Raw genomic sequence first — 115,343 nt, forward strand, 5'->3', positions numbered from 1 at the left:
AATATTCCAGACTTAACAACACCAGGTAAGAAAACTCCAGTGAAAGTAACTATTGAATTACCAAATGGAAAAGTAATCATAGTAGAAGTACCAGTAAATGTAACACCTGTCAAAGGTTTAGAAATTCCAGTTACAAAAACACCGTTACAACCAGAGGATTATACAAAAGGAATAACAATACCAGAAGGTGGAAAAGTAACGAAAGTAGAAAACATTCCAGATTTAACAACACCAGGTAAGAAAACTCCGGTGAAAGTAACAGTAGAATTACCAAATGGAAAAGTAATCACAGTGGAAGTGCCTATAACTGTAACTCCTGCAACTGGAATTGAAACTCCTGTTACAGATACACCACTAACTAAAGAGGATATAGAAAAACATGTTAAAGTCCCAGAAGGTGGAAAAATTATTGGAGTAGGAGAAATTCCAAAAGTTAATACCCCAGGAGATAAAGGTACTGTTAAAGTGAAAATTGAACTTCCTAACGGAAAACAAATAGAAGTAGAAGTACCGGTAAACGTTACGCCAATAAAAGATATTGTTAAGAAACTAGGGGAACCTATTACTAATGAAGAAGTTGAAAAACATGTGAAAATTCCAAAAGGTGGAAAAGTTATAAGTATCGGTGATAAACCTTCAACAGACGTTCCAGGTGAACGCCCAAGTATACCTGTAGTTATTGAATTACCAGGAGGTAAACGTGTTACAGTAAAAGTGCCAGTAATTGTAACACCAAAAACTACTCCTATAGTTGTGAAAGTAGGAACTCCGATAACTCAAGATGATGTTAAGAAACATGTAGATCTTCCTGAAGGATGGAAAATTACAAAAGTAGGAGAAATTCCAACAACTACAACACCAGGTAATAAACCTTCAGTAACTGTAGAGATAGAATTGCCAGATGGACGAAAAGTTAAGGTAGATGTACCAGTAATTGTAACACCAAACGTAACACCAATTGTTGTAGAAGTAGGAACTCCAATAACTCAAGATGATGTTAAAAAACATGTAGATCTTCCAGAAGGATGGAAAATCACAAAAGTAGGAGAAATTCCAACAACTACAACACCAGGTGAAAAAACAGCGGTACCAGTAGAGATAGAATTACCAAATGGACAAAAAGTTATAGTTAATGTTCCCGTAAAAGTAATCGAAAAACAACGTGTTCCAGAAAATAACACAAATCCGAATAATACGGATAACAACAACAACAATAATAATAATAATAATAATAACGGTAATAATAATTATCATAATGATAATTATGGTACTGATGATAGAGAAAATGAAAATAACAATATAAGAAATGGTGAATCAAATGATAAACCTCAAGATATTGTTACTTCAAATAACAATTCTAAAAAAGCTAAAGTTGAAAAACTTCCTAACACTGGGATAGAAAGTAATTCTATAGCTGGCTATGGATTAGCAATTTTAGGTATAGCTTTATCAGCAATGAAAAGACGTAAAGAAAAATAATTTCTTCTAAAAGTTAAAAGAGAAGCAGAAAAATCTGCTTCTCTTTTTAAATTAGTTGTATATAAAATAAAAAAAAAAACGGATCTAACCCAAAAATCCTAAATTTTTTAAAAGTTTATATAAAAACTCATAGACGCAGTGGTTTATTGATATCTAAATTCGCTTTATAGAAGCTTTTTAGATATCTAATAAACTGTGCGAGGGTGACTCGACAAAATCGATTTCTCCGAAATCACGATTTTTGAGTCACTCCCATCTTTTGAAAATAATATTTATTTGGGTTTCTTCGATATTAACGCTGAAAAGTCTAAATCATCATATTTGCTTTTATTAAGGCCAGTTAATGAATCGAAATCTGTATCTGGAAATAAGGGATCGAAGTCATCGACTTCAATGCTCAATGTGGTAGTCTTTGTATCAGTATCAGAAGATTCAGAAATAAAATTATCTATTTTAATATTGTTATTTGCGTATTCTTCAATGTGAAAGTCCTTAGTTTGAATAGAGTTATTAATAAATGGAGAAGTTATATCATCACTATCATCGTAATTATATTCTATTGAAACTTCTCCGAAATTTGAATCTGCAATATTCTGTTGATTATAAAATAATACTCCATATTCTTCTAAGAGTTCTTCTTTTGAATAATTCTTTAGTGGATCTTCTATAGGTGATATTGTACTTTCATAAATTTTCTTAACTAGATTTTCATCTGTTTGAATTTTATTGTCCTTAATATTCCAAGAAGAAATAAGTCTGTGAATAATATCTAATTGTTCACTTGAAAGAAAATGAAGTTTTGTTTTAATTTCATTTAGCTTATCCATAACTTTACACAGCTTCTCTAGTTTCTTTTAAGTAATCGATGTAATCATTCCCCCAAATTTCTAATTCATTTAGTACAGTTTGAAATTTTTTACCAATATCCGTTAGGCTGTATTCAACTTTTGGTGGTATTTGGGCATAAACTTTACGATTTATTAATCCATCTTGTTCTAATTGTTTTAATTGTTTTGTCAATGTTGCTTGAGTAATTGTCCCTAGTGATCTTTGTAACTCATTAAATCTAACACTTTTATCTTCTAGAAGATGAAGAATAAGAATTGTCCATTTTCCAGATAATATTTTTTGAGTTGTAAAAAAGGGGCATTTTCCAAAAGGTTCTTGTTGTTCCATAAAAAATCTCCTTAAAATTTCGTTGATATTATACAATTCTATCTAATAAGATACTTACTATTGTAAAAAAACGTACTTGTTATTTTTTGGGTAAATATTATAATAATATATATAACAATTATAAAGCAAATAATAAAGTTTAGCAATAGCTAAAAAACGGAGGACATAATAATGACAGAAGCAAAAAGTTTATATCAAAATAGAAGAAGTGTATATGCGTTAGGTAAAAACTTACCAATTTCAGAACAAGAAGCATTAGAAATTATTGATAATGCAGTTAAGTATTCACCAAGTGCATTTAATTCACAAACTGCACACGCTGTAGTATTATTAGGAGAAAATCACCAAAAACTTTGGGATATTACTTTTGGAGAATTAGAAAAATTCTTACCAAATGAAGAAGCTAAAGCAGCTACTAAAGGAAAAATCGATAGTTTTGCTGCAGCTTACGGAACAATTTTATTCTTCGAAGATCACGATGTAGTGAAAGGTCTTCAAGAACAATTTCCATCATATGCTGATAATTTCCCAATATGGTCAGAACAATCAACAGGGATTGCATCATTTGCAGTTTGGAATGCATTAGCAGAAGCTGGAGTCGGAGCTAACATTCAACACTATAACCCAGTAATTGATGAAAAAGTAGCTGCAGAATGGGATATTCCAGCTAACTTAGTACTACGTGCTCAAATGCCATTTGGTGAAAAATTACAAGAAGCTGCACCAATTGAAAGAACTTCAAGAGTAAGAGTAGTAAAATAATATTTGATTTAACAACAAATTATATGAGTCACAATAACGCTAAGATAGAGATGTCTTGGCGTTATTTTGTGCCAATAATTACGCTGTTAGTTGTTGGAATATACTGGTAAATATGGTATTATAGTAGATGGTAAATAAATTAAAAATTTAGAAGGATTAACAATGTTAAAAATAGTTATAAGAGATTTAGAAGATACTAAACGTTTAGCGAAAATTGTTAGTGAAGGTATAGAAGATAGATTAGTACTTTTGTTAAATGGTGATCTAGCCGCAGGTAAAACAACATTTACGAAATATTTAGCAGAATATTTAGGAGTAAAAAGTGTAGTTAATTCACCAACTTTTAATATAATGAAAGAATATAAATATCCTAATGGAAAATTATATCATATTGATGCTTATCGTTTAGAAGATAGCGATGAAGATTTAGGATTTGAAGATATTTTCTTTGAAGATAATGTTAGTATTATCGAATGGGGAGAATTTATTGAAGAATTCTTACCGAATGAAAGATTAATTTTCAATATTCGCTTAGTAGAAGATTACAGAGAAGTTGAAATTATTTCTAGTGGTGAATATAAAAAAATTGAAGAAAGGATTCGTGAAAATTGGTAAGTTTAATAGTGGAAGCTTCTAATGGAGTATGTTCAATTGCATGCTTTGATAATGAAACAGTATTAGCTGAAAAAAACTTTGTATGTAGTAATAATTTATCAGCAGTGATTTTAGAAGAAATCGATAATTGTTTAAAAGAAGCAGATAAGAAAAAAACGGATTTAACTGAAATTATATCAAGTGAAGGGCCAGGTTCGTATACAGCAATTCGTGTAGTCGCTGCTGTTTGTAAAACTTTATCTTATACACTTAATATTAGATTGAAGAAAGTATCTTCTTTAAAGTTACAAGCTTTGTTAGAATTTGATAGCAACAAATTACTAGTTCCATTTATTGATGCACGTCGAGGAAATGTTTTTGGTGCAATTTATAAAAATGAAGAAGGAAAATTAGTAGAGGTACTGGAAGAAGGATACTACTCTCTTGAAGAAATTAATAACTTTTTATCATCTCAAAGTGATGAATTTGTTTATATTAGTAAAGATATAGAAAAGTTAAATGATTCTCTTTTAGAAGGTTCAAAAAATAATGACATGGTTCGTGCGGCTAATGTTTTTAAAATTTATGATTCATTAGAAGATGTGGATTGTTATAATATGAAACCACAATACTTAAGAAAAACTGAAGCAGAAAGGGAACTTGAAAATGATAAAAATAAATAAAGTTGATGTAAATGATTTAGACGTATTATCAAGAATAGATGTAGATAATTTTGAAGATGCATGGACAAAAGAAATGTTTAAGTCTGAGCTGGAACATGAGAACGCAGAGTATTACGGATTATTTAATGATGGTAAAATTATTGGATTCTGTGGTGGTTGGCTTGTTGCTGATGAATATCAAGTTAATAAGATAGTTATTGACAAACCGCATCAAAATAAAAAATTAGGACAAATTTTCTTCACTTATGTAATGCAACTTTTAAAACTAAAAGGTGTAAAAAAAGCAATTGTTGAAGTTCGTGTAAGTAACATGCCTGCGATAACTGTTTATGAAAAATCTGGATTCACAACAGTCGATATGAGAAAAAATTATTACAAAAACAATGGAGAAAATGCTTTTGTAATGGTAAGGGATTTTAGTAATGAAAGAATATAAAAATTTAGAAAAAGTAACTATTTTAGCTATAGAAACAAGTTGTGATGAAACTAGTGTAGCTGTAGTTGAAAATGGAAAAGAAGTACTATCGAATATCGTGAGTAGTCAAATTGAAACACATAAACAATTTGGTGGGGTAGTTCCTGAAATAGCGAGTAGACAACATATAGAAGTAGTGATGCAGATTGTTGAAGAAGCTTTGGAAGAAGCCCAAATTACTTTGAACGATATAGATGCAATTTGTGTAACACAAGGGCCTGGATTAATAGGTTCATTACTAGTTGGTGTTAATGTTGCGAAAACATTAAGTTATGCTTTAGATAAACCATTAATAGGTGCACATCATATTGCAGGACATATTTATGCTAGTAATATAGATCATGATATAGTTTATCCATCATTAGCTCTTGTTGTTAGCGGGGGACATACAGAACTAGTTTATTTAAAAGATGAACTTGATTTTGAAATAATCGGTTCTACTCATGACGATGCTGTAGGTGAAGCGTACGATAAGGTAGCAAGACAGTTAAATCTTGAGTACCCAGGAGGTCCTAAAGTAGACAAACTAGCCAAGTTGGGTGAAGATAAGTATAAATTCCCTCGTGCAATGATTGATAGTGACGATTATAATTTTAGTTTTTCAGGTATGAAGTCAGCGGTGATTAACTTTGTACATAATGCAAAACAACGCGGTGAGGAGATCGTACCTGAAGATTTAGCTTGCAGTTTCCAAACGGCGGTAGTAGAAGTTTTAATCGTAAAAACTAAGAAAGCTATTGCGAATCTAGGTGTTAAACAGTTGATTTTAGCAGGTGGGGTTGCAGGTAATAGCGAACTTCGTAAGCAAGTCTTAGATCTAGAACAACAATTAGGAGTAAAAGTACTTATTCCAAAAATGAGTTATTGTAGTGATAATGCGGCGATGATGGGAGCGGTAGGATACTATTATTATAAAAATAATATATTTTCTAATCCGTTAACGCTAAATGCGAAGTCAACGTTAGACTTAGAAGAAGTTAGAGGATAAACATTAGAAGGGAACTGACTCGACAAAATTGATTTCTTTAAATCATGATTTTTGAGTCACTCCTTTTTTATAAATGTTTTGGTGTAATTATGAAAAGACAACTTGAAGAATTATTAGATACTAATTTACAACAAATAAATCATATTTCTGAAAATACACATTTTATAGGATTTTCTAAAAGATTAGGACAACGAGTATTCGTTAAAATTTTTAAAGATCCATTAAAATATAAACTAGAGTATAAAGTTTTAAGAAATAAAGGTAATTTTTTATTAGATTTTCCTAAGTATTCTGCACTAGTATTGAAATATGAAGATTTTGCTCCACTAAATAAGGAAAGTATAAATAATGAAGATATAATAAAAATAGCAGTGTTAATATCTGATTTTCATAGAGGAAATTGGCTCTCAATTGAAAATGATAAAGAAATTTCATTGGAAAAAGTTCTAGAAAAAAATGTATATAGAGTGGCTGATAGAAAAGAATATACTGAAATAAGTGAGCTTCATTCTAAGTTTCTAAAAAATATTAGTAAATTAGATGAAGAGTATGAAAAAACACTAGTTTTAATTCATGGGGATTTTGGTCTTAGAAATATTATGAGAAAAGACGATAATTTAGTATTAATAGATTTCGAAAGAGTTAAATATGCTAGTTATTATTTAGATTTCATTAAATATTTTTATCAAGATTTAGATAATGATAAATTTAAAAAAGAGCTATTTTTAAATTATTATTATGAACATTCAAATGAGGAAGTTCTTTCTGAGGAACTAGAGTACTGCATGATTTTTATCTCGGCATTAGGTATTTTAAATTATACCAAACGTGTTAAAGATAAAGAATTTGAGGAGTTAGGATTAAAAATGTTAGAAGATGTTGAAAATTATTTTTTTAAATAACTATTAAGGAATAGGAGAGTTGAAGAGTGAATAAAATTAGTGAAGAAAAACTAGAAGAAAGTCGTAGACAAGCATTACTTTTAGTCGATAAGTTGAAAGAAAACGTTAATGATTTAAAAAGTATGCGAGAACTGTCAAAAATAGTTTCTAAGGATTCAGAAATGAATGATGATTTTTGGATAGAAATTTGCAATATAGATTTTACAAAAATTGAATTTTTCCCAGTAAGATCGCTGTTGGCTGGGATATTAAAAAATAAACAAGATAATTCAAGTATTTCAAATATTTATAATTATTTGGTAGTAGAAAATACAGAATATCTTAATAGATACGGACAGAGTGCTTCTAAAAATACACCAGCAATGATAGTGTTATATTTTGCAGGTTTCTTGGGAGTCGGATTGTTTGTAATCGTTAATTTTATAATGCTAATGTTAGCACGAGGAAATTTTGAAGATGTTCTTTTTAATTTAATAGCAGGAACATTTTTAGATGCCCTTATTCTTGAAGTAATTGATAGACAGTACATCTGGGAATGGGAAGTACCATATTTTGAAAATAGTAAATTCCTAGCGTATGTTTGGACATATATTCCGATTATAATAATGTACTTATATATGAATATTTCTACATTTATTACACAAGGGTCTAACTACAATATTAGTAATGAAATTAAACTTACTATAGGTACTTATATTTTTATTTTAATTATTGTTAATGGCTTATTTAAATTAAAAAATTCTGCGGATTTTATGTATACAGTATATACAATAATCTTTAAAATAATAGCTTTCATAAGTTTTATTTGTATCATACCTGCCTACTTTTTCGGAAAACTACCAATTGATTGGATGTATATTCTGATAACTGTTCCGATTGTAAGTAGTGTTAGAGTATTAAAGAAAGTTAGTGCTACAAGATCTGCAAAACTTCTATTTTATCCAATGACATTTTGTTATTTAGTATACACTCAACCACGAGTGATTAATACTCCTATTTTAGAGGAACAAAATATATTGTTGTATGTTTCAGGAGTATTGGCAATATTAATAATAGTCATAAGTAAACTAAGAGAAAAAATCAAATAATATTAATATTAGTCCCTTTCTATATTGATAAGAAAGGGATTAATAATTTTTATAACTTATGAATTTCTATGTTACAAAGTGGTATTGATTTTATTTGACCATTATTTATGTTAAAATATAATATGATTAATATTAGGAGGCGATGATATGGCGAATATTTATTTAGATTACGCAGCAACATCAAGAAAACATTTTGATATCATAGAAAAGAATATGAATATACTAAAAGAAATCTATGCTAATCCAAGTAGTGGCCATACTCTAGGAAAGAAAAATGATAGGCTAGTTCGTGAAGGACGCGAAAAAATAGCTAATACTCTAAATGCAAGCAGTAATGAAATAATTTTTAATTCAGGTGGTACTGAAAGTAATAATACAGTTTTTAATCACGTATTAAATAGATTTGAAACTGGAGAAATAATAATTACATCTATAGAACATCCATCTGTTAAAGCTAGTGCTAAGAGACTTGAAAGATTTGGATTTAAGGTTCATGAATTATCAGTAGATGAAAGTGGGGCTATATCACTAGAGGAATTAAAAGAAAAGATTAATTCTAAGACGGTATTAATTTCAATTATGTTAGCAAATAATGAAACAGGGGTATTAAATCCTATAAAAGAGGTTTCAGAACTTATTTCGGATAAAAATATACTATTGCATAGTGATATTGTTCAAGCATTAGGTAAAGTTGAAATTGATGTGAAAGAATTAGGATTAGATTTTGCTTCAGCATCAGCTCATAAAATTGGTTCGCTTAATAATTTTGGATTTTTATACGCAAAAGATGGAGATGTTGAACCACTACTTTTAGGTGGGGGTCAGGAAAATGGTCTTCGTTCTGGGACGACTGATTTATTAGGGATACTGGTTCTTAATGACTGTTTGTCAGAGACATTGAATTCAATTCCAGCTCTTAGAGAATTGAAAAATTACTTTATTTCTGAACTTGAGAAAAGTGAAGTTGAATTTGAAGTAAACGGATCTATAGAGAATTCATTGCCGAATATATTGAATATTTATTTTAAAAATATTGAAGCACAACGACTTATTACGTATCTAGATGCGCGTGATATTTATATTTCTGGTGGATCTGCTTGTAGTTCAGGAAATATTAAAGGAAGTCGTATAATTACAGAAATGTACAATATTGAACGTGCTGCGAATTCTGTTAGAATTAGTGTAGGTTTTGACACTAGCAGAGAGTTAATTGATGAAGTTATAGAGAAGATTGTAACTTTAGAGAAAAGAATAAAAGAAAGGAACTAATAATGAATAGCAACAAAAAAGTAGTAGTTGGAATGAGTGGTGGAGTTGATTCATCTGTAACAGCATATCTTCTAAAACAACAAGGATATGATGTTATCGGTGTTTTCATGAAAAACTGGGAAGAAAAAGATGACAGAGGAGTTTGTCTTGCGGAAAAAGATTACGAAGATGTAATTAAAGTATGTGAACAATTAGATATTCCTTATTACTCTATTAATTTTGAAAAAGAATATTGGGACAAAGTATTTACTTACTTCTTAGATGAATACAAAAAAGGTCGTACACCTAACCCAGATATTATGTGTAATAAAGAAATTAAATTTAAAGTTTTCTTAGAATACGCAGAAGATTTAGGTGCTGATTATGTAGCAACAGGACACTATGCGCGAGTTAAAGATGTTGATGGAGAACGTTTAATGTTACGTGGTGTTGATAATAATAAAGATCAAACGTATTTCTTATCTCAATTGAAACAACACCAAATTAAAAATATTTTATTCCCTGTAGGAGAACTAGAGAAAAAAGATGTTCGTAAGATTGCAGAAGAAGCGGGTCTTGCTACAGCGAAGAAAAAAGACTCAACAGGTATTTGTTTCATCGGTGAGAAAAACTTTAGAGAATTTTTATCTCAATACCTACCAGCTCAAGGTGGTAAAATGGTGGACTTAGATGGTAATGTCCGTGGAGAACACATCGGTTTAATGCACTATACAATCGGTCAACGTCATGGTTTAGGTATTGGTGGAACTAAAGATACAGAAGGTGAAGCATGGTTTGCATGTGGTAAAGATCTTGAAAATAATGTACTGTATGTTTGCCAAGGATTCCACAATGAAAAACTATATTCAGATAGCTTATTAGCAAGTTCACTATCATTTACAACGAAAAATCCACAACCTAATAAATTCACATGTACTGCAAAATTCAGATATCGTCAACCAGATACTGAAGTAGAAGTAGAAGTATTAGAGGATAACAAAGTAAAAGTTGTCTATAAAGAGCCAGTACGTGCTGTGACTCCTGGACAGGCAGTTGTCTTTTATGATGGAGATGTTTGCTTAGGTGGAGCGATTATCGATGAAGTATATAAAGATGGTAAAAAACTTCAACTGTAATATTTAATAAAATCCTAAAAGTTAGAGGAAATCTCTAATTTTTAGGATTTTTAGTTTTTATTTCTAAGTTATAAGACTATAGTATATATTGAGCGAGTAACGTATCAAATCTACGAATATCGATATCTTTTCTTAGATTAATTTTAATTTTTCCAACTTTAGTCCAAAGCTCTACTTCGGCATTTAAATCGAAGATTTTACCTGAATTTTCAGTTGACCACATTAATATTGAAGAGTATGGAAGGGAATAGATTTCTATTTTTTTTCCTGTAAGTCCTTGGGCGTCTTTTACAATAAGTCTTTTATCTGTAAATACAGCAACGTCCCTTATTGTCGCAAATGCTGCAACAGGCTGTTCACCGTTTATCAATAAGTTTGCAATATCTTGCGGGATAGCAACTTCTCTGAAGAATGTCCAATTTAATAAATTCATTTAGTTAGCCATAGTGACTCTCCTATCTATTTTATGATAATGTTTATTTCTATCTTAGTATAGCATAAATTATAAATAATAAGAAGATTCAGTTTTCAGTATTATTATAATAAATTTAATGATATAATATTAGTACTAGGGGGGAGAAATATGAATATTAATAAAGAAGATGTTGTTTTATTTTTAAAACAAAATGTTAAGGCAATTGTTTTGGCATTACTCTGTAGTTTACTTGTTATAATCGGAGGACTTTTGTATTTTGGTCATGATAAAACAGAAGATTATAATGATGTAACCTTTTCTAATTCTCAAAACTCAGAAGTGAGTAAGGATGACAAAAAAGAAGAACAAGATTCCAAAATTTTTGTTGATGTAAAAGGGGCGGTTAAACACCCTGGGGTATTTGAAACAACGAAAGATAAAAGGGTAAAAGATTTAATTGAAGAAGCTGGTGGTATATTAGAAGACGCAGATACTTCCACTTTGAATTTAAGTCAAAAAGTTAAAGATCAGATGGTTATTTACGTTCTTAAAAATGGAGAGAAACCAAAACAAATTTCTGATGGTAGTTCAAGTACATCAAATGGAGATGTAATTAATATTAATACTGCCAATAAAGAACAACTTATGAAAATCTCAGGAGTTGGAAAAACTAAGGCTGAAGCAATTATTTCATTTAGAGAAAAAAATGGGGATTTTAAAAAGAAAGAAGATATAACAAAAGTACGAGGAATAGGAAAAGCTACTTTTGAGAAAATTAAAGATAAAATAGAGGTATAGTTATGCAAAGAATTAGTTGGGATGAGTACTTTATGGCTCAAAGTCACCTGCTTTCACTTAGATCGACTTGCAGTAGGTTATCTGTTGGGGCGACAATAGTCAAAGATAAACGAATAGTTTCAGGTGGTTATAATGGTTCAATTAAAGGTGATGAACATTGCATAGATGTTGGTTGTAAAGTAGTGGAAGGGCATTGTGTCAGAACAATCCATGCCGAAATAAATGCTATTTTACAATGTTCTAAATTCGGTGTTGGAACTGAAGGTGCAACAATCTATGTTACACACTTTCCATGTTTGAATTGTACAAAATCTATAATTCAAGCAGGGATAAAAGAAATTTGCTATGCAAATGATTATAGAAATAATGAATATGCTCGAGAGTTATTAGAAAAATCAGGTGTTGTCGTAAGAAAAATAGATTACGATGTAAATAATGTAGTAGAAAGGTTACTAGATAAATAGTAATGATATACTTACAGCTTTCTTTACTAGCATTAGGGGCGATATTATTAAATCATAATTTAATGATATCTATGCTATGTATTGTTATTTTTCTACTAATAACTTGGAAAAATAAAAATCTTAATGCTAGGAAAACTATTATTTGTTTAATAGTCTTCTTAGCTTTTTTTATTCGTGGAGCATATGAACAAAAAACTAATATTTCTCATTTGAAAAATGTTGAAAATAATAATTTAGAACTAGTGATTTCTGATAAATTAAATGTAAATGGAAATTATATGTCGGGAATTGGACGTATTGGAAATGAGGAGGTACTAATAAACTATAAAATTAAGAGTGAAGAAGAGAAGAATTTTTTTAAAGAAAAATTTTGGGGAGGAAAATTATCTGTAGTTGCTAATATAGAAGATGTTCCAAGTAAAACTAATTTTTATTCGTTTGATTATAAAAAGTATAACGAGAATAGAGGAATCTTTAAAAAAGTTTCTATTAATGAAATATCTGAGGTTAAGCATTTAGATTCTCTTCTTTTTAAATTCAAAACCTTTAGGAATAGAATGGCCTTGAAAATAGATGAAAATCTTACTTTTGATAAAAGTGGATATTTTCAAGCTTTAATTTTTGGAGATAAAAGTTATTTGTTGAGAGATGAAATTAGTTCTTTTAAAAACTTAGGTACTAGTCATTTATTAGCAATTTCTGGCTTACATATTGGGGTACTAATATCATTAATATATTTTATTTTATTAAAACTTAAAGTAAGTGTTGATTATATAGAAAAAATAATCTTAATTATAATTCCGTTATATATGTTATTAAGTGGGGCTAGTGCATCTGTTCTCAGAGCAGGTTTTATGATTATATTCTATATAATTTTCAGAAGAAAAAGTATTGATAAATTGGATAGTTTACTGCTTACATTTTTAATCTTATTATTTTATAATCCGTTGTATACTTTTAATATTGGTTTTCAATTATCATTTTTTATAACATTTAGTTTATTGATGTCAGAAAGTTATATTAAAACCTCTAGAAATAAACTACATATGTCTTTGAGAATTAGTATTATTTCTACATTGGCAAGTATACCGATATTACTTTATAATTTTCATACTATTGTTTATATTTCCGTACTAAGTAATATAGTTTTAGTGCCAATATTTAGTATAATACTATTTCCATTAGTATTGATAAGTTATATAATATTTTTATTAAGTGTACCTATATTTAATATTATGTGTAGACCGTTATTGAATTTTACCTTTAGTATTTTTGATAAACTTCAAGAAATATTCTTATATATAAAACCACTAAGAATTGGAAAACAAAGTATTTTTATAATTATTGTTATTTTTATAGTAGTTGTATATATTATGACTGAATTGAATAGATTAAAATATTCAAAAGCTGCAATCGGAGTTTTGACAGTTGCTATAATACTAATTATTTCGAGTTATATACCTAAAGAATATATAGAGGAGCTAAAAATAGGAAAAGAAAATATTTATTATATTAGAGAAAATAGTAATAATATGATAATAAATACATCTAGTAATATAAAAAATTTTTATACAGATTACAGAAAAAAAGATAGAGAATATGATATAATGAGTGAATATGATTCACTCTTGAACTATGAAGGTAAGGATAGATTCAATTATTTACTACTTACTTCATCTAAGAAAAATAAAAGTGAATATGCGACAAATTTATTAGCAAATAACTTAGTGAATAAGATTATAGTAGTAGATAGTGTGACTAAAAAATTATTAGAATTAAAAGATATAGCTCAATATAAAAAAGTAGAGTATATCGTTTTGAATAATGGAACTGAGATGAAATTTGGTAATACTTCTGTTTATTATTATAATAAAAAAGTAAAGGTGAAAAATCAGGACAGAGAATTTGAGATTGAGGTAGATGATTGATGAAAAATATCTATGTGATATATGGAGAAAATTTTGAAGCTATTAATGATTATGAGAAAAGTATAGCGAAAAAATATCTTAAAGAACTAGATGAATTTAATTATGTAAAAATTAATATGCATGAAAATACTATAGAAACTTTAGTCTATGAATGTAGAAGTAGTGGATTATTTGGGAATGAGAAAGTTGTCGTTGCTGAGAATTGTAATTTTTTATTAGCGAAACCTAAAAAAATTAAAGTAGAACATAACGTGGATATATTGATGAATTATTTAGAGAATATTAATGAAGACGTTGTGTTGATTTTAAAAATATTGGATAAGATTGATAGTAGAAAGAAATTAATAAAGAAGATTAAAGAAGCAGGAGAAGTTAAAGAATTTTCTAACTTTAATGAGAAGGAAATATCAGAGTATATTGTAAAAACAGTAGCAAAGCACGATGTGAAAATTTCTAAAGTTGATGCAGAATTTCTAGTGAATTACACTCGTTTGGATTTTGCTAATATAAAAAAAGAACTTGAAAAACTCCTTTTATATTGTGATGATAAGAAGATAATAACGCGAGGAGATATAGAATTATTAGCAACTAGAAGTTTAGAGTATGATGTTTTCAGCTTAACCAATGAATTGTTTGGGAAAAATTATGCTAAATTGAGAGTCGTGTTTAATTCATTAGTTTTAAAAAAAGAAGAGCCAATATTCTTGCTATCTTTAATTAGCGGTCAATTAAGAATATGTTATAAGGTGAAAGTACTTCTAAATGAACATTATTCACAAAAAGATATAGCTAAGGAATTAGGCGTTCATCCGTATAGAGTGCAGTTGGCAGCTCAAGGGATCAGAAATTATAGTGTTGATAAAATTATGAAAACATTGATTTTATCAGCTGACTATGATAAGTTATTAAAATCTTCGTATATGGATAAGTATATTATACTAGATCTTTTTATTAATAAATTAATTGATGAGCTGAATTAAAAAAATATTAGGTAAGTTTTATATAATAATGTTAGAATAGAATACAATTATTATTGTTAGGAGATTATTAATGGATAATAAAAATAATACCATTCATGTTGGAGCTTTGTTATTTATTTTAAATGGTATAATCTACTTATTAGGTGAATTTATCGCAGCAATGGGTACTGGTTTTCCTTTGGGAGAAGTATATTCAAAGCATTTTATTAGTTCACTAGGAGTTTACCCGTACCTAGTAGTTGATGGAGTTCCAAATGGATTTTCAAAATTAGCTATTCTTATGAATATTGACTTTGTTGTAACAGGTATAGTGTTTCTTATTGCTTACTATTTACTGATATTTGAAAAAGTAAGAGTTAGAAAACTAGGTACTCTATTGATACTAACTCCGTTAGTTTTTGCTATTGGAAGTGTATTGGTAGGATTATATCAAGGTGGTGTTCCGAGTGAAGATGGGCTTCATGGTTTAGGTGCGAGATTATCGTTTTCAGGTGGAAATTTTACAGCTTTATTAAGTGGAGTAGCATTATTTAGAGAGAATAAAAAATACGCTGTTGTATCTATAGTGTTAGGGATTATCGGCTTAATTAGTGCAGGTTTTATGAATAATGCAATTAACAACAATCTCTCTGATGTTGTTGCTATTTACGAAAGAATGACTGTTTATCCAATAACCTTATGGCAACTAATGACGGGTATTGTGTTTTTTAAAAAGAAGTAAGAATTAAGTAAAAGGGCTGACCCAAAAGTCCTAAATTTTAACAAGGTGTATATGAAAACTTATAGACGCAGTGGTTTATTGATATCTAAATTCGCTTTATAAAAGCTTTTTAGATATCTAATAAACTGTGCGGGGGTGACTCGACAAAATCGATTTCTATGAAATCACGATTTTTGAGTCACTCCCTTTTTTGTTTCAGATAATTAAAGTTAGTTAGTTGAAAAATATTCACAAAAAAACAAAAAATTCAGATAAATTAGTTTATTATAATTTGATATAGTGATATAATAATATTGTTAAAATAGAAAAATAAAATGAGGTATTGTTTAATGAAGAAAATAGAAACTAAATTAGCACAATTAGGAAATAGGACGGATAAGGTAACTGGAGCAATAGTGACGCCGATATATTTATCAACAGCTTATGCTCACCCTGGATTAGGAGAAAGTACAGGATATGATTATACGAGAACTAAAAATCCAACTCGTACTATTTTAGAGGAAGGTTTATGTGAACTTGAAGAAGGGTGTCGTGCGATAGCGACTAGTTCAGGGATGAGTGCTATTCAACTAGTTTTTGAACTATTTGATTTAAATAGTGAATTCTTAGTGTCTAGAGATTTATATGGGGGAAGTTTTAGATACTTTGATGAGTTAGAACGTAAAGGTGCTCAGAAATTTATTTATTTCACAGATGAAAAAGATCTTGAAGATAAAATTACAGATAATACAAAAGCGGTATTTATAGAAACTCCAACTAATCCATTAATGCAAGAAGTTGATATAGAGAGAGTTGCTCAAATTTCTAAGTCAAAAAATGCGTTATTAATTGTTGATAATACTTTATTAACACCATTAAGACAAAAACCGTTAACATTAGGAGCAGATATTGTTGTTCATTCTGCAACTAAATATTTAACAGGTCACAACGATATACTTGCTGGTGCTGTGATCACAAATGATGAACAAATAGGAGAGAGATTGGCGTGGATTTCTAATACGACTGGTGCTGTATTATCGGCATTTGATAGCTGGTTATTTGTTAGAAGTTTAAAAACATTGCCACTTCGTTTTAATCAACAAGAAAAAAATGCAAAAAAATTAGCTGAAGAATTAGCGAAACATCCAGAGGTGAAAGAAGTATTATATCCGAAAAAAGGAGCTATGCTTAGTTTCAAATTAAATGATGCTACTAAAATTGATAAATTTTTACGTTCATTAAGAGTTGCTACTTTTGCTGAGAGTTTAGGTGGTGTAGAAACATTAGTAACTTATCCTACTACTCAAACTCATTTTGATATTCCAGAGGAACTACGTTTATCTTATGGACTTACTCCAGATTTACTAAGAATTTCTGTAGGTGTAGAAGATGCTGAAGATTTAGTTGAAGATTTTCTAAGAGCATTAGAAGTGTAGGGGGAGAAAAATGACTAGAGTAGAAGAATTTGTAAAGAAATACTATGTTGAAAGAAGAAATACAAATAGTTTAAAATGGGATGCTTTGGAAGAACGATTTGGTGATTCTGAATTACTAGCTTTATGGGTAGCTGATATGGAATTTAAAACTCCCGAAAGTATTAGAGAAGCGTTGAGTGAACGTGTTGCACATGGAGTGTTTGGTTATACTAAATTGCCAGAAAGTTATTATAATGAATATAAAAACTGGCATAAAGAAAAATACAATTTTGAAGTAGATAAACAATGGATAAGATTTGCTCCGGGGATAGTTCAAGCTATATTATGGGTGATTCAAGCGTATACTAGAAAAGAAGATGCGGTTATTATAATGCCACCTGTATACTATCCTTTTGCTAATTCTATTAGAAATAGTGGTAGAAAATTAGTAGAGTCTCCATTACTAGAAGAAGACGGTAAATTCAAGATAGATTTTGAAACTTTTGAAAAAGAAATTAGAAAAAATGATGTTAAATTATATATTCATTGCTCACCTCATAATCCAGTCGGAAGAGTTTGGACATTAGAAGAGCAGAGAAGAGTATTTGAAATTTGCGAAAAATATGATGTGCTTGTATTATCAGATGAAATTCACCAAGACTTTACATATGAGGACCATAAACAAATTTCTGCATTAGCATTAGATGAAGGTAGATATAATAATCGTTTAATAGTAGCTAATTCTGGCTCAAAAACTTTCAATCTTGCTTCATTAGTGCATGCAACACTTTTAATCCCAGATAATAATATTCGTGAACAATTTGATAAATTTAGTAAAGAAAATCTAGGAGCTGAGCCAAGTTTATTAGGACAAATAGCTCTTGAAGCCGGCTATAGAGATGGAAAAGATTGGGTAGAAGGATTAAAAGCAACAATCCTATACAATTATAATTTAATTCATGATACATTAGCTCAAAAAGTACCAGAAATTAAAGTTTATCCATTAGAAGGAACATATCTAGTATTTTTAAACCTTGAGAAAGTTTTAAATGGGAAAACTACGAAACAATTTATTCAAGATGAATGTGACCTAGCGATTGACTTTGGTCACTGGTTTGGAAAAGGATATAATAGTTATATAAGAATTAATCTAGCAACTGGTCCAGAAAATATAAAAGAAGCTGTTGAAAGAATAGTAAAAAATTGTAATAGATAGAATTGATTTTAAAGAAGGATGTAGACAACATATCTATGTTCTTCTTTTTTTCTGTGAAAATAAAAAGTAAATAAAAAAACTACTCAGAATTCTGAGTAGTTTTTAAACTATTTAGCTAGGTTTGATTTATATCTAGCAGCTGCGTTTTTGTGGATTAAATTAGTTTTAGCAGCTTTATCGATTTTTTTGTAAGCAAGGTTTACTAACTCTGCAGCGTTAGCAGCACCTTCAGATTTAGCTACTTTAGCTTTTTTAATAGCTGTACGCATTTCAGATTTTTTTGCTGTGTTAGCAGCGTTTGTTTTAGCATCTTTTCTTACGCTTAATACTGATGATTTAATGTTTGGCATTCGATTCACCTCCTGGTCCTTATTTTTATTACTAAGAAATATTAATTAATATTCTTAATTACAATGAATTAAGTGTTGTTAGATACAACTACCTCATTTTAACATATTAAAATTGTAAATGCAAGGTATTTTTATACTTTTTTTTGCTATTAGTTATTTTTTAAGAATTTTTTATATTTTGGTTGACTAATGACTATAATGTATGTTAGTATATATGACGTTGATATTTAATTTTACATAGGTAAGGTTATTTGTCTTCTGACTTTATTATAATAAAAGATGTTTGAGAGATCCATCTATAAAAAAAACCTGAAGTACTGGTTTCTCAAATCAGTACTTTTTTATTTTCTCTTGAACAAGATAAGGAGATATAATGAGAAATAATACAGTTAAAGTTTTAACTATTCAAGCGTTAATCGCAGCGATTTATGTTGTATTAACATTAGCTATCGCGCCATTTTCATACGGTGCTATCCAATTTCGTATAAGTGAATCACTTTCACAATTAGTAGTGTTTAGCAAAAAATATTGGTTCCCAATTACTTTAGGAGTGGCAATCGCTAATATCTTTAGTCCACTTGGTATAGTAGATGTGTTCTTTGGAACTTTAGGAACAGGATTAGCTTTAGCAATCAGTATTTTTGTTTTTAAATTTGTAAAAAATAGAATTGCTAGACACATCATTAATATTATTTTATACCTAGTTATTTGTATGCCAATTATTGCATATGAAATTACTATTTTTAGTGGTGATAATTCAGCTAGAGTACCATTCGAGTTTGGTGCATTTACAGCTATCTACGGATCACTTCTTTTATCACAAGTAATCGTTATGGTTATCGGTATTGTTATTACTGAAGCTTTAAATAAAGCGATTGATCTTAAAAAAGTATTTGAATAATATTTATATAGAATCGTTAGGAAAATTCCTAGCGATTTTTTTATTATAAATTATTGACTCTCACGTAACGTCATAGTATATAATAAGAATATCACTAGTGAAATATTATAAATTATAGAGGGATGATTATGAGGATAAATGAAGTTGTGAAACTTACTGGAGTAAGTGCAAGAACATTACAATATTATGATGAAATTGGTTTACTAATTCCTCAAAAGTTAGATAACGGTTATAGAGATTATACCGAGGAAAATTTAGAGAAATTACAAAAAATATTATTCTATAGATTTCTTAAGTTTAAGTTAAATGATATAAAAGAATTACTTGAAGGTGATTTTGATAATTTAAAAATACTTGAACAACAACGTGAATTAATTTTAAGAGAAAAAGAAAAGTTTGAAGTGATTTTACATAATATAGAAAAAACAATTAGCAATTATAAAGGAGAAAAAACAATGACAATAGAAGAAAAATTTAATGGATTTAAAAAAGAGGATCTAAATAAGTATGAAAATCAAGCAGTAGAAAAATATGGTAAAGATACAATTGAAGAATCTAAAAAGCGTCAAAGTGGAAGAGAAGAAATAGTAACCGAGGAATTTAATGAAGTATTTCGTTCGATGGCGAAATTCAAAGATGAAAATGTAGATGTAGCAGAAAAAGAAGTACAATCTAAGGTAGAAGATTTATATAATAATATGAACGAATATGCTTTTGATTGTAGTATAGAAGTCTTCTCATATATAGGGAAAGGATATGTTCATAACCCAGAATTCAAAAAAAATATAGATAAATTTGGTGAAGGTGTAGCAGAGTATACATCTAAAGCAATAGAGAAATATTGTAGTGACAGATTAAATAAATAAGAAAGATAAAAATGTTCTAAAATAGTTTTTTAAAAGAAAATTTTAAAAAAACTATTGACAAATGAAATTATATATATTAAAATAACTAAGTCAGTTGAAAATGTACCGTAGACAGTAGGGGGAGAAATCCTTAATTAACCTACCGAGGACAAAATTCGAAAAGAAACTTATGTGCCTTTTTGTATGTTCTCGCATGCAAGAAGGTTTTTTTAATGGTACTGAAATTGATAAATCTACTTAGGAGGAAGTTCAATGTCAAAAGCTATTGAGAGAAAACAAGAGTTAGTAAATCAAATCGCAGAAGAAATTAAATCAAGTTCTTCAGTTGTTATCGCTGACTACCGTGGATTAAACGTTGCGGAAGTAACAGAATTACGTAACAACATGCGTAACGAAGGTTTAACTTTAAAAGTTTATAAAAACTCATTAGTTCGTCGTGCGATGGAGCAAGCAGGAATTGAAGGATTAGACGAAGTTCTAACTGGACCAAATGCTTTTGCTTTCTCAACAGACGATGCTGTAGCTCCTGCTAGAGTTTTAAACGATTTCGCTAAAGAACACGAAAACTTAGAACTAAAAGCTGGTGTTATAGAAGGAAAAGTTGCAGATCAATCTGAAATTAAAGCTATCGCTACATTACCAAGTCGCGAAGGATTACTTTCAATGTTACTATCTGTATTAACAGCGCCAATGCGCAATACTGCTTTAGCTGTTAAAGCTGTTGCAGACAAAAAAGCTGAACAAGAAGCTTAATAAACAACAATATTAAAAATATATAATTTAAAAATCGGAGGAAATTTATAATGACTAAAGAACAAATTTTAGACGCTATCAAAGAAATGTCAGTTTTAGAATTAAACGACTTAGTAAAAGCAATTGAAGAAGAATTCGGAGTAACTGCTGCTGCACCTGTAGCTGTAGTTGGTGGAGCTGCTGCTGGAGCTGCTGAAGAAAAAACTGAATTTGACGTAGTTTTAGCTAGCGCTGGAGACTCAAAAATTAAAGTAATCAAAGTTGTTCGTGAAATCACTGGAGACGGACTAAAAGAAGCTAAAGAAAAAGTTGATGGTGCGCCAGCAACACTTAAAGAAGGAGTTTCTAAAGAAGAAGCTGAAGAAATCAAAGCTAAATTAGAAGAAGTTGGAGCAACTGTAGAAGTTAAATAATTTCTAATCTAAGTAGATAAAAAGATAGATGTAAATAAACAATAATATTCTATTTGAGAATATTTGATACGATGATAATAACAAAAATAGTATATCTCAAGTGTCTAACTGTGGGATATACTATTTTCTTTCATTTTAAGAGGTGTCTTTATTATGGAACATTATTATACAAATAATCCGACGACAGAAAGTCGTGGAAAAATTATCAACTCAACAATAGCAAATGAGAATTTGAAGTTCTATACAGATAACGGGGTATTTTCAAAAGAAAATGTTGACTTTGGAACTAAAACGATGTTAGAAAGTTTTAATACTGAAAAGGAAGATGCTAAAGTTGCTGATATTGGATGTGGCTATGGAGTTATATCTATATTTTTAGCAAAAAAATATCCGACGTTTAAGTTTACTATGGTAGATGTAAATAATAGGGTTTTAGAACTATCAAAAAAAAATATTGAACTTAATAACATAAATAATGAAGTAGAAGTACTAGAAAGTAGTTCCTTTGATAATATCGAAGGAAACTTTGATATAGTATTAACAAACCCACCGATAAGAGCTGGGAAAAAAATCGTACATAAAATAATGACAGATAGTTATGAACATCTAAATGCTCAGGGGGAGCTTTGGGTGGTTATACAAAAAAAACAAGGAATGGCTAGTTGTAAAAAATTATTAGAAGAGACTTTTTCTAGAGTAGAAATAGTTACTAAAAATAAAGGCTACTATATACTGAAAGCCGTAAAATAATTGACAACTTGCTATGACTATGATAAAATGATATATTGCAAGTAATTCTATTTTCTTTTGGATAGAATTGCCTAAATTATATAAGTAAGTAAGAGAAAATGTATATATTTTCTTTTTAGTTTTTAAGAGAAAAGCTGAGAGGTGACACAGTTGCAAAAAGTTAAATTTGGTAAGCACAGACAAAGACGTAGCTATGCTAGAATATCAGAGGTAATTGATTTACCGGACTTAATTGAAATTCAAACCTTATCTTATGATAAATTTTTAGAAACTGGTCTAAAAGATGTTTTTAAAGATGTATCACCAATTGAAGGTAACAATGATAAATTGAGTTTAGAATTTATCGACTATAAATTAGGAACACCTAAGTATGATGTAGATGAATCTAAAGAACGTGATGCTACATATTCAGCACCTTTAAGAGTGCGCGTACGTTTAATCAATAAAGAACGTGACGAAATTAAAGAACAAGAAGTATTTATGGGTGAATTACCGTTGATGACTGAAACTGGGACGTTTATTATCAATGGTGCAGAGCGTGTAATTGTATCTCAATTAGTACGTTCGCCTTCTGTATATTTTACAGAAGATGACAAACTTAAAGTTAAAAATATTCCAAATGCCTATAAAACAACTGTTATTCCTAACAGAGGAGCTTGGTTGGAATTTGAAAAAGATATTAAAGGATTAGTTTATGCTCGTATTGATAGAACTAGAAAAATTCCTTTAACAACGCTTATCAGAGCGTTAGGTTTTGAATCTGATGAATCAATTATTAAATTATTCGGTGAAGATGCAGAACTATTAAACACATTAGAAAAAGATGAAAACTTAGACACAGGAACTGCGTTAAAAGTAATTTATGATAAATTACGTCCTGGTGAGCCGGCTAACGTAGAGACTGCTAAAGCTACTTTACATGGTAGATTCTTCGATCCAAGAAGATATGATTTAGCTAAAGTAGGACGTTACAAATTAAACAACAAACTTCACGTTGGAGAACGTCTAGAAAATCAAATTCTAGTTGAGCCAATCGTTGACACAGAAACAGGAGAAATCTTAGTAGAAAAAGGTACTAAGTTAACACGTGAAATCATTGATGGAATTTATGAAGAATTAGGTACTACAGCTAACGTAGTTGAATTCGATATGAATGAAAGTCTTGATGGAAGTGATAGCTTAAAATTACAATTATTCAAAGTTGTAAACCAAGTAAAAGTAGGTAATGACTTCGATATTGATGAATTAACTGATGATCAAGTATTACATGTAATTGGTAATGGAGCACCTAATAAAGATGTTCTTACATTAACAATTGCTGATATCGTAGCAAGTATTAACTACTACCTATTATTAATTAGAAACCGTAGAAATAACGATGGATTTGAATTTGAATTAATCGGTCGTGTAGATGATATTGACCACCTTGGTAACCGTCGTCTACGTTGTATTGGTGAATTATTACAAAACCAAATTCGTGTAGGTATTTCTCGTATGGAGCGTGTTGTGCGTGAACGTATGAGTATTCAAGATACTAATGAAATCACTCCACAACAACTTATTAACGTAAGACCAGTTACAGCAATTATTAAAGAGTTCTTCGGAAGTTCTCAACTTTCACAATTCATGGACCAAGTAAACCCACTAAGTGAGCTTACTCACAAACGTCGTTTATCTGCACTTGGACCTGGTGGTTTAACAAGGGAACGTGCAGGAATGGAAGTTCGTGACGTTCACTATTCACACTATGGTCGTATGTGTCCGATTGAAACACCAGAGGGACCAAACATAGGTCTTATCAACTCACTTTCATCATTTGCACGAATAAATGAGTTTGGATTCATTATGACTCCATATAGAAAAGTTGAATTTGATGCAGAAGGGCGTCCATACGTAACTGAAAATGTACAATACTTAACTGCTGATCAAGAAGATAAATACGTAGTAGCACAATCAACTGCGAATGTTGATGAAAAAGGTTACTTCGTTGATGAAGAAGTAGTATGTCGTTTTAGAGGGGATAACACAGTTAAACCTCGTGAAATGATGAACTTCATGGACGTATCGCCTAAACAGGTAGTATCTGCAGCCACTGCATGTATTCCGTTCTTAGAGAATGACGACTCTAACCGTGCACTTATGGGAGCGAACATGCAACGTCAAGCAGTACCTCTAATGATTACGGAAGCACCATTTGTTGGTACAGGTATGGAGCACCTTGCAGCACGTGACTCAGGAGCGGCTGTTATTGCTAAATATCCTGGTATCGTAGAATACGTAGATGGAGCGAAAATTAAAGTACGTCGCATTGAAACACTTGAAGGTAAAGAGATTAAAGGTGACTTAGATACATACGTAATTCACAAATTCGTACGTTCTAACCACTCTACAGCTTATAACCAAAAACCAATTGTTAAAGTTGGAGATAGAGTAGAACCTAAAGATATCCTTGCGGATGGTCCATCAATGGATAAAGGAGAATTAGCTTTAGGTAAAAACCTTGTAGTAGCATTCGTTAACTGGGATGGTTATAACTATGAGGATGCTGTTATAATGAGTGAGCGTCTTGTAAAAGATGACGTTTATACTTCTATCCACGTAGAAGAATACGAAACTGATGCTCGTGATACTAAATTAGGACCTGAAGAAATTACTCGTGAAATTCCTAACGTAGGTGAAAATGCACTTAGAAACTTAGATGCACGAGGAATTATCAGAATCGGTGCTGAAGTTAAAGATGGAGATATCTTAGTAGGTAAAGTTACACCGAAAGGATTAACTGAACAAACTCCAGAAGAAAAATTATTATATGCTATCTTTGGAGCTAAATCTAAAGAAGTACGTGATACTTCATTACGTGTACCTCACGGGGCAGATGGAGTAGTTGCTGATGTTAAAATCTTTAAACGTGAAGATGGTGCAGAATTACCTAACGGTGTAAATGAACTTGTACGTGTATTCATTGTACAAAAACGTAAAATCCGTGTAGGGGATAAAATGGCCGGTCGTCACGGTAACAAAGGGGTTATCTCAAATATCTTACCAGAAGAAGATATGCCTTACCTACCAGATGGTACACCAGTTGACGTAATGTTAAACCCACTTGGGGTTCCATCTCGTATGAACATTGGACAAGTATTAGAGCTACACTTAGGTATGGCTGCTAAACAATTAGGAATCCACGTTGCTACACCAGTATTCGATGGAGCTACTGATGAAGATGTTTGGTCAACGGTTGCTGAGGCTGGAATGGCTAAAGACGCTAAGACTGTTCTTTATGATGGACGTACAGGTGAACCATTCGACAGCCGTGTATCTGTAGGGGTAATGTACATGATTAAACTTGCCCACATGGTTGATGATAAACTTCATGCACGTTCAATTGGACCATACTCATTAGTAACTCAACAACCACTTGGAGGTAAAGCTCAATTTGGTGGACAAAGATTTGGTGAGATGGAGGTATGGGCACTTGAAGCTTATGGTGCTGCATATACTCTTCAAGAAATCTTAACATACAAATCAGATGATACTAACGGTCGTGTTAAAACTTATGAAGCAATCGTTAAAGGTGAAAACATTCCACGTCCAGGTGTTCCTGAATCATTCCGAGTGCTTATGAAAGAACTTCAAGCCTTAGGTATGGACTTTAGAGTAATGGATAATGAAGATAACGAAGTAGATATGGGTGATATCGATTTAGGAGATACAATTGACTTCCACGAATCACATAACCATGATCACAACGAAGAAAAATCAGAAGAAGCTAAAGAAACAAAAGAAGCTTCTGAAGAAAGTGCTGAAGAAGGATATCAAAGTTTAGCAAACTTACTTCTATCTGATACTGATGAATACGAAGATGTAGAAGAAGATGCTGAAGAAGAAACTTCAGGATATCAAGCTTTGGCAAGTCTTTTAATGTCAGATACTGATGAGTATGAAGATGTAGAAGACGATACAGATGAAGAATAATAAAAATTTGACAATCAATCACAAAGAACTATTCAAGGCATTTATACAAAAAAATAAAGGAGGTATGCTCCTTGATAGACGTAAATAATTTTGCATATATGAAAATTAGTTTAGCTTCTCCTGAAAAAATCAGAAGTTGGTCTTATGGAGAGGTTAAAAAACCTGAAACTATTAACTATAGAACTTTAAAACCAGAAAATGATGGACTATTCTGTGAAAGAATCTTTGGTCCAACTAAAGACTGGGAATGTGCTTGTGGAAAGTACAAACGAGTAAGATATAAAAATATAAAATGTGATAAATGTGGAGTTGACGTAACTTTAGCCAAAGTTCGTCGTGAAAGAATGGGGCACTTAGAATTAGCTGCCCCAGTCAGCCACATTTGGTATTTCAAAGGTATTCCAAGTAGAATGGGTCTTCTACTTGACCTTAGTCCAAGACAATTAGAAGAAGTAATTTACTTTGCTTCTTACATTGTTATCGATCCAGGTGAAACTGACTTCATGAAAAAACAAATCGTTTCTGAACGTGAAGTACGTGAAGCACGTAGTACATTTGGAGCAAACTCTTTCGTAGCTAAAATGGGAGCTGAAGCTATTCGTGACCTTTTAGCTGAGTTAGATATTGAAAAAGAACTTAAAGACCTTAAAAATGAACTTAAAGAATTAAGTGAAAGTAATTATAAATCGGGTCAAAAAGTTGTAAAAATTATTAAACGTGTTGAAGTATTCGAAGCGTTTAAACACTCTGGAAATAAACCAGAATGGATGATTATGACTGTGTTACCAGTTATTCCACCAGAATTAAGACCAATGGTTCAATTAGATGGTGGACGTTTTGCAACAAGTGACTTAAACGATTTATACAGACGTGTAATTAACCGTAACAACCGTCTGAAAAAACTTATCGAACTTAAAGCACCAGGGCTAATCGTACAAAATGAAAAACGTATGTTACAAGAAGCAGTTGATGCATTAATCGATAACGGACGTCGTGGTCGTCCAGTAACAGGTCCTGGTAATAGAACATTAAAATCATTATCTAATATGTTAAAAGGTAAACACGGTCGTTTCCGTCAAAACTTATTAGGTAAACGTGTTGACTATTCTGGACGTTCAGTAATCGTAGTTGGTCCAAACTTAAAAATGTACCAATGTGGATTACCTAAAGAAATGGCTCTTGAATTATTCAAACCATTTGTTATGCGTGAATTAGTTAAACGTGAATTAGCTAATAACATTAAAAATGCTAAAAATCAAATCGAAAGAATGGAAGATCATGTTTGGGATATCTTAGAAGATATTATTCGTGAGCACCCAGTATTACTTAACCGTGCCCCGACTCTTCACAGACTTGGTATCCAAGCATTCGAACCAATCTTAGTTGAAGGACGTGCTATTCGTCTTCACCCTCTTGTAACAACAGCGTTTAACGCCGACTTTGATGGTGACCAAATGGCCGTACACGTTCCTTTATCAAAAGAAGCTCAAGCAGAAGCACGTATGCTAATGTTAGCTGCTCAAAACATCCTTAACCCTAAAGATGGTAAACCAGTAGTTACACCATCTCAGGATATGGTATTAGGTAACTACTACCTAACACTAGAAAGACCTGGAGCAGTAGGGGAAGGTATGATTTTCAAAGATGCTGATGAAGCAAGAATTGCATACCAAAATGGATATATTCACCTTCACACTCGTGTAGGTATCGCAGCTAAATCTTTTGAAAACCCAACGTTTACAGAAGAACAAAACAAAAAATTACTTGTTACTACAATTGGTAAAGTAATTTTCAACGATATATTACCAGAAGGATTCCCATTCTTAAATGAACCTACTAAGGAAAACTTAGAAACAGCGACTCCTGATAAATATTTCGTAGCACCATCTGACTTAACAGAAGGTGGATTAAAAGCTTATATAGCTGAAAAAGAACCAGCAACACCATTTAAAAAAGGATTCTTATCAAAAATCATTTCTGAAATCTTCAATAGATTCCACATTACTGAAACTTCAATGATGTTAGACAGAATGAAAGACTTAGGATTCAAATATTCTTCAAGAGCTGGTATTACAGTAGGGGTAAGTGACGTATTCGTCCTTCCTAACAAATATGAAATCTTAGCAGACTCACAAGCTAATGTTGATAAAATCACAACATTATATAGACGTGGTCTATTAACAGAAGAAGAAAGATATCAAAATGTTATTGCTCAATGGGCTAAAGCAAAAGATATTATCCAAGATCAACTTATGGACTCTCTTCCAGCTACTAACCCAATTTACATGATGAGTGACTCTGGAGCCCGTGGTAACGCGTCAAACTTTACACAGTTAGCCGGTATGCGTGGTCTGATGGCTTCTCCATCAGGACGTATCATGGAGATGCCTGTACGTTCATCATTTAAAGAAGGATTAACAGTATTAGAGTTCTTCATCTCTTCTCACGGTGCGCGTAAAGGTCTTGCCGATACAGCCCTTAAAACAGCCGATTCAGGTTACCTAACTCGTCGTCTTGTAGACGTTGCACAAGATGTTATCGTTCGTGAAAACGACTGTGGTACATCTCGTGGATTAAGAGTTGCAGCACTTAAAAATGGAACAGATGAAATCGAAAGCTTACAAGAACGTCTTGAAGGTAGATACAGTAAAGAAACTGTTGTTCACCCAGAGACTGGAAAAGTTATCGTTGAAGATGGTCAATTAATTACATTAGATACAGCTAAAGAAATTGAAGCAGCTGGAATCGAAAGTGTTGTTATTAGATCAGCATTTACATGTAACTCACGTCACGGTGTTTGTGAGAAATGTTACGGTAAAAACTTAGCGACAGGTGAAAAAGTAGAAGTTGGGGAAGCAGTTGGTACAATTGCCGCTCAATCTATCGGAGAACCTGGTACACAGCTTACAATGCGTACGTTCCACACAGGTGGGGTTGCCGGTGCCGATATCACACAAGGTTTACCTCGTATTCAAGAGTTATTTGAAGCACGTAATCCTAAAGGTAAGGCATTAATCTCAGAAGTTGATGGAACAGTTACAAAAGTAGAAATCGATAATAACCACGTACGTAGAATTTACGTATTAAGTGAAATCGGTGAAGAAAGAGAATATCAAGACTATGGTGCAAGCCGTATGTTAGTTAAAGAAGATGACAAAGTTAAACGTGGTCAAGCTTTAACAGAAGGTTCTATTGAACCAAAAGAATTGCTATCAATTGCAGGTCTAGAAGCAGTACAAAGTTACCTATTAACTGAAGTACAAAAAGTTTATCGTATGCAAGGGGTAGAAATCAGTGATAAACACGTTGAGGTTATGGTACGTCAAATGTTAAGAAAAGTACGTGTAATCAACGCTGGAGATACTGATTTACTTCCAGGTTCATTAGTAGATATTCACAAATTTACAGATGAAAACAAAAAAATTCTTGAAGCAAGAGGTAACATGGCTACAGCTAAACCTGTAATCCTAGGTATCACTAAAGCTTCATTAGAAACAGAAAGTTTCTTATCTGCAGCCTCATTCCAAGAAACAACTCGTGTTCTTACAGACGCAGCTGTTAAAGGAAAAGTTGATAAACTTATGGGACTTAAAGAGAACGTTATTATTGGTAAGCTAATTCCAGCCGGAACAGGAATGCCAAGATATAATGATGTTGATATTAAAGCAGAAAAAGTATTAGAAACTGAAGTTAATAATGAATTAGGTAGACCAATTGAAGAAGAATTACACGAAGAATTAGGTTCTATTTAATAAGAAATAGATAAAAGTTAATAGGAATATAAAAAAAATATTATATTCCTATTGACAAATCTAGAAAAAATATGTAAAATAAATAATGTTGAATACAAAAGTAGAAGCACCCGTTTCTCACCTGCCAATTTTGATTGTACAGGTTAATGTAGATGAAATGTAGAATTTTATGCTGGGTGTTTTACACTCAGTTTTTTTTAATGCTTTTAGTATTTAATGAATTTATAAATAGGAGGTGCTGATCATTAGTAAAGATACTGCACAAGTAAATGAAGGTATTAAAGCGAAAGAGTTTCTTTTAATTAGCCAAAATGGAGAACAATTAGGAGTTAAAACTAAGGTAGAAGCGATGCAAATTGCAGAGCGTATGAACCTAGATGTTGTTCTAGTAGCTCCAAATGCTAAAACACCAGTTGCTAAAATTATGAACTACGGTAAGTTCAAATTTGAACAACAGAAGAAAGAAAAAGAAGCACGTAAGAAACAAAAAATCGTAACAACAAAAGAGATAAGATTATCTCCAACAATTGAAAAGCACGATTTTGAAACTAAGTTGAAAAATGCACGAAAATTCTTAGCAAAAGAAGACAAAGTTAAAGTTTCTATTCGTTTTAAAGGGAGAGCAATCACCCACAAAGAAATTGGACAGAAAGTTTTAGAAAACTTTTCTAACGAGGCTAGCGATATAGCTACTGTCGAACAAAAACCTAAAATGGAAGGTCGCAGTATGTTCTTAGTTCTAGCACCAAAAAAAGAGAAATAAAGGTTTAATATAGGAGGAATTTGATAATGCCAAAAATGAAATCTCACCGTGGTTTAGCAAAACGTGTGAAAAAAACAGCTAGCGGTAAATTAAAACGTAGCCGTGCTTATACTTCTCACTGGTTTTCAAGAAAAACTACTAAACAAAAACGTCACTTACGTAAAGCTTCATTAGTATCTCGTGGTGATTACAAACGTATTAGAACTTTATTAGTTAAATAATATTAAAGAAGATTAATTATAGCGTAAATACTTATTTAAGTTATACATAAGGAGGAATTAGATATGCCACGTGTTAAAGGTGGAACTGTGACTCGTCGTCGCCGTAAAAAAGTTTTAAAACTAGCTAAAGGATATTTTGGTTCAAAACATACATTATTCAAAGTTGCTAAGCAACAAGTAATGAAATCAGGAATGTATGCTTTCAGAGACCGTCGTCAAACAAAACGTAACTTCAGAAGATTATGGATCGTTCGTATTAATGCAGCTGCAAGATTAAACGGATTATCTTACAGCCGTCTAATGAATGGACTTAAAGTTGCTGGAATCGATATTAACAGAAAAATGTTATCAGAAATCGCTATCCACGACGCAGCTGGATTCACAAGCATTTGTGAACAAGCTAAAGCAGCTTTAGCTAAATAATAAAAGTTGATAAAAAGGTTACTTGCATAATTTTGTAAGTAACCTTTTTTTTAATATATTCAAGATATAAAATTTTACTCAAGATAGGAATTCAATTCTTATCTTGAGTTTTTATCAAACTTATTAGTTAATAGACTATTTTTCTTGGATTCTTTAATCTATGAAGCTTCTCTTTAGCTATTTCATTATATATTTCTTCATTTCTTTTTTCATATAACAGTGTAGCCCATGTATACCAAAGTAAATCACAAAAATTCAAGAAGACTTTTAATTTATCATAATTACATTCTTCATCAGTAAAATATGCTTTTAAGAAGGTTATTGTTTCCTCATAGTTTAAGTCATTTTCTGAGATGAAGCTCGCAATATCAAAGTAGTAATCATTATATCCAGCATATTCAAAATCTATTAAATATAATGCATCTTTAGTGAAGAGGAAATTACCTTCAACTAAATCATTATGGCATAGTCTATCAGCCTTGTATAGTTTTTTAAATTCATCTATTATATACATATAATCATCTAATCCATAGGGCAATTCATCGATTTGATTATAGTAACTATTAAATTGATCAATAGGATTAAAAGTATTTTCTGCTTGAAATTTTTTTGAATGAAACTCTTTTAAAAGTTTTCCTATTCTTACAATATTTGACAAACTTCTTTGTGAAATGAATGTTTTAGGATTTGGCTGAAACACAGTAATTAAATTATCATTATTAATATAAACTGGTTTTAGAAAGTACGGTTCATTTGATAGTAGTTTAAGAGCTTCTTTTTCATTATCTTTATTAACTATTTTTGTTGAATCTTTAGAAGTTCTGTAGAAGTATTTATTTTTATCAGTAGTAACTATAAAATTATTATTAGTAACTCCATAGCTTGTTTCTTCGATAGAATACACTTTTTCATTTAGTATTTTTTCTAATTTCTCAATGCTGTACATAAAATACCCTCCTTTATTTCAGAAATTTAATATACTTTTCACCTTTATTATACAATATAGGTAATAAATATAAAAGAAAAACGATTTCAATATATTCATTTTAAAAAATAAATTTCTGTATTAAAATACTATTTTTTTTATAATGACATTAAAAAAATTGTATTTTAAATTTATTAATTATCATGGTGTTTTTTATGTGAACTACAATCGTTTGTAATCTTTTAAAATAGTTGATATATATAGTTATTTTTGAATTACATAATAATAAAATAATAGGAGTAATGTTGAAAAAAACATAGAAATTTGGTATAATTAAAATATATAAAATATATTTATATACATATAGTTTCATTTTTAAATACTTAGGAGGTGTAAAATGAAAGAAGTTTTTATTAATAGTGAATATATCACGTTAGCACAATTTTTAAAGTTAGAAGGTTTCATAGGTTCTGGAGGAGAGGCTAAGTACTTTTTACAAGATGTAGAAGTTGAGTTGAACGGAGAATTAGAAAATAGACGAGGGAAAAAATTATATTCAAACGATATTATTAAATTAGAAGGAAATGAATTCATAATTATTAATGAGAATTAAGAGTTTAAAATTACTGTACTTTCGAAATTATTTATCAATGAATATAGATGTACATCCCTCGCTTAATGTTTTAGTAGGAAACAATGCGAATGGAAAAACTAATATTATAGAATCTATTTTTTGCTTAGCGCTTGGACGCAGTTATCGAACAAAAAGCGATAGTGAATGCATAATGTTTGGTGAAACTGCCACTGCAATGTCATGTGTAGTTAATAAAAATAATAAGAATCTCGATATTATGTTAGGTATAAGTAATAAAGGTAAAAGTGCTAAAATTGCAGGAGTAAAAAAAAATAAACTAACTGATTTTGTAGGAGAGCTTAACGTTGTATTATTTTCACCAGAAGATTTACAATTAGTAAAAGGATCCCCTTCACTTAGAAGAGAGTTTATAAATAGAGAATTTTATCAGTTCTCACGTATTTATCATAAGTATTATCTAATGTATCAACATTTATTAAAACAGAGAAATTCTTATTTAAAAGATATGAGAAAAAATCCAAAGGATGAGATATCTCTTGCATATTTAGAGACCCTTACTTTTCAATTAGCTAAAGTCGCTATATATATAACAAAAGAAAGAGTATCGTTTGTTCAAGATATTTCAAAATTGACCTATAAAAATATGATGAATATATCTAATGGCCAAGAATCATTAACGATTAAATATAAAAGTTCAGTTCTAGAATCCCTTAATATAGCTGATGTAACGGAGGAAGGATTTACTGAAGAGAATTTAACTAAAGTTATGATGAAAAAATCCTTTGATGATATAATGCGTGGAAGTACTAAAATAGGACCGCATCAAGATGACCTTGGATTTTATATAAATGATCTTGATGCAAAAATGTATGCATCACAAGGACAACAACGAAGCATTGTATTATCACTTAAATTAGCTGAGATAAATTATCTTAAATCAAAAACGGGTACATATCCAGTCTTACTTTTAGATGATGTTCTTAGTGAACTTGATAAGAATAGACAACTAAAATTATTAGATGCAATTAATGAAAATGTACAAACATTCATTACAACACCTTCGATATCAGATATTAAAGAAGATTTATTAAAAAAAGCTAAAGTTTTCAAAATAGAAAATGGAAATATTAGTGAATTAATCTAGAAAATTTATTTTATAAATTTACTAAAATGAAAGGAAAAATCATGGTAGAAAAAAAACAAATACAAGAATATAATGCCGATCAGATTCAGGTTCTTGAAGGACTTGAAGCCGTTAGGGTAAGACCAGGTATGTATATCGGTTCTACATCTAGTAAAGGTCTACACCACCTTGTTTGGGAAATTGTAGATAACTCTATAGATGAAGCCTTAGCCGGATATTGTGACACAATAACAGTTGCAATTGAAAAAGGAAATTGGATAAGAGTAGAAGATAATGGACGTGGTATTCCAGTAGATATTCAAGAACAAACTGGAAAACCAGCACTTGAAGTAATTCTTACAGTACTTCATGCCGGAGGTAAATTCGGTGGAGGCGGATATAAAGTATCGGGTGGTCTTCACGGGGTAGGTGCCAGCGTAGTAAATGCTTTATCTACGAATCTAGAAGCTTCAGTTTATCGTGATGGGAAAATCTATACAATGAAGTTTGAACGAGGAGATGTAGTTCAAGGAATTACAGTGGTAGGAAATACTGATAGAACTGGAACGACTATTCGTTTTAAGGCAGATCCAGAAATTTTCCAAGAAACAACAGTATATGAATACGATATTTTAAGAACACGTATTAGAGAACTTGCTTTCTTAAATAAAGGTATAACAATTATACTTAAAGATGAAAGAGAAGGACAAGAAAAAGAAGAGACTTTCTATTATGAAGGTGGATTATTAGAATACGTAGAAATGTTAAATGAAAATAAAGATGCTTTACACGAAGCTATTTATGTGCATGGTGAGATGGATGGGAAAGAAGTTGAAATCTCAATGCAATATAACACAGGATACTCTAATAATGTATTAAGTTATGCTAATAACATTAATACACATGAGGGTGGAACTCACGAAAGTGGATTTAAAACAGCTCTTACGAGAATTATTAATTCTTACGGAAAGAAAAATAAACTTATAAAAGACAAAGAGTCACTAACTGGTGATGATGTTCGTGAAGGACTTGTTGCGATTATCTCAATTAAACACCCAAATCCACAATTTGAAGGGCAAACAAAAACTAAATTAGGAAACTCAGAGATGAGTACAATTACTAATAAGTTATTCTCTGAAGAACTAGATAGATTCTTATTAGAAAATCCAAAAATAGCAAAAATAATAGTTGAAAAAGGACTTCAAGCATCACGTGCAAGAATTGCAGCTAAGAAAGCTCGTGAATCTACACGTCGTAAAAATGCATTAGAATTTACAAACCTTCCAGGGAAACTAGCTGACTGTTCAAGTAAGGATGCAGCTGAATGTGAACTGTTCCTAGTCGAAGGGGATTCTGCGGGAGGAAGTGCAAAACTTGGACGTAATAGTAAATTCCAAGCTATTTTACCATTAAAAGGTAAAATTCTGAACGTAGAAAAAGTAAGAATTGATAAAGTATTATCTAATGACGAAGTACGTTCATTAATTACAGCTATTGGTATGGGAATAGGGGAAACATTAAATATTGATAAACTTCGTTATCATAAAATTGTTATCATGACCGATGCCGACGTCGATGGAAGTCACATTAGAACATTATTATTAACATTCTTCTTCAGATATATGAGAGAACTTATCGACGCAGGATATGTATATATCGCTAGACCACCTCTATACGGTCTAAAAGTAGGTAAAAAAGAATTCTACTGCCATACAGAAGAAGAACTTAAACAAAATATTGAAGAACATGCTGGAGATAAAAAGTACACTGTTCAACGATACAAAGGTCTTGGAGAGATGAATGCGGAGGAATTATGGGATACTACAATGGATCCAGAACATCGTTTAATGTATCAAGTAAGTATTGATGATGCTCAAAGAGCGGATGCAGCATTTGATACATTGATGGGTGAAAAAGTAGAACCAAGACGTAAATTCATCGAAGATAATGCTCTAAATGTTATAAACTTAGACATTTAGAAAGAAAGGATAGAACATGGAAGATAATAAAAATAATATTACCTTAAGAAACATAACGACTGAAATTGAAAATTCATTTTTAGATTATTCAATGAGTGTTATTGTATCACGTGCCTTACCAGATGTACGTGACGGGTTAAAACCAGTTCATAGAAGAATACTTTATGCTTTTAATGACTTAGGGTTAACATATGATAAACCTTACAAAAAAAGTGCCTTCGTTGTAGGGGAAGTAATGGCGAAGTATCACCCACATGGTGACTCTGCAACATACGGTACAATTGTACGTTTAGCGCAAGATTTCAACAGTAGATATCCTTTAGTAGATGGACAAGGAAATTTTGGTTCTATTGATGGAGATGGAGCTGCTGCGATGCGTTATACGGAAGCAAGAATGAGCAAAATTGCTTCTGAGTTACTTCGTGATATTAACAAAGATACAGTTGATATGCAAGATAACTATGATGGTACTAAACAAGAACCAAAAGTATTACCAGCAAGAATACCTAACTTACTAGTCAACGGAAGTAGTGGTATTGCAGTTGGTATGGCGACTAATATTCCGCCACACAACTTAGGGGAAGTTATCGATGGAGTAATCGCATTAGCAGATAACTCTGAAATAACTATTGCTGAACTTATGTCTAAGATAAAAGGACCAGATTTCCCGACAGGATCATTTTTACTAGGTCGTAGTGGAATAGTTAAAGCTTACACAACAGGACGTGGTTCTGTAATAATGCGTGGTAAAACTGAAATTGAACAAATGAAAAATGGTAAAGAAAGAATTATTATTACAGAAATTCCTTACCAAGTAAACAAAGCTAAATTAGTAGAAAAAATTGCTGAATTAGCTCGTGATAAAAAAATTGAAGGAGTTACTGACCTTCGTGATGAAAGTAACTTAAAAGGTATTAGAATTGTAATTGAATTACGTCGTGATGTTAACAGTAACGTAATTTTAAACAATTTATACAAATTAACACCATTACAAAGCTCATTTGGAGTTAACATGATTGCTCTTGTAAATGGAGTACCTAAGTTATTAAATCTTAAAGAAGTACTTTATTACTACCTTGAGCACCAAAAAGAAGTAGTAGTTAGAAGAACTAAATTCGATCTTAAAAAAGCGCAAGCTCGTGCCCACATATTAGAAGGATTACGAATTGCCTTAGATAATATTGATAGAATTATTAGCTTAATTCGTGGATCTCAAACTGCTGAGGAAGCAAAAGCTGGATTAATAGATCAATTCGGTTTAACTGAGATTCAAGCACAAGCTATCCTAGACATGCGTCTTCAAAGACTTACAGGTTTAGAACGAGATAAGATTGAGGAAGAATACAGTAAACTTATGGAACTTATCGCTGACTTAGAAGATATTCTAGCTAAACCGGAACGTGTAATTCAAATAGTTAAAGACGAGTTATTAGAAGTTAAAGAAAAATTCGGAGACAAACGTCGTAGTGTAATAATTGAAGGACAAGTAGATCAAATCGAAAATGAAGATTTAATCGAAAAAGAACAAATTATTATTACTTTATCTCATAACCAATACATTAAACGTCTTGCTGCAAGTACTTATAAGTCTCAAGGCCGTGGTGGACGTGGAGTAAATGGTATGACTACAAACGATGAGGACAATGTAGCTTATATGCTAAGTTGTTCAACTCATGATCATATCTTATTCTTTACAGATAAAGGTAAGGTTTATACTCTTAAAGGTTATGAAATTAACCAAATGAGTAGACAATCTAAAGGAATACCTATCATTAACTTATTAGAAATTGAAAAAGAAGAGAAAGTAAATTCTATTATTGCAATTTCTGATCTTCAAGAAGAGGGAACAAGCTTAATCTTCTCAACTAAATATGGTATCATTAAGAAATCTAAATTAGGAGATTACGCAAGTATTCTTAAGAAAGGTAAGATTGCTCTTAAACTTGATGAAGATGACTCACTAATTGATGTTCAAAGAATTACTGATGATCAAGATATTATGATTGTTACAGCAAATGGACAAGCGATTAGAATTAATGCTGAAAAAGTTCGTACAATGGGACGTGTAAGTCGTGGTGTTAAAGGTATTACACTGTCTCCAGATGACTATGTAGTAGGAATGGAAGTTGTTGATGAATCTAAGAAAATTTTAACAGTAACAGAAAATGGTATTGGTAAAATTTCTAAATCTACGGAATTCAATGTGATTAACCGTGGAGGAAAAGGTGTTAAAGTTGCTAAAGTTACTAAGAAAACAGGTAAGATTGTAGCGGTTAAATCAATCGCAGGAAATGAAGATTTAATGATTATGACTGACCAAGGAATTATTATTAGAATAGATGTTTCAACAATTAGCACACTTGGAAGAACAGCGACAGGTGTTAAAGTAATTAATCTTGTTGATGACCAAAAAGTAGCAACTGTTACATTAGCAGCGAAAGAAGAAATTTACGAAGAAGAATAATAAAATATAAATCGAGGAAATTATTGAGACTAAGATTGATAAAATTTTACTTTCAAATTCCTCGATTTTTTATGTATAGAAATTAACAACTACTGATTTAATCTTTTAGTTGTTAGAATGATAAATCATGTGAATATTAGAATATTATTAGAATTTTTAGAGATAATATAAAACATTATTTGATAAAACAAAATAAGAACAATAAAATTAAAAAAACAAAAAAAGTTAGTAAAATACATGAGAAAATGAAAAAAATGGTCAAAATTCATTGTGTTATTTCTAAAAAAGTTTTATAATGGAGTATGTAGTTAAAACTGATAAAATAAACTTTATTAGTAAAAATCTTATCAAGGAGTAACTAGATGCAAAAAACAAGACTAGAAAGCAATGTAAATGAAAATATTATCCAAGAGGAGATTAAGATTCTTACTGAAATGTTATTGAAAGCAACTCAAAAATTAATTTCAGAAGAAACTTTTCAAAAGATAGTAGAATTGAAATCATTAGCAGATCAGAAAAATTATGAAAAATTAAATCTTATTATTAAAGATTTAACACAAGAGGAAATGGAAATTGTTGCAAATTTCTTTTCAGTGTTACCTCTTTTAATAAATATTGCCGAAGATGTTGACTTAGCTTACGAGGTAAACTATAAAAATAATTCAGGTGAGTCTTATATAGGTAAGTTATCTGATTCAATTAAAAATATTAAAGATGAAAATACTTTAGACAACATTAATGTTGTACCTGTGTTAACAGCGCACCCTACACAGGTTCAACGTAAGACGATTCTTGATTTAACTGAGAAATTACACTCATTATTGAGAAAACATAGAGATGTAAAAAATGGCCTAATCAACGAAAGAAAATGGAAAAATTCAATTCAAAAACATATTGAAATATTAATTCAAAGTGATATTATTCGTGAGAAAAAACTAAAAGTAGCAAATGAGATTACTAATGTGCTAGAATACTATAATCTATCTTTCATAAAAGCTATTGGGAAATTAATGACTGAGTATAAGTTGTTATTAGAAGAATATAATATAGATTTAAAAAATGAAACTCCAATAACTATGGGAATGTGGATTGGAGGAGACCGTGATGGAAATCCTTTTGTAACTGCTGAAACACTTAATTTATCAGCTATGAAGCAGTGTGAACTTATTTCAAATTACTATTTAGATAAACTAGAAAGTCTATACAGAACTTTCTCAATGTCGACTCAATATATTCAAGAAAGCAAAGAATTAGAAGAATTAGCTAACCGTTCTAATGATTCATCAGTATATAGAGAAAAAGAACCATATAGAAGAGCAATATTTTATATTAAAGAAAAACTTGAAAATACTAAAGAATTCTTACTTAATGACAAGGAAATAGGAGAAAAATACTTAACATCATTAGAATTTATTAGAGATTTAGAAGTAATAAAAACATCTTTATTAGAAAATAAAGGTGAAATATTAATCACTGGAGAATTTGAGGAATTACTTAATGTTGTGAAAATCTTTGGATTCTACTTAGCAAGTATAGATATGCGTCAAGATTCAAGTGTATATGAAGCTTCTGTAGCAGAATTACTAAGAAGTGCAAATATTGAAAAAGATTATAGTTCTCTAAGTGAAGATGAAAAATGTAAATTGTTATTAAAACAATTAGAAGAAGATCCACGTCCTCTAAGTATTAATGATGTAGATAAACAATCAGAAGAATTAAAAAAAGAGCTTGCTATCTTTAGAACAGCTAGAAAATTAAAAGATAAACTTGGAGACAATGTTATTAAACAAAACATTATATCTCATACAACTAGTGTATCAGATTTATTAGAGCTAGCAATAATGCTAAAAGAAGTTGGATTAGTAGGTAGCGATTTTGCTAGGTTACAACTCGTACCATTATTTGAAACTATTGAAGACTTAGAAAATTCATATGAAGTTATGGATAAATACTTAAGCTTAGATATAGTGAAAAAATGGGTGAGTGACAATGGTCGATACCAAGAGATAATGTTAGGATACTCAGATAGTAATAAAGATGGTGGATATTTATCATCTGGATGGTCATTATACAAAGCTCAACAAGAACTTTCATCACTTGGTGAGAAACACAATATCAAAGTTACATTCTTCCACGGTCGAGGTGGTACTGTAGGTCGAGGTGGAGGACCAAGTTATGATGCGATTATTTCACAACCTTTAGGAAGTGTTCAAGATAGAATCCGCCTTACTGAGCAAGGTGAAATTATTGCAGCTAAATATGGAAATAGTGATGCAGCTTATTATAATCTAGAAGCACTATTCTCTGCTGTAATTCAAAGAATGAATGCTGATAAAGTGAATACTGACATAAGAGATATTCCAGAAATTCAAATCATTATGGATGAAATTGTTGATGATAGTTATAATAAATACCGAGAGTTAGTGTTTGAAAATCCAAACTTCTACAATTATTTCTTCGAAGCAACACCGATTAAAGAGATCTCAAGTTTAAATATTGGATCGCGTCCAGCATCACGTAAAAAAATTACGGATATCGGTGGTTTAAGAGCCATTCCTTGGGTATTCTCATGGTCGCAAAGTAGAATCATGCTTCCAGGTTGGTATGGAGTAGGAACAGCGTTCTCAAATTTCATTAATAAAGATAAAGAGAATATTGGAAAATTACGTAAAATGTACAAAAACTGGCCATTCTTCACATCATTACTATCAAATGTTGACATGGTTATGTCAAAATCAGACATGGATATTGCAAAAGAATATGCAAATCTTTGTAATGATGAAAAAACTAAAAATGTATATGAAGAAATTTTAAGAGAATGGAACTTAACTAAACAAGTAGTACTAGAAATCTCAGAACATAAAGAGTTTCTAGAAGATAATACATACTTAACTCGAAGTTTAGAAAATAGGTTACAATACTTTAATACTTTGAATTTACTTCAGGTAGAATTAATCAAACGTTCTAGAGAAGGTAAGTTACCAGAATCTCAAATTAATACAATTCATATAACAATTAATGGAGTTGCTACTGGACTTAGAAACTCTGGATAATATAAAAATGACACTAAGATTGAATCAGTCTTAGTGTCTATTTTTACGTACTCCCAAGTATATATAATCCTAAATAAAGATGTAAAACGAAGAGGGGGTGACTCAACAAAATCTTGATTTCTTAAGAAACAAGATTTTGTCGAATCACCCCCTATATTTTATTAGATATCTAAAAAGTTTTTATGAAGCAAATTTAGATATTAATAAACAACTACGTCTAAGAGTTTTTATGTAAATTATTTTTAAAATCTAATACTTTTGGGTCATATTTTATTTAATTTTTATTGCAACATAGCTGTTAGGAGCTACTACTGTCCCAAATGGTGTTGGATATATTTCATTGTTTCCAAATATTTTTTCACCAGAATAATCTTCGATAAAGTGAGCCTTAGAATCTAAGTTTATTATACAAAGAATGTTATTACGTTTGTATGCAACACATTTTTCATTAGTATAAATAAATTCAAAATTTGTAATAAAATCATTTTTATTTTCATTTCTAAATTTTGATAATTCAATATAATGATTTAGTAAATCTTCGTCTTTATTATTATGAGAAAATCCTAGTCGGTTATATGGATCTCTAAATCCATACATTCCAATTTCATCACCATAGTAAATACAAGGAACACCAGGTAATGTAAATTGTATAAAACTAGCAAATTTCAATAGATTTTTTGCTTCGTAATATTGTTCTTTTGACATTTTATATGTTGGTCGTTCATGAACAGGTATATCTTCTGGATTATCAAATGCTAACATTGTAAGAACACGCTCAGTATCATGACTTCCAAGTAAGTTCATCACCGCATCAAGGGCAGGACGAGGATAGTTTTCTACCAATTTTAGTATTTCAAGGGTAAAATCATCTGCATTTTTATATTTTACGAAATTAATAATAGCATTTTTCCAAGGATAGTTCATTACACTATCTAGTTGATCACCTAAGAAATATCGTCGTCGTGTATTGTAAGAAATTTTATTAGTTGCATCTTCCCAAACTTCTCCAATAATTAGGGAATCTTTATCATAGTATTTTGCACTTTCACGAATTCTATCTAAGAATTCATCAGGAAATTCATCTGCAACATCAAGGCGCCATCCAGCAATTCCTAATTTCTGCCAAAAGTTAACAACACCAGTATCTTTATTATTGATGAAATCACTATATTCTTTGTTTTCTTTTACAACTGTAGGTAAATTGTCAAATCCCCACCAAGAGTGATATTCGTTAGGAAAATTAATAAAATTAAACCAAGAATAGTATGGTGAATTTTGAGAGTTATAAGCACCAATACTGTCATAATTATTATATCGATTGAAATAAATACTGTCAGAACCTGTGTGGCTAAAAACACCATCTAGAATAATTTTAATATTATCTTTTTTGAAATCTTTACAGAAATTTTCGAATTGCTCATTAGTTCCAAAATACGGATCAACATTAAAATAATCAGCAGTAGAGTATCGGTGATTCTCAGGACTTTCAACAATAGGATTTAAATAAATACTCTCTATATTTAATTTTTTAAAGTAATCTTTTTCTTCCTCTATTCCTAGTAGATTTCCCATTAGGAAATCTTTTGCACCATAATTTTTATGAGTAATTGATGAGTGTGGAATACTGTCCCAATTTTCATGTCTAATTCTTACATTTTCATTTTTTGCCATTGTAGCGGTATATTTATCACTTCGTTTAAATCTATCAGGGAAAATCTGATACATAATTGAACCTTTGTACCAATCTGGTGTTGTAAAGTTTGAATCATAAACAGTAAGTTGCCAATCAGGTAGTTCATCATTACTATTAACAAGTTTAGCATTTAATCTATCATTTTTTAAATATACGTAAAAACTATCAAAGTGAACTTCGAAATGATAAAAGTATAGGCCGATATTAAAAGGTTCAAATTCTACGAAATATTTGGAATAATTATTTTCAGACTTTTCTTTAAATTTCAGACTTTTAGATATAATATCACCTGTAAACTCATTTTTTATAATAATTTTGAAATCATTGAAATAGAAATCATCTTTAATTAATACCTCAAAGTGGAAAGATTCTATATTATTTATTGCTCCTTTAGGAAATTTATTTTTTATAGGATTAAATTTAATCATTTTTTCTTCTCCGAAACATAAAATTTTCATTATCAATTTGTTTTACAAAAATAATCTACTTAATTTTAATACAAATATTTTTAAAAGTAAATGTTAATATTTAAAAAAATAGAATTTTATTAGTATTAAAGCATTAAATTCTAGATAATAATTTGTAAGAAAATAGCAAAGAAAACATTTACATAAAAGCTTTCATATGTTATACTATAGGTATAAAAAATAAAGAAAAAATTAGTGTTAATTTAAACTATTTTTTATGAAATTTTTATAAAATTAAATTTTTTTAAAATCAAAAGAAAACGTTTACTTTTGTAGAGGAGGGGGTATTTAGTGAATAATAATATGGCCGAATATTTATTCCATGAAGGAACTAATTACCATAGCCATAAATTTTTAGGATCGTTTTTAGATGGGGATTCTTGTACTTTTAGAGTATGGGCTCCAAACGCCAAAAGAGTTTTTGTTACAGGTGAGTTTTGTTCTTGGTATCCATATACATATGAAATGAAAAAAATAAATGATAGAGGAATTTATGAAATTCAAGTTCCTGGTGTTTGTGAGTTTGATGCTTATAAATATGTAATTGTGACACATAGTGGGGTTGAGTTATGGAAAGCTGATCCATATGCTAAGCATGCTGAAACTAGACCGTTAACAGCATCAAAAGTTTATACTTTACCAGAATATAAATGGAAAGATAAAAAGTGGATGGATAATAGGACGGTACCTTATCATCAGCCTATGAATATTTATGAAGTACATCTTGGATCTTGGAAACATAACGAAGAGGGAAAAGAACTAAGTTATAGGGAATTAGCGCATAGACTGGTAGAATATGTAAAAGAAATGAATTACACTCATGTTGAGTTATTACCAGTCACAGAGTATCCATATGATAAATCATGGGGATATCAAGCTACAGGGTATTTTTCACCAACTTCAAGATATGGAACACCGGAAGATTTTATGTATTTTGTTGATATTTGTCACCAAAATAATATTGGGGTAATACTAGATTGGGTTCCTGGACATTTTACAAAGGATGCTCATGGATTATATGAATTTGATGGAACACCATGTTATGAATATTCTGATACGAGAAAAATGGAGCACGAAGGTTGGGGTACTAGGGTGTTTGATTATGGACGTAATGAAGTTAAGTCATTTTTAACATCAAGTGCAGTATCATGGATTGAAGATTACCACATAGACGGAATAAGAGTCGATGCGGTTAGTTCTATGTTATTTTTAAATTATTGCCGAGATGAAGACAAATGTGCTAGAAATATTTACGGTGGATTTGAAAATCTAGAAGCAATAGATTTTATAAAAAATCTTAACTTATACGTAAAAGAAAATTATCCAGGTGTAAGTATGATAGCAGAAGAATCAACGAGCTATCCAAAAGTAACTGCTGCTGTTGAACATGGTGGTTTAGGATTTGACTTCAAATGGAATATGGGATGGATGAATGATAGTCTTGATTATTTAGAAACAGATCCTTTCTTTAGAAAAGGAGTACACAACAAATTTACATTTTCAATGCATTATGCATTCTCTGAAAATTTCATTCTTCCAATCTCACATGATGAAGTAGTACATGGAAAAAAATCTCTTTTAGATAAGAGTCCTGTTCCATACGAGGATAAATTCGCAAACTTAAAAGCATTTTTAGGGTATATGTATGCACATCCAGGGAAAAAATTAGCATTTATGGGAATTGATATTGCTCAATTTATCGAATGGGATGAAGAAAGAGAACTTGATTGGTTATTAATGTTATATCCTAAGCATGTATTTACACATAGATATGTAAAAGAACTTAATAAGTATTATAAAACTAAGCCAGCACTATGGGAAAACGACAGTGATTGGGATGGCTTTAGATGGCATGTTGTAGATGATAATAATAACAATGTTTTTGCTTTTTCTCGTAAAGATAGATCAGGTAAAGAAGTCTTAGTGATTAGTAATTTCTCAAATCAAGTATTGAAAAATTATGAAATTGGGGTAGATACTTGGGGAAGTTACAAGATTGTGTTGAATTCTGATGCTAAAAAATACGATGGTATCGCAGTATCAAATAGAAATCTTAAAACAATTAATAAAGAAAAAAATGAATTTAAATATACGTTGAGTTTAAATATTCCGCCTTATGCGACAATGTATATAGAAAAGAAATAAACAAGTTTTGAAGAAGGGGGTCAACTTAATGGCACGAAAAAAAGAAGTTGTAGCAATGCTACTAGCAGGAGGACAAGGTACAAGATTACAAGTATTGACAAAAGATATGGCTAAACCGGCTGTACCTTTTGGAGGAAAATATAGAATTATAGATTTTCCACTTTCTAATTGTGCGAACTCTGGAATTTCAACTGTAGGAGTACTAACACAATTTATGCCTTTGGAACTTAACTCATACATGGGGAATGGTCAACCATGGGATTTAGATAGAATGGATGGAGGGTTATCTATTCTACCACCTTATACTGCAGGAAAAACTGGAGAATGGTATAAAGGAACTGCTAATGCAATATATCAAAATATTAAATATATAGAGCAATATAACCCAGAATATGTTCTTATTTTATCAGGAGATCACATTTATAAAATGAACTATAAAGAAATGTTAGATTTCCACAAAGAAAAAGGAGCAGATTTAACAATCGCACACATTAATGTTCCAATTGAAGAGGCTAGTCGTTTTGGAATATTGAACACAAACTTTGATCTTAAAGTAACTGAATTTTTAGAGAAACCAGAAAATCCAATCTCAACTAAGGCATCGATGGGAATCTATATTTTCAGTTGGCAACAATTAAGAGAATATTTAATTCGTGACGAAGAAAACCCAGATAGTGAAAAAGACTTCGGTAAAAATATTATCCCAATGATGTTGAACGAAGGAAAAAATATCTATGCTTATCCATTTTATGGTTACTGGAAAGATGTAGGTACAATTGAGAGCTTATGGGAAGCAAATATGGATCTAATAAAAAATAAAGAAAACTTTAATATTGATGATAAATTATGGAGAATTTATTATCGACATGAAGGTGCTATGCCTCAATATTTAGGACATAGTGCTAATGTTAGAAATTCTATGATTTCAGATGGGACTACTGTATATGGAACTATTTCAGAATCTATAATTTCTTCAGGAGTTAGAATCGAAGAAGGTGCTGAAGTAGTGGGAAGTATCATCATGAAAGGTGCAGTTATTGAAAAAGGAGCTAAAGTCTATAATTCAATTATTTCAGAAGGTTCAGTAGTTAAAGAAAATGTAGAAGTAGGTAATAGAGAAATTGTTCTAGGAAAAGAACAAATAACAGTAATCGGTAGGGATGAAGTTGTAAATGAGAATAGGAAAGTAGAGGGAAAATAATATGGTAAGAGCGTTTTGTATTTTATTTGCGGATAACTATCGTAACGATGATCTGCAAGGATTAGTAAGAAATAGAACACTAGCATCTTTAGCGGTTGCGTCAAGATATAGAATGATTGATTTCATGTTATCTTCTTTAGTTAAAGCTGAGATATCTAATATAGCAGTAGTGACAAATCACCATTATAAGTCATTAATGGATCACTTAAGTTGGGGGAAAGACTGGGATCTAAACAGAAAAAATAGTGGGTTGAAATTTATAACACCGATGTCAAACCATCAATCAAATAGAGTTGCACAAAATAAAATCGAAGCATTGGGAGATGCGGCAAAATATGCAGATACTTTATTAGAAGAATATTGTATATTGGCAGATGGAAATATTGTTGGAAATATCGATTTTAAAGAAATGCTTAAATATCATAAATCTACAAATGCTGATATTACATTAGCTTATACGTATAGAAAACCCCAACAACGTGAATCACAAATTATTTTTGATGAAAAAGATAGAGTATATGATAGTTTATATCATTATGATGGATATGATCAAGTGTGCCCTACGCAAGTTAAAATTTACATAATGTCTAAAGAGATGTTTAAAGAACTTGTTAAAAAAGGGATGACATATGGATGGCAGGATTTATTGTTAGATTATATTACTAAGAATTTCCATAGATTAAATGTTTATGGATATGAAATCAAGAATTATACAAGAACAATTAATAGTGTTCAAGAGTTTTATGACTTTAATAGAGATTTATTAGATCCTAATAAGATGAATGAATTATTCTTATCAGGTACTGATATCTTAACTAGAGTACAAGATAGTGTACCAACTACTTATGGAGAAGGTGCAATCGTGAAAAATTCTATTCTAGGTGATGGTTGTGAAATTAATGGTATAGTTGAAAACAGTATTTTATTTAGGGACGTTGTAATAGAAGAAGGTGCAGTTATTAAAAATTCTATTATAATGCCTAATAGTGTTATTAAAAAATCAGCTTACTTAGATTATGTAATTTTAGATAAGTCGGCTACTGTTTCCGAAAGAGTGGAATTAAAAGGAGCTGAAAATTGTCAAGTTATTGTAGAAAAAAATAAAGTAGTATAATAAAAATATGGGTTAGAATAAAATGTGGGAGATATTTGTAAAACCTTCGATTTTCGGAAGGAAAAGGAGTATAATAAACAGATAGACTACATCTAAAACTAACCCTTTTAGTATGAAATAAATAACGAATAAGGAGAACAATAATGAAAATATTATTCGTGGCAGCTGAAGCGGCACCATTTGTAAAGGTTGGAGGACTAGGAGATGTTATAGGATCATTACCTAAAGCACTTCAAGATGAAAATGTAGAAGCAAGGGTAGTACTGCCTTTGTATTCTTCAATAGATAGACAAAAGTATGATTTAAAATATAAACAACATATATTTATTAATTTAGGATGGAGAACAGTTTATTGTGGAATTTTTGAAACGCAAGTAAATGGAGTAACTTATTATTTTATCGATAACGAACAATATTTTAATAGAGATAGTGTATATGGTCAAGATGATGATGGTGAAAGATTTGCATTCTTTTCAAAAGCTGCATTAGAAATATTACCTCATATTGATTATAAACCAGATATAGTTAATGCTAATGACTGGCATGCAGCTTTATCTGTAATTTACTTAGATGATATTAAGTCAAGAGGAGAAGGTTTTTATCAAAATATTAAAAGTGTAATATCTATCCATAATATTGAATTCCAAGGAAAATTTAATCCTTATGAAATGGGGAATTTATTTGGATTAGATAATAAATATTTTGATGCTCTTATATACAAAGGTGATTTAAACCTATTGAAAGGTGCTATTCAATTGGCTGATAGAATAAATACGGTAAGTGAAACTTATGCACATGAAATATTAGATCCATATTTCTCATATGGTTTAGATGATATACTAAGAATAGAGCAAGGAAAACTTCACGGCATAATTAATGGTTTGGATATTGATAAGTTTAATTCAAAAACTGATAAAAACATTTATAAGAACTTTGATGTTAAAACATTAAAAAATAAAGTAGAGAACAAATTAAAATTCCAAGAAGATTTAGCGTTAGAAGTAAATGAAAATATCCCTATGATTGGAATGGTTACTAGATTAACTCACCAAAAAGGAATTGACTTAGTTCTTCATGTAGCTGATGAAATCTTAAAAACAGGTGCTCAACTTGTGATTTTAGGAACAGGTGATCGTCATTATGAAGATGCACTTCGTTCGTTAGAATATCGTCGTCATGATAAAGTAAGAAGTTTAATTATGTTCTCATCAGAAGTATCATCAAAAGTATATAGCTCTTGTGATATGTTCTTGATGCCATCTAAAACTGAACCATGTGGTTTATCTCAACTTATTTCAATGAGATACGCTACTATACCGATTGTTCACAGAGTTGGTGGGTTAAGAGATACAGTTGAACCATTCGATGGAAAAACAGGAACAGGATTTACATTTGAAAGTTTCGATGCATACGATATGTTAGATGCGGTTTATAGAGCAACGTATTGTTATTATCAAGAACGTCATATTTGGAATAAAATTATGAAGAATGCAATTCAACAAGATGTAAGTTGGAAAAAATCAGCACTACAATATATAAATATGTACAGTGAAATCGTCTAACGAGATGGATTATAGGAGAGATTAATGAAACAACAAGAGTTAGAACACAGAATAGAAAAATATTTAAAAAGACAATTTGGGATCACAATAAAAACAGCGAGTAAACGTCAAGTTTATGAAGCGTTAATGAGCACTGTTAGAGAAAAATTATCTGAGAAAAAATTTGCGTATGAACAAGAATTAAAGAAAACAAAGCAAAAACGTGCTTACTACATGTCAATGGAGTTTCTTGTAGGTAGAACTTTAAGAAACAATTTATTTAATCTTGGAGTCGAAAAAGAAATCAAAGAATATCTTTCTGACAATAACTTCGATTTAGATGAAATTTATGATATCGAACCAGATCCAGGATTAGGGAATGGTGGTCTTGGACGTCTTGCTTCATGTTATTTAGATGCTTTAACAAGTAGTGATTATCCAGTAACAGGTTTTTCTATTCTTTATGAATATGGAATCTTCAAGCAGGTTATTAACAATGGTTGGCAACAGGAGTTCCCAGATTATTGGTTAGATTTAGGGAAATATGGTCTTGTTTATAGAAATGACGAGGAAATTGAGGTTAGGTTCTATGGACATGTTGAAGAAAAAATGACAGAAAATGGATTCACTGTAGAACACAAAGATTATACTTCAATTCAAGCTGAACCATATGATTTATTAATTTCAGGATATAAAACAAAAACTGTAAATACATTACGTTTATGGGAAGCAAAAGCAAAAACAGGATTTAATATGAAACTGTTTGAACGCGGAGAATATTCAAAATCTTCAGAAGCAGAAGCAATAGCTTCATCAATTTCTAAATTATTATATCCAGCAGATAGCACAAATGAAGGTAAAGAATTACGTATTAAACAACAATACTTCTTTATTAGTGCTTCATTGCAACAATTAGTAAAAAATCATTATAATGAATTTGGAACATTAGAAAACTTAAGTGAACACGTTGCATTACATATTAATGATACTCACCCAGCGATGGGAGTTCCAGAATTAATGAGATTATTGCTTGATGAATATGGTTATTCTTGGGATAAGGCTTGGGAAATTTCAATTAAAACTTTTGCCTACACTAACCACACAATTATGGCGGAAGCGTTAGAAAAATGGTCTGTAGATTTATTTAAACCATTATTACCACGTATTTACTCAATTATTGAAGAAATTAATAAACGATTCTGTCAATGGGTAATTGATCAAGGTAAAGATTATACATTAGCAGAAACAGCAATTATTTATGATAATCAAATAAGAATGGCTAATTTATCAATAGTAGGAAGTCATAATGTTAACGGAGTATCGAAATTACATAGTGACATTCTTGTTGAATCAACATTTAGAGCATTTAACGAATTATATCCAACTAAATTCGGAAATGTAACTAACGGTATAGCTCATCGTAGATGGTTAGGACAGGCAAACCCTGAACTAGCATCATATCTGAAAGAATTAATCGGTGATGACTTCGTTAAAGATTTATCTAAAATCAGTAAATTAAATGATTATAAAAATGACAAAAAAGTTGTTGATAAACTTCTAGAAATTAAAAAAATTAAAAAAGAACAACTTGCTACTTACATTCAAAATACAACAGGTATAACTGTAAATCCAGAGTCTATCTTTGATGTACAAGTTAAGAGACTTCATGAATATAAACGTCAATTACTGAATGCATTACACATCGTATATTTATATAGAGAGATTAAATATAATGGATTACGTCCAGTACCTAGAACATTTATTTTTGCTGCAAAAGCATCGTCAGGATACCAAATGGCTAAAAATATTATTAAATTTATCCACTCAATCTCTCAAATGATTGAATGTGATGAATTAGTGCGTGAATACATAAAAGTTGTATTTTTACCAGATTACAAAGTAACACTAGCAGAAAAAATAATTCCAGCGGCTGACATTAGTGAACAAATTTCACAAGCTGGAAAAGAGGCAAGTGGAACAGGAAATATGAAACTAATGCTAAATGGAGCTTTAACATTAGGAACACTTGATGGAGCTAATGTAGAGATTCATGAAGCGGTAGGAGATGACAATATCTTTATCTTCGGTTTAGAAACTCCAGAAGTAGATGCGTTATATGCTCATGGATATAAACCTTGGGAATACTACAATAATTCAGTAAAAATTAAAGAAACATTAGATTTCATTAGAACTATGACTGTAGGTGGTATGAACTTCAACTTTATCGTAGACTACTTATTAACTCAAGATAACTATATGTGTCTAGCTGACTTTGAAAGTTATATTACAGCTCAAGAAAAAGTTGCTGAAACTTATCAAGATAAAGAAAAATGGGGACAAATGAGTTTAGTAAATACTGCTAATGCTGGTATCTTCTCTGCAGATAGATCTGTAGCTGAATATGCTAAAGATATTTGGAACATAAAAAAAGTAAAATAAAATATTAATATAAAGGGCGACCTAATAGGAAAATTTTCCTTAGGTTGCTCTTATTTTTATTAGACTATAAAATAATCACTCAAAAATAAGTGGAATATTATTTAAATTTAGATATAAAGTATATATAAACGTACCATTCTCATAGATAAAATACGATTAATATGATAAAATTAAAAGGAAAGACTGTGTAAATTTTAAAATTAATATTTATTTTGAAATGCACACTTAGTAAATAAAAAAGAGGTAACTATGGCAAAAGAAAGAGCAGATGTCCTTTGCGTAAGTCAAGGATTATTTGAATCAAGAGAAAAAGCAAAACGAGCTATTATGGCTGGTATAGTTTATAATGATAATATTAGAATTGATAAAGCAGGGGAGAAGGTTGAATCAACTGCGGAACTTAGAATTAAAGGTAAACAGATGCCTTATGTTAGTCGCGGAGGACTTAAACTAGAAAAAGCGATTAATGAGTTGAACTTTGATGTGAAAGACAAAGTAATGATTGATATTGGTTCATCAACTGGAGGATTTACAGACTGCGCATTACAAAACGGAGCGAAGTTTGTATATGCATTGGACGTTGGTACTAATCAACTTGTGTGGAAACTACGCAATGATGAACGTGTAAAAGTAATGGAACAAACTAACTTCAGACATTCCGTTAAAGAAGATTTTGATGTCTATGAAATTGATATTGCTTCAATTGATGTTTCATTTATATCACTATCATTAATACTCCCAAATCTTGCTGAAATAATAAAAGATGGTGGAGAAGTTTGCGCACTTGTAAAACCTCAATTTGAAGCTGGAAAAGATAAGGTAGGAAAAGGTGGAATTGTTCGAGATAAAAAAGTTCAATTAGAAGTCGTAGAAAAAGTATTGCTATTAGCAAATAGTGTTGGATTTAGTATGACAAATCTATCTTATTCTCCAATAACAGGTGGAGAAGGGAATATTGAATTCTTAATGCTTCTAAAATATAATGCAGATAAAGAAGTGGAAAATAGTAAAATCAATATAGAGCATATTGTAAATAATGCTCATAATCACTTTAAATAGAGGAGGAGCCGATGTTAATTCAGTTAAATATTAAGCAATTTGGAATAATTGAAAAAGCTACTATAGAACTTAAAAATGGTTTAACTGTCTTAAGTGGAGAAACTGGTGCAGGGAAATCAATGATTCTAGCGGCAATTTCACAACTGTCTGGTCAAAGAACATCGACGTCTTATATTCGTTATGGTGAAGAGAAGGCGAGTGTTGAAGGTGTATTTGATTTTCCTAAGAGTAAAGAAGTTAAGAGAATTTTTAATGAACTTGATTTAGATCTTGAAGATGAGGTTATTGTAGTTCGTCGTGATATTTACAGCAGTGGAAAGAGTGTGTGTAGAATTAACGGAACAATAGTTAATCTATCTACGTTAAAAAAAGTAGCTGCTCATTTATTAGATATTCATGAACAACACGATAATCAAGTATTATTAGTAGAAAAAAATCACCTGAATTTGGTAGATTCATTTAATAGAGAAAAAATTCAACCTGCATATTTAAAATATAAAGAAAAATTTAAAGAATACCAAGTAATCAAAGAAAAAATCGATAATTTAAAACAACAAGAAAGTGATGTTCTTCAAAAAGTGGATTTCTTAAAATTCCAGTATAAAGAATTAAGTCAGATGAAACTTAAAATAGACGAAGATTTAGATCTTGAAAAGGATATCGATTACTTAGAGAACTTCGAAAAGGTAAATACCCTTGCTCATAGTATTACAGACGGTATTGATGGTGAGTATGGAGTAATATCAAAACTTGCAGAAATTAGATCTAATCTAGGAGAGCTAAGTAGGTATAATTCTAACTTTGAAGAAAAATATGAAGAGATTACAAATTTATACTATATTCTTGATGATTTAAAATATGAAGTTTCTAGTTATACAGATGTAATTGAATATGATGAGGAAAAATTAGATCGTTTGATTTTTAGATTAGATAAAATAAAAACATTAGAGAAAAAATACTCTAAGCCACTTAATGATCTTATTACCTTTACAGAAACGATTAAAGAAGAATTAGATGAGTTGGAAAACTATGAAGAGAACTTTGAAAACTACTTAGAGGAAAGTAAAAAAATCGAAGAAGAACTGACGACTCTAGCCGAAGAGTTAAGTTCAATAAGAAAAGAGACAGCGCTAAAACTAGAAAAACTTATTCAAGATGAGTTGAAATTCTTATACATGGAAAAGAGTACTATTAAAGTTGATTTCAAAGAAAAAGAATTTTCAACAACAGGAAAAGACGATGTTAAGATTTTAATTAGTGCGAATTTAGGAGAACCTTTAAAATCCTTATCTAAAGTTGCTTCAGGTGGGGAACTTTCAAGGGTAATGTTAGCTCTGAAAATAATTTTCTCAAGAAGCATAGAAGCTACTTCGATAATATTTGATGAAATTGATACTGGAGTAAGTGGAAGAGTGTCGCAAAGGATGGCTGAAAAAATGTATCAACTTGGTGTAGGTTCGCAAGTACTTTGTATTTCGCACTTACCTCAAACCACAGCCTTAGCAGATACAAATTTACTAATCAGTAAAGAAATAATAGATAAGAGAACATTAACTGTAATTAGAGAACTATCAGAAGAAGAGAAGATTGCTGAAGTAGCAAGAATGGTGTCAGGAGACACTATGACAAAACTTTCTGAAGAACACTCTATCGAAATGTTAAGACTAGCAGAAAAAACTAAAGCAGATATAAAAGCGAAACTAAACAAATAGTTACAAAAAATACCAAAAAGGTATAGGAGGAACATGACAAAAGAAGGAAAAATTTTAAAAGCGCTTAGTGGATTTTATTATGTAAATTGTTCTGGAGAAATCGTTACGTGTCGTGCACGAGGAAATTTCAGAAATGAGAATATCACACCATTAGTAGGTGATGATGTAAAAATTCAAATGAGTGATAATAATACAGGATATGTAGTAGAAATTTTAGAAAGAAAAAATGAATTACTAAGACCTAAGGTTGCGAATATAGATTATAGTATTATTGTAGTATCTGTTAAAGATCCTGAGTTTTCAAGTAAGCTACTAAATAAAACAATTTGTTTAAATGAAAATAGTGATGTAGATATTATTATCATTTTTACTAAGTTAGATTTATTAAAAGATGATGAACTAGAAAAGATGAAAGAAATAATGAATTATTATTATGAAATAGGATATCAAGTATTTACGAATTCTGAAGAAGATATCGATAAATTAAAAGAAGTTATTTCTAATAAGTATGTAGCGATATCTGGTCAATCAGGTGCAGGAAAATCTACATTTATTAATAAACTAGCAGAACACCTTGATATCGAAACAGGAGAAATTTCGAAACATTTAGGACGTGGACGACACACGACTAGACATACGGAATTTTATCAAATTGATGATTTTTATATCGCAGATACACCAGGTTTTTCTTCACTTGATATTACATTTATTGAAAAAGAAGATTTACAATACTTATTTAGAGAGTTTCATGACTATGATTGTAAATTTAAACCATGTAATCACATGGAGGAAATTCAATGTGGTGTCAAAGAAGCGGTAGAAAGTAAACAAATATTAGAAAGTCGCTATGAAGATTATAAAGTTTTATTTACAGAAAAACAAAATCAAAAAAGAAAATATATAAAGGAGAGATAAGATGAAGAAAATTTTACCTTCAATTTTATCAGCAGATTTTGCTAATTTAGAAAGAGATATTAAAGAATTAGAAAATATAGGAATTGATATGTTTCATATAGATGTAATGGATGGGAATTTCGTTCCTAACATTTCTTTTGGATTTCCAATAATTGAAGCAATCCGACCTAAAACAGACAAAGTTTTTGATTGTCATCTAATGATTGCTAATCCAGAAAATTATGTAGAACAATTTTGTAAAGTTGGTTGCGATATGGTTTCTTTTCATATAGAAGCTACAAATCATGCAGACAGATTAATACAAGTAATCAAGAATAATGGAAAAAAAGCTGGTATAGTATTAAATCCTCAAACACCATTTGAAAGTATTAAATACTTATTACCAAAAGTAGATTATGTTCTAATTATGACTGTTAATCCAGGGTTTGGTGGTCAGAAGTTCATTCCAGAAATGCTTGAGAAAATTGAAGAATTAGCTAAGATAAGAGAAGAAAAAAATTATAACTTCTTAATAGAAGTAGATGGTGGAATAAATGTAGAAACATCGAAAGCTTGTAGAGATAAAGGTGCAGACTTATTAGTTTGTGGATCATTTTTATTTGGAGCAAGCGATAAAGAAAAAACATTAGGTGAGTTGTTAAAATAATGAATACAAAAAAAATAAGCATAATGTTAGGTGGGGTATTTCCAGAAGAATTACCTTTATCTGACTTATGGTGTGGAGTAGATAGAGGAGCATTGTACTTACTTGATAAGGGTATAAATCCATTATTAAGTTGCGGAGATTTTGATTCAATAAACTCTGAACAAAGAAAAGAAGTTGAACAAAAATCTAAGTACTTTAGAGTAAAACATAGTGAAGATTTAACTGATGCTGACTTTGCTTTAGAAAATATACTAGAACTATTTGATTCAGTAGAAGAAATAGATATATATGGAGCAACAGGAAGAAGACTTGATCACTTCTTTGGAAATATTTTACTTCTAAATAATGAAAAATATAACAATGTTAAAGTAAAAATTATTGATGATAATAATATAATAACTATAGCACATAGTGGACAAAATATTTTTGAAAAAATTGAAGGGTATAAGTATTTCTCAATAGTTCCAATTTATGAGAATACGAAGATGTCTATAAAAAATTCTAAATATGAAGTAGAAAATTTAGTCTTGACTTTAAATCGTCCTAATGCAACGAGTAACGAATTTGCTAATGAAAAAGCTATTGAGTTGGAAGTAAGTTCAAATGTATTAGTAATATATTCTAAAGATTAGAAGGAGAAATTATGATTGAGATAATACAGTTTATGATAATAGCAGTTTTAGCAGGATTTCTAGGCTCTTTAGTAGGACTTGGTGGTGGAATTATTATTACACCAGCATTAACAATCTTATTTGGAATAGATATCAAATATGCAATAGGTGCAAGTATCATTGCGGTAATTGCAACGAGTAGTGGTTCAGCAATAGCATTTGTTAAAGATCATGTAAGTAATATGAGAGTTGGTATGCTTTTAGAAGTTTTTACTACAGTAGGAGGAGTTGTAGGAGCCCTTATGGCAGGAATATTTTCTTCAAAGTTGCTATATATCTTTTTCTCGTTAATTCTGTTGAATTCTTTTTATGGTATGCTGAAGAAAACAGGATTAATAACTAAGGTGAAAAAAGAAGAAGAAAAGGTAGAAAATGATAAATATGCTGATCGATATAAATTAAATTCAACATATTATGATAAAGCGACAGGTAAAACCGTAGCATATAATGTTACTAATGTTCCTCAAGGATCACTAGTAATGTTTGGAGCAGGTTTTGCTAGTGGATTACTTGGAATTGGTAGTGGAGCGTTCAAAGTTGTTGCATTAGATAGTTATATGAAACTTCCTATAAAAGTAAGTACAGCTACGAGTAACTTTATGATGGGTGTTACAGCAACAGCAAGTGCTTTAATTTACTTCTTTAATGGAACAATAAATCCAGTAATCGCAGCTCCTATAGCTATAGGAACTTTAATAGGTTCTAGAACTGGAGCAAAGGTAATGCAAAGATTAGATGCAAAATATATAAGATATATATTCCTACCAATTTTATTATTTACTATAGTTAATATGTTCTTAAAAGGGGTGGGGGTGCTTTAATATGGAAAAGAAAAAAGATATAAATATCGTTATTTCTAATATTTTAAAGACTGGAGTATTCATTAGTTCATTCTTTATTATAACAGGTATAGTGCTTAGCTTTATATATGGAGTGGATGGTGTACTGACTATTGAAAGATATACTTTTTCAGAAATGCTAAAAGGTTTAACTACATTAAATTATCATTCGTATTTAATGTTTGGTATCTTTTTGTTAATATTAACTCCAGTACTGAGAATCTTTGGATTGCTTTATGTTTATATTGAAGAAAAAGATTTCAGATTCGTAAGAATTTGTATATTAGTTTTAATAATATTAATCGTAAGTCTAATGTTGGGAGTAACTCACAATTAAAATAAGAAAAAAATTTAAAAATATAAAGTATAACAAAGCGATAATATTGATTTTATTGTAAATTGTGAACAAAATGTGAACGAAAAATGGTAAAAAGTAGGAAAAGTGCTACTTTTTATCATTTTTGTTTTGCTATAATAAAGACTATGTTATACAATAATAATATAAATATTTGCACTAAATATAATTTAATATTTTTAAAGGAGGTATATCTATGTTGGATCCACTATTACTTGCTAGGATACAATTCGCAGCGACAACAGTGTTCCACTTCTTCTTTGTACCGATTACTATTGGTATGGTGTTCTTAATCGCGATTTTTGAAAGTATTTATGTTAAAACTGGCGATGAACATTACAAAAGAATTACGAAGTTCTTTGGTCACTTATTCCTAATTAACTTCGCTGTTGGGGTTGTTACAGGTATCCTACAAGAGTTCCAATTTGGTATGAACTGGTCTGAATATTCTTCATTCGTAGGGGATGTTTTTGGACCTTCACTTGCGATAGAAGCATTACTTGCATTCTATCTTGAGTCTACATTTATCGGTATTTGGATTTTCTCTTGGGAGAAAATTAACAAAAAATTACACGCAATGTGTATTTGGTTAGTAAGTATCGGAACACTTATGTCAGCGTTCTGGATTTTATCAGCTAACTCATTCATGCAACACCCAGTTGGTGTTAAATACGTTGAGAACAACGTAATTGGTAAAAAAGCAGAGATGATTGACTTCTTAGCAATCATTAAAAACCCATATTTATGGAACCAATTCCCTCACGTAGTAACAATGGCGTTAACTGTAGGAGCATTTACAATTGCAGGTATTGCATCTTGGAAAATGGTTCGTAAACAAGAAGTTGCAGTGTTTAGAAAAGCATTTAAAGTATCTATCGTAGCTGCTTTAATCGGTTCATTAGGATTGTTTTGGACTGGACATTCTCAAATGCAATACTTAGTAAGAGAATATCCTATGAAAGTTGCAGCTGCTGAGGCTCTGTATGAAGATACAGGAAATTCAGCACCATTCTCAGTTTTAGCAACAATTGATCAAAAACAACAGAAAGCAGAACATTACCTTGAAGTTCCAGGTATGTTAAGTTTCTTAGCATATGATAAATTTGAAGGAAGCCTTAAAGGTATGAAAACTCTTCAAAAAGAAATGGATGAGAAATACTATCCAGTAGTCGGAAAACACATCGATTACACACCAGACGTACCAACAATTTATTACTCATTTAGAGTTATGTCTGGTTCAGTTGGTATCTTAATCTTAATGTCGTTACTTGGTACTATATATGCATTCAAGAGAACTGAAATTAAAAAACGTTGGTTCTTACAACTTATGCCATGGACTTTACTAGTAGCTGAAGTTGCTACTGCTTGTGGTTGGATTATGGCAGAGATGGGTCGTCAACCTTTCTTAATCTTCGGAGTGATGGCTACTGAATCTGGAGTTTCTCCAAACTCAGCATCATCAGTATTGTTCTCACTATTAGTATTCTGTGTACTATACACAATTTTAGGTATTGCACAATTTGTAGCGTTCAGATATACAATGAACAAAAAAGAAACAACTGTGAAGGAGGTAGCATAGTATGGATTGGTCAGTAGCTTTACCAAATATATGGTTCTTACTTATTACAATACTATTTACAGGGTTCTTCGTGTTAGAAGGATATGACTTCGGAGTTGGGGTACTAGCTCAAGTACTAGGTAAAACTGATGAAGATAAACGTGTTTACTTCAATACAATTGGTCCTTTCTGGGATGCAAACGAAGTTTGGTTATTAACAGGTGGTGGAGCAATGTTCGCAGCGTTTCCTATCTGGTATGGTAAATTATTCAGTGGATACTACATTGCATTTGTATTAATGCTTATAGCGTTAATCCTACGAGGCGTATCATTTGAATTTAGAGGTAAATTAGGAGATAATAGAGCTTGGATTAAATCATTCGATATAGCAATGTTTGTAGGTAGCTTACTTCCTCCAGTATTATGGGGAGTTGCAGTAGCTAACTTTATGACAGGAGCAAACCTAGACGATAAGAAAAACTTAGTTGACGGTTTCTTAGGATTATTATCACCATTTACTATTCTTGGTGGAATTATGATGTTACTTCTTATGTTAGTTCACGGAGCACAATTCTTAGCTCTTAAAACTACAGGAGAATTAAGAAATGCAGCTCGTGCTACATCAGCATTATTATTCCCATTCGCTGCAGTAGTAACATTAGTATTCGCAATTTGGGCATTATTTAAAACAGATATTTTCACAACAAACTACTATGTTGGTTTAGTATTAGCATTAGTAGCGGTAGCATTATTCGTGTTATCATTTGTTTTAAACTTTAAAGGTCGTGACTTAGGTGCATTCTTAAGTACATCTGGAACTTTAGCGTTCCTAACTCTAAGTGTCTTCGCTGGTATGTTCCCACGTGCTATTATAAACAGCAATGATGTTAGTCAGTCACTATTTATTTATGATGCTGCTAGTGGAGTATACACACTAAGACTTATGACAATAGTTGCATTATTCCTATTGCCATTCGTTTTAGGATACCAAGTTTGGTCATATTCTATTTTTAGAAAACGACTAACTAAAGAAGATGAATTGGAGTATTAGTCAATGAAAAAAAAGGAAGCAAAATTAAAACTTCCTGTTAAAAAAAGTCTTACATTGACACTATTAATATTATCAATATTCGAAGCAGCTTGTATAATTATACAGGCTGCTTTTTTATCAAAAGCTATAGTAGGGTTATTTGATAAAAATTATGATAATGTTGTTAGAGATAGTGTTCTTTTTTTAATAGGTTTTATATTTAGGATAGTATTTTTACATTTACAACAATATTTCACAGAAAACCATGCGATCAAGTTCGAAAAAGAACTTAGAAAAAAACTTCTAAGAAGTTATTTTGATTTAGGCCCTGATTTTACTTCAAGAGAAGGATCAGGAAAATTAGTAACTTTAGCAATTGATGGTATTGGAAAAGTAAAACAGTATTTTGAATTGAATGTATCCAAACAAATTCGTGGAGCAATCATACCAACCTTAGTAGTTATTTTTATATTTTATACAGATTATGTATCTGCATTAATGATTATATCTGTAATCCCAGTTATCGTTATTTTTATGATACTGCTAGGAATTAATGCTAGAGATATGGCAAATAGACAGTATAAAAAATATAGAGCTCTGTCTAATAACTTTATTGATACAATTCGAGGAGTGGAAACACTTAAATTCTTAGGAGTAAGTAAAAATTACTTACCGATAATGGAGAAGAAAAATAGAGAATATCGACAAAGTACAATGAAAACACTAAGTGTGGCATTTTTAAATAGCTTCGCATTAGATTTCTTAACAACTATAGCAATTGCACTTTTAGCGGTTAGATTAGGGATATTATTATTAGATGGTAGTACAGTACTATTGCCATCATTAACGGTGTTATTAATAGCACCTGAATTTTTCCTGCCGATGAAACAAGCTGCAACAGATTATCACGCAACACTCGATGGTCAAATGGCTTATGAAGATATTAATAGAATGATAATTGATAATGAGAAAAATAAATCTGAGAAATCTTCTATTGAGAGTGTGGATAGTATTGAACTAAAAAATATAGGTTTAATAAAAGACGAGAAGAAAATTCTTGATAATATAACTTTATCTATAAACAAAGGTGAAAAAATTTGTCTTGTAGGACAAAGTGGGAGTGGTAAAACTTCATTAATTTCAATATTATCTGGATTTAATGAACAAAGTGAAGGTGAAATATTAATTAATGATGAAGTTACAAACCTAAAAAATGTACACTGGTCAAATAATATTTCGTATATTTCACAGTTTCCATATATATTCCCTGATACAATTCGTAATAACATTTTATTCTATACTGATGAAAATGTTAGTGAAGAGTACTTAAAAGAAATTAGTAAATTAGTAGGATTAGATAAATTTATTTCAACTCTTCCACAAGGATTCGATACTAACATTGGTGAAGGTGGACAAGAGCTAAGTGGTGGACAAGCACAACGTATAGCAATTGCTAGAGCTTTAATAAGTAATAGAGAAATAATTATTCTAGATGAGCCTACTAGTCACCTGGATATTGAAACAGAGTTCGAAATTAAAGAAAAACTGCTAGAGTTATTTAAAGGTAGAACAGTTATTATAGCTACACATAGACTACACTGGTTAAATAATGTAGATTATGTGTTAAATCTAGAACAAGGAAGGGTTAGTGATTTCGAGAAAGTCGTAGAATTTAAAAATTCACCTCGATTTGATCAGTTAAAAGCTAATCTAGTAGGAGGTAGCTATAGTGAAAAATAATTCAATAGTAAGAAAAGAACTTAAAAAGAATAAAGCTGTCATGAGTGGAATAATCTTCTTAGGATTAATGTCAGTTATTAGTGGAGCAGCGTTAATGTATGTATCAGGCTTCTTAATTAGTAAAGCTTCATTACGTATAGGAAATATCCTAATGTTACAAGTTCCAACTGTATTAACTAGAACTTTCTCGCTAGCGCAATCAACATTTGCTTATATTCAAAGATTAGTAAGTCATAACTTAGTATTAGGAATAATTGAAAAAATGCGTAGTAGAGTGTACAGAATTTTAGAACCTAAAGCATTAAAACTTAAGAAAGAATATAAATCTGGAGATTTACTTGGTATTATTTCAGAAGATATTGAAAATATGCAAAATATTTACTTAAAAACAATCTTCCCAAGTATAATCTCATTAGTATTGTATGTAATATTTATTACAGTTATGTTTGGATATGATATGAATTATGCAATCTTAGCATCTTTATTCGGATTATTTATAATATTTGTAGTTCCATTTGTGTCATTAACAATCACACGAAAAAACTTCCAAATTATGAAAGAAGCTAAATATAATTTATATCGTGATTTTACTAGTGCAATTTTTGGATTAAGTGACTGGATTTCTTCTAATAAAGTAAATGAATTTATGGATGATTATCAAGTAAAAGAAGAAAAACTGCTAAAACGTGAAAGAAAAATTAAAACATTCGTTCACTTAAGAGAAAACTTTGTAAACCTACTTGCTGGTGCTACAGCATTCTTAATGATTTATAGCTGTTGGAATATGTCGATAAATAATGTTATCGAAAATGTATATATTGCATCATTTTGTATGATGGTATTATCTGTTCTTAGTGTTGCTGTAATGACGAGTGAAGCTGTTGCTCATATACCAGGTTACGAAGTATCGATCAATCGTGTTAAAGAATTTTACGATCAAGAAGACGATGAACAAATCGAAGTAACTGATGCGAAAAATTCTGATGGTAATATTATTGATGTCAAAAATTTATCTTTTGAATATGAGGAAGGTAAAACAATATTAAACAACTTATCACTATCAATTAAGAAAGGTGAGAAAGTAGCGATATTGGGAAGAAGTGGAGTAGGTAAATCTACATTAGTAAAACTATTAACTGGGACATATACTGACTATAAAGGAGAAATAGTTGTACTAGATAAAAAGCCAACAGAAACTATGTTAGGTACAGAAATCTCACTATTAAACCAAAAACCATATTTATTTGATATGACTATTAGAGAAAATTTAAAACTTGCTCTTTTAGATGCAGGTATAGAAGATTCTGAAATTGAAAATAAAATTAATGATAGTTTAGAAAAAGCACAATTATCTAAATTGCTTCAAAGTTTACCAGACGGAATAGATACTAATGTATTCGAAACCGGAAGTAGATTTTCAGGTGGAGAACGTCAACGTATCGCTTTTGCTAGAAGTATAATTCAAAATAATGAATTACTACTATTAGATGAGCCAACTGTAGGGTTAGATCCAAAAACTGAACATGAATTATTAACTACAATTTTTGAATCTAGTAAAGATAAAACAATTGTTTGGATTACCCATCATTTAAACTCTATCGAATATATGGATAGAATAATCTTCATTAAAGATGGAGAAATAGAAATGGATGGAGCTCATAGTGAGCTATACGCAACAAATGATAAGTATAGAAAACTATATGATATGGATAATATAGCGTAACATAAAACAAAGTAATGTTTAAAAAAACTTGTAACAAAAAAATAGAGTTATAGAGAATTAATTTTTCTCTAACTCTATTTTTTTTATAGACAAATTAAGTAATTCTTTAATAAAAGCTCAATAGTTTCTAAAGAACGAAGTATTTTACATTGTATTATACTATTGACTTTAAAGTGGATATTTGATAAAATATGAATGAATAAAAATAAAAATTCATTCATTGAACAAGAGGTGATTATAATGGATAAAAAAAAGATTTTAAAAGAAGCGGCATATCAGGTATTTTCTAAAAAAGGGTACAAAGCAACGTCAATTTCAGAAATAACAAAACATGCAAAAATGGCAGTAGGTTCTTTCTATAACTTTTATGATAGTAAAGAAACAATTTTTTTAGATACCTATATAGAAGAAAATAATCGTATTCGACAACTGATGATAAACAATATCGATTGGGAAGGTGATGTAGTTAAGCTAACAGAACAACTTTTTGGTCAATCAAGAAGTTTAATATCAACTAATAAGATTTTATCAGAGTGGTACAATCCTGCTATTTCTAGTGAATTACACAACTATTATTCATCAGAAGAAGGTAAGGCATCTAATCAATTCTATAAATTTTTAGTTGAAAATTTTACTAATCGATTGCAAACAGAAGGGTATTCTCAAGAAAAGATTCAAGAGATTTTGAAAATTTATACTCTTTTTAACTATATAGATATGAACGTTACGGAAAAAGATATTCCTAATGTTAGTGAAACAACAGAAAGATTAGCAATTTATTTTGTAAAAGGATTATTTAATGGGGAGCAACAAAAGTTCTAAATTCACATGAGAACACATAGATAGTGGCTTATTGATATTTATTTTCGCTTTATAAATGCTTTTAGATATCTAATAAACTAATGCGGCAAGTGACTCGACAAAATCGTGTTTCTTAAGAAATTTCGATATATGAGTCACTATCTTTTAAAACAAAAATGAATGAATTTTAGAAAATATTCATTATAAAAAATTGTATTTTAAATAGAGTTACAAATTTGGGTAATATTACTGTATCTTATGCTACATCATATTAACTATAATTTTAAGAAAGAGGAAGAAAATGAAAAGAGGTAGAAAAATGTTAACTATTATTTTTATTATAGCGGCGATTCTGGTAGTAATAATGTCTGGAATATTCGTATTTCTTGGACGTAGTCAAACTATATCTGTGAAATCAATAGATAATGTAAGTGATAATCTTTATGTGTTTCGATTTGAAAAGCCAAATAATATGAGTTGGAATGCAGGTTCATATATAAAAGTTACAGTTCCTAATATTGAAGATAAAAAGGAAAATAACCGTTGGCTTACTATTGCATCTAATCCAGATGAAAATGAGATTGTTCTTTTGACTCGAAATAGTGGAAGTAAGTTTAAACAAGAACTAACTAATTTAAAAATTGGTGAAAAAGTTGACGTTAGTTGGTTAGATAAAAACTTAGAGGTTGTAAATGGTCAAGAACCTATTGTGTGTTTTGCATCTGATGTTGGTATTGCAGCGATTAGACCAATTATTAAAGAATGGAGTTCTAAACGTTCGATTATACTAAATCATTTAGATAATAGGGTAAAGGTCTTTAATAAAGAGTTGACAGAGTTATCTAATAAAGGACAAGATTTTACTTATGAAACTAGTGGAAGTATAGAACAAAGTCAAGATAAACTTAAAAAGGTAGTAGATAAGTATGGAAATAGAGCAATATATCTTTTATCAGGCAAACCTGATGATGTTGAGACTATGAAAAATTTTCTAGAATCCGCTGGAATAAGTAAGGAAAAAATAAAAATGGATAGTTTTAAAGGATTAAAATAACGTTTTTGATATGAAGCTCTTTTATTGAACAAATCAGTAAAAGAGCTTCATATCTTTTTCATTATAAATTTAATATGTTTTGATATCTATTTATAAGATTAAAAGACTATTCCAAAATTTTTGTATTTTCATTGAAACTTTCTTTTTTAATATTCATTTATATTTATGTTATAATAAGAGAGTTAATGTAAAATTAAATGAGTCTAAAAAATAGGACACAAAATTGATTTTACAATGAATAATAAAATTTGATTGTATAGAAACATTGAGGTAATATATGCAAAAGAAAAACAAAATAGTAATACAAGGAGCAAGAGAAAATAATCTAAAAAATATAGATTTAGAAATTCCACGTGATCAGTTTGTTGTTATTACTGGATTAAGTGGTAGTGGTAAAAGTTCGCTTGCATTTGATACTATATATGCAGAAGGACAACGTAGATATGTAGAAAGTCTTAGCGCCTATGCGAGACAATTCCTTGGTAATTTAGAAAAACCAGATGTTGATCTTATAGAAGGTTTATCACCAGCTATATCAATAAATCAAAAAACAACATCGAAAAATCCAAGGTCGACAGTTGCGACAGTAACGGAGATCTACGATTACTTACGTTTGCTTTATGCAAGAATAGGAGAAATTTATTGTCCAAATCATCATGAGAAGATAGAAAGTAGTTCAATAAGTCAAATCGTAGATGCGATTATGCAGATGCCAGAACGTAGCAGAATACAAATCGTGGCACCTATCATAAAAGATAAAAAAGGTACACACAAAAAATTAATAGATAAATTAATTAAAGACGGATACATTCGATTCAAAATAGATGGAGAGCTATATGAAGTGGGTGATCTTCCAGAATTAGATAAAAATAAAAAACACTCTATTAGCGTAATTATTGATAGAATAGTAATCAAAGAAGGAATTGAAACTCGTTTAGCAGATTCGTTAGAAACATCATTAAATCTATCTAACAATGATTTAGTAGAAGTAGATGATGTGAAAGAAGAAACTACTCAGTTATTTTCAACAAAATATAGCTGTAAACATTGTGATTTCACATTAGGTGATTTAGAACCACGTATCTTTTCATTTAACAATCCTCAAGGAGCATGTCCTGAGTGTGATGGATTAGGAATGCATGAAACCGTTGATATTAATAAAATAATTGATAAAGATTTATCAATAAATGAAGGTGCAATTTTAGTTTATAATAATGCAACATCTACATACTATCCAAGTCTAATAAAATGCGCATGTGAGCACTTCGGAATAGATATGGATACTCCGTTTAAAGATTTGAAAAATGAACAACAACAAATTATATTATACGGAAACGATCAAGAAGAAATTACTCATAAGTATATTAATGATGAAGGTATTATGCGTACACGCATAGTATATTTTGAAGGTGTAGCGAATAACATCCTTAGACGTTACAAATCAGGAATGACTAGAGCGACGAGAGAAGCTATGGCTAAGTATATTAAAGAGGATTCATGTCGTAGCTGTAAAGGTCAACGTTTAAAACCGGAGATATTATCGGTTTACGTTGCTGGAAAAAACATCGCAGAAATTTGTGAGATGTCTATTAAAGATAGCTATGAATTTTTCCAAAATATAAAATTAAGTGAAAAAGATTATGCTATCGCAAAATTAGTACTTAAAGAAATTAAAGCAAGATTACAATTTTTAAATGATGTAGGACTAGATTATCTAACATTAGATAGATCTTCAGGAACATTGTCAGGAGGAGAAGCTCAACGTATTCGCTTAGCGACCCAAATTGGTTCGAAACTGATGGGAGTTACATACATACTAGATGAGCCGTCAATTGGTTTACATCAAAGAGATAATGAAAAACTAATTAATACTATGTTATCTATGAGAGATTTAGGGAATACAGTATTAGTAGTTGAACATGATGAAGATACAATGATGGCTTGTGACTATATTGTTGACATTGGTCCTAAGGCTGGTGAACATGGTGGTCAAGTAGTAGCGGTTGGAACACCAGAAGAAATTATGGCTAATGAAAATTCTATAACTGGAGCATATTTATCAGGACGTAAAAAAATACCAGTGCCGACTGAAAGAAGAAAAGGTAATGGAGAAAATATAGTCATTAAAAAAGCTAGAAAGAATAATTTGAAAGACGTTAATGTGAAGTTCCCACTTGGTAAATTCATTGGAGTTACAGGAGTATCAGGAAGTGGAAAATCAACTCTAGTTAATGAGATATTATTTAATTCTGTAAAAAATGTTCTTAATAAAGAAGAAATTGATACAACGGTAGTAAAATCGGTAGAAGGAATTGATGGTAATATTGATAAAATTATTGATATAGATCAAAGTCCTATCGGAAGAACTCCACGAAGTAATCCGGCAACTTATACTGGCGTATTCGATGATATACGAGATTTATACGCTAGTACAAATGAAGCAAAATTACGAGGATACAAAAAAGGTCGTTTTAGCTTTAATGTAAAAGGTGGTCGTTGTGAAGCTTGTAGTGGAGATGGAATATTAAAAATAGAAATGCACTTCTTACCAGATGTTTACGTACCGTGTGAAGTATGTAAAGGAAAACGATACAATAGAGAGACTTTAGAAGTTAAATATAAAGGTAAGAGTATAAGTGATGTACTGGATATGACGATAAAAGAAGCATACGAGTTTTTCGAAAATATTCCAAAGATAAAAAATAAATTGGAAACCCTTGTTCATGTCGGTTTAGATTATATACGATTAGGACAAAGTGCGACAACATTATCAGGGGGAGAAGCTCAAAGGGTAAAACTAGCGAGTGAACTTTACAAGAAATCAACTGGAAAAACATTATATATTCTAGATGAACCGACAACAGGTTTACATATTGATGATATTAGTCGATTAATTAAAATAATTGATAAGTTAGTTGATGGTGGGAATACTGTTGTAGTTATTGAACATAATCTAGATGTTATTAAATGTTGTGATCACCTAATAGATCTTGGTCCAGAAGGTGGAGTAGGAGGAGGAACAATTCTAGCAGAATGTACTCCAGAAAAACTAATAAAAAATAATGAAAGTTATACAGGAAAGTTTCTGAAAAAACTTTTAAAATAAAATAAATACATTAAATAAAATAAGTCTAAAATAAATTAATATTAGAAAAATATTTTAAATATTTTTATCTTATGGAAACCTTTTACTAATAAGGTTTTGAATTAAAATACACAAAACAAACACATGATTATACAAATTTTGAGGTTGTTTTACAAGTTTAACTGTGGTAAAATATAAATATAAAACTAAAGCGCTTGTATGACTTACCTCACATTCGGGCCTAACACTTTTTGAACGGGAACGAAAATCGCTTATCAGTATAAAATGCTTCCTCTGAGAAGACTTTAGAAAGTAAGGCTATCGTACCCACCTGATTATATCAGGACCAATTTAGGTAAGAATCTACGGCGTTTTGGTTTTTTTTAGACTGGTTATTATAATTTCCAGTCTTTTTATTATTTGATTTTAGAAGAATATGGAGAATAAAATGTTACATCAATTTTCAAGAAATGAATTAGTAATAGGAACTGAAGGTTTAGAAATATTAAAAAACAAAAGAGTAGGTATACTAGGAGTTGGAGGAGTAGGATCATTTGCTGCTGAATCATTAGCTCGTTCTGGAGTTGGTTCTTTAGTACTGATGGATAAAGATAATATTGATATTACTAATGTAAATAGACAAATCCATGCTACTACAGAAACAGTAGGATACAGTAAAGTCGAAGAGATGAAAAAAAGAATTTTAGCTATTAATCCAGAATGTGAAGTTATAGCTATTCAAGACTTCTACACAGAAGATACTTATCCAATATTTTATGAGAAACCACTGGATTTCGTGATAGATGCTTGTGATACAGTAACTTTTAAAATACATTTAATAAAATATTGTTTAGCTAACAATATACCAGTAATTAGTGTAATGGGTTCTGCGAATAAAATAGATCCAACTAAATTTCAAATTGCAGATATTAGTAAAACTACTGTTTGTCCTTTAGCAAAAGTAATAAGAACGAAACTGAAAAAAGAGAGAGTTCGTGGAAAAGTACCTGTAGTATTTTCTACAGAAAGTCCAACAATTGCTAACAAAGAATACTTAGAAAAAATTGGAAAACAAGATTCTGAAATACGTAAAGCTAAGATACCACCTGCTTCTAACGCATTTTGCCCATCAGTAGCTGGTCTTATAGCAGCCAATTATGTTTATACAACTTTATTAAAAAATATAAAAATATTAACTGTTGAAAAACCTATTTAAAGAATGAAAACAACGCTAATTATAGCGTTGTTTTATTTTTTATCAAGGTTGACATATCAGAGTTTATACTAATATTTCTGTAAAAATTACACATAATTTACAAACTGTATTTTATATTAGTATAAAAAAAAGGTTCGAAAATTTATAATTTAATTTGATTTTTTATAAAAAAAAAGGTATAATAGTTATAGATGAGAAAGGAGGATTACTTTGAAGAATAAAGGAACATTACTGGCACAAAACTTGAAAAAACTTCGAAAAATGAACAATTACTCTATGTCAACTGTAGCAGATAAACTAGAGTTATCATCTCATGGTGTTTATGCTAACTGGGAATACGGTAGAAACGAACCTAATGTAGCGACACTAGTATCTATTGCGAAACTATATAACGTTTCTATAGATGAACTTGTGGGGTATAAAACAGAAAAAGGGGAACCAGATGAGTTGGCAGATACTCACTTTGAAGTAATTGATATGATTAAGTCACTTGATAGTGAGGATTGTAAATTAGTAGAAGAAGTTTTGAGAAGATTTAGGGGATATTCTTTTTCTAGAAATATAAATCTATAACAGACTCAAATACTTAGGCTATAGAGTTATAATGTAGTAAGTTAAATTAATAGTTTTTAAATATAGGCTAAGTAGTAATACCTAGCCTATATTTTCCTTTTCTTTAGGAAATGGGGTGGTAACTATTGATGTAAAGCTTTTAATGAATCGTATAATTAACGAATCAATAGAAAAAAGAGCCAGTGATATCCATATATATCCACATATATCAGGGGATTCCTTTATACAACTCAGAGTGAATGGACACCTGAGTAAATATGAAAAATTTACCAATAGGGAGATTGAACAGATTATATCTTTGTTGAAATTTAATGCCAACATAGATATTTCAAGAAATAAAGAACCTCAAAGTGGTCGTTTCGTTTATTACTATAACGAAAAAGATTATTTTTTACGCGTTTCTACCTTGCCGTTAAGTGAACTTAATGAAGGATGTGTAGTGAGGATTTTTATTAATGAATTAGAAGATGTTGATTACAGTATCTTTGAGGAAGATAATAACTTTATAAATGATCTTTCTAAAAGAGCCTATGGTTTGATACTATTTTCAGGACCAACAGGAAGCGGAAAATCAACATCAATGTATAAACTAGCAAGTGAACTTGCTAATAGGGATAAACAGGTAATTACTGTAGAAGATCCTGTAGAGAAAAATATACCAACTTTAATACAAATGCAAGTGAATGAAAAAGCGGGAATAAATTATGATAATGCTTTAAAATCTATCTTACGATGTGATCCAGATGCAATGGTAATCGGTGAGATCAGAGATTTTAAAACAGCGAGTCAAGTTATTACCTCATCTTTTTCGGGTCATTTAGTATTAAGTACAATTCATGCAGAAAATTCTATAGGTGTAATTAATCGATTGAAAGATTTAAACCTGTCACTAGAAGATATTAAGCAGACCATAATTTGTATTATTTCTCAAAGATTGGTCAACTTAACAAATGGAAAAAGAGGATTAGTAACCGAAATATTGAAAAAAGAAAATATTCATGATTATATAGATAATAATAAGATTATTGCAAACTCTTTAGAGCAAAAATTTCAATTAGCGTGTGAGAAGGGATTGATCACTACTGATGAAAAAGAAAAATGGGGATATTAAAAAAGCTCTAGACAAAGAGAATAAAATATATTTTATAAAACGTCTATATGAATTAATTGATCATGGATATATGCTAGAGGATTCTTTAGAATTTTTACTTATTCAATATGAAGTTGCTGATGACGAAATTAAAAAGATAAAAGAAAAACTCTCTAACGGAAGTAAATTATCCGATATATTGGGATATCTTGGTTATTCACAACTAATTGTTAGTAAAATAAAATTTGCTGAAGATTATGGTCGAATAGAAGATATGTTACTCGAAGTTGAAACATATCTAAAAATAAAAAAAATACAACAAGAAAAGGTAATAAAAACTCTACGATATCCACTATTTTTAACACTCACATTAATATGCCTAATTATGGTGTTTAATGCGCTAGTAATTCCACAATTTGAGAACATCTATACTTCATCTAATATTAAGATGGATCTCCAAACTATTATATTAATCAAATCACTATATTACATTCCAAAAATTATTTCAATTATTTTTTTACTTATACTAATATGTATAGGATATACCTTTTATACAATTAAATATAAACCAAACCTATTTTTAAAATCTCTTTTATACATTCCTAAAGTAAGGAACTATTCTAAATTATATTTTTCTTACAGATTTTCTATGGAATTAAGTTTATTTCTTATGAGTGGATTTTCTTTAAAAACAGCTTTAGAAGTCATGGTTGAAGAAGACTATGATTATTATTTAACGCTCTTTTCTAAAGATATTTTAAATGAGTTAGATCAAGGTATAGGTTTCGAGGATGCAATCGGAAAAATTAAATACTTTGATAAATCTATGAGAAAATTTGTAAGCCATGGAAAAAATAATGGTTTGATTGATAAAGAATTAAAACTATTTAGTGAATTGATGCTAGATACTTTTCTAACATCGTTAGATAAAAACTTGAAAAAGTTACAACCTATTTTATTTGGTATTTTAGCCGTAGTTATTGTCGGATTGTACATGGTTATTCTTTTACCGATATTTAATATGGCTAGCTCTCTTAGATAAGGAGGAATATATGGAAAATATTATTAAAAGGTTAAAAAACAAAGAAGCGTTCACACTTATAGAGATGTTGATCGTGCTATTTATAATCGCAATACTTCTAATTCTTATAATACCCAATATTACTAAGAATATAGACACTGCAAAAGATAAAAGCTCTGAAGCTTATGAAAAAACAGTCCAATCCCAAGTAACAGCTTATGAAATTAATGAAAAAGATAAAGATGTTACTTTCGAAAAACTAGTGGAAAAACATTATTTAGATGGCCCAGCAGACAAAGCTAGTACAGCACCAAATGGTAAAAAAATAGTAATAGCCAATGGTAAAGCAACATTACAAAAATAACGGGGCATTTTCTTTGGTAGAAATGTTAGCTGTATTAATGATTGTAAGTATAATAGTAATAATATTATCTAGAATATCAATAAACACCTATGAAAAATATCAAGAAAGATTAGCGGTTAATGAGCTTGTTTCTGAAATATACAATGTACAAACAAGAAGCTTGAATGAAAGAAGAACATTTATCATCTTTTTTGTGAACGATGATAAGTACGATACATTTTATGATGATCATGAGCATTGGAAAAAAATTAAAAGAGTAGGAAAACCAAAATTAGGAGGAGCCTCGGTTACATTTGAATATAGGAAGGGAAATCTAGTATCTAAGGCAAATACTGTAGATGTACAGTTTGATAATAGTAGATATAGAATTATTGTTCATTTAGATACCGGATACATAACACTGGATGAAGTATAACAAAGAAGCGTTTACCTTTGTTGAAATGATAGGGGCGTTGTTTATATGCTCATTATTATTCGTGTTTTTGGTTCCGAATATGGTTCGCCAATACTCAAATCTAAATAAGATAGAAAAAGAATTAGAAATGAAGGAAATATTATATGAGGAGATTTGTAGTCATTACAAAGATCACACGTTCACAGTGACAAGAGGTGACTATTACATAAGTGTAAACGAAAAATCAGCTAGAATAGAGGATGAACATACTGGTGAAAAAATTAGCTATAGTTAAGAATAAAAAAGCTTTTACCTTGCTAGAATTAACTATATCACTGTTTCTATTGATAATTTTAACTTTACTACTTATGTTAATAATACAAACAACTATGATGACTTCAAAAAGATTTCTAGATTATTCTAATTACGAATATGCTCTTGCTCATAAGAAAATATTAGAAACGTATAACAATAGTGCTAAAGTTTATCAAGAAAGTAATTACATCTTAATGAAAAGTAAAGATGATGTAGAGGATGTAAGGATAAACTTTAGAGGTGGTAGGATATATATAGATAAGTTCAAAGATTCTAATAACTTTGCAGGATATATTCTTGTTTTAAAAAATATGAAGAGTTATTCTTTATCACAAGAAAATGACATAATACATGTTTCAATTGTTGATAAAAGTGATCACGTACGAGAGATGTTTTTAAAAGTCAAAGATGAAAAAACTGACAAAGAGAAAGAAAAAGAAAAGAAAGAGAAAGAAGAAAAAGCTAAAGAGGAAAAAGAAAATAAAAATAAAGATGAAGAACATGATCATAATGAACATAATAAAGAAGGTGAGTAAACTATGAACTTTAGAATAAATCATAAAAAAGCAAATGCCATAGTCGCCTCGCTATTAGTAACCTTGTTAGTAATAACAGTCCTTTTTAGCATAGTAGGAATATACATAAATAAAATGTATAGTTTAAAAAATTTGAACGATTATTATGATAAGAAAATAGTACAGCAACTTCAAGAAAATAGTAAATCTAAATAATATGTAGGCATCCTAATCTCAAATTATGAGGTTAGGATGTTTTGTTGTTATATGTTAATTAATTTCTAGTAGATCAAGATATGTTTTAATGTAAATTAATTAGTATCATAGAAAATTATAATATTTGTTGCTTTGTTTAACTAAATGGTTTAAAATATTATTATATTGTCAAAAATTTAAAATTAAATTTTAAGGAGATCTTAATGGGTAAAAAATTATTGTTAGGACTAGTAGGTGCTGGAGCATTAGCAGCTACTGTATTTCACAAAAAAGAAAATCTTAGTTCAGAAGAACGTGCAAAAGTAGAAGAAGCTAAAAAGTATTTAGAAGAAAAAGGATATGTTGTAACAGGAAAATCTAAGTTTCCTGTTGGAGGTTTAAACATACTTTCAGTATCTTCATTACCAATGTATTATAAAGCTGCAAAGACTGTAGCTAAATTTATTTTATAAGATTATGTTTATACCAGAAAAAAACTATTCTTTCTACGAAGAAAATCCTAAAGGGAAATTAACGTTAAAGAAATTTGTAAAAGAAATGTATTATCGTCTTATGTATGATGAAATATCATTACTATCTGCAAATTTAAGTTATTATTTTATTCTATCATTATTTCCAATGTTGATTGTTGCGTTAGCTTTAACACCATATTTTAAAATTGACCAACAATTTCTATTAGAGAAAATTCATAGCTTTGCACCTGGTGATTTGGGTGACTATCTTTTTGATATGATTTCTGAAGTATTAAATAATAAGAACAATACGATTATCACAGTGGGGATTGTATTCACCTTATGGTCAGCTTCTAGTGGTATTTATGGAATCATTATTGCCTTTAATAATGCCTTTAGAGTTCGAGATGGAAGAATATGGATAGTAACAAAATTCATAAGTGTTGTTATAACAGCATTATTTTTAGTAGGAATGTTCGTAGTTCTTGCGCTAGTCGTATTTGGAAAACAACTTACATACTTACTGTTCCATAAATTTAATCTAGACGAAGGTTTTTATAATCTATGGTCAGTTTTAAACTACAGTTTCCCGATATTATTTATATTTATAGTATTTGTATTTTTATATATAATGGGACCAAACTTAAAACTAAAAGCTATTAGCATTTTACCAGGAGCAATATTTTCTACAATTTCTTGGACTTTAGTAAGTAGATTATTTGGATACTATATAGATCATTTTTCTAGCTATATTAAAACATATGGAACAATCGGAGCTTTTATGGCATTCATTATTTGGTTATATATTACAGGATATATACTAATTATCGGAGCAGAAATAAATGCGATATTCCATAATTATAGAGTTGAACATAGAGTATTTGAAGAGACACATACTATAGAATAGAAAATAAATAGACAAAATTCATTTAATAGACAAGTACAATTTTTTAATATGTACTTGTCTTTATTTATGTAAGTTTTATAAATATAGTTTAATTGTGAAATATTAGTTGCAATTAGCGAAGAATGTAAGTGCATAATTATATTAAAAGTTAACGTTTTATAGTATAATTGTAGTTAAATAAATTTTGAAATTTGATTATAGATTGAGAGGAACTAAACCATGAAAAAAGAAATATATTTAGCGGGTGGATGTTTCTGGGGAGTAGAAGGCTACTTTGCCCAACTTGATGGAGTATTATCTACAAAAGTTGGATATAGTAATGGTCAGACTGCAGAAACTACTTATCAAAATATAAAAGCTACAGATCACGCAGAAGTAATTCACTTAACATATGATAACTCAGTATTACCATTAAATGATGTACTTCGTCATTATTTTAGAATTATTGATCCAGTAAGTGTTAATAAACAAGGTGGAGATAGAGGTCGTCAATACAGAACAGGTATATACTACGTAGACGAAGAAACAAGAGACGAAGCTATTAAGTTTATAGAAGAACTACAAAAAAATTATACTAAGAAAATCGCTGTAGAAGTAGAAGCGGTAAATAATTATATCGATGCTGAAGAGTATCACCAAAAATATTTAGAAAAAAACCCTACAGGATACTGTCACGTAGACTTAAGTTTAGCGAAAAAAAGCTTATAATTTATTAAAATAAGTTTGAAATAATCACTAAAAAAAGGTAAAATATAATTAGGTATAAATAAGAAAATAAGGAGTTATAAAATGACAAATATTTTAATTTTTGGACATAAAAATCCAGATACTGATACAATTTGTTCAAGTATCGTATACAACAACTTAAAAAGAATTCAAGGAATGGATACAGAAGCTGTAAGACTTGGAGAAATCAATGACGAAACTAGATATGCACTTGAGCATTTCAACGTTTTTGAACCACGTTTAGTTGAAGAAGTAGCAGAAGGACAACAAGTTATTTTAGTTGACCACAACGAATTCCAACAATCAGTTAATGGAATTGAAAAAGCGGTAATTCGTGAAGTAATCGACCACCACCGTATCGCTAACTTCGAAACTGCAGCTCCACTTTACTACCGTGCAGAGCCACTAGGATGTACAGCTACAATCCTAAAAAAAATCTATGAAGAACAAAGTGTTCACATTGATAAACAAATGGCAGGATTAATGTTATCAGCTATTATTTCTGATTCATTATTATTCAAATCACCAACATGTACATTACGTGATAAAGTAGCAGCAGAAGAATTAGCAACTATCGCAGAAGTTAACTTAGAAGAATACGGATTAGCTATGTTAAAAGCAGGGGCTTCAACAACTGATAAAACTGCTGAAACTTTAATTTCACTAGATGCTAAAGAGTTCGTTTTAGGTGAAGATAAACTTGTAGTAGCTCAAATTAATACTGTAGATGCTAATGAAGTAGCTGAAAGAAAAGCAGAATTAGAAACAGCTATTAAATCAGAATTAGATTCTAAAGGATTATCAGCATACGTGTTTGTAATCACAAATATCTTAACTTCAGATTCTGAAGTATTAGTATTAGGTAATAAACAAGATAAAGTAGCTGCTGCATTTGGAAAAACTCTAGAAAATGACTTTATGACACTAGAAGGTGTTGTATCTCGTAAAAAACAAGTAGTTCCTCAAATTACAGAAGAGTTTTCAAAATAATTACTAAAAAATAATGTTTAAGAAAGTGAGGGCAATGTTTCTCACTTTCTACTTTATTTAAATAATAAACAAGAAGGAAAAATATGCATATATTTAAAACATTATATTGGCCTATAATAAAAAAGGTCATATTAAATACATTTATTGTAATTGCCTTTTCTGGTTTGACTAAAGGAAGTTTACGAGTTGATCATCCAGTATATGGTTTTCTTGGAGCATTGCTCATTACGATTTTATTTGTGCTGATTCGACCATTATTGTTGATTAGTATAATGATAACAATATTTAGTTTTGGACTTTTTTCACTATTAGTAAGGACGTTATTAGTGTATTTAGTTTCTTTTATATTATCACCACATTTTGAGATAATGTCTTTTTGGACAGCATTTGGTTTGGTGATAATTATTATGCTATTTAATTTTATATTAAATACAAATGATAGAAAAATAATAATTAGAACATTCAAAAATAAATAAAAGGAAATAATAATTATGCCAAAAATTACGACTAAAGATCTTGTAGAAATTTTAAATCTAGAAATTGTTAGTGGTGAAAAAGGATTAGATAGGGAGATAACAACAGAAGAGTTATCTCGTCCAGCCTTGCAACTTGCAGGATATTTCTCTCATTATTCACCACAGAGAGTACAAATTCTAGGGACTAGTGAATTATCATTTTTTAAACTAATTCCAAAAATTGAAAAAAAATCAAGAATGCGTATGCTTTGTACAAGAATAACTCCATGTATTATAATCTCACGTGATCTAGAAGTTCCTGAAGAACTTAAAGAAGCAGCAGATAAATATGATACCCCCGTATTAAGAAGTAAACAAGATACGACAAAACTAATGGGTAATATTACTAATTATCTTCAAAAGGTTTTTGCACCTACGACTTCAGTTCATGGTGTATTTATCGAAGTTTATGGTATTGGTGTATTAATAACAGGAGAAAGTGGAATAGGTAAGAGTGAAATAGCTCTAGAACTTATAAAACGTGGTCACAGATTAGTAGCTGATGATAGAGTTGATATAAAAGAAATTGAACAAGGTTTCTTAATAGGAAGCTGTGAATCAACTCTTATAAAACACTTATTAGAAATTCGTGGTTTAGGTATTATAAACGTAATGACATTATTCGGTACTGGTGCGGTACGAAGTGATAAAAGATTACAACTTAATATTCACCTGGAAACATGGAATGATCAAAAACAATACGATCGTATAGGATTAGGAGATGAACGTAGAGAAATCCTTAATTCACAAATAGAAAAGAAAACTATCCCAGTAAGACCTGGACGAAATGTAGCTATCATTATTGAATCAGCTGCCATGAACTACAGATTAAATCAAATGGGAATTAACACTGCTAAAGAGTTTACCTCAAAATTAGCAGCAGAAATAAAACAAAATAATAAGAATAATGGGGTGAACTAAATGACATTAGGATTCTTAGATCCAGTTGCATTTCATCTATTTTCAAAGCCCGTATATTGGTATGGAATAATAATTGCAACAACAGTATTTTTTGCGTACTTGCTTGCAGATAGAGAAGCTACTAAACGTGGATTAAAACAAGATACAATGTTAGATTTATTGCTAATAGCATTGCCAATAGCATTCATCTTTGCTCGTGCATACTATGTAATATTTAGATGGGAATATTATGCAGGTGACTTTAGTAGTATGATAGCTATTTGGGATGGTGGAATAGCCATCTATGGAGGTTTAATTGGAGGATTTTTAGTACTTTACTTTTTTGCTAGAAGAAGAGGGGTTAAGATAATCAAATTATTAGATATAATAGCTCCAAGCTTATTAGTAGGACAAATGTTAGGACGTTGGGGGAACTTCTTCAACCATGAAGCATATGGAGAAATAGTTACTAAACAATATTTAGAAAACAGATTTATACCGAACTTCATTATTGAGAACATGTACATTGATGGTGCATATCGTCAACCAACATTCTTATATGAAAGTTTATGGTGTCTAATAGCACTAGTAATACTATTATTAATACGTAATAAATTAGCTCAAAGTGAAGTCTTTGCATCATATTTGATTTTATATGGAGTAGAGAGGTTTATTGTTGAAGGAATGAGAACAGACTCACTTTATATCGGAAATCTTAGAGTATCTCAAGTCCTTTCGCTAGTATTTGTGGTAGGAAGTCTGATATACTTAATAGTGCTTAATACAAAATTCAAAGATAAGAAGATTTTGTATAGAGAATCATAATAAAGAAGGTGGAAAATATGTCAGAAAAAATTTATGACTTAATTATCGTTGGAGCGGGTCCAGCAGGTATGACAGCTTCAATCTACGCATCACGTGCTAATATGTCAGTGTTGATGTTAGAAAGAAAATATCCAGGTGGTCAAATGCTTTCAACAGAAGAAATTGAAAACTACACAGGATATGAAATGGTAACAGGTCCTGAACTATCAGAAAAAATGTTCGAACACTCTAAAAAATTCGGAACAGAATTTTCTTTTGGTAATATCACAAAAGTTGGTGAAAAAGACGGACTTAAATATGTTGTTGCAGGAGAAAAAGAATATGTTGCTAAATCAATAATTATTGCAACAGGTTCAGAGCACAGAAATCTTGGCGTTCCTGGAGAAGAACAATTTTCAGGAAAAGGTGTAAGTTACTGTGCGGTATGTGATGGTGCATTCTTTAGAAACAAAGAAGTGGTAGTTATCGGTGGAGGAGATTCAGCGGTAGAAGAAGCTTTATATCTTTCTAATCTAGCAGCAAAAGTTACTATTGTTCACAGACGTGATGAACTACGTGCACAAAAAATTCTTCAAGACAGAGCATTTGCTAAAGAAAATATCGAATTTGTATGGGACAGTGTTGCATATGAAATCAAAGGTGAAAGAAAAGTTTCATCAATTGAAATCAGAAATGTAAAAACTGGAGAAGAAAGTTCAATTCCAGCTGATGGTGTGTTTATCTATGTTGGTATGTTACCACAAACACAAGACTTCAGAGATTTAGGAATTACTGATGAAGCTGGTTATATTCCAACTAACGAAAGATTAGAATCAGCAGTACCAGGAATCTTTGCAGCTGGTGATGTTCGAGTAAAAGAAATTCGCCAAGTAATCACAGCAGCTTCTGATGGTGCTATTGCAGCTCAAAGCGCGTATAGTTATGTAGAAGGTTTAGAATAATAGCTAAAGAAGAGAGGTTCAACTTAGAGCCCCTCTTCTTTTATTTAATTTCAGCACTATATTTTACAACTTACCTTAAGTAAAAAGGAGTGACTCAAAAATCGTGATTTCTGAGAAATCAATTTTTTAGAGTCACTCCCGCACAGTTTATTAGATATCTAAAAAGCTTTTATAAAGCGAATTTAGATATCAATAAACCACTGCGTCTATGTATTCTCATATGAACTTTGTTAAATTTTAGGCCTTTTGGATCAGTCCCTTATCTTGAGAAAAAACTGTGGAACTATTAAGAACCACAGTTTTTAATATTTTATATTTTATCCTTTGTAATCGAAAATACTCTTACGTTTTCCGAAATCAAATTTCATGTGATTATTAGGATTTACCATTTTATCTCTAAAATCATTTACTGGGATTTCTTCGTTTTTACCAGAAGGATATGATCTCTTATAAACTTTTGAATTAGTTTCAGCATCGAAATCAAAAGCATCTGTTTTTTCAAGAGCTAAACCATCATTGTTTAGTTTATAGAATGTATAACCATGGACTTTTGCACCACCTGAACCATATACTTGGAATATTTTATCCTTAGTTATAGAAAGAGTTGTTCTTTCTCCATTTACACGTTCAGGAGTAATACGTACTACTTTATTGTCTTTATCTAGAGTGTAGACATCCATTGGACTATACTCATTTGGTTTATCTTTGCTTGCTTCAGTGAATAGTAATAGTTCATCAATTCCGTCACCATTTATGTCGAAGAATCCGTAGTTTAGGAAGCTATTACCAACTTGTTTTTCACCAAAAACTTTATAATTAGTGATAGCTACTGTATTAACATCTTTAGCATCATTTTTACCGCTACTTATAGCATCTTTATAATTTTTTAGTACACTAGCATAAGCAGTTTCGTAGTTATCGGGTTTCTTACGTTGATTATTGTCTTTTTTCTCTTCTTTTTTATCATTGTTATCGTTAGAAGAACTTTCTCCGAATTTCTTCACTGATTGCCAATTTTCATTATCAAATTTCATCACTTCGGCAATAGGGAAAGTATCATTAAATTCTTTCTTAGAATTGTATTCTTTATTATTTGTAATGTCTTTGTATTTACTGTCATCAGCATCTAGACCAGTGAAAGTAATGACATTTGTTTTTTCCAATTTATCTCCATCTTTAGAGAATTTTAAGAAATTATATTCTCCTGTATCTTTATCAAATTTTCTAATTCTTATAGTTTTATCTTTAAATACTGCTGAACCAGAGTTGTTATTAGAACCATCGACACCAAGTTTATTAAGAATAGCACTGTCGATAGTCTCAGGATTAAATAATCTTATAACTTTATGTTTTTTATCAAATGTATAAATATCGAATGGATTATTAGGTTTATCATTTCTAGAAATAATAAGTTCTTTTCTACCATTACCATCGATATCGTAGAAAACATATTTAATATAATCATCATTTTTCTTCTCTTTAAGAGCAGCTTTTAATGCTTCAACATTAATAGAGCTATCTGCATTGTCAGGATTGTTAATAGCATCTTTATATTTTTGAATAATTGTTCCATATATTTCATTCTCATTTACTACTTTTGGTTTAGAATGTTTAGAGTAATAATAATATCCACCACCAGCAAGTAATAGTAAAGCTAGTACAGATGAGATGGTTGCGACTAATTTCCCTTTTGGTTTTTTCTTAGGTTGTTTAGGAGAATTGTTTAAATTCTTTGGATTCATAACTGGAGGAATAGGAGGGATATTCTCTCTATTTTGAATGTTTTGATTTTGATAAGAATTTTGTTGATAATTTCCTGAATAACTTTGTTGAGTAGAACTATAAGTTTGAGTATTTACTTGCGAATCAGTATTATTTGATCTTGTCTGATTTACATTATAATTTTCAACAGCTTTTTGTTCATTTGAAGCAGACGCTTGATTGTAACTACCATAAGAACTTGTAGTATTACTTTGTTGATAACCTTGATTATAGTTTACTTGTGTTTTATCTTGGTCTGAATAGTTAAGGTTCTGATTATTATTCACTTGATAATCTTGCTCATAGTTAGTTTGCGCATTAGTATTTTGTTGAGTATAATTAAAAGTATCTTGTTGATAGTTTTGATTATAGTTATTTTGTGTATTACTTTGTTCAGAATAACTGAAGTTCTGAGAATTATCTTGTTGATAATTATTATAATACTGATTTGTATTTTGAGTGTTGTAGTTATAATCATTTGAATATTGTTCTTGTCCAAAATTACCTTGAGAATTATATTGACTATAATCTTGATTATAGTTGTTATAATTTTGGTTATTATAATAATTTTGGTTGTAGTTGTTATATTCTTGATTATAATTATTGTACTGTTGATTATAGTTTCCTAGATTAGGATCTTGTTCAAAGTATTGATTTGAATTTTGATTATAATATTGGTTATTATTTTGATAATATTCATTATAATTTTGTTCACTATTTTGATTATAATTTTCATAATTATCATTTTGATTATTGTTGTTAGTTGGCGAATTATTATTATTTTTATTCATAAACATTTCTCCTTGTTATCTTATAATTAATATTATAAAAAGTTTTTTAAAGAAAATCAAGAATTGGAGGGGAAATATAATCTAAAAATAACTATAAAAATTATAAATTTCACATTATATTAGAGAAAAAGAGAATAAAAAATAAGAAGTAACTAATGTTTCAAGTTACTTCTTATTTAATAGATATTATTTGTTATTTTTTCTTGCTAAGTAAGGCATGATTAATCCTAATGAAAGTAGAACGATTGGAGTTGCAATGTTCATAACTGTTTGGAATATACTTTCTGGTGTATACATACCTGAAATACAAGCAAAAGCAGTTAAGAAGAAACACCAAGCCCCAAGTCCCATACCTACAAATTTATTCTTAACAAATTTGTATTCAGATTGGAATTTTTCAGCTGATTTTTTCAAGAAGATATATGCGGCAAATACCCATAGGTAACGTAATGGCATAGTAACAGCATTAAGTTTAACCAACCATCTGAATAAATCATTAACTTCTTTAATTCCGAACATAGGGATAATTAGTAAGATAGAAACGATAACTCCTACAAGTTTTAGACCATTTACATAAACATCATTTTCGTTCTTAACTAATAATTTCTTAGGAATATATTTCTCGTCTGCACTACTTAATAACATACGAAGTGGTGCATCGATTGAGATAATAACAACAGAAATTTGTCCGATTAAATCAACTATTGCATAGATAACTAAGAATAAGTTACCAACACCGTAATAATTACCTAAAGTTTGGAAAGCATAGTAAGTTCCGTTAGTAAGTAAGTCTTTAGGGATATTATTTGTATCAAACATTAACGCAAGGGCAAATGTACCTAAGATAGCTGTTGTACAAACCATAATAACTAAGGCGATCATTCCACGTGGGAAGTCTTTAGAAGGGTTTTTCATCTTATTAACATAAGGTGAAATCTTCTCACAACCACCAACTGCAAAGACTAATATAGCAATCGAAGTGATGTATTTAATATCAAATGTTGGCATGAATGTATCTAATGACCAATCGATTTTAAATGTTTTTGCTCCAGTAATTGATGGTGCTGTGATAGCCATAACAACGAATAATAATGACATAATAAACATTGAAGATCCAGCTAACATAGCCATTTTCTTAATTAAGTTAACTCCACGAGCTGCTAAGAATAAAGCAATTAAGAAAATTACTAGTGAAGCAATTTGTAAATATGTGATATTCATTTTACTAATACGATTATCACGGAATACTGTCCAGCTAAATGCTGCGATAATACGAGATGGTTTTTGTGAAATGTAAGGCATGTGTACTACCCACATTGTCCATCCAGTATAGTAAGCAAGTAATTTACCATGTGTAGAACTTATCCAAGAACTAACACCTCCACCTGCATCTTTAAAAGTAGAACCTAGCTCACCAACGATTAATGAATACGGAATAAAGTATATAACAAAAATTAAAACCCAAGAAACTATAGATTTTAATCCGCCGAATTCAGAGTATCCGTTAACAACATTCCCGAACGCCCAAACCGTAGAGAATGCCATGAAGGCTAGAGTGTACCAAAATATCTTTTTTGCGTCCTTCTCCATTAAGAACCTCCTAATAATATAATTTTTCTAATTACTGCAAAATTCGCATTACTAAAATACTAGCATAGTATACATAATTATTCAAGTAAAAATAATATAAATTAGATTAAAATTTTTTTATATAGTAAATTAATAAATATATTATATGATATCAATAAATATATTTATTTCGTAGTGAGATAAAAATGTTATAAAAAAATAAATAATGTAAATTTAAAATGAAAATTTACATTATTAAAATATATTTTCATAATCTTGATATTTTAAAGTATAACTAAGGTTTAAAAGAGTAGTGTTTGCTTGAAAATATAGTAATTTTACTTTATAATTAATAATGTCAAGAGAAAGTTTTAAAAATATATGAGGAGTGATAAAAACTTGAAAAAAAAACAACGAACATTAACTAGGTTAATGTTAGTAATGACGAGTTTGGTAGTCATATCCCTATTGGTAACTTCTTTTTTTGTAAGAGAATATATAAAACAACGAGAAAATGAAATTATTCGTCAAAAGATATATTCAACTGCGAAAGTAGTAGCTAGTGATTATCGGGTAAAAGACGATATTATACATCATAGAAAAACATTAGCGATTCAAAAATTTGCAAATAGGGTAATGGAAGAAACAGGAACAGACTTCGTTGTTATCATGGACGAGACTTTTACAAGGTATAGTCATCCGAAGGAACAGTTTATAGGTGGAAAGTTTTCTAATATAGAAGATGTCAGTTTAACATTTACAGCCGGCGATCACTATAGTAAACAATCTGGTCATTTAGGGGAAGGATTAAGATTTTTTACAGCTATTAAAGATGAAGATGGTAAAAATGTCGGTGTTGTATGTGTTGGTTATACGAAGAAAACAGTAGAGAAACAAATCGCACATTCACAAGAAAAAATTCTATTTTCATTAATGATAGGTATAGTGTTTGCGATAATTATGGCCATAATGTATAGTAGACGATTGAAGCGCGTATTACTAAACTATGAACCTGAAGAAATTGCATATAATTATATCGAAAAAAATCTAATATCAGATCATGTTTCTGAAGCTATAATCGGGATTGATATAAATAAAAAAATAATAGTGAAAAATAGTAGCGCTAATCAGCTATTAGATAAAGCAGGGTATTCAAAAGTTAAAAAAGGTGAAATTATTCCTGATGAACTTTATCAAATATTCTTTAAATCTATAATAGAAGACAAAGTTAGCAGTCGTGATGAGTTGATAGTATTAAACCATATAGAAGTATTAGTTAATAGAAATGCAATTTATCAAAATGATAAATTGTATGGTGCTGTTATTACTCTACGTGACCAAAGTGAAATGAAAAAATTAATCACAGAGCTAAGTGGCACTGAGAAATATAATGATAGTCTTCGTGAACAGAGTCATCATTTCATGAATAAACTTCATGTACTCCATGGTTTAATAGAGATGAAATCTTACGATGAAGTTGAGAAATATATAGCATATTTAAAAGATGATTATCACGAAAAAATAGGTTATATTTCAGAAAGTATTAAAGTTCCATCTGTAGCAGGATTCCTACTGGCGAAAGTTAGAGAAGCAAAACAAAAAGGTATTTCACTATTAATAGATTCAGATTCAATGCTTTTAAATAAAGAAGGATTAGATGAGTTATATAATGAATTACTAATTATACTAGGAGTGCTGATTGATAATTCGATGGAATCAATGTCAGGTAAAAATGACGGGAAAATTATAGTTTACCTATACTTAAATACCGAAGAAAATATATTACTTTGTAAAGTGTATGACAATGGTTGTGGTATTAGCAAAGATAAATTGGAGAATGTATTTGAAAGAGGATATTCGACTAAAGGAGAAAATAGAGGATATGGATTAAATGCCGTTGATACTATCGTTAAAAAATATAACGGACTAATAGACGTGGAAAGTGAAGTAGGAAAAACGACATTTACAATAGAATTACCAATCGAGGAGGAATAAAAAATTGAAAATACTAATAATTGAAGATGATCCAATGGTAGCAATGATACACAAAGAATATTTTAAAAGAAAAGAAATATCTAATGACCTAAACCATGTGTCAACACTAGAGGAAGCTAAAGAGTTTCTAGCAAATTCTGATACTGATTTAATAATTTTAGATAACTATTTAGCAGATGGACAAGGTATTGAATTTTTACCGGAATTAAAAGGTTATCCAATAATAATGATTACAGCGGCAAACGATGTTCAAACAGTTGAAGCAGCGTTAACAAATGGGGTAGTAGATTATCTAGTAAAACCATTCACATATGAAAGATTTTCTCAAGCAATAGATAAAGTTCAAGATTATATGAAACTATTATCTAAAGAGAAAATTAATCAAGATTTAATCGATGATTACTTAAATTCTGGAAGAGTTGAGGAAGAGGAAGACAGCTTGCCAAAAGGTCTATCTAGAATAACATTGAAAAAAGTATTAGAAAATATCAAAGAACAAGAAACAGGATTTACAACACAACAAGTAGCAGATGCTTTAGATATTTCAAGAATTACAATTAGAAAATATTTAAATCATCTCGTTAACATCAATGTTCTAAGTGAAGATGCTGAGTACTACACATCAGGAAGACCTGTATCAGTATTTACAGTAGTATCTGATAGTAAGATTGATAAAATGTTATAACTGTATCAATATAATGCAGATATTATATTAGTAAAAATAGCTGCAGAAAAAGACAAAAAAATAAACATTATCTATGATAATGGAATATAAAAAATAACTAGAAATATTTAATTTAAGTTTTAAAAAAAGCTTATTTTAGGTTTTTCTAGTTATTTTGGTTCTTTGTCAAATTCGGTTGATTTAGAAAATTAGGAGAAAGCTATGCTATATTAAGTAGTATAGCTTTTTTCCTATTTTTTCGTTTTAGTCTTATTTCTTTCTTTTTATCGAGAATATCTTGGCGCTCTTCTTTCGAATATCTAGGTTTCTTATTAGTTTCAGAAGGTATAAATAAGCTGAATACAAGTAGTATTTTAGCTTTAAAGTTACTAAAAGATCTATAACCATAAGAAATACGTTTAATAACTTTAATTTTATTGTTAATTCCTTCTAAAGGACCATTAGATAGCCCATTGTAATACATAGTATTTTTAATTTGTCTTTTATATTTTCTAAGTGTTTTAATAGCTGTAAACATATATCTAGGTAAAGTAGATTTATCATTAATTAAAGCTTTAAACCTATCAAAATCATCTTTTTCAAGAGCTTCTCTAAGGTCTTGGATAAGCCAATAACACTTATAAAGCTGAGAATCTTGCTTAATTAGGTAGTTGATGATATCTTGTTCAGTAGTGATGTACTTAAAGTATTTAAACTTCTTGTGGGTACCATTATCTAATTCATCATAACTTGTAAGAAGATTCTTCCAATAACATTTCAATTGTCTGTATAACTCTTTATTCTTGTCTTTAATACTGTTCATAAATGACACCCTATATTTATTAAAAGCTCTATTAACTAGTTGAATAATATGAAATCTATCGATAACTATCTTCGCATTAGGGAAAAGTTCTCTAATAATACTTTTATAACCTGAATTCATATCAATAACTACTGCTTTGACCTTACAACGCTCTTGATAAGAATAATATAAGAAGTAGTCTTTAATAATCTTGTTAGTTCTCCCCTGAAGTATATTTTGTATTTTATGAGTTAATGCATCTGCATACACGAAGCTCATTTTACTTATACTATCGGAAGTAGAAGACACTTCATCAAAGCACATACAAACAGGTAAGGTTTTAGGTCTTTCTAAAGTTTTAGATAGATCACATTGTATTCTTAATACAGTATTAGTAGATACAGCACAAGATTCAGCTATTTCTTTTAAAGTATTCTCTTTAGACAATCTTTTAATAATACCTGCTCGTAGATTTTTAGAGGTATTAGAATTCTTCCTAACTTCAGTAGTTTCAGCTGTAAAGGATTTACGACAACCTCTACATATAAAACGATGTTTATTTAAGTATAAGATAGCTGGTTTGTCAGAAATAGAGGGCATTTTAACCTTTACTTTTCTATAACCGTTATTAATTATCTTACATTTTTGGCAATAAGGACAAAAGTTAGATGAAGCTTCCAATACTCCATAATAAACTAGATGCTTACAACCATTTATTTCAATTTCATCTGTTTTATCTAGAATTTTTATATTTTTGTCAGTTATTTGTAGCGTTATTTTAAGAGATTTGCTATAATTACACATATGAATGTAAATTTCCTTTCTTGATTTTTTGCTCATACTTAAATTATAGAGGAATTTTACATTCTTTTCTATTTTTTTATAAATTTAAATACGGCTGATATTTATTATCAACCGTATTTATTATAGACTCGTTATTTTTACTTTAATTAAATAACTTCGAATAGTTTAGAAATATTGGAAAAATTATTATATAATGATACACTTAAAAAGTCTTAAAAGTGTATTAGTACACTAAAATATTTTTTTCAAAGGAGTTTATACAGTTATGAATTTTTTAGATGTTTTTACTAAAACATTGACGAATCAAAAAATTAATACCGCTATTATTTCAAGTATAGCTATTATTTTATTAGGATACTTCTTACGTAAAAAGGGTGTATTTAATGATTCAATCGGGAAGGTACTTACTTCTGTAGTACTTACAGTTTCATTACCAGCCCTTGCGTTTAACTCGTTCTTAGTTGATATAAATGAAAAGAGTTTAAAACAAGGTCTTAACGTATTAATTTGGGGTATTTTAGTATATATAGTTTTAATTATTATTAGTAAACCTTTATTCATGCAATTTAAAGGTGATCAACAAGATACAATGCGCGTTCTTTCTATCTTTGGATCAACAACATTCTTCGGAATTCCAATAGTAACAGCTATTTATGGTCCAACTGGAACACTTTACGCATCTATCTTTAACATTGGATATCGTATCTTCTTATACTCATATGGATATATTAAAATGAGTGGATTAAAAATGACGATGAAAAATGTTAAGACAATGTTTTTAAATCCAATCGTTATCGCAACATTCCTAGGTTTATTCATTTGGTTATTCCAAGGAAGTTTACCGCAAGTTGCAGTATCAACTGTAAAAGACGGGCAAACAGTTGTTAAAGAATATGCATTCTTACGACTTGACCAAACATTACCACAATTCAAACAAATTTTAACATACTTATCTAGTTTAGCATCTCCATTAGCATGGTTAGCAATCGGAGCTACACTAGGTTCAGTATCATTCAAAGATGCACTATCAAACAAACCAACTTGGTACTACACAGCTGTTAAACTTATCGTTATTCCAGCTATTAATATCGTAATCTTAGCGGTATTAGCTGTAACACACGTTTTACCAGTTGACCTTACAGCTTTAGGAACAATCGTTGTTATGATGGCAACACCTCCAGCAACAGTAGCAGCTGCGTATGCTATTAGCTTTGATAAAGATGCAGTATTAGCATCTAATGCATCATTACTTGGAACATTAGGAGCGGTTATCCTTACTCCAGTATGGATCGTAATTGTACAAATTATCGGTTCACTTGGAATTTTCCATTAATATAAAAGATAGATTTTTATAATCGGTAATAATGAAAAGACGGGATTGCCGATAAGCAGTCTCGTCTAGTTTTTAATAATAAAGAATAAAGAAAGAAGGAAATGATAATGACATTAAAAGTTGTATGTTATGGTGTTAGACCAAATGAAGTACCATTTTTTGAAAAACTAAATAAATATAATTTTGAATTAAAACTTGTAGAAGAATTATTAAATCACGATAATATCGCCACAGCTGAAGGGATGGATGCAGTAATCTTACGTGGTAACTGTGTTGCTGATAGAATTAATATTGAAAAAATGAACGAGTACGGAATTAAATATGTATTTACTCGTACAGTAGGATTCAACCACATCGATCTTCAAGCGGCAGCTGATTACAATATGAGTGTTGCTCGTGTACCAGGATATTCTCCAAACGCAATTGCAGAATTATCTTTAACATTAGCGATGTCATTACTAAGACACGTTGCTCACACAGTTAATAAAACATCAAAATATGACTTCCGTGTAGATGGAACAATGTTCAGTAAAGAAATTCGTAACTGTAAAGTTGGTATCATCGGAACAGGGAAAATCGGTCTAACTGAAGCGAAACTATTTAAAGGATTAGGTGCTGATGTTTACGGATTTGACGTATTCCAAAGTGAAGAAGCAAAACACGTAGTTAAATTTGTTGAAATGGACGACTTATTAGAACGATGTGATATCGTAAGTTTACACGTACCATACTTCCCAGGAAAAAATGATAAGATGGTAAATGCAGAATTCATCTCAAAAATGAAAGATGGAGCAATCTTAATCAATACAGCTCGTGGAGAATTACAAGATAATGCAGCTATTTTAGAAGCTATTAAATCTGGTAAACTTGATGGATTTGGAACAGATGTATTCGCAAATGAAGCAGAATTCTTCTTCAAAAACTTCGAAAATGGAGACGACATCTCAGATCAAGTAGTTAGAGAATTAGTTGATTTATATCCGAAAGTATTAGTTACACCACACGTTGGTTCTAATACAGATGAAGCTTTATCAAACATGATTGAAATCAGTTATGATAACTTAAATGATATGTTAACGAAAGGTTCAACAGCGAATGCTATTGAATTACCAAAAGCTAATTAAAAATATATAAAGAGAACTCCTAGGTAGAAATTCTACTTAGGAGTTCTTATTTTTTAATGACCTAATAGAAGAAAAGTGTCTTAATCTTTGATTCTATATTTATTTTCTTGATAACTTTTAGTTTTTTTATATTGCTCAATCATACTATTTATTCTTTCTAAATCTTTTTCTGTAATTTTTTCTTTAATTTCTTTATATGTTGCTTTCTTAACTGTTTTAAAATCACGTTGACCAACGGGTTTATCATAGTCTAGTGTTTGTATTTCTATACCATCATTAGTTTTGATAACCTGTACTGTACTGCCACCTGTTCCCATACTTGATGAAAATTTCCCATTATCTTCTGACATTATAAATGGTGATTCATAGTTAATAATAATCTCATCAAAGTTAGTTGAATTCGCTAGAAGAGCTCGTCCTATTAAAGTAAGTTGTGAATTCGTGTATTCTACTTTTGATGTTTCTTTGTTATCTTCTGAAGAATTATTTTTATTTTCATTGTAAGTATATACTGATCTATAATCAGATTTTGAGAAGTCTAGTTTATCATTTGATTTTTTATTATTTTTTAAGAAGTCTTCTAGACTACTGAATTGATTATTTGATATTGTATCAAGATATTTTCCATCTTTTTTTTCTTTCTCAGATATTGTGATGTCGTGTATTTTATTATATTTATCTTTTTTATCATTTAGTTTGTAAACGACATATCTGTCATAGTTTTTTTCTTTCGTGTGAATCCATATAGTTCTATCTTTATAGAAATTTGCACGAGGAATATCATTTCTAGATTCAGCTTGATATAGTACTGTAATTTTGTTTGAATTATATGAATAAATAGCAAATGGACTGTTAGGTTTATCTTTTTCAGCAATGACTAATTCATTTTTACCATCTTCATCTACATCATAATAACTATAAGTTATATAATTCTTCTCTTTACCATATTCTTCATAATTTTTAATCGCGAATTTATTAACTTCAGAATTTTCTCCTAATTCATTATTATCCATAGATTTTTTGTATTTCTCTAGTATAGGAGCGTAAATCTCATCATCATTTTTACTAGTAGAAAAAATACTAGAGATAGATTTATTAGTAGTTTTTGAATAGTAGTATAAACCACCACTACCAATTAATACAAGTCCAAGTATAGTTGATATGATTGGAATGAATTTTGAACGCTTTTTCTTGTTGGGATTAAAGTTATTATTAAGATTTTGAGGAGTGTTCATAAAATTAGGATTTTTTTGATCACTGTAGTTTTGGTATTGTTGGTTAAATCCTTGTTGATTATTATTGAAGTTTTGGTATTGTTGGTTAAGTCCTTGTTGATTATTATTGTAGTTTTGATATTGTTGATTAAATCCCTGTTGTCCGTTACCATAGTTATTGTGTTGTTGATTAAATCCTTGTTGGTTATTACTGTAGTTTTGGTATTGTTGGTTGAATCCTTCTTGGTTATTACTGTAGTTTTGGTATTGTTGGTTGAATTCTTGTTGGTTATTGTAGTTTGAATATTGTTGGTTATAACCTTGTTGCTCGTTATTTACATTATTATGATTAGTGTTTTGTTGATTATTATTTCGTTGATTATTGTAGTTATCGTTATTCTTACTCATTTTGTTTCTCCCGGATAAGTATATTCAATTATATTATAAAATAAGATTAGGTATTTTCAAAGTATTATTTGAAACTTATAAAAAAAGACGAAGTGCCTCAAAAATCATGATTTTAGAGAAATCAATTTTGTTGAGACGCTCCTTTATAATATTTTTATTTACTAATGTAACATCTTTATGTTATTCATCAATCTTATTATTTTTATAACTTTTAGTTTTCTTATATTCTTCGATAGTTTTATTAATTCTATCCATATCTTCTTTTTTGAATGTCTCTTGAATCTCTTTGTAAGTTACAGTTTTAGCAACATCATACATACGATTTGGAGAAGAGTAGTCGACTACAATAATTTCAATATCATTCTCTCGAATATTAACACTAACTACACTTGCTCTTGTACCGAAGTCAGAAACAACACCATTTTTAGAAGCACGAATAGAGAAATAACTATCATAGTTTAATGGTAATACTAGAGGATCTGTCGAACCAGCCATAATAGCACGAGCAATCAAAGCAAGTTGCATTTTAGTATATTTAGGTTTATCCTCAACTTTTCTCTCATGCTTTTTCTCGTTATTATTGCTACTACTAGATTCAGTAATAGAGTTATAAACAGATTGATAATCTAACTTAGAAAACTCAATTTTTTCACCAGATAGTGGATATTTTTTAAAGAACTCATCTTTTGAATCAAATTCTTCTTTAGTAATTATATCTTTGTATTTTCCACTTAAATCTTTTGGTATACCGAAGTCTATATCATGAACCATTTCATATCTTATACCATTGTCTTTAAACTGATAAATCGTGTATCTATCGTTAGAACCTTCGTTGTCTTGAACTACTATTAATTTATTTTTATAGAAAGTTGTAGGTTGAATAGATTTAGTTTCAGCTTTGTAAATAACATTAATTTTACTCTGTTCATCATAAGAATAAACTGCTGCTGGACTAGCATAATTATCTTTTTCGAAAACAAGTAGTTCATCTTTCCCATCATTATCAATATCATCGTAACTATATTCTAAATAATCTTTATCTTTAGAACTAGAATTATATCGTTCAATTACACGATTATTAACCTCATAATCAAACTGCTGTTCACCGCTATCCATAGCTTCTTTATATTTCCTTAAAATAGGTGAGTAAATTTCTTTCTCTTTTTCTTTTTTACCAAATGAGAAAATACTAGATAAAGATTGATTTGTAGTTTTTGAATAATAATATAAGCCACCACCACTAAGTAGAATGATACTAAGAATACTAGAAACTATTGGAACGAATTTTGAGCGTTTCTTTTTTTCTTGATTAAAACTTTGTGGATAATTTTGACCATTAGTATTTTGATAGTAACCTTGATTATTATAATTAGTATTTTGTCTATTTCCAAAATTGTTATATAAGTTTTGATTTTGGTTATTATAAGGGCGTTGAGGTCTATTGTTATTTATCCCTTGATATTGATTATTGTAACCTTGTTGACTATTTGGAGTACCGTTATAATTTTGATATTGCATGTTATTTACATTATTATTTTGTTGATTATTATTTTGATATTGTTGTCCAAAATTCGCATTATTGTTTATGTTATTATTATTTGGCTGCGAACTATTATTTAAATTATCTTTATTACTCATAAAAACTCTCCTATAAACTTCATTTAAATACTATTATAAAATAAGATTAACTATTTTCAAAATATTATAAGAAAATATATGAAAAAAAACCTCACCCAAATAATAGGTGAGGAAGTTAAAATTAATCTTCTATTTTGTCGCGACCTGATTGATAATTGTTAGTTTTCTTGTATTCCTCAATTACTTTATTAATTTTATCTAAATCTTCTTTTGATATTTTTTCTTTTATTTCTTTATAAGTTACTGATTTATATACTTTAAAATCACGTTGAGCAGCAGGTTTATCATAATCTAATACTTTTATGTCGATACCATCATTTTTCTTAGTTACTAGGATATCACTACCATTAGTGCCTAAACTAGTTCCATAAGTTCCGTTTTTACCAGCTATTATAAATCCAGTATTATAATCTAGACGTATCGAGTTTAGTGTATCGATAGAATCATAGAATAATACTCGTCCTATCACTGCAAGCTGATAATTATTGAATTCAGCTTTATTTTCATCTTTCTCCTCATTATTATTGTTGTTGTCACTTTGTTTTTCTTCTTGAGCATTAGGATCATTGTAGTAATATAATGCTTTATATCCTAATTTAGAAAAATCAATTTTATCAGTAGGAATTGGATATTTTTTGAAGAATTCATCTTTAGATTCAAACTCTTCAGATGAAATTGAATCTTTGAATTTTTTGTTAATTTTTTTATACTCGGCAAAGTTAATATCGTGAACTCTCTCGAATTTTGAACCATCATCTTTTAATTTATAGACAATATAAGTGTCATTGTTGTTGGTAGTATCATGTATCCAAATAGATTTATCATTATAGAATATAGATTTAGAAATATCATTACCAGATTCAACTTGGTAAATTAAATTAACCTTATTACTATTATCATAAGAATATATCGCAAAAGGGCTATTTAGATTATCTTTATCGCAGATAAGTAATTCATTTCTACCATTACCATCAATATCATAATATACATACTTGATGTAATCTTTATTTTTTCCTTTTGAATTATAATTTTCGATTGCGAAATTATTAATCTCAGAATCAGATTTTACCTCACCAGAGTCCATTGCCTTCTTATATTTCTCTAGTATAGGAGTATAAAGTTCTTCATCTGATTTTTTACCAAAAGAAAAAATGCTAGAGATAGGTTTATTAGTAGATTTTGAATAATAGTACAATCCGCCTCCACTAAGAAGTACGACACCAAGAATACTAGAAACTATAGGTACAAGTTTACTTTTCTTTTTCTTATTAGGGTTAAATCCCTGTGGATTATTTGGTCTATTATTGTTTTGATAGAATTGTCTATTGTTTTGAGTATTTTGTTGATTTTGAGCAGGATTGTTATAATTTTGATATTGGTTACTATAATTTGGTTGACTATTTACATTATTGTAGTTTTGGTATTGTTGGTTATTTGTCGATCCTGGATAATTTTGATATTGTTGACCATTATTTTGTTGATTACCATAATTATATTGATTATTAGTTTGATAATTTTGATTAGAATAGTCATACTGTTGATTATTTTGATATTGCTGATTTGAGTTATTATAATTTTGGTATTGTTGATTGTATCCTTCTTGATAACCTTGTTCATTATAATTTTGGTATTGGTTATTATAGTTATTTTGTCCGTTGTAACCATTTTGATTATAGTTGCTATAATTTTGATTAGTGTTCTGATTTGAATTATTATTATTTGGCTTAGAATTATTATTACTCATAACATCTCTCCTTTTAAGTGCTTTCATTACTATTATAAAATAAATTTACCATATTTCATAGTAATATTAAAAAACTCCTAATTTCATATATATTCTATACAAAATTAAGAGTAGGTTTGTATTATTTAGTTACTACGAATGAATACCATCCGTTATCAGAAGTTTCCTCTACAAGTTTGAAACCACGTTCTAACATTTTTTCAAGAAGTTCATCTTTCTTCTCTTCGATAATGCCAGAAGTGATGTAGTAACCACCATCTTCTAATAAGTTATACGCATCATCAATCATAAGCTCGATGATATGAGCAAGAATGTTCGCTACGATAATATTATATTTTTTAGTTTCTTTTGTAAGAAGACTAGCTTGTTCAACTTCGATTCTTTTCTCAAGATTATTTAATGCGAAGTTCTCAAAAGAAACATCAACAGCAAGCTTATCCAAGTCAACAGCTTTAATATTACCATCAGTTAAATAACTAGCAGAGATACTTAAAATACCACTTCCACAACCAACATCGATAACATTATCAGTTCTTTGAACATATTTTTCAAGGTTTTTTATACATAGAGAAGTAGTCTCGTGACCACCAGTACCAAAAGCCATACCTGGATCGATATTTATAATATATTTATCTTCAGTATTATCATATTCACGCCATGTAGGTACAATAACAAATTTTTCACCGATATTAAGAATATCGAAATAATCTTTCCAAGAATTTTCCCAGTCGCTATCTTGAATAATAGTAGTCTCAATTTTGAAGAAATCTCCAATGTTGATATTTTCACCTAAAGCAAGAAGTTCAGCTTCAAAGCGCTTGAAAGTTTCTTCATCAAAATTTAGCTCATTGATGTATCCTTTAACGATAACCCCGACTTCAGGATAATCAGCAGGACTAAGCTCAACGATAGTACCGAAATCATCATGTAAGTTCTCCTCAAGAGTAGTAGGATCTTCGATAGCAACCCCAGTTGATCCATAATCAAGAAGAATAGACTCCACTATTTCACTAGCTTCATTAGTAGTATGAATTGTAATTTCAACCCAATTTTCCATTTTATACCTCTCAAATATTTTATTTTTACATATTAACTAGAGTATTCTAGTAATCTACATACCTACACATATTATACTATTTTCAATATTTAAGCAACTAAAAAGGTGGATTAGCTGTTAATATTTCGAGTGTAGAATATACGAGGAAATATTTGCCCAGTAAAATATTCTAAAAATTTTAGCGCTATATGAAATTAGAAAATATGACGGTAAGGATGTAGTAGTTCATCTGTATAATAGCTGTATAAAGTGGCTATTTTAAATATTATTTAAAAAATTTGAAAAGTAGTTGACATATAAAAAATATGATGTTAAACTTATACTTGTATCAGATACGAGAACAAGTTAAATATTATATTAGGATAATTTTAGAAAAAGACAGCTAAAGGAGAATAATATGGATACAAAATTTTCAGTAGCATTACACATACTAATATATATTTCAGAAACAGATAAAGTAGTTTCTTCGGAGTTACTAGCCAAAAGTGTCAACACAAATAGTAGTCACATTAGAAAGATTTTGGCAGTATTAAAAAAAGGTGGACTAATAGAAAGCCAACAAGGAAAAACAGGAATAACATTGGCGAAAGAGCCTAAAGACATTACATTATCAGAAATTTATCAAATCATTTATCCTGATAAATACTTAGTAAATATCCATGAAGGTGCTAATAAAGAATGCCCAGTTGGTTTAAATATCGAAAATTTATTACAGCCAGTATTTAATGAAGCACAAGAAGCTTTTTATAAAAAACTAGAAAGTAAAACATTAGAAAAATTAATTAAAGAATTATACATAATAGGAGAAAAATAAACAATGAAAGCAGCCGTACACACAAAATACAATAAAAATAATATAGAACTTGAAATTAGAGAAGTAGCAGTACCTACAATAAGTGAAAGTGAAGTGTTGGTAAAAGTTACAGCAGCTGGAGTAAATCCACTAGATAATATGGTTTCACGTGGTGAAGTAAAGATTATCGTACCTTACAAACTTCCACAAGTTGCAGGTAATGAAGTAGTAGGTATTATTGAACAAAAAGGAAGTAGTGTAGCTAATTTTGAAATTGGAGATAGAGTATTCTCTAGATTACCATTAGATAAAATCGGAGCCTTTGCTGAATTTGTAGCTATTAACCAAGATTCAATTGCTAAAGTACCAGATTATTTAACTGATGAAGAAGCTGCAGCCGTTCCATTAACAGCATTAACAATTATGCAAGCTTTAGATCTTATGGGAGCAGAGTCAGGCAAAACAATCTTCATCTCAGGTGGAACAGGTGGAGTAGGTGGTATGGCTATTCCAATCGCTAAAGCAAAAGATCTGACAGTAATCACTAACGGTAGTGTAGAAAACAAAGAACGTGTTGAAAAACTAGGTGTTGATCAGTTCATCGACTATAAAACAACAGATTATACGAAAGTACTAAAAGATGTTGATTATGTGCTTGATACTTTAGGTGGAGCAGAAACAGAAAAACAAATGACTATTATGAAATCTGGTGGTAAATTAGTTTCACTAAGAGCCATGCCAAATGGAAGTTTTGCTAAACGTATGAACTTAGCTTGGTGGAAACAATTTATTCTAGGATTAGCTGGAAGAAAATTCGATAAAATGGCAAATAAATATGGTGTATCATATGACTTCATTTTCGTAGAATCGAATGGTAAACAACTTCAAGAAGTAGCTGACATTTTCACAAAATTAGAAATTAAACCATCGGTAGACACGGTATTTGACTTTAAAGATGTAAATAAAGCATTAGATAAAGTAGCTAATGGCCGTTCAAGAGGTAAAACAGTTTTAAGTTTTAAATAATATAAAAATATAGAAATAATGAAAGAAGAGTGCGACTAGAAAATTATGGTTTCTTAATAATCGATTTTTCAAAGTCGCTCTTATTATCGCAAAATATCAACAAACACAATAAAGTTAGGAGACAATCATGTCATATATAAATAAAAGAAATGAATACATTAATGTTAATGGATTAAAAATAGCATATAGAGAAATTAATAAAGGTAAATCAGAAAAACCATTAGTGATGTTAGTACACTTAGCAGCGACAATGGATAATTGGGATCCGAAATTTATCGACCTAGTAGCAGAAAAACATCATATTATCTTATTAGACCTACCAGGAGTTGGAGGAAGTGAAGGGAAAGTAGCTACAACAATTCCAGGAATGGGACAACAAGCAATAGATATAATTAAAGAATTAGGTTACGATAAAATTAACTTACTAGGATTATCAATGGGTGGAATGATAGCTCAAGAAGTAACAAGATTAGCTAGCGATTTAGTTGATAAATTAATATTAGTAGGAACAGGGCCAAGAGATGGAGAAGGAATCGGAACTGTAACTAGTACTACTTTCAAATTCATGCTAAAAGCTGGATTAAAGAGGGTGGATCCTAAGAGATTTATCTTCTATAACCACGATGAAAAAGGAAAAATAGAAGCGAATAAAGTACTAGATAGATTAGCAAGTCGTAGTAAAGAAAATGCAGATGAAGAGATGAAAGTACCAGGCTTTTTAGGACAATTAAAAGCAATTAAACGTTGGAGTACTGTAGGATATGATGATTTAAAATTTATTACTCAACCTACACTAATTGTAAATGGAGATAAAGATTTAATGGTACCTACAGTTAACTCGTATAACATGCATCAAAAAATAGAAAATAGTAAATTAATAATTTATCCAAATGCAGCGCACGGATCATTATTCCAATATGCAGATGAATTTTCAAAAGAGTTAATAGAATTTTTAGGAGAATAAGATGACAAACTAATTAAAAGTAGATTGTTAAAAAATAATTATACTTAAGACACACGGTTTATCAGCTTTAAAACCTAGAAGAACAAAGTAGCACTTTAAAGAGGGCGTGATTCGAAAGTCGATTTTGTCGAATTGTCCCTAACTAATAAAAATAACAAACACATATTCAGTATAGAGCGATTAGAAATTCAATTACAAAGAGTAATAATTCTTCACTCACTCTAACATTTCTAATAAAATCCTTGACAATGACGGTTGTTTAGTATAATATAGACTAAGTAAACCGTAATATAAAATATTAGTAAAGAGACTTTTATTTCATGTTTTTTTTAGAAGAGAGTTTAATCCTTAGGCTGAAAGATTAAATAATAATGATTGAAATAAGCAACACTCTTTATAAAACCGAATATAAGTTGAAAGGTATCAGGAAACTGGTATGAATTCGGGTGGCACCACGAAACTAGTAATCGTCCCATGTAGTTAAATGACTATATGGGGCGTTTTTTTATTTCAAATTATATGCGGTTTGGCTAATATTAGAAGTTAAAATTGATAAAAATATGGAGGCACTTATGACAACAATTACGAAAGAACAAGTAGCTCACATCGCTCATCTTTCTAGATTAGAAATCCAAGAAAGTGAAGTAGATGGATACATCGAAAAATTAGAGAAAGTTGTAGATTTATTCAATACAATCAACAACGCACCAACAGAAAATGTAAAACCAACATATCACGTTTTAGACTTAGTGAATGTTTTCCGTGAGGATGTTGCAAAACCAGGAATGGATAGAGAAGAAGTTCTTAAAAATGCTCACGAAACTGAAGCAGGACAATTCAAAGTACCTACTATTATTGAATAAAATAAGGAGATAATTTAATGAGTTTATTACATGAATCAATTGAAAGTTTAGAACTTAAACTTAAAAATAAAGAAATTAAACCAAGTGATTTAGTAAAAGAATCACTAGACAGAATCAAAGCTACTGATGAAAAAGTAGGGTCATTCATTACAGTAACTGAAGAAGTAGCATTAAAACAAGCCGAAGCTTTAGACCGTGCTCAAGAAGAAGGACGCGCTGAAGGTAAATTATTCGGTATCCCAATGGGAATCAAAGATAACATCGTTACAAAAGATATTCAAACAACTTGTGCATCAAAAATCTTAGAAGGATTCAATCCAATTTACGATGCAACAGTAATGAACAAACTTAACAAAGAAAACCCAATTCTTTTAGGAAAATTAAACATGGACGAGTTCGCAATGGGTGGATCTACTGAAACATCTTACTACAAACTTACTCGTAACCCTCACGACTTAGATGCAGTACCAGGAGGATCAAGTGGTGGTTCAGCTACAGCAGTAGCAGCAGGACAAGTTAGTTTCACTCTAGGAAGTGATACTGGTGGTTCTGTACGTCAACCAGCTTCATACTGTGGTATCGTTGGATTAAAACCAACATACGGACGTGTATCTCGTTTTGGATTAGTAGCATTCGCTTCATCACTAGACCAAATCGGACCAATGACTCGTACAGTAAAAGATAACGCTCGTGTATTAGAAATCATCTCAGGATTAGATGCTAACGACATGACTAGCGCACCTGTAGAAGTGCCAGAATTCAGCAAAATCATCACTGGAGATATCAAAGGTAAGAAAATCGCTCTTCCTAAAGAATACTTCGGTGCCGGAATTGACGAAGAAGTTAAACAAGTCGTACTTGAAGGTGTTAAATACCTAGAAAGCCAAGGAGCTATCGTAGAAGAAGTAAGTCTTCCAAACACAGACTACGCTATCTCAACTTACTACATCATCGCTTCTGCTGAAGCAAGTTCAAACCTTTCTCGTTTCGATGGTATTCGTTACGGATTTAGAAGTCCAAACGCAACAAACCTTGAAGAAATCTACAAAAAAACACGTGGAGAAGGATTTGGAGCTGAGGTTAAACGTCGTATCATGTTAGGAACATACGTATTATCTTCAGGATACTACGATGCATACTACAAAAAAGCACAACAAGTTCGTACACTAATCAAACAAGACTTTGATAAAGTATTCGAAGAATACGATGTAATTATTGGGCCAACTGCTCCAACAGTAGCATTCAACATTGGAGAAGAAGTAGGAGATCCAATTAAAATCTACGCTAACGATATCTTAACAATTCCAGTAAACATGGCTGGATTACCAGGTATCAGTATTCCATGTGGATTCAAAGGTAACCGTCCAATCGGTATGCAAATCATTGCTAAACCATTCGCAGAATCTACACTATACGATGTAGCGTACAACTTCGAACAACACTACAACTTACATGATAAAATAATAGAATTATAATAGGAGAAACAAGATGCATTTTGAAACAGTAATTGGACTAGAAGTCCATGTAGAATTAAAAACAGATTCAAAAATATTCTCACCATCTCCAGCTCACTTTGGTGCAGAACCAAACACTAACACAAACGTTATCGACTTAGGATACCCAGGGGTACTTCCAGTAGTAAACAAAAGAGCGGTAGAATGGGGAATGAAAGCAGCAATGGCGCTTAACATGACAGTAGCTCGCGAGTCAAAATTCGATAGAAAAAACTACTTCTATCCAGATAACCCGAAAGCATACCAAATCTCACAATTTGACCAACCAATCGGGGAAAACGGATGGATTGATATCGAAGTAAACGGAGAAACAAAACGTATCGGTATTACACGTGCTCACCTTGAAGAAGATGCTGGTAAATTAACTCACAAAAATGGTTACTCTCTAGTTGACCTTAACCGTCAAGGGACACCACTTATCGAGATCGTATCTGAACCAGATATTAGAACTCCAGAAGAAGCATATGCTTACTTAGAAAAATTACGTTCAATCATTCAATATATCGAAGTATCTGACGTTAAAATGGAAGAAGGATCAATGCGTTGTGACGCAAACATCTCAATCCGTCCTTACGGTCAAGATGAATTCGGTACAAAAACTGAGCTTAAAAACTTAAACTCATTCACTTTCGTTAAGAAAGGTCTTGAGTACGAAGAAAAACGTCAAGAACAAGTTATCCTTTCAGGAGGAAAAATTGACCAAGAAACACGTCGTTTCGATGAAACAACAGGAACAACTAAACTTATGCGTGTTAAAGAAGGTTCAGACGATTACCGTTACTTCCCAGAACCAGATATCGTACCTATGATCATCTCTGATGAATGGATGGAAGAAGTAAGAAAAACTATTCCAGAACTTCCAGATGCTCGTCAAAGAAGATACCAAGAAGAACTTGGATTACCAGCATACGATGCTCACGTTCTTACATTAACTAAAGAAATGTCAGATATGTTCGAACAAACTGTGGCTTTAGGAGCAGATCCAAAATTAGCTTCTAACTACTTAATGGTAGATGTGAATGCATACTTAAACAAAGTACAAAAAGAACTTAAAGAAACAGCGCTAACTGCAGAAGGTTTAGCAGGAATGATTAAATTAATCACTGACGGAACAATCTCAAGTAAAATCGCTAAAAAAGTATTCGCAGAACTTATCGAACACGGTGGAGATGCTGCACAAATCGTTAAAGAAAAAGGTCTTGTACAAGTATCAGATAGTGGACAATTATTAGCTTGGGTAAACGAAGCATTAGATAACAATCCAAAATCTATCGAAGACTACAAAAACGGTCGTGACCGTGCGATTGGTTTCTTAGTAGGTCAAATCATGAAAGCCTCAAAAGGACAAGCCAACCCACAAATGATCAACAAAATGTTATTAGAAGAAATCGCAAAACGATAATAACGAAAATATTAAACGAACTCGAAACAAGGAAAAATCTTTGTTTCGAGTTTTTGTTGTATTTGGTAATCGACTTAAATATAAATAGAGCAGGAATTAGTTTGAAAAATATATTTTAATAGAAAAAAAGAGCGGGTGTTGGGAAATAAAACTGGATATTTCCCAAAAAAAGTGGACATTGGGAAGTTAAATTGGACTTTCATGGTTAAAAAAGTGGATATTAGGTAGTAAGACTGGACTTTAACGGTTTTAAAGTGGACATTAGGGAATAAAAATGGACATTCGCAGATGAAAAAGTGGAAAATTGAAAATATTCAATTTAAGTAGAATATATTTTGAAAAATAGGAGTAATATAATTGACATACGTATAAATACGTAGTATAGTTAAAATGTCAGGAGGTTAAATATTATGCCGATGACACAAGAAGAGATGGTTAAACTGTTGAAAAAGTACGGTTTTACTTTATGTAAAGGCGGAAAGGGATCTCATGTAAAAATGAAAAAACCTGGACAGAAGAGACCTATCATTATCCCGAAAGGTGAATTGAATAAATTCACAGAGAAGGGTATATTAAAGGATGCTGGATTATTATAATCCAGCTCCGAATTAATGAGGTGATATAATGTTAGTAAGTTATCCAGCAATTTTTTATTTTAACAAAGAAAGTGAAGAAAAAGAGATTTATAATGTTTATTTTCCAGATTTAAAAGGAAGTGGAACACAGGGGATAGGTATAGCAGAATCAATGAGTATGGCATCAGATTATTTAGGATTAGCTCTTAGTGATTATTTGGAAGATGGAGAAAGATTACCTAAGTCAAGTAATATAAATGAGTTGTCAATTGAAGATGATTTTCCTTTTAAAGATGATCCTGAGATGAAGGATTATTATGTTCTTAATAAATCCTTTGTATCAATGGTTGTTGTAGATTTGAGAGAATATTTAGATAGTAACACGTTAATAAAAAAGACATTGTCTATTCCTAAATGGGCTAATGATATTGCAGTAAAATACAATATTAATTTTTCACAATTATTAACGAATGCTATAGCAGAAGAAACTATTAAGTATAAATAGAAAATAAGCGATTGTAATTCTTGAAATATTTTATATTTTAAATTTAAAAAATAGTTTTAAATGTTGAGAATAATACTAAATAAAGATGCACTCAAAAATAGATTTTTTAATCATAATTTTGAGTACATCTTTTTTGTATTTAACTTTTACTATTTACTCTTCACAAACTCAACAATTTTAGAAATGGCTTTAGTTGCCTCTGGTATTGGGAAGGCAGGGTATACGTGGTTTAAGTTTTTACCAATTTCGAATTCAGTCTTAACATTTGCTTCACGAAGTTTTTCAGCTAATAATGCTATGTCAGGATATAATAATTCACGTGTTCCTGAGAATAATAATACCTCTGGTAAATTCTTCATCTCACCGTATAATGGAGAAACCTTCCAATCAGATAAGTCTGCATCACCAGCCCAAGATTTGGCATCAGCTAGTAGAGTATCTACGTGTAGTAGAGGATCTTTTTTGATATATTTTTTAATATCAGGATTCGACATAGTTAAATCAACCCATGGACTTAGTAAAATAAGGCCTTTTGGTAGTTTAATATTATTTCGAACAAAGTCTTGAACTAATCCTAGAGCTAAGCCACCACCAGCACTATCTCCCATAATATAGACATCTTTATCTGGATTCTCAGCAACGTAGTCTGTGTATAATTTTGTTAGAAGTTCATAGCTATCTTTATAAGTATATAGTGGGGCTAATCCGTAATCAGGAATAATAACCTCAGCATCAGCTTCTTTAGCAATTTTATCAGCCATTTCCCATTGAATATCTACGAATTCATGAACGTAAGAGCCACCATGAATATAGAAAATAGTAGAATTAGAATTATTAAAACTGTTTAAATGCCATACCTGTCTATCAGAGACAATACTAGTATAGAATTTAGATTTAGTATCGAATTCATATACATTTACACTTTCCTCAGCATTATCTAACTTTTGCTTTTCTAATCTTTTAGTTTCATCGATATCTCTTAGCTTCTTATATTTATTACCAAGATATAACTCGATTAAACCAGCTTTTGCACTACGTTTATAACGTAATTTTTGATAACCTGCATAGCTACCGATTAGGGCAGGTAATGTTGCAGCAATTGAAGCTAGTGAAACAACTTTTTTATTGAATTTTGCCATTTTAATCTCCTCTTATTTACATAAATGTAAGTGTTTTATTTATTTCCAATTATAGTTTATCAGAAAATAAAAAGAATGTAAAAATAAAAATCTGAGGAAATGGAATAAAGAATAAATAAATAGAGTTGGAACTCAACTTCCAATTTAGAGGGAAAAAGACAAAAGTTGGAAGTGAACTTCCAATTCGAGGTAAAAAATATAAAAGTTGGAAGTCTACTGCCAATACAATTTTACGTTTTTCAAAATTACATAGCTAAATAAAAAAAGAAGTGATTTTAAATCTATACTAATTGATTTTAAAATCACTCCTAAAAGTTCATCGTTTAGTTTTTATTATCTAATTAAATAGTAGTTTGTAATATATGCATTCACGATATCACGTAGTTGTTCATCTGATAGTCGTCTTAATGCTGGAAAGGCGATTGTAGATAATTCTACTAGGTTATCAATATTTTTTTCTGTGAACTCTTCTTGATCAATCTCTTCAGTATTATTAGAAAATAGAATGAATAATTTACTAGCTTCATCATCTGTAAGACCTCTATTTTCACATGCTAGATAAAATGAAGGTTCTTCGTTAAATCTATCTTTTATGTATTCATTAATCTCATATACAGCTGATTTAATAGTGAAGTGACTAGAGATAAAATCAGGACTTTCAACGTATTTTGTTTGTTTTACTTCAAAAGGTATCCCACCTTCATTAACAGCTCTTGTAAGGAACATGCTAATAGCAGTTTCTAGATTTAATCCAAGACTAAAGAATAAATCTTCAGCTTCATTTTTTAATTCATTATCAATAGTTAAAACAATTTTCGATTCACTCATTTCAAACTCTCCTTAGTTAATACATTAATTTTAACGTAGAAATACAGATTTTTCAAGAGGTGTTTGAATGAAAAAAAGGCATAGAAAAGAATTAACAGTAGGGATAAAAAGAATAAATATAGTAATAAGTGATAAAATAATTTTCAATAAATATGGTATAATGTTATGTAAGAATAAATGAAAGAAATACTATTGAGAGGATCTTTATGAAATTAGAATTATTACAAAAAGCGATAGAAGAAAACTACAACGCATTATCGGAAGTTAATAACGCAGCATATAGTTTAGAGCCAGTATCAGAAGAAAGATTGGTAGAAATCGCAAAAGATGTAAATGAACAGTTAGGATATGAACTATACGATAAACTAGATAGAGAAAGTTTAGTAGCAGATTTCTCAACTACATCAAGAGAAATGTATAAATATACTCTAGATAAATCAAAATTCTTAAATGATAGACTAGAAAAAGCGTTAGTCGAACATTGTGACGACATATTAGTAGATGTAGTAAAAGCACACGAAAACTTTGACTCGATGGAAACATATGAACTATACACACTAGCATTCGAAGTAAACGAAAAACTAGGATATAGATTATTTAGAGATATCCTTATAGCTTAAGGCGTGACTTCGAGAGAGTAGCAAAAGCAGTAGAAACATACAAAAAAGAAGGAAAAATAACGAAGTTTATAAATTAGAATCTTTGTTAGAGATACTGAGAAACAGGATATAAACGTTACGAAATCATTTTATAATTATAAAAATAAATATCATATTCAAATTAAAAAATCAATGGGGATTAAATTATGCTTGAATTGAAAAAGATTAATAGAAACAATGTAGGAGAGATTCTGAAATTAGAGGTTTTTGATAATCAGAAGAGTTTTGTAGCTACAAATAATAGTAGTATCATAGAAGCGTATATAGCAATTACTGAGAATAATCATGTATTTACATTTGGTATTTATAAAGACGATATACCTATTGGTTTTCTAATGATAGGTTTTGATGTAAATTCAGATGATGAAGGTGCTCCTAAGATTGCTAAAGGGAATTATAATATATGGCGTCTTATGATAGATAAAAAATTCCAAGGTAAGGGATTTGGTAAAAAAGTGATGAATTTAGCTATGGAATTTGTTAATACTTTTCCTTGTGAAACAGCAAAATATTGTTGGTTATCTTATGAAAGTGATAATGATGTAGCACGACAACTATATAAGTCAGTTGGTTTTGTAGAAACAGAGGAAAAAGACGGAGAAGAGATAGTAGCTATTATGAAGTTATAGAAGAGTTAACTCTTTTCTTAGTTATAATATTATCAACTCTAATACTTAAGACATAAAATAGTCTTAAGAAGATAGAAAAAAATAGATATTTAAGTATTGAAAAGTTAAAAAGTAAATGCTGATCTTTAAAAGAGGTTGCCAATTTTTTAACGATGATTCAAGTAGATTTATTAATAAAAAATAATCATCTTTTCCGGTCAGAGCAAAGATGATTATTTTTTGTTTTATTAGTACATAAAATTGTACAGGTTATATTTTATTATTATAATGAATTAATTTAAACATAATAATTATATAGTTGATTAAGTTAATAGAAATATTAAGAGAGGGATAAAATGATTTTAAAATTATTATTTTTACATAAATATAAAAATATAGATATTGAAGAATTAAAGAGTGATTTTAGTAGTGTATTTGAAATTAATAATAATGAAATTTTTTATAAGAAAGTAAATTATAAGTTTGATATAGTAAAAGCTCAAGAAAGTAATAATATTGTTTTTAATATATCTACTACTAAAAGTGGAAATAATCTAAGAAATGCAAAACTAATCGAAGAGATAAAAAAAGCTATAAAAAATGGAGAGCATAGGAAAAATTATCGAATTATCACAATATATGATGATTCATCAAGATATTTTTGCGATAAAGCATCTGTTATTATTTCTAAATTTGAAAGGACGCTTCGCCAGTTTATATATTTGACAGTTATTCAGGTGTATGAAACTGAGTGGGTTGAAAAAACCATAAGTAAAGAAATTGAAAAATCACACAAAGCGAAAGGTATTAATGAAAAACAATATATAGAGAATGCATTAGAAGAATTCTCATTCAATGATTATATTAATTATTTATTTAATGAAAGTGAAGAATGGAGTAATGAAGAAGTAATAGAAGCATGTAAAGTTGAAATAATAAAACAAAATCTAAATATTAATCGCATAAAAAAAATCTTAGAAAAAACTGTTAAAAAATCTTTGTGGGATAGGCTATTTTATAATTATAATATTAAACTTGAGAAAGAGGATTTAGAAACAATTCGATCAAGTAGAAACAAAGTAATGCATAATAAAGATTTTTCGAGTAGTGAGTTTAACTCAATCAAAAAACTATTGAAAAAGCTGATTAAAACATTAGAAAATGAAATTATAAATATAAATGAAGAGAAATATAAAGAAAATGAAAATGTATCAGCTGTTTATACTTCATTAAGAGATGCATTTTCAAATGCTATAGAGACAAGTGAAATTTTTAGCCAATTATCTGGAAATTTAAATAATATGAATTTCGGTTTAAAAGAAGTTGTATTATCAGAAAATCAAAAAGAATTATTTATACTTCGAAAAAATCTAGAAGAAAAAATTAAGAAACATAATCAGATTTCAAAAAATATAATGAATAACCTTACAAGTAATTATAATATGGAGTTATTCTCTCCTATTAGTAGTAATATTAGTAAAATTATTGGTAACTTAGGTGGTACATCAGAAATATTGAAAAATTTCAAACCTAAATTTAATATTCCAACTAGTCAAATTAATGAATTAATTAAAAATTTAGGAAATAGTTCAGAAATATATAGTAAAGAAATATTAAAAAATACAGGAAATGATGAATAAGTATTTTATTTATATTAAGTAAATGATTAGTTATATCTTGTTAAAAAGTTGTTTTATAAGTAACAACTATAAAAATATGAGTGCAGGTCCTAAATAAAAATTAAATTTCACCTCATTTGTATTGCTAATAGAAATATATAAGTGTATAATCAAAATAAACACATGGGAGTGATAATTATGATGAGTATAAATGCAGAATATGTATATGAAAAAATATAAGAAAATGTTAAAGTAGAAGCGTAAGCGATACCTAAAAAAATGGGATTAACAAGGGAAAGTGAGATAGATTTATTTTATAGACAAATTATAGTGCACTACAGCATTCTATTCGCACTTGAAATAAAAAATATATAGATTATTTAAATTTAGAGGAGTTACAGAACTGAAAACGAAAGGTTCAGGATGAATTTATTTTCTTGGTATAAAGTAAAGAGGTGAAAAAAATGTTAGGATTACCCAAAAGTACAGAATTTAATAGATGTATTCCTAAACAGAAGTATTATAAAGATCCTTATACTAAAAAATCCATTTCTAATAAAGCTAAGAACTATTTCGAAAATCAGATTAAGTCTATAACATGGGAAAATAAAATAGATTCTACAACTATGAAGATAGCAAAAGGTATTTTTGTAGAAGAAATAGATGTATTTAGAGTAGAACTCTATGATTATAAAATTGATGATTCAGTTATATATATTATTGATGAAAATATACCATATCATATTTTGTTTGTATTAGAGTATAACAATAAAAGAAAATACTCATTAAGTTATAAAGAAATTAGTAGAGAAGCTGAAACGATTAATATACAAAAAATATTTCAATCAGATTGGTTAAGTGAAGATGAAAATCTATTAAAATTTTCTGGCATTAGCTTAGATGATATGTATGAAAATCTATTAAATAGTATCTCTAATAATGAATTAGATAGATTCTCAGGTGATACATTAAAAGAGAGAGTATTAAATAGTATAGACCATGAAAAAATACAAAAACAAATTAATAGTCTTTTAAAAAAAGTACAAAATGAAAAATAGTGTAATAGCCTAGTGAAATTAACTTCTGAATTAAAAGAATTATAAAATAAAATAAGTAGTATGTTGAAATGAAAATTTGGGAGTTAAAATGATGAATATTTTAAAAAGAGATTTTCCAGATAATCAGATAATTATTGCTTCTATCTTTGAATATGATTTCGATAAAATTAATAAAATTGAATTGATAGATGGATTATTTGATTATGAAATCATAAAAGAATAATAAAATAATGAGGAGAGGAAGTTTTAGGTTATGTACGATGAGTTAAAGGTATCCAAGGAAGAACTAAGAGATTTTTTTGAGTGGATAGAAGATATCTTGAAGTCGGAAAGTAATGAACAAGAAACAGACGATAGTAAAGTAGATAATAAGAAGGAAAATAAAATTAATATGTAGAGTTTATAAGAAAAGAATTCTAAGTAGAAGAATCATACTTGGAATTCTTCTTTTAGTATAAGGTTTTATATTTCAGTAAATTAATATATAATTTAATATGTAATTTCTTATTACTAAAAATAGAGTATCAATACATTTTAAAAAAGTTATATTAAATTAAAAATAAACGCTATAAAAACATTATCTATAATTTTATGATATAATAAAGTGTTAATAAAATTTAAAAGGAGTAGTTATACATGACAAATTCTGTAAGTTCTACAAAATATAATGTTGCCGCTTTTTTTAGTGGAGTAGGTGGAATTGAATTAGGTTTTGAAAAAACTAATAAGTTCAGAGTGGTGTATGCCAATGAAATAGATAAAAATGCTAGAATAACATATAAATTAAATTTTCCTGATGTTTTTCTGGATCCTAGAGATATTCATGAAGTAAAACCAGAAGAAATAAAGGAAGAAAAGTTAGATGTTATTGTGGGGGGATTCCCGTGTCAAGCATTTAGTATAGCAGGTTATAGAAAAGGGTTTGAAGATGAAAGAGGTGATTTGTTTTTCGAATTATTAAGAATAATAAAAAATAAGAAACCTAGAGCTATTTTCTTAGAAAATGTAAAAAACATGGTTACTCATGACCATGGTAATACTTTTAAAGTTATAAAAGAAGCTTTAACTGAAAATAACTATTATATAAAATGGAAAGTATTAAATGGTAAAGATTATGGAAATGTACCTCAAAATAGAGAACGTATTTATATAGTTGGTTTTTTAGAGAAAGAATCATTTGATAAATTTGAATTTCCAAAAGAGATTAAGTTGGAAACAAAGTTGTCAGATATTATTGATTTTGATATAAAAGAAAAAGAAATATATTATTATAGAGATGGGAAACAACCATTTTATGATAAATTAAAAGATGAAATAACTAGTCAGAACACTGTATATCAATGGAGAAGACAGTATGTTAGAGAAAATAAAAGTGGAGTAGTTCCTGCACTAACAGCTAATATGGGAACTGGTGGTCACAACGTCCCGTTAATATGTACCTCATCAGGAGAAATAAGAAAATTAACTCCAAAAGAAACTTTTAATGCTCAAGGATATCCTAAAGATTATAAATTACCTGAGGATGTTTCTAATGGTCAGCTGTATAAACAAGCTGGGAATAGTGTAGTAGTACCAGTGATTACTAGAATTGCTGAAAATATTTCTTTAGCATTAGATGGAGTATTCATACAAAAAAATGAAACGAAAATGTCCTCTAGATACTCTATAATATATACAAAAATGCAAAGTCGTTTTGAAGGTGAATCATACGTTAAAGAAGTAGTTGAAACCCTTGAACAAGCAAAGAATTGTATAAAAAATTATGATAAAAAATTACCTACTTTAACTAGTGAAGAATATCTGAGATTAGTAAAGAAAGGTGGAAGCTTAGAATTTTATAGCATAGTAGAGATTTAATAAATAAAGGGATAAATCATGTGGTTTAAATTAAATAAAGAAGATAAACAGAATTACAAACTATTAATAACAAACTTTGCGAGCTTAAGTGAAGCTTTTTCTCAAAAAAAGGAAGATGAAGAAAGTGAAGATTTTGTGGCACCTATTATTAATTCTAAATTTCAAGAAACAGTATTTCAAAAATCATTTAATGCATTTGGTGAAGATATATCAAATACATCATTTGATGCTTCTATAATTTTAGATGAAAAAAATAAATACTTAGTAGGAATAAAATCATTTGGGATTTCTTCTGGAGATCAAAAAATAGCTCAATTTAAAAGTGATAGTCAATCAAGAGGTTGGATAGATAAATTCAACACTATTAGAGACAATTCGCAAAATGCAAAAACAAAAGAAGAAAATGATAATATAAATAATAATTACTATTATGAATTAGCTAAAGAAATATCATTACTTAGAAACAAGCGTATTGCTTCTTCGAAAGAGCAATTAAAAGGATTTGTATATGATGATGTGACTGTTAAATCAGTCTATCATGTTTTAATGCCATCAAAAAAAGGAGAAAATCCTAAAATTTATGTTGGAGAAATTGATTATTTGCCAATCGATATAGAAAATATTGAAATAGAAGGGGCTACGTCATTAAAAACTCCTACAAACTTCAAATTTAATGATGGGAAACACTTTTATAAATATACGTCAGCAGATAGTCAATTATATATGAATTTTAAAAATAAAGACATAATATTGGAAGAATGGGAATTAGAATATGTAAAAGACCCGTTTTATATATTTGAAAATCTACATTTACTTTCTAGAAAATTTGAAAAAAATAAGATTTTACAAACAGTATCGTGGATGATACCTAATAAAGATGGAAAAGTAGAGGAAAGTTCAGGTTTTAATGCATTTGATGGCTCAAGTAAGATTGGGAAAAGTACTAGAGAAAAGAGAATAAAAAAAGTAGAAAAATATCTTAGAGACAATTTTAGTATTGAGGACAGTAATGTTATAATTGATTTATTAAAAAAAATATTGATTGAAAATAATAAAACGGCAGAGAAGAAAGAACTAAGATTCAATCTAATAAATTATATTAAAAATCTAAATGATGACTATTTAACATATGAAATTGAAAAAATGGTGTATAGACCTGTAGGAGAAGTGTATATTCCCATACCAGATTCTAAAAATTTCCATAAGAATTTTCCAGATTTTTTTGCTAAGGATGCAGGGAAATTAGAAGAAGGTAAATCTTCATTAGCGTTGTCAAAGGAAAATAGAACATTTAAACTTAAATTTATTTCTTCTGGAAACGTAATAGATGCATATATCAACCAAGACTCAGGGAAGGCTATTCAATCAATCGATAGACAAGATATTTTGGGTGAGTGGTTGTTAAGAGGAGTATTCCAATTAGAAGAAAGAGAATTACTTACTTCAGAACGATTAGCTGAGTTACATATAAATGCAATAAGATTTATAAAGTATGTAGATACAGATGAAATTGGGATTGAGTTTATTTGGA

The 115,343-nt window shown here is 29.8% G+C and carries 102 protein-coding genes, 1 other RNA gene and 2 other annotated features (1 of these 105 running past the window's edge); of the genes, 88 read left to right on the forward strand and 15 right to left on the reverse strand.

Annotated features, from left to right (window positions below):
* A partial coding sequence (locus O5Y44_RS03300; protein WP_371465525.1) for a Rib/alpha-like domain-containing protein occupies positions 1-1,479 on the forward strand: 1,479 nt, incomplete at its 5' end.
* 272 nt (positions 1,480-1,751) lie between these two features.
* Here O5Y44_RS03300 and O5Y44_RS03305 read toward each other — a convergent pair.
* Positions 1,752-2,306: a hypothetical protein gene (locus tag O5Y44_RS03305; protein WP_371465526.1), complete on the reverse strand. Its 555-nt coding sequence runs from the start codon at positions 2,304-2,306 to the stop codon at positions 1,752-1,754.
* A gap of 4 nt (positions 2,307-2,310) precedes the next feature.
* Complete coding sequence (locus O5Y44_RS03310; protein WP_316447321.1) at positions 2,311-2,655, reverse strand: winged helix-turn-helix transcriptional regulator; 345 nt, start codon at positions 2,653-2,655, stop codon at positions 2,311-2,313.
* A 171-nt stretch (positions 2,656-2,826) separates the two neighbouring features.
* Between O5Y44_RS03310 and O5Y44_RS03315 the strand changes: the two genes are divergently transcribed.
* The 9 genes from O5Y44_RS03315 to mnmA all read left to right on the forward strand — a co-directional run bounded on the left by O5Y44_RS03315 (position 2,827) and on the right by mnmA (position 10,531).
* Positions 2,827-3,417: a nitroreductase family protein gene (locus O5Y44_RS03315; protein WP_316447320.1), complete on the forward strand. Its 591-nt coding sequence runs from the start codon at positions 2,827-2,829 to the stop codon at positions 3,415-3,417.
* A gap of 162 nt (positions 3,418-3,579) precedes the next feature.
* The gene (gene tsaE, locus O5Y44_RS03320) at positions 3,580-4,032 is read left to right on the forward strand and encodes a tRNA (adenosine(37)-N6)-threonylcarbamoyltransferase complex ATPase subunit type 1 TsaE (protein WP_204641551.1); all 453 of its coding nucleotides are present in this window, start codon (positions 3,580-3,582) and stop codon (positions 4,030-4,032) included.
* Positions 4,026-4,694 (forward strand): tRNA (adenosine(37)-N6)-threonylcarbamoyltransferase complex dimerization subunit type 1 TsaB, encoded by a 669-nt coding sequence (gene tsaB / locus O5Y44_RS03325; RefSeq protein ID WP_371465528.1) that lies wholly within the window; start codon positions 4,026-4,028, stop codon positions 4,692-4,694. Before tsaE ends, tsaB begins: the two co-directional genes overlap by 7 nt.
* A complete protein-coding gene (gene rimI / locus O5Y44_RS03330) occupies positions 4,678-5,130 on the forward strand; it encodes a ribosomal protein S18-alanine N-acetyltransferase (RefSeq protein ID WP_316447318.1) in 453 nt (150 codons plus the stop codon). The genes tsaB and rimI overlap by 17 nt, the downstream gene beginning before the upstream one ends.
* Entirely contained in the window at positions 5,117-6,157 is a 1,041-nt protein-coding gene (gene tsaD, locus O5Y44_RS03335; protein WP_316447317.1) for a tRNA (adenosine(37)-N6)-threonylcarbamoyltransferase complex transferase subunit TsaD, read from the forward strand. Before rimI ends, tsaD begins: the two co-directional genes overlap by 14 nt.
* 89 nt (positions 6,158-6,246) lie before the next feature.
* Positions 6,247-7,059 carry a phosphotransferase family protein gene (locus tag O5Y44_RS03340; protein WP_316447316.1) on the forward strand — a complete coding sequence of 271 codons (813 nt, stop codon included), beginning with the start codon at positions 6,247-6,249 and terminating at the stop codon, positions 7,057-7,059.
* Between the two features lie 26 nt (positions 7,060-7,085).
* Positions 7,086-8,147 (forward strand): hypothetical protein, encoded by a 1,062-nt coding sequence (locus O5Y44_RS03345; RefSeq protein WP_316447315.1) that lies wholly within the window; start codon positions 7,086-7,088, stop codon positions 8,145-8,147.
* 147 nt (positions 8,148-8,294) lie between these two features.
* Positions 8,295-9,416, forward strand: a complete 1,122-nt coding sequence (locus tag O5Y44_RS03350) for a cysteine desulfurase family protein (RefSeq protein ID WP_371465529.1) — start codon at positions 8,295-8,297, stop codon at positions 9,414-9,416.
* Between the two features lie 2 nt (positions 9,417-9,418).
* Complete coding sequence (gene mnmA, locus O5Y44_RS03355; protein ID WP_003145275.1) at positions 9,419-10,531, forward strand: tRNA 2-thiouridine(34) synthase MnmA; 1,113 nt, start codon at positions 9,419-9,421, stop codon at positions 10,529-10,531.
* A gap of 76 nt (positions 10,532-10,607) precedes the next feature.
* Here the strand turns inward: mnmA and O5Y44_RS03360 are convergent, their stop codons facing one another.
* Positions 10,608-10,964 (reverse strand): PH domain-containing protein, encoded by a 357-nt coding sequence (locus O5Y44_RS03360; protein WP_371465531.1) that lies wholly within the window; start codon positions 10,962-10,964, stop codon positions 10,608-10,610.
* Between the two features lie 150 nt (positions 10,965-11,114).
* Here O5Y44_RS03360 and O5Y44_RS03365 point away from each other — a divergent pair, with 150 nt between their 5' ends.
* The 7 genes from O5Y44_RS03365 (at position 11,115) to O5Y44_RS03395 (ending at position 18,447) form a co-directional block, all read left to right on the forward strand.
* Positions 11,115-11,744 carry a ComEA family DNA-binding protein gene (locus O5Y44_RS03365; protein WP_371465533.1) on the forward strand — a complete coding sequence of 210 codons (630 nt, stop codon included), beginning with the start codon at positions 11,115-11,117 and terminating at the stop codon, positions 11,742-11,744.
* Between the two features lie 2 nt (positions 11,745-11,746).
* A complete protein-coding gene (locus O5Y44_RS03370) occupies positions 11,747-12,208 on the forward strand; it encodes a ComE operon protein 2 (RefSeq protein WP_003146342.1) in 462 nt (153 codons plus the stop codon).
* A gap of 2 nt (positions 12,209-12,210) precedes the next feature.
* Positions 12,211-14,136, forward strand: coding sequence for a ComEC/Rec2 family competence protein (locus O5Y44_RS03375; RefSeq protein WP_371465535.1), 1,926 nt, complete (start codon positions 12,211-12,213; stop codon positions 14,134-14,136).
* Positions 14,136-15,116: a DNA polymerase III subunit delta gene (gene holA, locus O5Y44_RS03380; protein ID WP_371465537.1), complete on the forward strand. Its 981-nt coding sequence runs from the start codon at positions 14,136-14,138 to the stop codon at positions 15,114-15,116. Before O5Y44_RS03375 ends, holA begins: the two co-directional genes overlap by 1 nt.
* A 70-nt stretch (positions 15,117-15,186) precedes the next feature.
* A complete protein-coding gene (locus O5Y44_RS03385; protein ID WP_371465538.1) occupies positions 15,187-15,837 on the forward strand; it encodes a DUF998 domain-containing protein in 651 nt (216 codons plus the stop codon).
* 329 nt (positions 15,838-16,166) lie between these two features.
* Positions 16,167-17,252, forward strand: coding sequence for a PLP-dependent transferase (locus O5Y44_RS03390; protein WP_371465539.1), 1,086 nt, complete (start codon positions 16,167-16,169; stop codon positions 17,250-17,252).
* Positions 17,253-17,262: 10 nt separating this feature from the next.
* Complete coding sequence (locus O5Y44_RS03395; RefSeq protein ID WP_371465540.1) at positions 17,263-18,447, forward strand: MalY/PatB family protein; 1,185 nt, start codon at positions 17,263-17,265, stop codon at positions 18,445-18,447.
* Between the two features lie 107 nt (positions 18,448-18,554).
* Here the strand turns inward: O5Y44_RS03395 and rpsT are convergent, their stop codons facing one another.
* Positions 18,555-18,797, reverse strand: a complete 243-nt coding sequence (rpsT, locus tag O5Y44_RS03400; RefSeq protein ID WP_003145397.1) for a 30S ribosomal protein S20 — start codon at positions 18,795-18,797, stop codon at positions 18,555-18,557.
* A 373-nt stretch (positions 18,798-19,170) separates the two neighbouring features.
* Here rpsT and O5Y44_RS03405 point away from each other — a divergent pair, with 373 nt between their 5' ends.
* The 10 genes from O5Y44_RS03405 to rplT all read left to right on the forward strand — a co-directional run bounded on the left by O5Y44_RS03405 (position 19,171) and on the right by rplT (position 31,611).
* Positions 19,171-19,698, forward strand: a complete 528-nt coding sequence (locus O5Y44_RS03405; RefSeq protein ID WP_003146333.1) for a QueT transporter family protein — start codon at positions 19,171-19,173, stop codon at positions 19,696-19,698.
* Positions 19,699-19,826: 128 nt separating this feature from the next.
* On the forward strand, positions 19,827-20,564 hold the full coding sequence (locus O5Y44_RS03410; RefSeq protein WP_271987015.1) for a MerR family transcriptional regulator: 738 nt from the start codon (positions 19,827-19,829) through the stop codon (positions 20,562-20,564).
* An 87-nt stretch (positions 20,565-20,651) separates the two neighbouring features.
* Positions 20,652-20,784: a sequence feature (ribosomal protein L10 leader region), on the forward strand.
* Between the two features lie 32 nt (positions 20,785-20,816).
* Positions 20,817-21,317, forward strand: coding sequence for a 50S ribosomal protein L10 (gene rplJ / locus O5Y44_RS03415; RefSeq protein WP_371465542.1), 501 nt, complete (start codon positions 20,817-20,819; stop codon positions 21,315-21,317).
* 50 nt (positions 21,318-21,367) lie between these two features.
* Positions 21,368-21,730 (forward strand): 50S ribosomal protein L7/L12, encoded by a 363-nt coding sequence (gene rplL, locus O5Y44_RS03420; RefSeq protein WP_271966313.1) that lies wholly within the window; start codon positions 21,368-21,370, stop codon positions 21,728-21,730.
* A 153-nt stretch (positions 21,731-21,883) separates the two neighbouring features.
* Positions 21,884-22,480, forward strand: a complete 597-nt coding sequence (locus O5Y44_RS03425; RefSeq protein WP_371465543.1) for a class I SAM-dependent methyltransferase — start codon at positions 21,884-21,886, stop codon at positions 22,478-22,480.
* Between the two features lie 150 nt (positions 22,481-22,630).
* Positions 22,631-26,452, forward strand: a complete 3,822-nt coding sequence (rpoB, locus tag O5Y44_RS03430) for a DNA-directed RNA polymerase subunit beta (protein WP_271966311.1) — start codon at positions 22,631-22,633, stop codon at positions 26,450-26,452.
* 71 nt (positions 26,453-26,523) lie between these two features.
* Positions 26,524-30,204, forward strand: a complete 3,681-nt coding sequence (gene rpoC, locus O5Y44_RS03435) for a DNA-directed RNA polymerase subunit beta' (RefSeq protein WP_371465546.1) — start codon at positions 26,524-26,526, stop codon at positions 30,202-30,204.
* Between the two features lie 92 nt (positions 30,205-30,296).
* Positions 30,297-30,409, forward strand: a sequence feature (ribosomal protein L20 leader region).
* Positions 30,410-30,439: 30 nt separating this feature from the next.
* Entirely contained in the window at positions 30,440-30,967 is a 528-nt protein-coding gene (gene infC, locus O5Y44_RS03440; protein ID WP_271966309.1) for a translation initiation factor IF-3, read from the forward strand.
* A gap of 26 nt (positions 30,968-30,993) precedes the next feature.
* Positions 30,994-31,188, forward strand: coding sequence for a 50S ribosomal protein L35 (rpmI, locus tag O5Y44_RS03445; protein ID WP_003145690.1), 195 nt, complete (start codon positions 30,994-30,996; stop codon positions 31,186-31,188).
* 63 nt (positions 31,189-31,251) lie between these two features.
* Positions 31,252-31,611 (forward strand): 50S ribosomal protein L20, encoded by a 360-nt coding sequence (rplT, locus tag O5Y44_RS03450; RefSeq protein WP_271966308.1) that lies wholly within the window; start codon positions 31,252-31,254, stop codon positions 31,609-31,611.
* 127 nt (positions 31,612-31,738) lie between these two features.
* On the opposite strand, the gene O5Y44_RS03455 is transcribed toward rplT, so the two are convergent.
* Positions 31,739-32,557, reverse strand: coding sequence for a choline/ethanolamine kinase family protein (locus tag O5Y44_RS03455; protein ID WP_271966307.1), 819 nt, complete (start codon positions 32,555-32,557; stop codon positions 31,739-31,741).
* Positions 32,558-32,933: 376 nt separating this feature from the next.
* Here O5Y44_RS03455 and yaaA point away from each other — a divergent pair, with 376 nt between their 5' ends.
* From yaaA to ppc, 5 genes are all read left to right on the forward strand, one after another.
* Entirely contained in the window at positions 32,934-33,149 is a 216-nt protein-coding gene (gene yaaA / locus O5Y44_RS03460) for a S4 domain-containing protein YaaA (protein WP_003146324.1), read from the forward strand.
* Between the two features lie 37 nt (positions 33,150-33,186).
* Positions 33,187-34,275, forward strand: a complete 1,089-nt coding sequence (gene recF, locus O5Y44_RS03465) for a DNA replication/repair protein RecF (RefSeq protein WP_271966306.1) — start codon at positions 33,187-33,189, stop codon at positions 34,273-34,275.
* A 41-nt stretch (positions 34,276-34,316) separates the two neighbouring features.
* Positions 34,317-36,233 (forward strand): DNA topoisomerase (ATP-hydrolyzing) subunit B, encoded by a 1,917-nt coding sequence (gene gyrB / locus O5Y44_RS03470; RefSeq protein ID WP_271966305.1) that lies wholly within the window; start codon positions 34,317-34,319, stop codon positions 36,231-36,233.
* Between the two features lie 16 nt (positions 36,234-36,249).
* Entirely contained in the window at positions 36,250-38,697 is a 2,448-nt protein-coding gene (gyrA, locus tag O5Y44_RS03475) for a DNA gyrase subunit A (protein ID WP_271966304.1), read from the forward strand.
* 362 nt (positions 38,698-39,059) lie between these two features.
* Positions 39,060-41,750, forward strand: coding sequence for a phosphoenolpyruvate carboxylase (gene ppc / locus O5Y44_RS03480; RefSeq protein ID WP_371465551.1), 2,691 nt, complete (start codon positions 39,060-39,062; stop codon positions 41,748-41,750).
* Between the two features lie 270 nt (positions 41,751-42,020).
* Here ppc and O5Y44_RS03485 read toward each other — a convergent pair whose 3' ends face one another.
* A complete protein-coding gene (locus O5Y44_RS03485) occupies positions 42,021-43,871 on the reverse strand; it encodes a glycoside hydrolase family 13 protein (RefSeq protein WP_316447299.1) in 1,851 nt (616 codons plus the stop codon).
* 330 nt (positions 43,872-44,201) lie between these two features.
* Between O5Y44_RS03485 and glgB the strand changes: the two genes are divergently transcribed.
* The 36 genes from glgB (at position 44,202) to trxB (ending at position 81,498) form a co-directional block, all read left to right on the forward strand.
* Positions 44,202-46,055, forward strand: coding sequence for a 1,4-alpha-glucan branching protein GlgB (gene glgB / locus O5Y44_RS03490; RefSeq protein ID WP_316447595.1), 1,854 nt, complete (start codon positions 44,202-44,204; stop codon positions 46,053-46,055).
* Between the two features lie 28 nt (positions 46,056-46,083).
* Positions 46,084-47,256 (forward strand): glucose-1-phosphate adenylyltransferase, encoded by a 1,173-nt coding sequence (locus O5Y44_RS03495; protein ID WP_271964718.1) that lies wholly within the window; start codon positions 46,084-46,086, stop codon positions 47,254-47,256.
* A gap of 1 nt (position 47,257) precedes the next feature.
* Positions 47,258-48,370 (forward strand): glucose-1-phosphate adenylyltransferase subunit GlgD, encoded by a 1,113-nt coding sequence (glgD, locus tag O5Y44_RS03500; protein ID WP_271987011.1) that lies wholly within the window; start codon positions 47,258-47,260, stop codon positions 48,368-48,370.
* Positions 48,371-48,513: 143 nt separating this feature from the next.
* Positions 48,514-49,932, forward strand: a complete 1,419-nt coding sequence (gene glgA / locus O5Y44_RS03505; RefSeq protein WP_271964716.1) for a glycogen synthase GlgA — start codon at positions 48,514-48,516, stop codon at positions 49,930-49,932.
* A gap of 24 nt (positions 49,933-49,956) precedes the next feature.
* Positions 49,957-52,350 (forward strand): glycogen/starch/alpha-glucan phosphorylase, encoded by a 2,394-nt coding sequence (locus tag O5Y44_RS03510; protein ID WP_371465554.1) that lies wholly within the window; start codon positions 49,957-49,959, stop codon positions 52,348-52,350.
* Positions 52,351-52,599: 249 nt separating this feature from the next.
* On the forward strand, positions 52,600-53,409 hold the full coding sequence (locus O5Y44_RS03515) for a TlyA family RNA methyltransferase (RefSeq protein ID WP_102169630.1): 810 nt from the start codon (positions 52,600-52,602) through the stop codon (positions 53,407-53,409).
* A gap of 11 nt (positions 53,410-53,420) precedes the next feature.
* Entirely contained in the window at positions 53,421-55,121 is a 1,701-nt protein-coding gene (gene recN / locus O5Y44_RS03520) for a DNA repair protein RecN (protein ID WP_271987009.1), read from the forward strand.
* Positions 55,122-55,154: 33 nt separating this feature from the next.
* Positions 55,155-56,036, forward strand: coding sequence for a ribosome small subunit-dependent GTPase A (gene rsgA / locus O5Y44_RS03525; RefSeq protein ID WP_271964713.1), 882 nt, complete (start codon positions 55,155-55,157; stop codon positions 56,034-56,036).
* Between the two features lies 1 nt (position 56,037).
* A complete protein-coding gene (gene rpe / locus O5Y44_RS03530; protein WP_271964712.1) occupies positions 56,038-56,682 on the forward strand; it encodes a ribulose-phosphate 3-epimerase in 645 nt (214 codons plus the stop codon).
* Positions 56,682-57,314 (forward strand): thiamine diphosphokinase, encoded by a 633-nt coding sequence (locus O5Y44_RS03535; protein WP_271964711.1) that lies wholly within the window; start codon positions 56,682-56,684, stop codon positions 57,312-57,314. The genes rpe and O5Y44_RS03535 overlap by 1 nt, the downstream gene beginning before the upstream one ends.
* Before the next feature lie 11 nt (positions 57,315-57,325).
* Positions 57,326-58,174, forward strand: coding sequence for a sulfite exporter TauE/SafE family protein (locus O5Y44_RS03540; protein WP_371465558.1), 849 nt, complete (start codon positions 57,326-57,328; stop codon positions 58,172-58,174).
* 1 nt (position 58,175) lies between these two features.
* A complete protein-coding gene (locus O5Y44_RS03545; protein ID WP_271964709.1) occupies positions 58,176-58,529 on the forward strand; it encodes a DUF1634 domain-containing protein in 354 nt (117 codons plus the stop codon).
* A gap of 214 nt (positions 58,530-58,743) precedes the next feature.
* The gene (locus tag O5Y44_RS03550; RefSeq protein WP_102169637.1) at positions 58,744-60,126 is read left to right on the forward strand and encodes a cytochrome ubiquinol oxidase subunit I; all 1,383 of its coding nucleotides are present in this window, start codon (positions 58,744-58,746) and stop codon (positions 60,124-60,126) included.
* Between the two features lies 1 nt (position 60,127).
* A complete protein-coding gene (gene cydB / locus O5Y44_RS03555) occupies positions 60,128-61,156 on the forward strand; it encodes a cytochrome d ubiquinol oxidase subunit II (RefSeq protein WP_271964708.1) in 1,029 nt (342 codons plus the stop codon).
* Positions 61,157-61,159: 3 nt separating this feature from the next.
* Positions 61,160-62,875, forward strand: a complete 1,716-nt coding sequence (gene cydD / locus O5Y44_RS03560; protein ID WP_371465560.1) for a thiol reductant ABC exporter subunit CydD — start codon at positions 61,160-61,162, stop codon at positions 62,873-62,875.
* Positions 62,865-64,598 carry a thiol reductant ABC exporter subunit CydC gene (cydC, locus tag O5Y44_RS03565; RefSeq protein WP_371465561.1) on the forward strand — a complete coding sequence of 578 codons (1,734 nt, stop codon included), beginning with the start codon at positions 62,865-62,867 and terminating at the stop codon, positions 64,596-64,598. The genes cydD and cydC overlap by 11 nt, the downstream gene beginning before the upstream one ends.
* Positions 64,599-64,838: 240 nt before the next feature.
* Complete coding sequence (locus O5Y44_RS03570; protein WP_271987006.1) at positions 64,839-65,420, forward strand: TetR/AcrR family transcriptional regulator; 582 nt, start codon at positions 64,839-64,841, stop codon at positions 65,418-65,420.
* Positions 65,421-65,700: 280 nt separating this feature from the next.
* Positions 65,701-66,453, forward strand: coding sequence for an FAD-dependent oxidoreductase (locus O5Y44_RS03575; RefSeq protein ID WP_271987005.1), 753 nt, complete (start codon positions 65,701-65,703; stop codon positions 66,451-66,453).
* Between the two features lie 277 nt (positions 66,454-66,730).
* Positions 66,731-69,559, forward strand: coding sequence for an excinuclease ABC subunit UvrA (uvrA, locus tag O5Y44_RS03580; RefSeq protein WP_271987004.1), 2,829 nt, complete (start codon positions 66,731-66,733; stop codon positions 69,557-69,559).
* A 179-nt stretch (positions 69,560-69,738) separates the two neighbouring features.
* Positions 69,739-69,922: non-coding RNA, 6S RNA (ssrS, locus tag O5Y44_RS03585), on the forward strand.
* Between the two features lie 64 nt (positions 69,923-69,986).
* Positions 69,987-70,754 carry a tRNA threonylcarbamoyladenosine dehydratase gene (locus O5Y44_RS03590; protein ID WP_271964702.1) on the forward strand — a complete coding sequence of 256 codons (768 nt, stop codon included), beginning with the start codon at positions 69,987-69,989 and terminating at the stop codon, positions 70,752-70,754.
* A 210-nt stretch (positions 70,755-70,964) separates the two neighbouring features.
* Complete coding sequence (locus O5Y44_RS03595; protein ID WP_048802987.1) at positions 70,965-71,327, forward strand: helix-turn-helix domain-containing protein; 363 nt, start codon at positions 70,965-70,967, stop codon at positions 71,325-71,327.
* Between the two features lie 142 nt (positions 71,328-71,469).
* The gene (comGA, locus tag O5Y44_RS03600; protein ID WP_371465562.1) at positions 71,470-72,438 is read left to right on the forward strand and encodes a competence type IV pilus ATPase ComGA; all 969 of its coding nucleotides are present in this window, start codon (positions 71,470-71,472) and stop codon (positions 72,436-72,438) included.
* Positions 72,413-73,459, forward strand: coding sequence for a competence type IV pilus assembly protein ComGB (comGB, locus tag O5Y44_RS03605; RefSeq protein WP_271964700.1), 1,047 nt, complete (start codon positions 72,413-72,415; stop codon positions 73,457-73,459). Before comGA ends, comGB begins: the two co-directional genes overlap by 26 nt.
* A gap of 10 nt (positions 73,460-73,469) precedes the next feature.
* Positions 73,470-73,802, forward strand: coding sequence for a competence type IV pilus major pilin ComGC (gene comGC, locus O5Y44_RS03610; RefSeq protein ID WP_271964699.1), 333 nt, complete (start codon positions 73,470-73,472; stop codon positions 73,800-73,802).
* Positions 73,777-74,217 carry a prepilin-type N-terminal cleavage/methylation domain-containing protein gene (locus tag O5Y44_RS03615; RefSeq protein WP_271987001.1) on the forward strand — a complete coding sequence of 147 codons (441 nt, stop codon included), beginning with the start codon at positions 73,777-73,779 and terminating at the stop codon, positions 74,215-74,217. The genes comGC and O5Y44_RS03615 overlap by 26 nt, the downstream gene beginning before the upstream one ends.
* The gene (locus tag O5Y44_RS03620; protein WP_271966423.1) at positions 74,207-74,491 is read left to right on the forward strand and encodes a type II secretion system protein; all 285 of its coding nucleotides are present in this window, start codon (positions 74,207-74,209) and stop codon (positions 74,489-74,491) included. Before O5Y44_RS03615 ends, O5Y44_RS03620 begins: the two co-directional genes overlap by 11 nt.
* Positions 74,469-75,047 carry a type IV pilus minor pilin ComGF family protein gene (locus O5Y44_RS03625; protein ID WP_271966422.1) on the forward strand — a complete coding sequence of 193 codons (579 nt, stop codon included), beginning with the start codon at positions 74,469-74,471 and terminating at the stop codon, positions 75,045-75,047. Before O5Y44_RS03620 ends, O5Y44_RS03625 begins: the two co-directional genes overlap by 23 nt.
* 398 nt (positions 75,048-75,445) lie before the next feature.
* Positions 75,446-75,694, forward strand: coding sequence for a hypothetical protein (locus tag O5Y44_RS03630; protein WP_271966421.1), 249 nt, complete (start codon positions 75,446-75,448; stop codon positions 75,692-75,694).
* A 4-nt stretch (positions 75,695-75,698) separates the two neighbouring features.
* A complete protein-coding gene (locus O5Y44_RS03635) occupies positions 75,699-76,601 on the forward strand; it encodes a YihY/virulence factor BrkB family protein (RefSeq protein WP_271966420.1) in 903 nt (300 codons plus the stop codon).
* A 219-nt stretch (positions 76,602-76,820) separates the two neighbouring features.
* Positions 76,821-77,309: a peptide-methionine (S)-S-oxide reductase MsrA gene (gene msrA / locus O5Y44_RS03640; protein ID WP_271966419.1), complete on the forward strand. Its 489-nt coding sequence runs from the start codon at positions 76,821-76,823 to the stop codon at positions 77,307-77,309.
* An 81-nt stretch (positions 77,310-77,390) separates the two neighbouring features.
* On the forward strand, positions 77,391-78,317 hold the full coding sequence (locus O5Y44_RS03645; protein WP_271966418.1) for a manganese-dependent inorganic pyrophosphatase: 927 nt from the start codon (positions 77,391-77,393) through the stop codon (positions 78,315-78,317).
* 83 nt (positions 78,318-78,400) lie between these two features.
* Positions 78,401-78,793: a phage holin family protein gene (locus tag O5Y44_RS03650; RefSeq protein WP_271966417.1), complete on the forward strand. Its 393-nt coding sequence runs from the start codon at positions 78,401-78,403 to the stop codon at positions 78,791-78,793.
* 15 nt (positions 78,794-78,808) lie between these two features.
* A complete protein-coding gene (gene hprK / locus O5Y44_RS03655) occupies positions 78,809-79,753 on the forward strand; it encodes an HPr(Ser) kinase/phosphatase (RefSeq protein ID WP_271966416.1) in 945 nt (314 codons plus the stop codon).
* Positions 79,754-80,557 (forward strand): prolipoprotein diacylglyceryl transferase, encoded by an 804-nt coding sequence (lgt, locus tag O5Y44_RS03660; protein WP_371465564.1) that lies wholly within the window; start codon positions 79,754-79,756, stop codon positions 80,555-80,557.
* 17 nt (positions 80,558-80,574) lie between these two features.
* Entirely contained in the window at positions 80,575-81,498 is a 924-nt protein-coding gene (trxB, locus tag O5Y44_RS03665; protein ID WP_271966414.1) for a thioredoxin-disulfide reductase, read from the forward strand.
* Positions 81,499-81,815: 317 nt separating this feature from the next.
* Here trxB and O5Y44_RS03670 read toward each other — a convergent pair whose 3' ends face one another.
* Positions 81,816-84,050, reverse strand: coding sequence for a hypothetical protein (locus O5Y44_RS03670; protein ID WP_271966413.1), 2,235 nt, complete (start codon positions 84,048-84,050; stop codon positions 81,816-81,818).
* 186 nt (positions 84,051-84,236) lie between these two features.
* Positions 84,237-85,640: an APC family permease gene (locus O5Y44_RS03675; protein ID WP_271966412.1), complete on the reverse strand. Its 1,404-nt coding sequence runs from the start codon at positions 85,638-85,640 to the stop codon at positions 84,237-84,239.
* 378 nt (positions 85,641-86,018) lie between these two features.
* On the opposite strand from O5Y44_RS03675, the gene O5Y44_RS03680 reads away from it, so the two are divergent.
* Both O5Y44_RS03680 and O5Y44_RS03685 read left to right on the forward strand, forming a co-directional pair.
* Positions 86,019-87,614, forward strand: a complete 1,596-nt coding sequence (locus O5Y44_RS03680; RefSeq protein ID WP_271966411.1) for an ATP-binding protein — start codon at positions 86,019-86,021, stop codon at positions 87,612-87,614.
* Between the two features lie 4 nt (positions 87,615-87,618).
* Positions 87,619-88,299: a response regulator gene (locus tag O5Y44_RS03685; RefSeq protein ID WP_271966410.1), complete on the forward strand. Its 681-nt coding sequence runs from the start codon at positions 87,619-87,621 to the stop codon at positions 88,297-88,299.
* A gap of 199 nt (positions 88,300-88,498) precedes the next feature.
* Here the strand turns inward: O5Y44_RS03685 and O5Y44_RS03690 are convergent, their stop codons facing one another.
* A complete protein-coding gene (locus O5Y44_RS03690; RefSeq protein WP_371465565.1) occupies positions 88,499-89,884 on the reverse strand; it encodes an ISL3 family transposase in 1,386 nt (461 codons plus the stop codon).
* A 265-nt stretch (positions 89,885-90,149) separates the two neighbouring features.
* On the opposite strand from O5Y44_RS03690, the gene O5Y44_RS03695 reads away from it, so the two are divergent.
* Entirely contained in the window at positions 90,150-91,217 is a 1,068-nt protein-coding gene (locus tag O5Y44_RS03695; RefSeq protein ID WP_271966409.1) for an AEC family transporter, read from the forward strand.
* Between the two features lie 107 nt (positions 91,218-91,324).
* Positions 91,325-92,341: a 2-hydroxyacid dehydrogenase gene (locus O5Y44_RS03700; protein WP_271966408.1), complete on the forward strand. Its 1,017-nt coding sequence runs from the start codon at positions 91,325-91,327 to the stop codon at positions 92,339-92,341.
* Positions 92,342-92,421: 80 nt separating this feature from the next.
* Here the strand turns inward: O5Y44_RS03700 and O5Y44_RS03705 are convergent, their stop codons facing one another.
* The 4 genes from O5Y44_RS03705 to prmA all read right to left on the reverse strand — a co-directional run bounded on the left by O5Y44_RS03705 (position 92,422) and on the right by prmA (position 98,402).
* Positions 92,422-93,963 carry a hypothetical protein gene (locus tag O5Y44_RS03705; RefSeq protein WP_271966407.1) on the reverse strand — a complete coding sequence of 514 codons (1,542 nt, stop codon included), beginning with the start codon at positions 93,961-93,963 and terminating at the stop codon, positions 92,422-92,424.
* A gap of 180 nt (positions 93,964-94,143) precedes the next feature.
* Complete coding sequence (locus O5Y44_RS03710; RefSeq protein WP_271966406.1) at positions 94,144-95,601, reverse strand: hypothetical protein; 1,458 nt, start codon at positions 95,599-95,601, stop codon at positions 94,144-94,146.
* A 121-nt stretch (positions 95,602-95,722) separates the two neighbouring features.
* Positions 95,723-97,345 (reverse strand): hypothetical protein, encoded by a 1,623-nt coding sequence (locus O5Y44_RS03715; RefSeq protein ID WP_371465566.1) that lies wholly within the window; start codon positions 97,343-97,345, stop codon positions 95,723-95,725.
* 121 nt (positions 97,346-97,466) lie between these two features.
* On the reverse strand, positions 97,467-98,402 hold the full coding sequence (prmA, locus tag O5Y44_RS03720) for a 50S ribosomal protein L11 methyltransferase (RefSeq protein ID WP_271966404.1): 936 nt from the start codon (positions 98,400-98,402) through the stop codon (positions 97,467-97,469).
* Between the two features lie 397 nt (positions 98,403-98,799).
* Here prmA and O5Y44_RS03725 point away from each other — a divergent pair, with 397 nt between their 5' ends.
* The 8 genes from O5Y44_RS03725 (at position 98,800) to O5Y44_RS03760 (ending at position 106,044) form a co-directional block, all read left to right on the forward strand.
* Positions 98,800-99,216 (forward strand): Rrf2 family transcriptional regulator, encoded by a 417-nt coding sequence (locus tag O5Y44_RS03725; RefSeq protein ID WP_048802964.1) that lies wholly within the window; start codon positions 98,800-98,802, stop codon positions 99,214-99,216.
* 3 nt (positions 99,217-99,219) lie between these two features.
* Complete coding sequence (locus tag O5Y44_RS03730) at positions 99,220-100,221, forward strand: NADP-dependent oxidoreductase (RefSeq protein WP_271966403.1); 1,002 nt, start codon at positions 99,220-99,222, stop codon at positions 100,219-100,221.
* 127 nt (positions 100,222-100,348) lie between these two features.
* A complete protein-coding gene (locus O5Y44_RS03735) occupies positions 100,349-101,185 on the forward strand; it encodes an alpha/beta fold hydrolase (protein ID WP_271966402.1) in 837 nt (278 codons plus the stop codon).
* A 572-nt stretch (positions 101,186-101,757) separates the two neighbouring features.
* Positions 101,758-102,048: an Asp-tRNA(Asn)/Glu-tRNA(Gln) amidotransferase subunit GatC gene (gene gatC, locus O5Y44_RS03740; RefSeq protein ID WP_271966401.1), complete on the forward strand. Its 291-nt coding sequence runs from the start codon at positions 101,758-101,760 to the stop codon at positions 102,046-102,048.
* Between the two features lie 17 nt (positions 102,049-102,065).
* A complete protein-coding gene (gene gatA, locus O5Y44_RS03745) occupies positions 102,066-103,523 on the forward strand; it encodes an Asp-tRNA(Asn)/Glu-tRNA(Gln) amidotransferase subunit GatA (RefSeq protein ID WP_271966400.1) in 1,458 nt (485 codons plus the stop codon).
* Between the two features lie 13 nt (positions 103,524-103,536).
* Positions 103,537-104,964 carry an Asp-tRNA(Asn)/Glu-tRNA(Gln) amidotransferase subunit GatB gene (gene gatB, locus O5Y44_RS03750; protein WP_271966399.1) on the forward strand — a complete coding sequence of 476 codons (1,428 nt, stop codon included), beginning with the start codon at positions 103,537-103,539 and terminating at the stop codon, positions 104,962-104,964.
* 410 nt (positions 104,965-105,374) lie between these two features.
* Positions 105,375-105,560, forward strand: coding sequence for a type II toxin-antitoxin system HicA family toxin (locus O5Y44_RS03755; protein WP_271966398.1), 186 nt, complete (start codon positions 105,375-105,377; stop codon positions 105,558-105,560).
* A 28-nt stretch (positions 105,561-105,588) separates the two neighbouring features.
* The gene (locus O5Y44_RS03760) at positions 105,589-106,044 is read left to right on the forward strand and encodes a type II toxin-antitoxin system HicB family antitoxin (RefSeq protein WP_271966397.1); all 456 of its coding nucleotides are present in this window, start codon (positions 105,589-105,591) and stop codon (positions 106,042-106,044) included.
* Between the two features lie 149 nt (positions 106,045-106,193).
* Here O5Y44_RS03760 and O5Y44_RS03765 read toward each other — a convergent pair whose 3' ends face one another.
* Both O5Y44_RS03765 and O5Y44_RS03770 read right to left on the reverse strand, forming a co-directional pair.
* Positions 106,194-107,183 carry an alpha/beta hydrolase fold domain-containing protein gene (locus O5Y44_RS03765; RefSeq protein ID WP_271966396.1) on the reverse strand — a complete coding sequence of 330 codons (990 nt, stop codon included), beginning with the start codon at positions 107,181-107,183 and terminating at the stop codon, positions 106,194-106,196.
* A gap of 333 nt (positions 107,184-107,516) precedes the next feature.
* Positions 107,517-108,011, reverse strand: a complete 495-nt coding sequence (locus tag O5Y44_RS03770) for a type II toxin-antitoxin system RelB/DinJ family antitoxin (RefSeq protein ID WP_271966395.1) — start codon at positions 108,009-108,011, stop codon at positions 107,517-107,519.
* Between the two features lie 206 nt (positions 108,012-108,217).
* Here O5Y44_RS03770 and O5Y44_RS03775 point away from each other — a divergent pair, with 206 nt between their 5' ends.
* From O5Y44_RS03775 to O5Y44_RS03810, 8 genes are all read left to right on the forward strand, one after another.
* On the forward strand, positions 108,218-108,631 hold the full coding sequence (locus O5Y44_RS03775; RefSeq protein WP_271966394.1) for a hypothetical protein: 414 nt from the start codon (positions 108,218-108,220) through the stop codon (positions 108,629-108,631).
* A gap of 185 nt (positions 108,632-108,816) precedes the next feature.
* Complete coding sequence (locus tag O5Y44_RS03780; RefSeq protein WP_271966393.1) at positions 108,817-109,299, forward strand: GNAT family N-acetyltransferase; 483 nt, start codon at positions 108,817-108,819, stop codon at positions 109,297-109,299.
* Between the two features lie 335 nt (positions 109,300-109,634).
* The gene (locus O5Y44_RS03785) at positions 109,635-110,918 is read left to right on the forward strand and encodes a hypothetical protein (protein ID WP_271966392.1); all 1,284 of its coding nucleotides are present in this window, start codon (positions 109,635-109,637) and stop codon (positions 110,916-110,918) included.
* A 443-nt stretch (positions 110,919-111,361) separates the two neighbouring features.
* Positions 111,362-111,955: a DUF4391 domain-containing protein gene (locus O5Y44_RS03790; protein ID WP_271966391.1), complete on the forward strand. Its 594-nt coding sequence runs from the start codon at positions 111,362-111,364 to the stop codon at positions 111,953-111,955.
* A gap of 88 nt (positions 111,956-112,043) precedes the next feature.
* Entirely contained in the window at positions 112,044-112,178 is a 135-nt protein-coding gene (locus O5Y44_RS03795) for a hypothetical protein (protein ID WP_271966390.1), read from the forward strand.
* A gap of 30 nt (positions 112,179-112,208) precedes the next feature.
* Positions 112,209-112,352, forward strand: coding sequence for a hypothetical protein (locus O5Y44_RS03800; RefSeq protein WP_271966389.1), 144 nt, complete (start codon positions 112,209-112,211; stop codon positions 112,350-112,352).
* 239 nt (positions 112,353-112,591) lie between these two features.
* Positions 112,592-113,812: a DNA cytosine methyltransferase gene (locus O5Y44_RS03805; protein ID WP_371465568.1), complete on the forward strand. Its 1,221-nt coding sequence runs from the start codon at positions 112,592-112,594 to the stop codon at positions 113,810-113,812.
* Positions 113,813-113,830: 18 nt separating this feature from the next.
* Positions 113,831-115,343, forward strand: partial view of a hypothetical protein gene (locus tag O5Y44_RS03810; RefSeq protein WP_271966387.1) — the 5' portion only. It continues 152 nt past the right edge of the window; only the first 1,513 of its 1,665 coding nucleotides appear in the window; it begins with the start codon at positions 113,831-113,833; the stop codon falls past the right edge of the window.

This window comes from Gemella sp. 27098_8_155, assembly GCF_041433725.1.
Taxonomy (GTDB): Bacteria; Bacillota; Bacilli; order Staphylococcales; family Gemellaceae; genus Gemella; species Gemella haemolysans_D.

Bases quoted from the DNA above. Each gene is read 5' to 3' on its own strand.
- O5Y44_RS03305 (WP_371465526.1), bottom strand. From the start codon at position 2,306: ATGGATAAGCTAAATGAAATTAAAACAAAACTTCATTTTCTTTCAAGT.
- O5Y44_RS03310 (WP_316447321.1), bottom strand. From the start codon at position 2,655: ATGGAACAACAAGAACCTTTTGGAAAATGCCCCTTTTTTACAACTCAA.
- O5Y44_RS03315 (WP_316447320.1), top strand. From the start codon at position 2,827: ATGACAGAAGCAAAAAGTTTATATCAAAATAGAAGAAGTGTATATGCG.
- tsaE (WP_204641551.1), top strand. From the start codon at position 3,580: ATGTTAAAAATAGTTATAAGAGATTTAGAAGATACTAAACGTTTAGCG.
- rimI (WP_316447318.1), top strand. From the start codon at position 4,678: ATGATAAAAATAAATAAAGTTGATGTAAATGATTTAGACGTATTATCA.
- tsaD (WP_316447317.1), top strand. From the start codon at position 5,117: ATGAAAGAATATAAAAATTTAGAAAAAGTAACTATTTTAGCTATAGAA.
- O5Y44_RS03340 (WP_316447316.1), top strand. From the start codon at position 6,247: ATGAAAAGACAACTTGAAGAATTATTAGATACTAATTTACAACAAATA.
- O5Y44_RS03350 (WP_371465529.1), top strand. From the start codon at position 8,295: ATGGCGAATATTTATTTAGATTACGCAGCAACATCAAGAAAACATTTT.
- mnmA (WP_003145275.1), top strand. From the start codon at position 9,419: ATGAATAGCAACAAAAAAGTAGTAGTTGGAATGAGTGGTGGAGTTGAT.
- O5Y44_RS03360 (WP_371465531.1), bottom strand. From the start codon at position 10,964: ATGAATTTATTAAATTGGACATTCTTCAGAGAAGTTGCTATCCCGCAA.
- O5Y44_RS03365 (WP_371465533.1), top strand. From the start codon at position 11,115: ATGAATATTAATAAAGAAGATGTTGTTTTATTTTTAAAACAAAATGTT.
- O5Y44_RS03370 (WP_003146342.1), top strand. From the start codon at position 11,747: ATGCAAAGAATTAGTTGGGATGAGTACTTTATGGCTCAAAGTCACCTG.
- O5Y44_RS03375 (WP_371465535.1), top strand. From the start codon at position 12,211: ATGATATACTTACAGCTTTCTTTACTAGCATTAGGGGCGATATTATTA.
- holA (WP_371465537.1), top strand. From the start codon at position 14,136: ATGAAAAATATCTATGTGATATATGGAGAAAATTTTGAAGCTATTAAT.
- O5Y44_RS03385 (WP_371465538.1), top strand. From the start codon at position 15,187: ATGGATAATAAAAATAATACCATTCATGTTGGAGCTTTGTTATTTATT.
- O5Y44_RS03390 (WP_371465539.1), top strand. From the start codon at position 16,167: ATGAAGAAAATAGAAACTAAATTAGCACAATTAGGAAATAGGACGGAT.
- O5Y44_RS03395 (WP_371465540.1), top strand. From the start codon at position 17,263: ATGACTAGAGTAGAAGAATTTGTAAAGAAATACTATGTTGAAAGAAGA.
- rpsT (WP_003145397.1), bottom strand. From the start codon at position 18,797: ATGCCAAACATTAAATCATCAGTATTAAGCGTAAGAAAAGATGCTAAA.
- O5Y44_RS03405 (WP_003146333.1), top strand. From the start codon at position 19,171: ATGAGAAATAATACAGTTAAAGTTTTAACTATTCAAGCGTTAATCGCA.
- O5Y44_RS03410 (WP_271987015.1), top strand. From the start codon at position 19,827: ATGAGGATAAATGAAGTTGTGAAACTTACTGGAGTAAGTGCAAGAACA.
- rplJ (WP_371465542.1), top strand. From the start codon at position 20,817: ATGTCAAAAGCTATTGAGAGAAAACAAGAGTTAGTAAATCAAATCGCA.
- rplL (WP_271966313.1), top strand. From the start codon at position 21,368: ATGACTAAAGAACAAATTTTAGACGCTATCAAAGAAATGTCAGTTTTA.
- O5Y44_RS03425 (WP_371465543.1), top strand. From the start codon at position 21,884: ATGGAACATTATTATACAAATAATCCGACGACAGAAAGTCGTGGAAAA.
- rpmI (WP_003145690.1), top strand. From the start codon at position 30,994: ATGCCAAAAATGAAATCTCACCGTGGTTTAGCAAAACGTGTGAAAAAA.
- rplT (WP_271966308.1), top strand. From the start codon at position 31,252: ATGCCACGTGTTAAAGGTGGAACTGTGACTCGTCGTCGCCGTAAAAAA.
- O5Y44_RS03455 (WP_271966307.1), bottom strand. From the start codon at position 32,557: ATGTACAGCATTGAGAAATTAGAAAAAATACTAAATGAAAAAGTGTAT.
- yaaA (WP_003146324.1), top strand. From the start codon at position 32,934: ATGAAAGAAGTTTTTATTAATAGTGAATATATCACGTTAGCACAATTT.
- recF (WP_271966306.1), top strand. From the start codon at position 33,187: ATGAATATAGATGTACATCCCTCGCTTAATGTTTTAGTAGGAAACAAT.
- gyrB (WP_271966305.1), top strand. From the start codon at position 34,317: ATGGTAGAAAAAAAACAAATACAAGAATATAATGCCGATCAGATTCAG.
- gyrA (WP_271966304.1), top strand. From the start codon at position 36,250: ATGGAAGATAATAAAAATAATATTACCTTAAGAAACATAACGACTGAA.
- ppc (WP_371465551.1), top strand. From the start codon at position 39,060: ATGCAAAAAACAAGACTAGAAAGCAATGTAAATGAAAATATTATCCAA.
- O5Y44_RS03485 (WP_316447299.1), bottom strand. From the start codon at position 43,871: ATGATTAAATTTAATCCTATAAAAAATAAATTTCCTAAAGGAGCAATA.
- O5Y44_RS03495 (WP_271964718.1), top strand. From the start codon at position 46,084: ATGGCACGAAAAAAAGAAGTTGTAGCAATGCTACTAGCAGGAGGACAA.
- glgD (WP_271987011.1), top strand. From the start codon at position 47,258: ATGGTAAGAGCGTTTTGTATTTTATTTGCGGATAACTATCGTAACGAT.
- glgA (WP_271964716.1), top strand. From the start codon at position 48,514: ATGAAAATATTATTCGTGGCAGCTGAAGCGGCACCATTTGTAAAGGTT.
- O5Y44_RS03510 (WP_371465554.1), top strand. From the start codon at position 49,957: ATGAAACAACAAGAGTTAGAACACAGAATAGAAAAATATTTAAAAAGA.
- O5Y44_RS03515 (WP_102169630.1), top strand. From the start codon at position 52,600: ATGGCAAAAGAAAGAGCAGATGTCCTTTGCGTAAGTCAAGGATTATTT.
- recN (WP_271987009.1), top strand. From the start codon at position 53,421: ATGTTAATTCAGTTAAATATTAAGCAATTTGGAATAATTGAAAAAGCT.
- rsgA (WP_271964713.1), top strand. From the start codon at position 55,155: ATGACAAAAGAAGGAAAAATTTTAAAAGCGCTTAGTGGATTTTATTAT.
- rpe (WP_271964712.1), top strand. From the start codon at position 56,038: ATGAAGAAAATTTTACCTTCAATTTTATCAGCAGATTTTGCTAATTTA.
- O5Y44_RS03535 (WP_271964711.1), top strand. From the start codon at position 56,682: ATGAATACAAAAAAAATAAGCATAATGTTAGGTGGGGTATTTCCAGAA.
- O5Y44_RS03540 (WP_371465558.1), top strand. From the start codon at position 57,326: ATGATTGAGATAATACAGTTTATGATAATAGCAGTTTTAGCAGGATTT.
- O5Y44_RS03545 (WP_271964709.1), top strand. From the start codon at position 58,176: ATGGAAAAGAAAAAAGATATAAATATCGTTATTTCTAATATTTTAAAG.
- O5Y44_RS03550 (WP_102169637.1), top strand. From the start codon at position 58,744: ATGTTGGATCCACTATTACTTGCTAGGATACAATTCGCAGCGACAACA.
- cydB (WP_271964708.1), top strand. From the start codon at position 60,128: ATGGATTGGTCAGTAGCTTTACCAAATATATGGTTCTTACTTATTACA.
- cydD (WP_371465560.1), top strand. From the start codon at position 61,160: ATGAAAAAAAAGGAAGCAAAATTAAAACTTCCTGTTAAAAAAAGTCTT.
- O5Y44_RS03570 (WP_271987006.1), top strand. From the start codon at position 64,839: ATGGATAAAAAAAAGATTTTAAAAGAAGCGGCATATCAGGTATTTTCT.
- O5Y44_RS03575 (WP_271987005.1), top strand. From the start codon at position 65,701: ATGAAAAGAGGTAGAAAAATGTTAACTATTATTTTTATTATAGCGGCG.
- uvrA (WP_271987004.1), top strand. From the start codon at position 66,731: ATGCAAAAGAAAAACAAAATAGTAATACAAGGAGCAAGAGAAAATAAT.
- O5Y44_RS03590 (WP_271964702.1), top strand. From the start codon at position 69,987: ATGTTACATCAATTTTCAAGAAATGAATTAGTAATAGGAACTGAAGGT.
- comGA (WP_371465562.1), top strand. From the start codon at position 71,470: ATGAATCGTATAATTAACGAATCAATAGAAAAAAGAGCCAGTGATATC.
- comGB (WP_271964700.1), top strand. From the start codon at position 72,413: ATGAAAAAGAAAAATGGGGATATTAAAAAAGCTCTAGACAAAGAGAAT.
- comGC (WP_271964699.1), top strand. From the start codon at position 73,470: ATGGAAAATATTATTAAAAGGTTAAAAAACAAAGAAGCGTTCACACTT.
- O5Y44_RS03615 (WP_271987001.1), top strand. From the start codon at position 73,777: ATGGTAAAGCAACATTACAAAAATAACGGGGCATTTTCTTTGGTAGAA.
- O5Y44_RS03620 (WP_271966423.1), top strand. From the start codon at position 74,207: ATGAAGTATAACAAAGAAGCGTTTACCTTTGTTGAAATGATAGGGGCG.
- O5Y44_RS03630 (WP_271966421.1), top strand. From the start codon at position 75,446: ATGGGTAAAAAATTATTGTTAGGACTAGTAGGTGCTGGAGCATTAGCA.
- O5Y44_RS03635 (WP_271966420.1), top strand. From the start codon at position 75,699: ATGTTTATACCAGAAAAAAACTATTCTTTCTACGAAGAAAATCCTAAA.
- msrA (WP_271966419.1), top strand. From the start codon at position 76,821: ATGAAAAAAGAAATATATTTAGCGGGTGGATGTTTCTGGGGAGTAGAA.
- O5Y44_RS03645 (WP_271966418.1), top strand. From the start codon at position 77,391: ATGACAAATATTTTAATTTTTGGACATAAAAATCCAGATACTGATACA.
- O5Y44_RS03650 (WP_271966417.1), top strand. From the start codon at position 78,401: ATGCATATATTTAAAACATTATATTGGCCTATAATAAAAAAGGTCATA.
- hprK (WP_271966416.1), top strand. From the start codon at position 78,809: ATGCCAAAAATTACGACTAAAGATCTTGTAGAAATTTTAAATCTAGAA.
- lgt (WP_371465564.1), top strand. From the start codon at position 79,754: ATGACATTAGGATTCTTAGATCCAGTTGCATTTCATCTATTTTCAAAG.
- trxB (WP_271966414.1), top strand. From the start codon at position 80,575: ATGTCAGAAAAAATTTATGACTTAATTATCGTTGGAGCGGGTCCAGCA.
- O5Y44_RS03670 (WP_271966413.1), bottom strand. From the start codon at position 84,050: ATGAATAAAAATAATAATAATTCGCCAACTAACAACAATAATCAAAAT.
- O5Y44_RS03675 (WP_271966412.1), bottom strand. From the start codon at position 85,640: ATGGAGAAGGACGCAAAAAAGATATTTTGGTACACTCTAGCCTTCATG.
- O5Y44_RS03690 (WP_371465565.1), bottom strand. From the start codon at position 89,884: ATGTGTAATTATAGCAAATCTCTTAAAATAACGCTACAAATAACTGAC.
- O5Y44_RS03695 (WP_271966409.1), top strand. From the start codon at position 90,150: ATGAATTTTTTAGATGTTTTTACTAAAACATTGACGAATCAAAAAATT.
- O5Y44_RS03700 (WP_271966408.1), top strand. From the start codon at position 91,325: ATGACATTAAAAGTTGTATGTTATGGTGTTAGACCAAATGAAGTACCA.
- O5Y44_RS03705 (WP_271966407.1), bottom strand. From the start codon at position 93,963: ATGAGTAAGAATAACGATAACTACAATAATCAACGAAATAATAATCAA.
- O5Y44_RS03710 (WP_271966406.1), bottom strand. From the start codon at position 95,601: ATGAGTAATAAAGATAATTTAAATAATAGTTCGCAGCCAAATAATAAT.
- O5Y44_RS03715 (WP_371465566.1), bottom strand. From the start codon at position 97,345: ATGAGTAATAATAATTCTAAGCCAAATAATAATAATTCAAATCAGAAC.
- prmA (WP_271966404.1), bottom strand. From the start codon at position 98,402: ATGGAAAATTGGGTTGAAATTACAATTCATACTACTAATGAAGCTAGT.
- O5Y44_RS03725 (WP_048802964.1), top strand. From the start codon at position 98,800: ATGGATACAAAATTTTCAGTAGCATTACACATACTAATATATATTTCA.
- O5Y44_RS03730 (WP_271966403.1), top strand. From the start codon at position 99,220: ATGAAAGCAGCCGTACACACAAAATACAATAAAAATAATATAGAACTT.
- O5Y44_RS03735 (WP_271966402.1), top strand. From the start codon at position 100,349: ATGTCATATATAAATAAAAGAAATGAATACATTAATGTTAATGGATTA.
- gatC (WP_271966401.1), top strand. From the start codon at position 101,758: ATGACAACAATTACGAAAGAACAAGTAGCTCACATCGCTCATCTTTCT.
- gatA (WP_271966400.1), top strand. From the start codon at position 102,066: ATGAGTTTATTACATGAATCAATTGAAAGTTTAGAACTTAAACTTAAA.
- gatB (WP_271966399.1), top strand. From the start codon at position 103,537: ATGCATTTTGAAACAGTAATTGGACTAGAAGTCCATGTAGAATTAAAA.
- O5Y44_RS03755 (WP_271966398.1), top strand. From the start codon at position 105,375: ATGCCGATGACACAAGAAGAGATGGTTAAACTGTTGAAAAAGTACGGT.
- O5Y44_RS03760 (WP_271966397.1), top strand. From the start codon at position 105,589: ATGTTAGTAAGTTATCCAGCAATTTTTTATTTTAACAAAGAAAGTGAA.
- O5Y44_RS03765 (WP_271966396.1), bottom strand. From the start codon at position 107,183: ATGGCAAAATTCAATAAAAAAGTTGTTTCACTAGCTTCAATTGCTGCA.
- O5Y44_RS03770 (WP_271966395.1), bottom strand. From the start codon at position 108,011: ATGAGTGAATCGAAAATTGTTTTAACTATTGATAATGAATTAAAAAAT.
- O5Y44_RS03775 (WP_271966394.1), top strand. From the start codon at position 108,218: ATGAAATTAGAATTATTACAAAAAGCGATAGAAGAAAACTACAACGCA.
- O5Y44_RS03780 (WP_271966393.1), top strand. From the start codon at position 108,817: ATGCTTGAATTGAAAAAGATTAATAGAAACAATGTAGGAGAGATTCTG.
- O5Y44_RS03785 (WP_271966392.1), top strand. From the start codon at position 109,635: ATGATTTTAAAATTATTATTTTTACATAAATATAAAAATATAGATATT.
- O5Y44_RS03790 (WP_271966391.1), top strand. From the start codon at position 111,362: ATGTTAGGATTACCCAAAAGTACAGAATTTAATAGATGTATTCCTAAA.
- O5Y44_RS03795 (WP_271966390.1), top strand. From the start codon at position 112,044: ATGATGAATATTTTAAAAAGAGATTTTCCAGATAATCAGATAATTATT.
- O5Y44_RS03800 (WP_271966389.1), top strand. From the start codon at position 112,209: ATGTACGATGAGTTAAAGGTATCCAAGGAAGAACTAAGAGATTTTTTT.
- O5Y44_RS03805 (WP_371465568.1), top strand. From the start codon at position 112,592: ATGACAAATTCTGTAAGTTCTACAAAATATAATGTTGCCGCTTTTTTT.